At 39.6% G+C, this 115,343-nt stretch carries 100 protein-coding genes, 2 pseudogenes and 1 riboswitch (2 of these 103 running past the window's edge); of the genes and pseudogenes, 44 read left to right on the forward strand and 58 right to left on the reverse strand.

The window, feature by feature from the left end; genetic code table 11:
* Positions 1-913, forward strand: the 3' portion of a protein-coding gene (locus RMB13_RS02855) for a PLP-dependent aminotransferase family protein (RefSeq protein WP_198078417.1). 587 nt of this gene lie to the left of the window's left edge; only the last 913 of its 1,500 coding nucleotides appear in the window; the start codon falls outside the window, past its left edge; its stop codon occupies positions 911-913.
* Positions 914-979: 66 nt separating this feature from the next.
* On the opposite strand, the gene RMB13_RS02860 is transcribed toward RMB13_RS02855, so the two are convergent.
* Both RMB13_RS02860 and RMB13_RS02865 read right to left on the reverse strand, forming a co-directional pair.
* Complete coding sequence (locus tag RMB13_RS02860; protein WP_045433636.1) at positions 980-2,422, reverse strand: amino acid permease; 1,443 nt, start codon at positions 2,420-2,422, stop codon at positions 980-982.
* Between the two features lie 325 nt (positions 2,423-2,747).
* The gene (locus tag RMB13_RS02865; protein ID WP_005044199.1) at positions 2,748-3,296 is read right to left on the reverse strand and encodes a helix-turn-helix domain-containing protein; all 549 of its coding nucleotides are present in this window, start codon (positions 3,294-3,296) and stop codon (positions 2,748-2,750) included.
* A 68-nt stretch (positions 3,297-3,364) separates the two neighbouring features.
* Here RMB13_RS02865 and RMB13_RS02870 point away from each other — a divergent pair, with 68 nt between their 5' ends.
* On the forward strand, positions 3,365-4,060 hold the full coding sequence (locus RMB13_RS02870) for an AzlC family ABC transporter permease (protein WP_311084369.1): 696 nt from the start codon (positions 3,365-3,367) through the stop codon (positions 4,058-4,060).
* Positions 4,057-4,380: an AzlD domain-containing protein gene (locus RMB13_RS02875; RefSeq protein ID WP_017388641.1), complete on the forward strand. Its 324-nt coding sequence runs from the start codon at positions 4,057-4,059 to the stop codon at positions 4,378-4,380. Before RMB13_RS02870 ends, RMB13_RS02875 begins: the two co-directional genes overlap by 4 nt.
* 40 nt (positions 4,381-4,420) lie before the next feature.
* Here RMB13_RS02875 and ssb read toward each other — a convergent pair whose 3' ends face one another.
* From ssb to RMB13_RS02890, 3 genes are all read right to left on the reverse strand, one after another.
* Positions 4,421-5,014 (reverse strand): single-stranded DNA-binding protein, encoded by a 594-nt coding sequence (gene ssb / locus RMB13_RS02880; protein WP_311084370.1) that lies wholly within the window; start codon positions 5,012-5,014, stop codon positions 4,421-4,423.
* A gap of 51 nt (positions 5,015-5,065) precedes the next feature.
* Positions 5,066-6,430 (reverse strand): MFS transporter, encoded by a 1,365-nt coding sequence (locus RMB13_RS02885; protein ID WP_311084371.1) that lies wholly within the window; start codon positions 6,428-6,430, stop codon positions 5,066-5,068.
* 147 nt (positions 6,431-6,577) lie between these two features.
* The gene (locus RMB13_RS02890; protein WP_311084372.1) at positions 6,578-7,660 is read right to left on the reverse strand and encodes a DUF475 domain-containing protein; all 1,083 of its coding nucleotides are present in this window, start codon (positions 7,658-7,660) and stop codon (positions 6,578-6,580) included.
* A 264-nt stretch (positions 7,661-7,924) separates the two neighbouring features.
* On the opposite strand from RMB13_RS02890, the gene tenA reads away from it, so the two are divergent.
* From tenA to RMB13_RS02905, 3 genes are all read left to right on the forward strand, one after another.
* The gene (tenA, locus tag RMB13_RS02895; protein ID WP_005044207.1) at positions 7,925-8,599 is read left to right on the forward strand and encodes a thiaminase II; all 675 of its coding nucleotides are present in this window, start codon (positions 7,925-7,927) and stop codon (positions 8,597-8,599) included.
* 66 nt (positions 8,600-8,665) lie between these two features.
* Entirely contained in the window at positions 8,666-9,037 is a 372-nt protein-coding gene (locus tag RMB13_RS02900) for a MerR family transcriptional regulator (protein ID WP_311084373.1), read from the forward strand.
* Positions 9,038-9,139: 102 nt separating this feature from the next.
* Positions 9,140-9,946 (forward strand): SDR family oxidoreductase, encoded by an 807-nt coding sequence (locus tag RMB13_RS02905; RefSeq protein WP_311084374.1) that lies wholly within the window; start codon positions 9,140-9,142, stop codon positions 9,944-9,946.
* A gap of 42 nt (positions 9,947-9,988) precedes the next feature.
* Here RMB13_RS02905 and RMB13_RS02910 read toward each other — a convergent pair whose 3' ends face one another.
* The 4 genes from RMB13_RS02910 to RMB13_RS02925 form a co-directional block, all read right to left on the reverse strand.
* On the reverse strand, positions 9,989-10,330 hold the full coding sequence (locus RMB13_RS02910; RefSeq protein WP_003654014.1) for a GlpM family protein: 342 nt from the start codon (positions 10,328-10,330) through the stop codon (positions 9,989-9,991).
* Between the two features lie 52 nt (positions 10,331-10,382).
* Complete coding sequence (locus RMB13_RS02915; protein ID WP_004639914.1) at positions 10,383-10,736, reverse strand: DUF1304 domain-containing protein; 354 nt, start codon at positions 10,734-10,736, stop codon at positions 10,383-10,385.
* Positions 10,737-10,801: 65 nt separating this feature from the next.
* On the reverse strand, positions 10,802-11,779 hold the full coding sequence (locus tag RMB13_RS02920; protein ID WP_311084375.1) for a zinc-binding dehydrogenase: 978 nt from the start codon (positions 11,777-11,779) through the stop codon (positions 10,802-10,804).
* Between the two features lie 3 nt (positions 11,780-11,782).
* Positions 11,783-12,385: a TetR/AcrR family transcriptional regulator gene (locus RMB13_RS02925; RefSeq protein WP_003654020.1), complete on the reverse strand. Its 603-nt coding sequence runs from the start codon at positions 12,383-12,385 to the stop codon at positions 11,783-11,785.
* A 295-nt stretch (positions 12,386-12,680) separates the two neighbouring features.
* On the opposite strand from RMB13_RS02925, the gene uvrA reads away from it, so the two are divergent.
* Positions 12,681-15,512 carry an excinuclease ABC subunit UvrA gene (uvrA, locus tag RMB13_RS02930; protein ID WP_311074455.1) on the forward strand — a complete coding sequence of 944 codons (2,832 nt, stop codon included), beginning with the start codon at positions 12,681-12,683 and terminating at the stop codon, positions 15,510-15,512.
* Between the two features lie 40 nt (positions 15,513-15,552).
* Here the strand turns inward: uvrA and RMB13_RS02935 are convergent, their stop codons facing one another.
* Positions 15,553-17,262 (reverse strand): GGDEF domain-containing protein, encoded by a 1,710-nt coding sequence (locus RMB13_RS02935; RefSeq protein ID WP_311084376.1) that lies wholly within the window; start codon positions 17,260-17,262, stop codon positions 15,553-15,555.
* A 1,009-nt stretch (positions 17,263-18,271) separates the two neighbouring features.
* Here RMB13_RS02935 and omp33-36 point away from each other — a divergent pair.
* Positions 18,272-19,177 carry a porin Omp33-36 gene (gene omp33-36 / locus RMB13_RS02940; protein WP_311084377.1) on the forward strand — a complete coding sequence of 302 codons (906 nt, stop codon included), beginning with the start codon at positions 18,272-18,274 and terminating at the stop codon, positions 19,175-19,177.
* A gap of 68 nt (positions 19,178-19,245) precedes the next feature.
* On the opposite strand, the pseudogene RMB13_RS02945 reads toward omp33-36, so the two are convergent.
* The 4 genes and pseudogenes from RMB13_RS02945 to RMB13_RS02960 all read right to left on the reverse strand — a co-directional run bounded on the left by RMB13_RS02945 (position 19,246) and on the right by RMB13_RS02960 (position 24,292).
* Positions 19,246-21,212: pseudogene (locus RMB13_RS02945) on the reverse strand (BCCT family transporter).
* Positions 21,213-21,379: 167 nt separating this feature from the next.
* Positions 21,380-22,072: an ion channel gene (locus RMB13_RS02950; RefSeq protein ID WP_003654029.1), complete on the reverse strand. Its 693-nt coding sequence runs from the start codon at positions 22,070-22,072 to the stop codon at positions 21,380-21,382.
* Between the two features lie 170 nt (positions 22,073-22,242).
* Complete coding sequence (locus RMB13_RS02955; RefSeq protein ID WP_311084378.1) at positions 22,243-23,958, reverse strand: cation acetate symporter; 1,716 nt, start codon at positions 23,956-23,958, stop codon at positions 22,243-22,245.
* 1 nt (position 23,959) lies between these two features.
* Positions 23,960-24,292, reverse strand: a complete 333-nt coding sequence (locus tag RMB13_RS02960; RefSeq protein WP_003654032.1) for a DUF485 domain-containing protein — start codon at positions 24,290-24,292, stop codon at positions 23,960-23,962.
* A gap of 182 nt (positions 24,293-24,474) precedes the next feature.
* Here RMB13_RS02960 and RMB13_RS02965 point away from each other — a divergent pair, with 182 nt between their 5' ends.
* Entirely contained in the window at positions 24,475-27,972 is a 3,498-nt protein-coding gene (locus RMB13_RS02965) for a PAS domain-containing hybrid sensor histidine kinase/response regulator (RefSeq protein WP_017391031.1), read from the forward strand.
* A 387-nt stretch (positions 27,973-28,359) separates the two neighbouring features.
* Complete coding sequence (locus RMB13_RS02970) at positions 28,360-29,127, forward strand: hypothetical protein (protein ID WP_003654036.1); 768 nt, start codon at positions 28,360-28,362, stop codon at positions 29,125-29,127.
* 45 nt (positions 29,128-29,172) lie between these two features.
* Here RMB13_RS02970 and RMB13_RS02975 read toward each other — a convergent pair whose 3' ends face one another.
* Positions 29,173-29,823, reverse strand: a complete 651-nt coding sequence (locus RMB13_RS02975) for a response regulator transcription factor (protein WP_003654038.1) — start codon at positions 29,821-29,823, stop codon at positions 29,173-29,175.
* A gap of 376 nt (positions 29,824-30,199) precedes the next feature.
* Between RMB13_RS02975 and msuE the strand changes: the two genes are divergently transcribed.
* Positions 30,200-30,937 carry an FMN reductase gene (msuE, locus tag RMB13_RS02980; protein ID WP_004639934.1) on the forward strand — a complete coding sequence of 246 codons (738 nt, stop codon included), beginning with the start codon at positions 30,200-30,202 and terminating at the stop codon, positions 30,935-30,937.
* A gap of 45 nt (positions 30,938-30,982) precedes the next feature.
* A complete protein-coding gene (sfnG, locus tag RMB13_RS02985) occupies positions 30,983-32,095 on the forward strand; it encodes a dimethylsulfone monooxygenase SfnG (RefSeq protein WP_311084379.1) in 1,113 nt (370 codons plus the stop codon).
* A 94-nt stretch (positions 32,096-32,189) separates the two neighbouring features.
* Here sfnG and RMB13_RS02990 read toward each other — a convergent pair whose 3' ends face one another.
* Positions 32,190-32,603, reverse strand: coding sequence for an Lrp/AsnC family transcriptional regulator (locus RMB13_RS02990; RefSeq protein ID WP_132070587.1), 414 nt, complete (start codon positions 32,601-32,603; stop codon positions 32,190-32,192).
* Between the two features lie 105 nt (positions 32,604-32,708).
* Between RMB13_RS02990 and RMB13_RS02995 the strand changes: the two genes are divergently transcribed.
* Positions 32,709-33,251: a cysteine hydrolase family protein gene (locus tag RMB13_RS02995; protein ID WP_311084380.1), complete on the forward strand. Its 543-nt coding sequence runs from the start codon at positions 32,709-32,711 to the stop codon at positions 33,249-33,251.
* 43 nt (positions 33,252-33,294) lie between these two features.
* On the opposite strand, the gene acs is transcribed toward RMB13_RS02995, so the two are convergent.
* Positions 33,295-35,244 (reverse strand): acetate--CoA ligase, encoded by a 1,950-nt coding sequence (acs, locus tag RMB13_RS03000; RefSeq protein WP_132070591.1) that lies wholly within the window; start codon positions 35,242-35,244, stop codon positions 33,295-33,297.
* A gap of 294 nt (positions 35,245-35,538) precedes the next feature.
* Between acs and RMB13_RS03005 the strand changes: the two genes are divergently transcribed.
* Together RMB13_RS03005 and RMB13_RS03010 are read left to right on the forward strand one after the other, a co-directional pair.
* A complete protein-coding gene (locus RMB13_RS03005) occupies positions 35,539-36,114 on the forward strand; it encodes a DUF805 domain-containing protein (RefSeq protein WP_311084381.1) in 576 nt (191 codons plus the stop codon).
* Positions 36,115-36,226: 112 nt separating this feature from the next.
* Positions 36,227-37,201 carry a mechanosensitive ion channel family protein gene (locus RMB13_RS03010; RefSeq protein ID WP_005038043.1) on the forward strand — a complete coding sequence of 325 codons (975 nt, stop codon included), beginning with the start codon at positions 36,227-36,229 and terminating at the stop codon, positions 37,199-37,201.
* On the opposite strand, the gene RMB13_RS03015 is transcribed toward RMB13_RS03010, so the two are convergent.
* From RMB13_RS03015 to prfB, 5 genes are all read right to left on the reverse strand, one after another.
* Positions 37,198-37,908, reverse strand: a complete 711-nt coding sequence (locus tag RMB13_RS03015; protein ID WP_311084382.1) for a 16S rRNA (uracil(1498)-N(3))-methyltransferase — start codon at positions 37,906-37,908, stop codon at positions 37,198-37,200. The genes RMB13_RS03010 and RMB13_RS03015 overlap by 4 nt on opposite strands.
* Positions 37,905-39,197 (reverse strand): 3-deoxy-D-manno-octulosonic acid transferase, encoded by a 1,293-nt coding sequence (locus RMB13_RS03020; RefSeq protein ID WP_311084383.1) that lies wholly within the window; start codon positions 39,195-39,197, stop codon positions 37,905-37,907. Before RMB13_RS03020 ends, RMB13_RS03015 begins: the two co-directional genes overlap by 4 nt.
* Positions 39,198-39,354: 157 nt before the next feature.
* Positions 39,355-40,413, reverse strand: coding sequence for an alkene reductase (locus tag RMB13_RS03025; RefSeq protein ID WP_005038037.1), 1,059 nt, complete (start codon positions 40,411-40,413; stop codon positions 39,355-39,357).
* Positions 40,414-40,443: 30 nt separating this feature from the next.
* Positions 40,444-40,746 carry a helix-turn-helix transcriptional regulator gene (locus RMB13_RS03030; protein ID WP_002121891.1) on the reverse strand — a complete coding sequence of 101 codons (303 nt, stop codon included), beginning with the start codon at positions 40,744-40,746 and terminating at the stop codon, positions 40,444-40,446.
* Positions 40,747-40,967: 221 nt separating this feature from the next.
* Positions 40,968-42,063 (reverse strand): peptide chain release factor 2 gene (gene prfB / locus RMB13_RS03035; protein WP_100222431.1). Its coding sequence is split into 2 segments (ribosomal slippage): positions 40,968-41,990 and positions 41,992-42,063, totalling 1,095 coding nucleotides; the frame shifts between segments, so codons are not numbered across the junction.
* 206 nt (positions 42,064-42,269) lie between these two features.
* Here prfB and RMB13_RS03040 point away from each other — a divergent pair.
* Together RMB13_RS03040 and RMB13_RS03045 are read left to right on the forward strand one after the other, a co-directional pair.
* Positions 42,270-43,127, forward strand: coding sequence for a putative porin (locus RMB13_RS03040; protein ID WP_311084384.1), 858 nt, complete (start codon positions 42,270-42,272; stop codon positions 43,125-43,127).
* Between the two features lie 335 nt (positions 43,128-43,462).
* Positions 43,463-44,230 (forward strand): putative porin, encoded by a 768-nt coding sequence (locus RMB13_RS03045; protein WP_005038035.1) that lies wholly within the window; start codon positions 43,463-43,465, stop codon positions 44,228-44,230.
* Positions 44,231-44,281: 51 nt separating this feature from the next.
* Here RMB13_RS03045 and recJ read toward each other — a convergent pair whose 3' ends face one another.
* The 5 genes from recJ to RMB13_RS03070 form a co-directional block, all read right to left on the reverse strand.
* Positions 44,282-45,982, reverse strand: a complete 1,701-nt coding sequence (gene recJ, locus RMB13_RS03050) for a single-stranded-DNA-specific exonuclease RecJ (protein WP_132070601.1) — start codon at positions 45,980-45,982, stop codon at positions 44,282-44,284.
* Entirely contained in the window at positions 45,983-46,639 is a 657-nt protein-coding gene (pdxH, locus tag RMB13_RS03055; RefSeq protein ID WP_151744165.1) for a pyridoxamine 5'-phosphate oxidase, read from the reverse strand.
* A gap of 10 nt (positions 46,640-46,649) precedes the next feature.
* The gene (glmM, locus tag RMB13_RS03060; protein WP_132070605.1) at positions 46,650-47,987 is read right to left on the reverse strand and encodes a phosphoglucosamine mutase; all 1,338 of its coding nucleotides are present in this window, start codon (positions 47,985-47,987) and stop codon (positions 46,650-46,652) included.
* A 149-nt stretch (positions 47,988-48,136) separates the two neighbouring features.
* Entirely contained in the window at positions 48,137-49,603 is a 1,467-nt protein-coding gene (gene guaB, locus RMB13_RS03065) for an IMP dehydrogenase (RefSeq protein WP_003654069.1), read from the reverse strand.
* A 203-nt stretch (positions 49,604-49,806) separates the two neighbouring features.
* Positions 49,807-50,604, reverse strand: a complete 798-nt coding sequence (locus RMB13_RS03070) for an MBL fold metallo-hydrolase (RefSeq protein ID WP_035358290.1) — start codon at positions 50,602-50,604, stop codon at positions 49,807-49,809.
* A 228-nt stretch (positions 50,605-50,832) separates the two neighbouring features.
* Here RMB13_RS03070 and RMB13_RS03075 point away from each other — a divergent pair, with 228 nt between their 5' ends.
* Positions 50,833-52,998: a TonB-dependent siderophore receptor gene (locus tag RMB13_RS03075; protein WP_311084385.1), complete on the forward strand. Its 2,166-nt coding sequence runs from the start codon at positions 50,833-50,835 to the stop codon at positions 52,996-52,998.
* Between the two features lie 59 nt (positions 52,999-53,057).
* Here the strand turns inward: RMB13_RS03075 and RMB13_RS03080 are convergent, their stop codons facing one another.
* The 5 genes from RMB13_RS03080 to RMB13_RS03100 form a co-directional block, all read right to left on the reverse strand.
* On the reverse strand, positions 53,058-53,633 hold the full coding sequence (locus RMB13_RS03080) for a TMEM165/GDT1 family protein (RefSeq protein ID WP_311084456.1): 576 nt from the start codon (positions 53,631-53,633) through the stop codon (positions 53,058-53,060).
* A gap of 15 nt (positions 53,634-53,648) precedes the next feature.
* A riboswitch (yybP-ykoY riboswitch) is annotated at positions 53,649-53,834 on the reverse strand.
* 28 nt (positions 53,835-53,862) lie between these two features.
* Positions 53,863-54,141 (reverse strand): hypothetical protein, encoded by a 279-nt coding sequence (locus RMB13_RS03085; RefSeq protein WP_281835817.1) that lies wholly within the window; start codon positions 54,139-54,141, stop codon positions 53,863-53,865.
* 149 nt (positions 54,142-54,290) lie between these two features.
* Complete coding sequence (locus RMB13_RS03090) at positions 54,291-56,264, reverse strand: 2-oxo acid dehydrogenase subunit E2 (protein ID WP_311084386.1); 1,974 nt, start codon at positions 56,262-56,264, stop codon at positions 54,291-54,293.
* 2 nt (positions 56,265-56,266) lie between these two features.
* Entirely contained in the window at positions 56,267-58,984 is a 2,718-nt protein-coding gene (aceE, locus tag RMB13_RS03095; protein ID WP_005300635.1) for a pyruvate dehydrogenase (acetyl-transferring), homodimeric type, read from the reverse strand.
* Positions 58,985-59,234: 250 nt separating this feature from the next.
* Entirely contained in the window at positions 59,235-59,927 is a 693-nt protein-coding gene (locus RMB13_RS03100; RefSeq protein WP_005038016.1) for a M23 family metallopeptidase, read from the reverse strand.
* A gap of 107 nt (positions 59,928-60,034) precedes the next feature.
* Here RMB13_RS03100 and RMB13_RS03105 point away from each other — a divergent pair, with 107 nt between their 5' ends.
* A complete protein-coding gene (locus RMB13_RS03105) occupies positions 60,035-60,475 on the forward strand; it encodes a DciA family protein (protein WP_003654086.1) in 441 nt (146 codons plus the stop codon).
* Positions 60,476-60,572: 97 nt separating this feature from the next.
* Here the strand turns inward: RMB13_RS03105 and lpxC are convergent, their stop codons facing one another.
* The 8 genes from lpxC to gshB all read right to left on the reverse strand — a co-directional run bounded on the left by lpxC (position 60,573) and on the right by gshB (position 69,809).
* The gene (gene lpxC / locus RMB13_RS03110; RefSeq protein WP_005038014.1) at positions 60,573-61,475 is read right to left on the reverse strand and encodes a UDP-3-O-acyl-N-acetylglucosamine deacetylase; all 903 of its coding nucleotides are present in this window, start codon (positions 61,473-61,475) and stop codon (positions 60,573-60,575) included.
* Positions 61,476-61,585: 110 nt separating this feature from the next.
* Positions 61,586-62,761: a cell division protein FtsZ gene (gene ftsZ, locus RMB13_RS03115; protein WP_003654090.1), complete on the reverse strand. Its 1,176-nt coding sequence runs from the start codon at positions 62,759-62,761 to the stop codon at positions 61,586-61,588.
* Positions 62,762-62,925: 164 nt separating this feature from the next.
* Positions 62,926-64,188, reverse strand: a complete 1,263-nt coding sequence (gene ftsA / locus RMB13_RS03120) for a cell division protein FtsA (RefSeq protein ID WP_004790064.1) — start codon at positions 64,186-64,188, stop codon at positions 62,926-62,928.
* 60 nt (positions 64,189-64,248) lie between these two features.
* Entirely contained in the window at positions 64,249-65,103 is an 855-nt protein-coding gene (locus RMB13_RS03125) for a cell division protein FtsQ/DivIB (protein WP_311084387.1), read from the reverse strand.
* Positions 65,104-65,105: 2 nt separating this feature from the next.
* Complete coding sequence (locus RMB13_RS03130) at positions 65,106-66,032, reverse strand: D-alanine--D-alanine ligase (RefSeq protein WP_017391045.1); 927 nt, start codon at positions 66,030-66,032, stop codon at positions 65,106-65,108.
* 37 nt (positions 66,033-66,069) lie between these two features.
* Positions 66,070-67,518 carry a UDP-N-acetylmuramate--L-alanine ligase gene (gene murC / locus RMB13_RS03135; RefSeq protein WP_080027987.1) on the reverse strand — a complete coding sequence of 483 codons (1,449 nt, stop codon included), beginning with the start codon at positions 67,516-67,518 and terminating at the stop codon, positions 66,070-66,072.
* 11 nt (positions 67,519-67,529) lie between these two features.
* Entirely contained in the window at positions 67,530-68,627 is a 1,098-nt protein-coding gene (gene murG / locus RMB13_RS03140; protein ID WP_003654098.1) for an undecaprenyldiphospho-muramoylpentapeptide beta-N-acetylglucosaminyltransferase, read from the reverse strand.
* Between the two features lie 237 nt (positions 68,628-68,864).
* On the reverse strand, positions 68,865-69,809 hold the full coding sequence (gshB, locus tag RMB13_RS03145) for a glutathione synthase (RefSeq protein WP_005038008.1): 945 nt from the start codon (positions 69,807-69,809) through the stop codon (positions 68,865-68,867).
* Between the two features lie 160 nt (positions 69,810-69,969).
* On the opposite strand from gshB, the gene RMB13_RS03150 reads away from it, so the two are divergent.
* The 3 genes from RMB13_RS03150 (at position 69,970) to RMB13_RS03160 (ending at position 73,220) form a co-directional block, all read left to right on the forward strand.
* Positions 69,970-70,182 carry a DUF1737 domain-containing protein gene (locus tag RMB13_RS03150; protein ID WP_002122004.1) on the forward strand — a complete coding sequence of 71 codons (213 nt, stop codon included), beginning with the start codon at positions 69,970-69,972 and terminating at the stop codon, positions 70,180-70,182.
* A gap of 231 nt (positions 70,183-70,413) precedes the next feature.
* Entirely contained in the window at positions 70,414-72,603 is a 2,190-nt protein-coding gene (locus tag RMB13_RS03155; protein ID WP_311084388.1) for a TonB-dependent receptor, read from the forward strand.
* A 149-nt stretch (positions 72,604-72,752) separates the two neighbouring features.
* Positions 72,753-73,220 carry a surface-adhesin E family protein gene (locus RMB13_RS03160; protein WP_132070615.1) on the forward strand — a complete coding sequence of 156 codons (468 nt, stop codon included), beginning with the start codon at positions 72,753-72,755 and terminating at the stop codon, positions 73,218-73,220.
* Between the two features lie 51 nt (positions 73,221-73,271).
* Here the strand turns inward: RMB13_RS03160 and pyrE are convergent, their stop codons facing one another.
* Positions 73,272-73,922, reverse strand: coding sequence for an orotate phosphoribosyltransferase (gene pyrE, locus RMB13_RS03165; RefSeq protein ID WP_004639998.1), 651 nt, complete (start codon positions 73,920-73,922; stop codon positions 73,272-73,274).
* Between the two features lie 38 nt (positions 73,923-73,960).
* Here pyrE and RMB13_RS03170 point away from each other — a divergent pair, with 38 nt between their 5' ends.
* Together RMB13_RS03170 and RMB13_RS03175 are read left to right on the forward strand one after the other, a co-directional pair.
* A complete protein-coding gene (locus tag RMB13_RS03170) occupies positions 73,961-74,785 on the forward strand; it encodes an exodeoxyribonuclease III (protein ID WP_005038000.1) in 825 nt (274 codons plus the stop codon).
* Positions 74,786-75,239: 454 nt separating this feature from the next.
* Positions 75,240-75,590, forward strand: coding sequence for an arsenate reductase (locus RMB13_RS03175; RefSeq protein ID WP_017391050.1), 351 nt, complete (start codon positions 75,240-75,242; stop codon positions 75,588-75,590).
* 37 nt (positions 75,591-75,627) lie between these two features.
* Here the strand turns inward: RMB13_RS03175 and RMB13_RS03180 are convergent, their stop codons facing one another.
* Positions 75,628-76,065, reverse strand: coding sequence for a DUF2147 domain-containing protein (locus RMB13_RS03180; protein ID WP_003654111.1), 438 nt, complete (start codon positions 76,063-76,065; stop codon positions 75,628-75,630).
* A 151-nt stretch (positions 76,066-76,216) separates the two neighbouring features.
* On the opposite strand from RMB13_RS03180, the gene RMB13_RS03185 reads away from it, so the two are divergent.
* Positions 76,217-77,128, forward strand: coding sequence for an alpha/beta hydrolase (locus RMB13_RS03185; RefSeq protein WP_017391051.1), 912 nt, complete (start codon positions 76,217-76,219; stop codon positions 77,126-77,128).
* Positions 77,129-77,302: 174 nt separating this feature from the next.
* Complete coding sequence (locus RMB13_RS03190) at positions 77,303-78,496, forward strand: GGDEF domain-containing protein (RefSeq protein WP_155120921.1); 1,194 nt, start codon at positions 77,303-77,305, stop codon at positions 78,494-78,496.
* Here RMB13_RS03190 and dsbD read toward each other — a convergent pair.
* The 4 genes from dsbD to RMB13_RS03210 all read right to left on the reverse strand — a co-directional run bounded on the left by dsbD (position 78,491) and on the right by RMB13_RS03210 (position 82,159).
* Positions 78,491-80,311: a protein-disulfide reductase DsbD gene (dsbD, locus tag RMB13_RS03195; protein ID WP_311084389.1), complete on the reverse strand. Its 1,821-nt coding sequence runs from the start codon at positions 80,309-80,311 to the stop codon at positions 78,491-78,493. The two genes, RMB13_RS03190 and dsbD, sit on opposite strands and share 6 nt — an antisense overlap.
* A gap of 18 nt (positions 80,312-80,329) precedes the next feature.
* Positions 80,330-81,097, reverse strand: a complete 768-nt coding sequence (locus RMB13_RS03200; RefSeq protein WP_311084390.1) for a transporter — start codon at positions 81,095-81,097, stop codon at positions 80,330-80,332.
* 12 nt (positions 81,098-81,109) lie between these two features.
* The gene (locus RMB13_RS03205; RefSeq protein WP_017388947.1) at positions 81,110-81,655 is read right to left on the reverse strand and encodes an ankyrin repeat domain-containing protein; all 546 of its coding nucleotides are present in this window, start codon (positions 81,653-81,655) and stop codon (positions 81,110-81,112) included.
* Between the two features lie 153 nt (positions 81,656-81,808).
* The gene (locus tag RMB13_RS03210; protein WP_004640014.1) at positions 81,809-82,159 is read right to left on the reverse strand and encodes an HPF/RaiA family ribosome-associated protein; all 351 of its coding nucleotides are present in this window, start codon (positions 82,157-82,159) and stop codon (positions 81,809-81,811) included.
* Positions 82,160-82,411: 252 nt separating this feature from the next.
* Between RMB13_RS03210 and puuE the strand changes: the two genes are divergently transcribed.
* The 5 genes from puuE to RMB13_RS03235 all read left to right on the forward strand — a co-directional run bounded on the left by puuE (position 82,412) and on the right by RMB13_RS03235 (position 86,539).
* Entirely contained in the window at positions 82,412-83,377 is a 966-nt protein-coding gene (gene puuE / locus RMB13_RS03215) for an allantoinase PuuE (RefSeq protein ID WP_311084391.1), read from the forward strand.
* A 99-nt stretch (positions 83,378-83,476) separates the two neighbouring features.
* Complete coding sequence (uraD, locus tag RMB13_RS03220) at positions 83,477-83,980, forward strand: 2-oxo-4-hydroxy-4-carboxy-5-ureidoimidazoline decarboxylase (protein WP_311084392.1); 504 nt, start codon at positions 83,477-83,479, stop codon at positions 83,978-83,980.
* On the forward strand, positions 83,977-84,300 hold the full coding sequence (gene uraH / locus RMB13_RS03225) for a hydroxyisourate hydrolase (RefSeq protein ID WP_005037985.1): 324 nt from the start codon (positions 83,977-83,979) through the stop codon (positions 84,298-84,300). Before uraD ends, uraH begins: the two co-directional genes overlap by 4 nt.
* A gap of 24 nt (positions 84,301-84,324) precedes the next feature.
* Complete coding sequence (locus RMB13_RS03230; RefSeq protein ID WP_311084393.1) at positions 84,325-85,692, forward strand: nucleobase:cation symporter-2 family protein; 1,368 nt, start codon at positions 84,325-84,327, stop codon at positions 85,690-85,692.
* 121 nt (positions 85,693-85,813) lie between these two features.
* Positions 85,814-86,539, forward strand: a complete 726-nt coding sequence (locus RMB13_RS03235) for an outer membrane protein OmpK (RefSeq protein WP_004640025.1) — start codon at positions 85,814-85,816, stop codon at positions 86,537-86,539.
* A gap of 53 nt (positions 86,540-86,592) precedes the next feature.
* Here the strand turns inward: RMB13_RS03235 and hpxO are convergent, their stop codons facing one another.
* Complete coding sequence (hpxO, locus tag RMB13_RS03240) at positions 86,593-87,750, reverse strand: FAD-dependent urate hydroxylase HpxO (RefSeq protein ID WP_311084394.1); 1,158 nt, start codon at positions 87,748-87,750, stop codon at positions 86,593-86,595.
* Between the two features lie 199 nt (positions 87,751-87,949).
* Here hpxO and alc point away from each other — a divergent pair, with 199 nt between their 5' ends.
* Positions 87,950-88,960, forward strand: a complete 1,011-nt coding sequence (gene alc / locus RMB13_RS03245; protein ID WP_311084395.1) for an allantoicase — start codon at positions 87,950-87,952, stop codon at positions 88,958-88,960.
* Positions 88,957-89,460: an ureidoglycolate lyase gene (locus RMB13_RS03250; RefSeq protein WP_311084396.1), complete on the forward strand. Its 504-nt coding sequence runs from the start codon at positions 88,957-88,959 to the stop codon at positions 89,458-89,460. Before alc ends, RMB13_RS03250 begins: the two co-directional genes overlap by 4 nt.
* A 117-nt stretch (positions 89,461-89,577) precedes the next feature.
* On the opposite strand, the gene parE is transcribed toward RMB13_RS03250, so the two are convergent.
* The gene (gene parE, locus RMB13_RS03255; RefSeq protein ID WP_231764407.1) at positions 89,578-91,461 is read right to left on the reverse strand and encodes a DNA topoisomerase IV subunit B; all 1,884 of its coding nucleotides are present in this window, start codon (positions 91,459-91,461) and stop codon (positions 89,578-89,580) included.
* Between the two features lie 14 nt (positions 91,462-91,475).
* Positions 91,476-92,057: a YqiA/YcfP family alpha/beta fold hydrolase gene (locus RMB13_RS03260; RefSeq protein ID WP_003654140.1), complete on the reverse strand. Its 582-nt coding sequence runs from the start codon at positions 92,055-92,057 to the stop codon at positions 91,476-91,478.
* A 210-nt stretch (positions 92,058-92,267) separates the two neighbouring features.
* Between RMB13_RS03260 and RMB13_RS03265 the strand changes: the two genes are divergently transcribed.
* Positions 92,268-93,611 (forward strand): alpha/beta hydrolase, encoded by a 1,344-nt coding sequence (locus tag RMB13_RS03265; RefSeq protein WP_092708521.1) that lies wholly within the window; start codon positions 92,268-92,270, stop codon positions 93,609-93,611.
* Between the two features lie 67 nt (positions 93,612-93,678).
* Here RMB13_RS03265 and RMB13_RS03270 read toward each other — a convergent pair whose 3' ends face one another.
* Positions 93,679-94,032, reverse strand: a complete 354-nt coding sequence (locus tag RMB13_RS03270) for a DUF5991 domain-containing protein (RefSeq protein ID WP_311084397.1) — start codon at positions 94,030-94,032, stop codon at positions 93,679-93,681.
* A gap of 144 nt (positions 94,033-94,176) precedes the next feature.
* Between RMB13_RS03270 and RMB13_RS03275 the strand changes: the two genes are divergently transcribed.
* Positions 94,177-94,848, forward strand: a complete 672-nt coding sequence (locus RMB13_RS03275) for a haloacid dehalogenase-like hydrolase (RefSeq protein WP_311084398.1) — start codon at positions 94,177-94,179, stop codon at positions 94,846-94,848.
* A gap of 132 nt (positions 94,849-94,980) precedes the next feature.
* On the opposite strand, the gene RMB13_RS03280 is transcribed toward RMB13_RS03275, so the two are convergent.
* From RMB13_RS03280 to gshA, 6 genes are all read right to left on the reverse strand, one after another.
* Positions 94,981-95,664: a hypothetical protein gene (locus RMB13_RS03280; protein WP_311084399.1), complete on the reverse strand. Its 684-nt coding sequence runs from the start codon at positions 95,662-95,664 to the stop codon at positions 94,981-94,983.
* Positions 95,665-95,670: 6 nt separating this feature from the next.
* Positions 95,671-98,031, reverse strand: a complete 2,361-nt coding sequence (locus tag RMB13_RS03285; protein WP_311084400.1) for a hypothetical protein — start codon at positions 98,029-98,031, stop codon at positions 95,671-95,673.
* Positions 98,028-98,591 (reverse strand): hypothetical protein, encoded by a 564-nt coding sequence (locus RMB13_RS03290; RefSeq protein WP_311084401.1) that lies wholly within the window; start codon positions 98,589-98,591, stop codon positions 98,028-98,030. Before RMB13_RS03290 ends, RMB13_RS03285 begins: the two co-directional genes overlap by 4 nt.
* A gap of 11 nt (positions 98,592-98,602) precedes the next feature.
* Positions 98,603-101,932 carry a type VI secretion system Vgr family protein gene (locus RMB13_RS03295; RefSeq protein WP_311084402.1) on the reverse strand — a complete coding sequence of 1,110 codons (3,330 nt, stop codon included), beginning with the start codon at positions 101,930-101,932 and terminating at the stop codon, positions 98,603-98,605.
* 157 nt (positions 101,933-102,089) lie between these two features.
* Positions 102,090-102,611: a disulfide bond formation protein B gene (locus RMB13_RS03300; protein ID WP_311084403.1), complete on the reverse strand. Its 522-nt coding sequence runs from the start codon at positions 102,609-102,611 to the stop codon at positions 102,090-102,092.
* A gap of 16 nt (positions 102,612-102,627) precedes the next feature.
* A complete protein-coding gene (gshA, locus tag RMB13_RS03305) occupies positions 102,628-104,205 on the reverse strand; it encodes a glutamate--cysteine ligase (protein ID WP_062850311.1) in 1,578 nt (525 codons plus the stop codon).
* Positions 104,206-104,373: 168 nt separating this feature from the next.
* On the opposite strand from gshA, the gene RMB13_RS03310 reads away from it, so the two are divergent.
* From RMB13_RS03310 to RMB13_RS03330, 5 genes are all read left to right on the forward strand, one after another.
* On the forward strand, positions 104,374-104,913 hold the full coding sequence (locus RMB13_RS03310) for a DUF924 family protein (RefSeq protein WP_017391070.1): 540 nt from the start codon (positions 104,374-104,376) through the stop codon (positions 104,911-104,913).
* Between the two features lie 59 nt (positions 104,914-104,972).
* Positions 104,973-105,536, forward strand: coding sequence for a CC0125/CC1285 family lipoprotein (locus RMB13_RS03315; RefSeq protein ID WP_132070647.1), 564 nt, complete (start codon positions 104,973-104,975; stop codon positions 105,534-105,536).
* A 13-nt stretch (positions 105,537-105,549) separates the two neighbouring features.
* Positions 105,550-106,860, forward strand: a complete 1,311-nt coding sequence (locus RMB13_RS03320) for a DUF445 domain-containing protein (protein WP_080028008.1) — start codon at positions 105,550-105,552, stop codon at positions 106,858-106,860.
* Positions 106,861-106,887: 27 nt separating this feature from the next.
* The gene (locus RMB13_RS03325; RefSeq protein WP_311084404.1) at positions 106,888-108,042 is read left to right on the forward strand and encodes a pyridoxal phosphate-dependent aminotransferase; all 1,155 of its coding nucleotides are present in this window, start codon (positions 106,888-106,890) and stop codon (positions 108,040-108,042) included.
* A 106-nt stretch (positions 108,043-108,148) separates the two neighbouring features.
* A complete protein-coding gene (locus tag RMB13_RS03330; protein ID WP_213033733.1) occupies positions 108,149-109,516 on the forward strand; it encodes an MATE family efflux transporter in 1,368 nt (455 codons plus the stop codon).
* 57 nt (positions 109,517-109,573) lie between these two features.
* Here the strand turns inward: RMB13_RS03330 and RMB13_RS03335 are convergent, their stop codons facing one another.
* Positions 109,574-110,407, reverse strand: coding sequence for an SDR family oxidoreductase (locus tag RMB13_RS03335; RefSeq protein WP_005044336.1), 834 nt, complete (start codon positions 110,405-110,407; stop codon positions 109,574-109,576).
* A gap of 211 nt (positions 110,408-110,618) precedes the next feature.
* Here RMB13_RS03335 and RMB13_RS03340 point away from each other — a divergent pair, with 211 nt between their 5' ends.
* From RMB13_RS03340 to RMB13_RS21810, 4 genes and pseudogenes are all read left to right on the forward strand, one after another.
* The gene (locus RMB13_RS03340) at positions 110,619-111,290 is read left to right on the forward strand and encodes a TetR/AcrR family transcriptional regulator (RefSeq protein ID WP_003654165.1); all 672 of its coding nucleotides are present in this window, start codon (positions 110,619-110,621) and stop codon (positions 111,288-111,290) included.
* 254 nt (positions 111,291-111,544) lie between these two features.
* On the forward strand, positions 111,545-112,255 hold the full coding sequence (gene phoB / locus RMB13_RS03345; RefSeq protein WP_003654166.1) for a phosphate regulon transcriptional regulator PhoB: 711 nt from the start codon (positions 111,545-111,547) through the stop codon (positions 112,253-112,255).
* Between the two features lie 9 nt (positions 112,256-112,264).
* A complete protein-coding gene (phoR, locus tag RMB13_RS03350; RefSeq protein WP_311084405.1) occupies positions 112,265-113,623 on the forward strand; it encodes a phosphate regulon sensor histidine kinase PhoR in 1,359 nt (452 codons plus the stop codon).
* Between the two features lie 911 nt (positions 113,624-114,534).
* A pseudogene (locus RMB13_RS21810) lies at positions 114,535-114,627 on the forward strand (hypothetical protein); the annotation flags it as partial.
* A gap of 65 nt (positions 114,628-114,692) precedes the next feature.
* Here RMB13_RS21810 and RMB13_RS03360 read toward each other — a convergent pair.
* On the reverse strand, positions 114,693-115,343 hold the 3' portion of the coding sequence (locus RMB13_RS03360; RefSeq protein WP_311084406.1) for an alpha/beta fold hydrolase. It continues 546 nt past the right edge of the window; the window shows 651 of its 1,197 coding nt (coding positions 547-1,197); its start codon lies off the right edge, out of view; it ends in the stop codon at positions 114,693-114,695.

A 115,343-nucleotide genomic window follows, 5' to 3' on the forward strand; every position in this document is an offset into this window, starting at 1 on the left:
GATTATTATTACCGAAGGTATTCACCAAGCGATTGATTTAGTCTCACGTGCACTCAGTGACATTGGTGACCGGATCTGGATTGAAGATCCAGGCTATTGGGGAATGCGTAATACTTTACGTATTAATGGCGTTGATATTCAACCAATGCCAGTCGATGCCGAAGGTATTATCCCCGAAGAAAATCCGGTTAAACCACCTAAACTCATTTTTGTCACGCCCTCACACCAATATCCACTCGGTTCACATTTAAGCCTAGATCGCCGACGCAAATTGATTGAAATTGCCCGCCAGCACAATAGCTGGATTGTAGAAGATGATTACGACAGTGAGTTCCGTTTCTCAGGCCAGCCGTATCCATCTTTACAAGGTTTAGAAAATGATGCGCCAGTGCTGTACATGGGCACGTTCAGCAAAACCATTTATCCATCTTTAAGAATTGGCTATTTGGTAGTGCCTAAGCCGCTCTTTTCACCCTTACGGATTGTGGCAGCTGAACTCTATCGTGGTGGACATTTGCTCGAACAAAAAGCTTTAGCTGAATTTATTCGTGAAGGCCATTATGAAGCTCATATTCGTCGTATGCGTCTGCTCTATGGCAAACGGCGTGATTACTTAGTGAGCCTTATTAAACGCTATCTAGGGCCTGAATTTATCCACGAATACGATGAAGCAGCAGGGTTACATCTGGTTTTAAAACTACCAAACTCTTGCGATGATGTCGCGATTGCAGCCACTGCACTTGAACGGGGTGTTAAAGTTCGCCCACTTTCACAGTATTACATGCAATCACATGCCCACGCGCAACGTGGTTTGCTCATGGGCTTTGCCTGCGTCAATGAAAAAGACATGGTGATGGCTTTTGGTGTGCTACTCCAGTGCTTACGTGAAGCAGGTGTATCAACCCTGAATTAATTCTTTAATCTCATCATACTGAATAAAAAAGAGCCTCATAAAGAGGCTCTTTTGATTTCTAAAATATTAAACTAACTTTTCTTCTTGAGTATGAGTGAGATGAGTTGTTCTACGGTCTTTACCCCAACCCAGTTTTTCCGACAATATTCCGAAGAACACAATAATGCCGAACAATGCTGTGGTGTAAATTACTTCTTTAAAATATGTACCTTCAATCAGCATGGTGAGAATTGCCCCAATAATTGCAAAGATCACCACATAAGTCAGATAAGGGAACATCCACATTTTAAAGTCAATTTTCACCCCTTCAGCTTCTAGTTTTTTACGCATACGAAGCTGCGAATAAGCAATGGTCAAATACACATACAGTGTTGCCGCGCCAGTCGTTAGCATGAAAAAGTCATAAACATCCATACTCTTGGTTGCAGTTAAAATCACGGCAATCACAGAGAAAAAGCATGACACAATTACGCCAACCCACGGGCTGCTTTTACTGTTCACAGAACCAAAACTTTTCGGTGCATCACCACGTTTAGCTAAAGAAAACAACATACGTGAACACGTGTAAAGTGCTGAGTTAAAGCAACTACATACCGAAGTTAACACCACAAAATTCACAATATGGCGAGCCCCCGGAATACCAAGTGCACTTAACGTTACGCTATAGGTTCCCCAAGTCGAATCTTTCAAAAGTTCATTGTTGTGAGGAATTAAACATACCGCGACAAACATTGAACCCACATAGAATAAAATAATTCGCCAAACCACTGAGTTAGAAGCTTTACGAATTTCTTTAGAGGGATTTGCCGATTCTGCCGCCGCTACAGTAACAATTTCAGCACCAATATAGGCAAACATGACCCCAAGCAAGGCGGTAATGACGGATGATCCTCCATTTGGCATAAAGCCTTGAGAGGTTAAGTTACTAATACCAGAAGCAGCCGGATTACCCCACGGCCATAAATGCATGATGGCCAAACTACCAATCACAAGGAAAATAACAATCGCGATAACTTTAATGAGCGCAAACCAGAACTCGAATTCACCATAATTTTTCACGTTTTGTAAATTGACTACGACCAATGCGACAATGACCACGACCATATAGGCCCAGATTGGTATAAACGGGAACCAATTGTTTAGGATTTTACCTGCCACATAAGCTTCCCATCCCATGAGCATTGCGAGAGTACACCAATACAACCAGCCAATTGAAAAGCCTGCCCAACGACCAATCGCACGGTCTGCGTAAGTTGAAAAAGAGCCACTATCAGGGTTTAAAACGGCCATCTCGCCTAACATCCGCATGATGAACCAAACGAGTAGACCACCCAAAGCGTAAGTTAGAAAAACAACAGGGCCCGTATTGTAAATAATGCTACCTGAGCCCACGAATAGAGAACCACCAATAACCCCTGCAATTGAGATCATCGTTAGATGGCGTGATTTAAGTCCATGTTTTAAACTTTGGGAGTGATTGGCTTCAGAACCATTTTGATGAGCTGCCATATCATTTTCCTTAATATATGGAGGATATCGGCCAATCTCGGAAATCCTCCGAAGCCAACTATATCCCCTAAAAATTTAGCCGTTTTGCCCAATTCCTAAAACAGAAAATTCACTGAGCTTATCCGGCGCTTCCGTATGCATACTTCCAATGGCTTTAATTTGTCGTTTCGGCCCTGAAGAAACGAGAGCCATTTTTGGAATAAAAGAGAGAGCCAATTGCAAAATTTATACGCAAAATTGGCTCTTTTTAGATTGCATGTAGGTAAATGTTTTTAGTTTTTATTTTAAAAATGAATAAGTTTTACTTTAATTAGATTGGAATTATTTAGTTTTGCTCAGAAATTAATAAAGCTTTCGTACCTTTTTCTAAAGCTCTAAATATATGTTTCTGGTCGGCAGGGTAACAAATATAGTCTCCAACACTGAGTTCAACTGCCTCATCAATTAGACCAACCAGAGCCTTTCCTTCCACCACAATAATATGCTCCACAGAACCGACTGGATGTGGTTCTGAAAGACGGTCTTCACCCGGTTCAACAATCAGTAAATACACATCTCGACGTGCATGTGGTGGACAAGTCGCCAACAAAATCGCTTTGTAATTAGCAATTTCAGAGCTAACGGTTGGGCCATCTCCACAACGAATGACTTGTACCTGATTGCTTGGCTCTTCCATCAAACGCGCAAAAGGAATATTTAGTGCAACACAAAGTGCCCATAAGGTTTCAATGCTTGGGTTACCTTGCCCTGCCTCTAATTGTGAAAGTGTAGATTTGGCAACACCTGCACGACGAGCAACCTCTGCCAAAGAAAGCCCCGCTCTTTGGCGTTCACGGTTTAAACCTTTGGCAATAATTTCAATTGGCTGAGACATTCACCACATCCGTTCTATAAAAAAAACGATCGTTCGTTTTGACAAAACAATCAGACTTATTCATTATAATGGAAAATCGTTCGTTATATCATGCTATGACCACATACTCTCTTATTAAAAAACTTAGTAAAGACACCACCCGCTCGATTTTCTTTGTGTGTCTAGCGACGAGTATCGTTGGTATGTCTTTAGGTTCACTCGCAGCGAGCTATGGCTTAGCGCTCTGGATCCCACTTTGCCTATCAGTATTTGTGCTCGCAGGAACTGCTGAATTTATCTTTATTGGTTTTTTAGCAGTAGGTGGTAGCCCGATTGCTGCTGCAATTGCAGGACTACTCGTCAATTTACGGCATTTACCTTTTGGTATTGCGGTCAATGAATTAATCAGAGGTAAATTCTCTCGATATTTTGGGGCCCATATCATGAACGATGAAAGCGTTTTGTTTGGCATGGCACAGCCTGATTTTGAGACTAAAAAAGCCGCTTACTGGCTATGTGGTATATGCATCATGCTGAGCTGGCCTCTCGGTGTCACTGCGGGTTATTTTATTGGAACTGCTATTCCAGATCCGAAAACATTTGGCTTAGATGCAATTTTCCCCGCCATTTTAATTGCACTTACTTTTAATGCTTTAAAAAATAAATCTACTCGAAAAGCTGCATTTGCTGGATCAACTTTGGCACTGATTACCACACCTTTTTTGGCCTCAGGACTTCCAATTCTGCTTTCACTTTTTGGCTTAATATTTGGTAGAAAAAAATGAATCAACAATTACTCATTATTTTGGGCATAGGCTTGCTAGCACTTGGAACATATGGGATTCGGTTTGCTGGTTTTCACTTAGGTGCTAAGTTTACTTTTTCTGAAAAATACCAAGTTTTACTGTCAAACGGCGCAACTGTTTTGCTCTGTGCGATTGCGGTCACGACGACATTTTTTGAAGGCCAAGATTTTGCGGGATTCGCGCGTATATTGGGTGTTGGATTTGCGCTTTTATTAGTTTGGAAAAAAGTACCGCTGTTATTGGTAATTTGCTTGGCAGCCGCTGGTACAGCACTGTTACGTTTGCTTGGAATTGAGTAATAAAAAAGGCGAGATAAACTCGCCTTTTTTAAAATTTTGCTTAGAACGGTAAATCGTCGTCTAAATCAGCTGGTGCAGACGCAGGCTGTTGTGGTGCTTTAGGAGCAAAGCCACCACCTTGCGGGCTGTTGCCACCATTACCAAAACCTGCTGGGTTGCTGCCATAGCCGCCACCACTATTTTGGTTATAACCACCACCTTGGTTATTATTATTTTGATAACCATTACCACCTTGTTGAAGTGCGTTAAAACGTGGTTGATTAAAATCATTGCCGCCAGCGAACCCTTGTTCACCTTGTTGACGACCATCTAACATTTGCATCTGTTCGCCACGAATTTCTGTTGTATAGCGCTCTTGACCATTTTGATCAGTCCACTGACGCGTGCGTAATGAACCTTCAATATAAACCTTAGAACCTTTACGTAAGAACTGCTGAGCAATTTCCCCTAAACGGTTATGCAAAACAATACGGTGCCATTCTGTTTGTTCTTTACGCTCACCTGAAGTTTTATCGGTCCAAGCTTCACTTGTCGCGATCGAAAATTGAGTCAACGAACCCCCATTTGGAAAGGTTTTTGTTTCAGGATCACGACCCAAAGTACCAACCAAAATAACCTTATTTACACCACGCATTAGCTGTCTTCATCCTATACATTTCTATGTTTTACTTTATAAGAGTTATGCTTAAATGGCTACCTCTTTACCGAACAACTGCGTTAAATCACGTCGCGCAGCCTCATCAAGTGACTGTTTATCGACTTTAATATAAGCAACTTGCTGGTCAGGCATTACCACAACTTCTTCTATACCACGAATTGCCAATAGCTGTGTGGTCCACTCATTCACCTGTTGCACTTGCGGCAATGGCAACACAATAGATGACAAATACCGCGGCTGAGCTAAACCAAAACTAATTAGCAACCATATTATAGCAATCCCTGTTAAGACACTCCATCCAATCGCAGTATTATGTAACATCAATAATTGACCACCTAGTGTGCCACCAAAAAAAGCACCTAAAAACTGACTACTGGCATTTACACCCATAGCGGTTGCTTTTGACTGGATTGGAGCACATTTTGATAACCACGATGGCAATAATGCTTCCATCACATTAAACGCAATAAAGAAAATACCTAGGCCTGCGAGTAATACATATTTTGATTGATAACCAAATATGAGTAACAGCAAACCTGCAATAATCCCTGTAATTGCCGTTAAGAAAATACCTCGCATTTTGCGATATTTTTCAGCCACGATAATGCTTGGAAATGCAAAGAATAGACTAATTACTAACAGCGGCAGATACACCAGACCATGACTTGCTAAAGGAATATGTGCAAACTCGATGAGCTGTGAAGGCACATAAATAAACATGGCCGTAAGCAGTAAGTGCAATGCAAAAACCGAGACATGCAAACGGTTTAAATCACCCATTTGAATGACTTGCTTAAGCTGCGCCATATAGCCTTGCTGATAATTACGATGATGACGAGTCACTTTAGGTACAAGCAAGAGCATCAAAATCGCGATTAAGCCCATAATGGTCGTGACAAAGAATAGGCCTGAAATACCTACAATGCTTGTGAGCCAAGGTCCAAGACTAAAAGCCACCATAAAAGACAAACCAATACTCATGCCCATGGCAGCCATGGCTTTAGTGCGCTGCTCTTCACGCGTAACATCTGCCAAAAGTGCCATCACGACTGCTGAAACAGCACCCGCACCTGCTATGGCACGACCAATAATCACGCCATAAATCGTGTCAGATAAACCGGCAATAGCACCACCAATAGCAAAAAGTAACAAGCCAAGCACCACGAGAGGTTTACGGCTAAAACGGTCAGCAAGTAAGCTAAATGGAATCTGTAAAATCGCCTGACTTAAACCATAGACACCCACAGCCAAACCAATGAGTGCTGGAGTCGCATATTGATATGACTGCCCGACTACAGAAAAGACAGGAATAATCATGAACAAACCCAACATGCGTAGCGCAAAAATACTACTTAAGGCAAAAGTTGAGCGACGTTCCAAAGCATTCATCATATCAATACACGTTTATCAAACTAGGCAAATTATAAGCCGATTCGTTTCTAAAAATACGGGACACCTTATTTAAATTAACGATTTCAGCTTAAAAAAATAAAGAGGCATTTAGCCTCTTTATTTTAAACATCTTTACTGAAAATTAGCTTAAGACGAATGTGGATGGCGTTTACTATATTGAATTGAAGCAAATACAGCCCAAACAATAAATGCTACACCAATTAAACCTGTTACCACTTCTGGTACATGTACGCCTGTACCACTTGCAATCATAATGAATGCTAAAGCACCAATTGCATAATGTGCACCATGTTCTAAGAACACATAAGCATCTAACGTGCCTTTTTCAACAAGATAAACTGTCATTGAACGGACAAAAATAGCACCAATTGCAAGACCAAGCATAATCACGACAACATCGCTGGTAATTGCAAATGCACCTATCACACCGTCAAAACTAAAAGATGCATCTAATACTTCTAGATATAAGAAGCCACCGATACCCGCTTTAACTACACCAGAAGAGGCGCCTGATCCATCTTTCATAATGGCGTTGCCATCTTCATCAATTTCAGGTTCACCGCCTAACATATGGCTTAATACTTCTACACCGATATAAACCACAATGCCCCAAATACCAGCCATAGTCACAACAAGGCGCTGCGATTCATCAACATTGGCTGCCATAATTAACATCGCGATTAGGGCAATAAAAACAGACATTGCAGGTACGCTAGCTAAGCTAGAAAGTTTAGCTTCAAGCCATCTGAACCAATGAGTTTCTTTTTCCTCATCAAAGAAGAAGTTTAAGAAAACTAATAATAGGAATGTTCCACCAAAAGCTGAAATCTCGGCGTGGTGGGCCATTAAACGTTCAGAGTAAGTTTTTGGATCGTTGAGTGCTAATTTAGCCACCTCAATCATTCCCATATCCGCAGTCACGGCAACAATCGCCACTGGGAAAATTAAACGCATACCAAAAACGGCGATTAAAATACCCACCGTCAAAAACAGCATTTTCCAGAAAGGATCCCAATTACGCAGAACCGATGCATTGACAACAGCATTGTCAAAAGATAAAGAAACCTCCATCACAGCTAAAATGGCTGTAATCGTTAAAGCTTTAAGCATGGTAGACACGCCAGCTTCAGGTCCATGGGTAAAACCCCAATACGCGGATAGTGCTAAACACACTACCGTAAAAAATATCGAAAATCGGAAATGCTTCATGGATCAGACCTATGCCAAGAATTAAACTTAATCTTTCTTTAAAAACGCGGCTATTATATCGATAATTCACCATAAAATGATGTCGTTTTGTGCCGTTATTACGCTTACTTTATCCCTATGTTAAATAAAGAAATTTATGAATTTCAATTAACTCATTAATCGTATTAAATATTTTCCTAAGATATAAGTGCCATTATTATTTTTGTATTTTAAAATTGATTTAGAATCCTGTTTTGCACGTCTTATTTTAAATGGAATGGTTTTATGCTTTTTTCTCAAGAACTCTGGCAACGCAATTTAAATTTATATCAAAAAATTCTCGACCTTCCTTTTAATCAGGAACTTGCCAGTGGAACTTTAGATAAAGAAGCGTTTTGTCATTATGTGATTCAAGATGCTCAATATCTTGTTGCCTACGGCCGCGTTTTAGCCGTTGCAGCAGCAAAGGCTTTTGAAGCTGACGATATTATGCAATTTTCAGATGCAGCCAAAATTGCAATTGTGGTTGAACGCAGTTTGCATGATGACTTCATGAAAAATTTTGGCGTAACCAAAGAAGAATTTAAAAATACGCCATTAACTTTGGCCGGCCATCATTACACTTCATTTTTAACCGCAACTGCTTGGTCTGAGAGTTATCCTGTGGTGCTTGCAGCACTGTTACCTTGCTTCTGGATTTATGCCGAAGTCGGTAAAGATATTGTAAACAAATCAATTCCAAATAATCCTTACCAGGCATGGATTGATACCTATGCAGGCGAAGAGTTCCATACCGCCGTTCGTAATGTGATTGCGACAGTTGATAAAGTTGCAGCACGTTGTGATGCTGATACTTTAGAGAAAATGCATGCCGCATACACCATGGGTGCAAAACTTGAGTGGTTATTTTGGGATAGCGCCTACCACAAAAGACAATGGTTAGGTTTAGATCATATTTAAAACTTCAAAAGAATCGGTCAGATGGTTCAATACTCTGATCGATTTTCACTAAAATGCGAGACAGATATGTATATCGGCGAATTAGCATCTTTAACTGGAGCCACTCCTAAAGCCATTCGGCATTATGAGAAATTAGGCTTGCTACCTGTGGCAAAAAGAAAGGGAAATTATCGTATTTATGAAGCGATTGATGTTCAATCAGTTAAGATGATTCGCCTCGCGCAAGCTGTCGGATTTAGCCTTTCAGAACTGTATGATTTGTCTGCTTTAAAATATAAAAATAATCGATTTCCTGTAGAAGTTGCACAACAGCTCATTCATAAAAAGAATCAACAAATTATTGAGCAAAAAGCAGCATTAACTCGTTTACAAGAAGATTTAAAGCAACTGGAGAATGAGATTATTCATACTTATATGACCAATAAAATTTCGGCTTAAAACAACCCATTAAAATTTGAAATAGCTTTCAAAATTAGTGCTTGACTCTGACCTTAGGGTAAAGGTTTATCGTAATGACTTCGTTTATTACGGATAAATAAAATGAGCGCTCATCTTTCTACATTTAAAAATTCAACAGCATTAATTACAGGAGCATCTTCAGGAATAGGCAAAGCCTATGCTCAAAAACTTGCATCTTTAGGCATTCATTTAATTTTGACTGCACGCTCCGAACAAAAGCTGAATGATTTAGCTGATGAACTTAGAAAAAAATATAACGTAAATGTTGAGGTTATCGTTTTAGATTTAGCTCAATCCAATTCAGCTCAAATATTATTTGATGAAGTGCAGGCTAGAAAATTATCGGTAGAAATTTTAATTAACAACGCAGGATTTGGAAAATGGACTAAATTCCTAGATCAATCTGTATCTACCTATCAAGAAATGATCACGCTGAATATCAGCAGCGTAACGTCTTTATGTTATTTATTCTTGCCTCATATGCTTGCTAACAAAAAAGGCATCATGATTAATATTTCATCTACAGGAGCATTCCAACCTCTCCCATACATTGCTGTTTATGGGGCAAGTAAATCTTACGTATTACAATTTACTGAGGCGCTGGCAGGAGAATATGCATCTTCGGGTGTTAAATTTCTGGCAGTTTGTCCGGGCAATACGGAAACCAATTTTACTCAGGTGGCAAATGCCGATACGAGTGGCATGAAAAGCTCTACAGTCGACGATGTTGTATCTGCAACGGTTAAAGCATTAGATAAGAATAAAGCAACTGTTGTGGTGGGATGTAGCAACTATTTGACGTCTCAATTACCTCGAATTCTTTCTCGCCAAAAGATGATCAATTTAGTTGAAGGGATGCTCAAAACCCGCGTTATCGATCCGTCATAAAGCTAGTTCAATTTAAAAGATTAAGGGCTATCTCTTAATCTTTTAATGCTGAAATAGTTGCCAGCCATAAATTAAACCTGCCGCGGCAACCACCCAACACAGTGTTGCCAAACCTAGACATGACCACATCGACAGACGCGTTGCAAGTACATAGACCGCCACTAAATAAATGGCATATGGAATAAGTGACCATAGGCCAAACAGAGCTGTTTTCTGTAAAGCCTCAGCTCCTTTTTGCTGATAAACAATCACATGAGCAATCAAAGCGAATGTAGGAAAAAGCGGGACTAAACCTGCAATATAAAATGCCTTACTTTTCGATAAAACCGAAATGATGAGAACAACCCCAGCCCCCAACATACATTTTAAAAATAACGCCCACATGCGCTTATCCTATCTGGTCATTTCCATATCAAAACGCTGTATTGTGCGCTTTTCAGAGAAAATTAACAGCGACCAAAGCAATCAGTGCTGGAACTGCCTGAATATAAATAATCTTTTTACTGGCTGTCAGTCCGCCATAAATACCTGCAATGAGCACGCAACCTAAAAAGAAATTGGCAATTGATGTCGCAAACGGTGCATCTGCAAATAAAGCCCAGAATAAACCCGCTGCCAAAAAGCCATTATAAAGACCTTGGTTTTGTGCCATGACTTTGGTGAGTTTTGCTTTTTCTGCATTATTTCCAAAGGCTTTCATGCCATAGGGTTTGTCCCACAAAAACATCTCTAACACTAAAATATAGACATGTAATATTGCAATTAAACCCACTAAAACTTGTCCGATCATACAATTTTCCTTTTTATTTTAAAGATATGAAAAAAGATCAGTCTCTCGACTGATCTTTTAATGTTTTACGGCTTTAACAATACTTTGCCTTGACGAGCACCTTGTGTTGCTTTTTGAGCAGCTGTTTTAATCTCATCAAAACTAAATACACCCTCAACAGGAAGGATTAATTTTTTCTGAGTCGCTAACGTTAATAACTCGACAATAAGCTCTTTTTTGCGTTCTGCTGGCATTTCTTTGTTGACCACACTCGCCCAGAAACCTTTTACAGTTGCTTGTTTAAAGATGAGATCACCAGATGAAATTTGCATGGTTTCACCTGTCATACTTCCAAACGAAACCAATAGGCTATTTTCACTAAGCAAGTTCAGCATTTCACCACTTGCACTTCCGCCAATCGAGTCCACGCCAGCAATTAAAGGTTGGTCACCATGAAGCTGTTTAACTTGCTCTTTCCAGTTAGGCTGATCGGTTGCTACAACATGTTGAATGCCTAATGCTTGCATCTCTGCAATTGCATCAGTACGACGAACTAAATTAATTACGGGTAAACCACGTGCCTGCGCAATCATGGCAACCGTTTTACCTACTGCACCATTCGCTGTGTTTTGAATTAACCATTGACCCAGTTGAACATTTACAAAGTCCAACAGCATGAGGGCACTAATTGGCATACCAATCAGCTGTGCTGCTGTTTCGTCATCAATTTCATTATTGAGTGGAATAAGCCCTTGAGCTGGTGCAATAAAGTATTCAGCCCAACTACCATGCACAGCTGCAACTGCAATACGTTGACCTACCTGTACATGAGTAACGCCTTCACCCAGCGCATCTACAATACCAACAGCTTCACTACCACCAATAGCGGGTAAAGTAGGCTTGTAGCCATAACTTCCACGTACCGTCCATACATCATGATTATGGATTGGAGACATGATTGTTTTGATACGAACTTCGCCTGCTTTTGGTTCTGGCTTTGGCATATCCGCCTGCTCTAAAACGTCTACAGGTTCGCCAAAATTACCATGGATAATACTTCGCATGCTTTATTCCTCTATCGGTTTTAAGAGTTGTTGGGTAGTTTCTAAAGCTAGATGTAGATGCGCTTTGTCTTGCGACAATTTTGTGAGTAAAGCGGCACCTAACCATAACTGATACATGACTTGCGCAGTTTTTAAAGGGTCAATGTGTTTTGGAATTGATCCTTCTTGTTGGCCTTCTTTGAGTAGCAAAGCCAAACGTTGCGTTAATTTGTGCACACCGTCATTGAGAATTTGACGCATATCTTCTGACAAGTCAGAAACCTCTGCGGCCAACTTCACAATCAGGCAGTTTTCAGCCCAGCTACCATTTACCGGATCATCAATCCATGCCTGCCATAACGCCATTAAACGGGCGTGGGCACTTTGTTCACTGTGCTGCCAAAGCTGTTCCATACGAACTTTATAGTCAGCCATGTATTGCTCTAGCAACGCACAGCCAAACGCCTCTTTCGAAGCAAAGTAGTGATAGAACGAACCTTTAGGTACGTCACAAGCCTTTAAGATTTCTTGTAAACCAACGCCGACAAATCCTTTGTGTAATACCAGCTCAAAACTGGTATCCAAAATGTGTTGTCGTGTGGTTTCGCTTTTATTTAATCGTTTCATGCATACACAATACTCCACTATTAGACCAGTCGTCTAGTAAAATTATGTTGCTCATTAAAATTTGCTAAGAGTAGAAATCAAAAGAGAGGAATGTTAAAAATACAACCTGCTTAATTAAACAAATTTTGTCGATTGTCGTTTAACCGTCACAATTTGTCGCTTTAAATCATTTTGTACCACTTGAACAATTTTAAATCGTTATCATATATAGGGTCTGTTGTTTATAACCAGTCACACTGCACGAGACTGATCAATCAACACCTAAATTTTCATTAATACATAATTGAGATGTTTTATGAGCCAAAGTCATATCCGTATTCGAGGCGCACGTACCCATAATTTAAAAAATGTGTCTCTCGATATTCCACGCGATAAATTTGTGGTAATTACGGGGTTATCAGGTTCAGGAAAATCTTCTCTTGCCTTCGATACCCTCTATGCCGAAGGACAACGCCGCTACGTCGAATCACTTTCAGCCTATGCCCGTCAGTTTTTATCGCAAATGGAAAAGCCTGAAGTAGACTCGATTGAAGGTTTATCTCCAGCGATTGCGATTGAGCAAAAATCTACCAGTCATAACCCACGTTCAACCGTGGGTACCATTACCGAAATTTATGACTATTTGCGTTTGCTCTATGCGCGTGTCGGTACACCGTACTGTCCTGAACACGACTTGCCGATGGTCGCGCAAACTGTTTCTGAAATGGTCGATGCAGTAAAAACACTTGAAGAAGGCACAGCACTGATGTTGCTTGCCCCTGTAGTTCGTGAACGTAAAGGTGAATACAGCAACTTGTTCGAACAGCTACAAGGACAAGGTTTTGTTCGTGCGCGTGTCGATGGCGAAATCATTGATATTGATACGCCACCTGAACTCGATAAAAAGAAAAAGCACACCATTGAAGTTGTTGTTGACCGTTTTAAAGTACGTGAAGATTTAGGTAACCGTATTGCCGAATCATTTGAAACTGCATTACGTTTGGGCGGTGATATTGCGGTTTTGTCATGGATGAATGGCGAACATCCAGACCGCGTTTTTTCTGCAAAACACTCATGTCCTAAATGTGATCGAGCTGTAGCAGAACTTGAGCCTCGTTTATTTTCATTTAACAACCCGTTTGGTGCCTGCCCTGTTTGTGATGGTTTAGGTACTCGCAGTCATTTTAGCTCTGAAAAGCTCATTCCAAATCCTGAGCTTGCGATTAGTGAAGGTGCAATTCGTGGTTGGGATCGTCAACGTCCATATTATTATTCGATGCTACAAAAAGTTGCCGACCATTTTGGTTTCCAACTTGATACACCTTGGAACCAGTTAGATAAAGATACTCAAAAGAAATTTTTACAAGGTACGGGCAAAGAAAAAGTCGATTTAAGTTATATCGATGAACGTGGCCGCAAACACACGCGCGTACAACCTTTTGAAGGAATTTTGCCGCACCTTGAACGTCGTTACCGTGAAACTGAAAGTAACTATGTACGAGACGATTTAGCCCAATATCTATCGAATGCCGCTTGCGATGCCTGCGACGGTTCACGTCTAAATGAAATTTCACGCAACGTTCGGGTCAAAGATAAGACCATTGCACAAATCACCAAGATGTCGATTGGTGATGCTGAAAACTATTATCAAGATCTCAATCTTGAAGGCGCTAAAGGTGAAATCGCCGATAAAATCTTTAAAGAGATTCGCGAGCGTTTACACTTCCTCGTCAGCGTCGGCTTAAATTATCTCAGTCTCGCTCGTTCGGCAGAAACCTTGTCAGGCGGTGAAGCTCAGCGTATTCGTCTTGCTTCGCAAATTGGTGCAGGTTTGATGGGCGTGATGTATGTACTCGATGAACCCTCGATCGGTCTGCATCAACGTGATAATGATCGCTTATTACAAACGCTGATTCGCTTACGTGATTTGGGTAATACCGTGCTTGTGGTTGAACACGATGAAGATGCAATTCGTGCTGCGGATCATATTATTGATATCGGACCTGGTGCAGGGATTCATGGCGGTGTCATTATCGGTGAAGGTAGCTATGACGAGATTGCGAGCAATAAAGACTCTCTTACAGGTCAATATCTTTCAGGCAGCCTAAAAATTGCGATACCTACGCAACGTACCCAATCGCCACGCCCAGATGAATTCATCAAACTCTCTGGTGCAAGTGGTCATAACCTTAAAAATGTCGATTTAAAAATTCCGCTCGGCATTATGACTTGTGTGACTGGTGTTTCAGGTTCCGGTAAATCAACACTGATTAACCGTACTTTGCTTCCATTGGCAGCAACACAGCTCAATGGTGCAACCACACTGACCGCAGAAAAGTTTGATTCGATTGATGGCTTACAGCATTTAGATAAAGTGGTTGATATTGACCAAAGTCCAATTGGTCGTACCCCACGTTCGAATCCTGCCACGTATACAGGCTTATTTACGCCTATTCGTGAATTATTTGCGCAAACACCTGAAGCCAAAGCGCGTGGTTATAGCGCAGGTCGTTTCTCGTTTAACGTGAAAGGTGGACGTTGTGAAGCTTGTGAAGGCGATGGCATGATCAAAGTCGCGATGCATTTCTTGCCTGATATGTATGTGCCTTGCGATGCTTGTCATGGCAAGCGTTATAACCGTGAAACTTTAGAAGTTGGTTATAAAGGCAAGAACATTTCAGACGTATTAGAAATGACCGTTGAAGATGCGGCTGAGTTCTTTAATGCAATTCCTGTGATTCATCGTCGTTTAGATACTTTAATGCAAGTAGGCCTGGGATATATTCGTTTAGGTCAAGCTGCAACGACACTTTCAGGCGGTGAGGCGCAACGCGTTAAATTAGCTCGCGAGTTAGCAAAACGTGATACGGGTAAAACCTTATATATCTTGGATGAGCCGACGACAGGCTTACATTTCCATGATATTGCCAAGCTACTCGACATTTTGTACGAGCTACGCAACAAGGGTAATACCATTGTGGTGATTGAACATAACCTTGATGTGATTAAAACAGCGGACTGGGTTGTGGACTTAGGCCCTGAAGGTGGTTCAGGCGGTGGGATGATCATTGCCGAAGGCACACCTGAACAAGTGGCTGATGTTGAAATTTCTCATACTGGGCGTTTCTTAAAGCCGATGTTGAAGTAATTTATTGAATGAAAAAGCCGGAAATCATTTCCGGCTTTTTTTATCCCTCAACTGCATTTCGCCCTCGGGCTTTAGCTCTTAATAGTGAACGGTCAGCTTTCTCTAAGAGCTCTATCCAACTCGCCGCTCCTATTGCAAAACCAATACTCACAGACACATGCAATTTTTCATCTGAACCTGACAAATCAATTTCTTGTAAAGAAATCGCAATACGAATTTTTTCTGCCAAAAGGCGAGCATCTACAAATTGCACCTGCTCTAACAATATTAAAAATTCATCTCCGCCATAACGAACAATTAAATCTGAACTTCTTATATTTTGCTTTAATTGCTCAGCAATATTAACAATGACATGATCACCTACAATATGCCCATATTGGTCATTCACCTGTTTAAAACGATCAATATCTATAATCATTAAACAAGTCTGCGTAAATTTTTGAGGATAACTTTCAACAATTTTTAAATATTCAGATAAAGCGAGACGATTGGACACACCAGTTAATGGATCAGTATTGGCAATATTCTTTAATTGAAATTCAAAAGCATCGCGTTGTTGCAACATACGCTGTAATCGATCAATCGCTTCAAATAGGGAAAAAAATTCACCTTTTGTTGTTACATTCATCTCATCTGTCCAATGATCAGAACTATGCGATAAATCTAAAATTAAAGTCCTCGCTTTAATTAAAGGGGAAAACACTCTTCTTTGCGCATAAATAAGGGTAAGTAAAGCTGTGACTAAAGAAATAGAAGAAATAAACAAAGTTAAAAGAAAATCATTTCTGGCTATTACATTTTCTTTAGCCGCGATCACTATACTTTCATTAAGAATGTAAGTTTGTAAATCAACTACAGTGGTAAATTTACCCACTATGGCTTCTGTTAATTGAGTAGCACTTAAAAAATATGGTTCTCCCTTTTGGCTTTCTTCTAAAAGCCTTTCAACAACTGGAATACCCTTATCTATAAATTCTAATTTTACTTGTGAATATAATCGACGATATTCAGGTGTTTTAGCCTGTTCAGGCTGCAAGGTATCAACCAATATCCATAAATATCTTGCTTGATGCTGGGTCTGTAAAGAGCGCGCCCGATTATTACTTGGAATTTCTTCATTAAAGCTCACAGGAGCAATAATATTAGATGCCATACGTCCAGCCTGATCTCGCATATCGGTCAGAACTATAATCAGCGTAAAATAATTAGAAATACGGCTATCTTTACTTTTTAGCTGTAACATCAGTTTTTGCAGTATTTCCCTACAATTATCCCATGCTCCAAACATCCCTAAAATGGCATTATCCATTTGGACGGAATTTCGCGCTCCATATGGAATTTCACCATAATAGTCGACCACATGCCGAGCTTGTCTAAGATTTTCTTTGAAGTTGGTTTGCAGCTCATTTGCTAATGAAACATAACCTGCTTGTTGTAAGATAAGGATACTTGTATCAATTTGCGCATCAACAATTAAACGAAATTTTTTTAATTCTTGCTGATTCTTTAATAAATCATGAGGACTGCTCGACATCATTTTGTTGGCTGGAGCACGCTCCTTAGAAACTTTATAGGCAATATCGGCTACAGCTCTTAAGCTTTTTATTTCGGCTAAGGCTTGTCTAGTTTTTATATAATCCTGATAGCTTCCCACAATGAGGGGGATCGCCATGAATAATAAGGACAAAATAATAACCAGCATAAAAAAGAACAGTCGATTACTAATGTGCTCTGAACGTAACCCTGACATTTCTAGCTGGTACTCCGTAAATGTCCTGCCATTTTTACTACGATATAAATTAGGCTTAAATCCATCCTAGCATTTTAATAACTAGAATTTCATCAATAAACCCTTCATTTCTCTTTTATTAATTATACGTTTCCTACATTTTAGTAAGCTTAAATAATAAACGGGATCGAAAAATTGAATGATTTTTATAAAAAAACTCTATTTTACAGATTAAAAATTTTTAGCAATGATAGTAAAATATATTTAGTTATCCTCTTGGATGCACTTCTCCCAGCATCCACTGCCCAGCTTTAAGCTGGGTTCTTTTTGATCTATTATTTTCCAATAAATTTCATATAACTTTTCTTATAATTTTAAGATTTTCTTATAGATAAAAAAAAGCTCAACCTTGGGGAAAGCTGAGCTCGTAAAATCTGATGTGCTACACACATCGTATCTGGGCAAGCACTTTAAATCCTAAAAACGTTAGGTAGTGAACTTTGCAATTAAATTATGTGACTTATCTCTACTTTTGTAAAGTCGATTAAATTAATCAGAATTCAAAATTTAATCGATTTTTCAACTTAAAATAGAGATTTCTTTTATTTTATTCACTTATATAATAATTAAAAATAGTTAAATTTTTTAGTTAAACTAATCCAAATATTGTTAACTATTCCTCAAAATATTACAAATTCGATAAGAAAACGATGATTTTTTATTCGCATTGTAAACAATATTATACTTTTATTAATGTTAAAACCGATCACATTAATCTATTTTTCCAATCACAATTGTAATAACTTTTAAACATTTACTTCTAAATTCCCTATGAAATATAATTATTAGCCTCTTGTAAATGTTCATTTTTTTATCAGGTTGACAATTTACTTTTCATTTGATTAGTTTTTCACCAATTTTAACATAAGTGTCAAATATCTTTAACATTCCCTTTTTTTCATTATTGACTTCATAAATTGTTACAATACAATGACCCCAGCTTTATCTCTTGTTATTGCTGGAAATGATTATGAAAAAACTTGGTTTAGCCACTGCTGTATTATTAGCCATGACCGGTGCTCATGCTTATCAATTTGAAGTTCAAGGTCAATCTGAATATGTTGACACAACTGCAAACGATAAAAACTTCACTGGTGACGTTGCTGGTACATTCTATTTAAAAAATGTTGATACCGCTAAAGGTCCATTAGCTGAAGCAGCTTTCTTGAACCAAGCTTCTAGCGTATCTTTAGGCTATAGCTACCAACAGTATGACCAAAACAATGTAAATTACCACATTGGTACATATGGTGTTAAAGGTGAGGCTTACGTTCCTACTCCTTACCTTCCTGTATATGCTAGCGCAACTTACAACCACACTGATGTTGATGGTAAAAACAACTTCTCTAAAGATGACAACGGTGACCGTTATGCATTAGAAGTTGGTGCTATGTTGTTACCTAACTTCTTGATGACTGTTGGTTATACAAGTGTTGCTAACCAATTCGCTTTAGACAACTTTGGCATCATCAGCAATGGTATCTACTCTGCTGTAAACCAAACTGCTGCGATCCAAAATGACCAAGATGCTATTACTGCACGTGCTAAATATGTAGGTCCAATCGATGGAACTAACATGGCAATCGGTTTTGAAGCTGCTGGTGCTTTCGGTGAAGAAAACCAATACGGTTTAAAAACTGACCTTTACTTAACTCCTAAGTTAAGTGTTGGCGCATCTTTCGTGGGTAACGATGGCGTAGCTGACATCAAAGGTAATGACCTTGGTGAATTCCGTCAAGCTTGGGGTGGTAACGTAAACTACTTCATTACTCCTGCTTTAGCAGTTGGTGCATCGTACATGAAAGCTGACGTTAAAAATGCGTCTACTAGCTACGATACACAAACTATCGGTTTAAATACTAAATTCCGTTTCTAATTTAATTTAGAAATCGAATTAAAAAAGGACTCTATTGAGTCCTTTTTTAATACCTATACATCTAAATATTAGCTTCGTACAATATTTAAGAAATACAGATGACGTTCGTATTGATCAATAATGTCTTGAATTAAATCTTCTTGCGTCCAATCCATTACATCATAGTTCTGGCCACCTTCTCGTAAAAACACTTCAGCCTGAAAATATTGCCCATCTTCTGCTTCTATACGCCCCATAAGAAAACTTGGTGGCAATGTTTCACGTGAAACAACTTTATAAATAAAATTAATTTCATTGTGATGGTCTACCCTAAGCTGCATACCATCTTCAAGTTGACTAATTGAAACTTCTAAATGACGGCGTTTCAATTCATGCTTAATATTTTCAAAAGCACGGCTTACCTGATTTTCAATATATTGCTTTACTTCGTCTTCACTATGAGGATAGTGCATGATTAATCCTAGACGCTGTTGCCAGCTTCGTGGATTATGAATAGCACGCGGTGTGATTCGTGCTTCCTGAATAGCAGTCATTTTAGTGACATCAAGATGCAAGGCCTTTATTAGTCCCCAGCTCATTAACAGCATGACGACAGTAAATGGTAATGCACTCATAATGATTGAGGACTGAAGTGCAGCCAATCCACCTACCAATAATAAAATAATGGCGAGTACAGCCATAAGCACTGTCCAGAACAAACGTTGCCAAGTCGGTGAGTTTTCTGTTTTTGCAGTTAAATAGTCGGTGACTAATGCACCTGAGTCGGCCGAGGTCACAAAAAATAAAACCACTAAAACAGTTGCCAAGACATTCATTACCCCAGAGAAAGGTAAATGATTTAAAAATTCAAATAATGCGACTGATGAATCTTGTTGAACCGCCTGAATTAAGGTGGTTTGATGCTCATGGATAATGCTAAATAACGCAGCATTTCCTAAAAAGCCCATCCAGATAATGGTAAAGCCAGTTGGGATAAGCAAAACCCCAACAATAAATTCTCGAATGGTACGACCACGTGATACGCGGGCAATGAACATTCCAACAAATGGCGACCAAGAAATCCACCAAGCCCAATACAAGATCGTCCAGCCCCCAATCCATCCATTTGGCTGATAGGCATATAAATTGAACGTCATGGTAAAAAGATTAGAGAGGTATTGCCCAGTATTTTGAATAGTGGTTTGGAGTAAATAAATGCTTGGGCCAGCAATAAAAATAAATACTAAGAGAATTACAGCTAAAACTAAGTTTATTTCTGATAAACGTTTTACACCTTTATCTAGACCTAAAAATACAGATAAAGAGGCCAAAATACTCACAAAAATAATGAGTAGAACTTGAACATGAGTACTTTGCTCTACACCAAATAAATAATGCAAACCAGAGTTGATCTGCGTTACCCCAAAACCAAGAGATGTCGCGACACCAAATACAGTTCCAATCGTTGCAAAAATATCAATGCTATCGCCCAATGGGCCATAAATCTTTTTTCCAATCAGAGGATAAAGTGCGGAACGGGTCTTTAAAGGTAAATTATGTCTATAGGCAAAATAAGCTAAAGCCAGTCCGACTACAGCGTAAATCGCCCACGCATGTAACCCCCAGTGGAAAAAGGTTACTCTTAGTGCTTGCTGTGCTGCATCAATGGTTTGTGCCTCACCACTTGGCGGGGTAACGTAATGCATGACGGGTTCAGCAACACCGAAGAACATCAACCCAATCCCCATCCCTGCTGTAAACAGCATGGCGAACCAGGACCCATTATTATAATCAGGCTGGCTATGATCAGGCCCTAATTTAATACGTCCAATCGATGAACAGGCGATATAAATCAATAAGATGAGAAAGAAAGCAACAGATAAAACATAAAACCAGCTAAATGAATCAGTGATCATTGTTTTAATTGTTGCGTTAGAAGCTCAAAAGAACTCGGAGCAATCACCACTACTGCTAAAAACAAAGCAATAATAATGACCGTACCAAAAAATACGTTAGGATTAACGTTTGCGAACCAACTGGACTGTTTGGAAGGCATAAATCCTCCATGTTATTTTAATGACGAGTGACAGGCTTAAATGCCGATAAGATATTCATAGAATGAACAAAGCTAAGGCTTTCAATAGAGAAAGCCGATAACACTCTAAATAAACTTAAAGAATATTGCAGTTACAAAGGTGTAAATAAATTAAAACACCTCCTCCATTATTTATCTGAATTTTTTTTAGGGAGGTGGGTAATATATTGTAAAGCAATTAATCGAGTTACGATTAAAGCCAAATACATGACTCCACAGAACATTTGGAGCATGGCTAAAACGCGCGCTGGTGGGCTCAGAGGCATTAAGTCAGATAAACCTGTAGCCGATTGCAAGCTAAAGCTGAGAAATAATAGATCTAACCACGTCTGTAAATGGTGAACGTTATTTGGATTTTGAAAGCTAGACGGAAGAATAAGCTGACAAATGTTATATAAAAATGCAAAACCCCAAGCAATAAGCGTAAAAACTGCTGCTGCCGCAAACAACTCATCTCTTGTTAAATACTGATCGGCAAACATATAACGAAATAAGCCATAAGCTGCTGAAAAGTAGGCTAGCGCTTCACAGCCATGTGCAAAAACCTGAACGTATAAATTGCCATAACCCAATAAAATAAATACCGAGGATATAATCGCCCCACTCACAAATGTTAACCCGAGAAAAGTAAACATTGGGGTTTGACGAATAACCTTGGCAATAATGAGTAGGGCCAGCACCCCTAAAGCCCATGTAAGTGTGCGGTAAAATACATCATGAAAAGTCAGCATAGCCAAAATGAGTAAGATAAATTGCACAAGCAGCAACCATGCGGAAGGTAGCAATCGAAAGCTCGCCCAGAACTCGATGATAGATCGCATTATTATTTTCCTTGTTTCATTATGCTTTTTGAGGTCTAGCAAATCATACTGTACACAAAACAAGGCAAACAAGTTGTTCTTTATTAATATCTAAGCCCTAAATTGAAAATTAAATAAGTATAAAAAAAGCCCCGTAGGGCTTTTTTTAAGGATTAACTAACAATTTGATCTTAGTGGTCTGATGCACCAGATGCCCCAATACCGGTCATTGAACGAACATATTGAGCATCGAAAGCAGCACGCTCTTTTTTAGCACGTGCAGAATTATCGGTAACAGAGAACAACCAACAGCAAAGGAAAGACAACGGCATTGCGAATAATGCTGGGCCATTGAATGGATTGATTGGTGTATCAGAGATTTTTAAAGTATCTACCCAAACTGCTTTAGATAACACAATCAATACTACCGCTGTTACAAGACCAACCACACCACCAATAACTGCGCCACGAGTCGTTAAACCTTTCCAGAACATTGAAAGAACAAGAACTGGGAAGTTTGCACAGCAAGCTACAGAGAATGCCAAGCCTACCATGAATGCCACGTTTTGCTTTTCAAACAAAATACCCAAAATCATGGCAAAAATAGCTAAACCAAGTGTCGCAATTTTTGACATGCGAAGTTCTGAGGCTGGGGTTGTTTGACCTTTTTTGAATACGTTAGCGTATAAATCGTGAGAGATTGCAGATGCGCCTGAAAGTGTTAAACCAGCAACAACAGCAAGAATGGTTGCGAACGCTACTGCTGAAATGAAGCCCATGAATAAGTCACCGCCTAAAGCGTCACTTAAATGCACGGCTGCCATATTGTTACCACCAACAAGCTCAAGTTTGCCTGTTACTGCCATTTTTGCAACATCAAGGAATTGCGGATTGTTTGATACGAAAAGAATCGCACCGAAACCAATAATGAAAGTTAGAAGGTAGAAGTAACCAATAAAACCTGTCGCAACCACAACCGATTTACGTGCTTCTTTTGCATCTTTTACTGTAAAGAAACGCATAAGAATGTGCGGTAAACCAGCTGTACCAAACATTAATGCCAAACCAAGAGACAAGGCATCAATCGGGTTTGCTGCAAGTTTACCTGGCCCCATAATTTTTGCAGCATCGGTCAAGCTTACATCATGCACTTTACTGAATACTTCAATTGATTGGGTAAACATGTTGCTGAAACTAAAGCCAACTCCTTTCATGACCATGAATGCCATGAAGGTTGCGCCACTGAGTAACATTACCGCTTTGATAATTTGTACCCATGTCGTTGCCAACATACCACCAAAGATTACATAGGCCATCATTAATAGACCAACGATGACTACAGCAATGTTGTAGTTCAAACCAAATAGTAATTTGATGAGCTGACCCGCACCTACCATTTGAGCAATCAAATAGAATGCCACAACAACAAGTGAACTGACCGCAGCTAAAGTACGTACTGGTTTTTCTTCAAGACGAAATGAAACCACATCTGAAAGGTTATATTTACCAAGGTTACGCAAACGTTCTGCAATTAAGAATAAAACGATTGGCCAACCTACCATGAACCCAAGCGAGTAAAGTAAGCCATCAAAGCCCGAACTAAACACAAGTGCAGAAATACCAAGGAAAGATGCAGCAGACATATAGTCACCCGCAATTGCCAGACCATTCTGGAAACCGCTGATACCGCCACCTGCCGTATAGAAGTCTTGTGTTGATTGAGTTTGTTTTGCAGCCCACTTAGTAATGAACAAAGTGAAACCAACAAAAATTAAGAACATGATGATAGCATGCCAGTTAGTCGCCTGTTGCTCAGCTTCACCTAAGTCAGGACCTGCCATAGCTACCGTTGAATATAGCGATGTTGCTGTCAGCAAGACTTTCGCCTTTAATGAATTCCATTTCATATTAGTGTAGTCCTTTATCGTGCGTGATGGCTTCAACTTCCTTCAACGCTTCTTCACTCAACTGATCAAGGGTGTGATTTGCAATGAAGGAATACACACCACACAGTAGGAAAGATAAAACAATAATTCCTAAACCTAGCGGGATTCCCCATGTCGTAACACCACCACTAAATGAACTCATCAAAAATTCTTTGTTGTAGCCCACAAGTAGCATAAAGCCCACATAAAGCACTAACATGATGACTGTGAGCGTCCAACTTAATGCACTTTTTTTCTTGACCATCTTTTGAAACTTTGGATTGCGTAGAATCTGTTCTACTTGGTTCTGATCCATAACCAAACTCCTTGCCCAGTGCCCAGCCTTGGCCACTTTTTTAATAGTAGTTTCTCAGGATTTAAGTTAGCAAAATTCCGTGTAATTCGTAACTTAGACTTTGGTCGTTAAAATTTAATCAATTTATAGCTTTGTTTCTGCTTGGGGTATGATAGGCACAAGGTTTTAATCATGTGAGTCATATGAACAGCTGGCTGATTATTGGGGTACTCACCCTTTATATAGCACTCTTATTTATTTGTGCTTTTTTTGGTGAAAAGCATGCCAGCCGTCTGAGTACACGTGGCCGCATGTTCTTGTTCAGCTTAACCTTAGGTGTTTACTGCTCATCATGGACATTTTACGGCGCGACTGGAGCCGCTGTTCGCGAAGGCGTGATTTTCTTACCGATTTACTTAGGTCCGCTTTTATTTGTCTGGTTCGGCTATGACATTTGGCGACGTTTAGGTCGAGTACGCCAACACCATGCTATTTCATCAATTGCCGACTTTATTGCTGCACGTTACGGAAAAAGCGGTGTCTTGGCATCACTAGTTACCATTTTGGCCGTAATCGCAATTATCCCCTATCTGGCCCTACAGCTACGTGCGATTGCTTTAAGTACGTCTGTCATTATGGAACAGAATGCTCATATCCATACGACGACCAATAGTGTTTTGCTTTTAACCAGTGTACTGGCTATTTTGGCCATGATTTTTGGAACAAGACAAATTGCCAATACCGAGCAACATGGCGGCCTCATGCTCGCCGTCGCATTTGAATCTTTTGTAAAATTATTCGCACTCATTTGCGTCGCTTTATTTTTTATTTTTGAAACACCAGCGAACCTAGTCCAAGTTACAGCCGATGTAAACCAAACCTTTCAGGAAGTTCAGTTATTTGGAGTACCTGAAACATTCTGGATTCAGACCTTATTGGCAGGTTTAGCAATTATCTGCCTGCCACGTCAGTTTCATGTGGCAGTGGTCGAGCTGCGTGACGAAAAACATATCCGTGGTGCGCGTAAATGGTTTGCGGTTTATCTCATTTTAACAATTTTAGCCATTATTCCGATCGCAAGCTGGGCGTTGCATGCAGCACCGAAGTTCTTGACTGTACCCGATGTTGCCGTGTTGTCATTACCCCTTAGCTATAACCAAGAAGGGCTGGCTTTACTGGCTTTTTTAGGTGGGTTCTCTGCATCGACCGGTATGTTACTGGTTTCGTCAGTTGCCCTGTCTATCATGCTAAGTAATGACTTAATTATGCCTGCGCTCTGGCGTTTTAAAGTGCTCTCGCGCCATGATAAGCATCTTCCTAAAGTTCTTAAGTTTAGTCGCCGCATTAGTATTGTTGCAGTGATGCTACTTGGTTTTTTATTCTTCCATTTCTTTAATGATATTAACCAGCTTTCAGTATTTGGTTTATTGGCTTTTAGTGCTGTCGCTCAATTCGCCCCTGCTCTTATTGGTGGTTTGTACTGGCGTGGTGGAAGTCGTCAGGGCGTATATGCGGGACTCATCATTGGATTTTTAATGTGGAGTTATACTTTACTATTTCCAACGATCTTACGTAGTTTGCCTGAAGCCTATCAGGAAGCGGCTCAGAGTATTTTGCTTTTTGGTCCTTTTGGAATCAATGCGTTACGCCCTGAATCATTATTTGGCTTTGAATCATTTGCACCACTCACACATGGTGTAATTTGGTCGCTTGGTTTAAATATTCTTTTATATATCTGGATTTCTAAACTCTACCGCCCAAGTGTAGCAGAGCAAATTCAGGCTGAAAGTTTCTTCTATTATGAAACAAAACCATTGCCATCACCGCACACCTCTACCGATTTAACCTATTTACCGCATGATGCAGCACGTTTAAAAGTAGGTGATCTCTTTGCACTTGCCAAAAGAATTACTGGTGAGCAACCAACAACACAAGCCTTTGAAAATTTCTGTGAACAAAATCATTTAATACTTAATGAAAATAGCATTGCAAATGGCATGTGGTGGCGGTTTACCGAGCAATATCTAGCTGGCATTATTGGGGCAGCTTCTGCACGTACTTTGCTCACTACAGCAATGATTAATAATGGTCTGGCTTTAGGCCAAGTTGCTAATATTCTGGACCAAGCCTCACAATGGCAACGTTTTAACCAAAACCTACTCATGACCATGATTGACCACATGACCCAAGGTGTCAGCGTAGTTGATAAAAACATGTGTCTGGTGGCATGGAATAATCAATATTTAAAACTGTTTGGTTACCCTAAAGACTTGGTGTACGTTGGCTGTCCAATTGCCGATTTAATTCGTTATAACGCTGAGCGCGGTGAATGTGGCCCCGGTTCAGTCGAAGAGCATGTACGCAAACGTTTGCATTGGATGAAAGTTGGAAGTGCTCATGAATTTGAGCGTATCCGTAAAGATGGTCGGGTTATTCAAATGCGGGGTAACCCAATTTCTGGTGGGGGCTTTGTTACCACGTTTGCCGACATTACCGCCTTCCGTGCGAATGAAGCAATACTCGAAGCTCGCGTAAAAAACAGAACCCAGCAGCTTGCCGATGCCTTAACCGAACAGCAACTTGCACGTGAACAAGCCGATATGGCAAATATGTCGAAAAGCCGCTTTATCGCCGCGGCAAGCCACGACTTATTACAACCCATGCATGCCGCTCGCCTGTTTAGTACCGTTCTTGAACAAAGCATTGCAACAGAAGAAGACCGTCAGACTTTGCAGCAACTTGATCGTGCTCTATATGGTGCAGAAAGCATGCTCTCTGCCCTACTCGATATTGCCCGCTTAGAAGGCGGCAGCATTCAGCCAAAAAGACAGCCTTATCCTTTGCATGATTTACTCAGTGATCTTGAACTACAGTTTAAATCGATTGCTGCTCAGCGAAATATTTCACTGAAAGTTCATGATGTATCTTTCTGGATTGACACAGATCCACAATGGATTCGACGTATTATTCAGAACTTTGTCAGCAATGCTTTACGCTATACAGCAAAAGGCCGAGTGGTTGTGGGTGTTCTACGCTCGGCGCAACAGTCTGGTCATATTCGTATTGGCGTGTGGGATACAGGACCAGGAATTGCAGAAGAACAGCGAATTAAACTGTTTCAAGAATTCGAACGCTGTGGACATCTGTCACCTTGGGGGGAGCAAGGTCTAGGCTTAGGGCTGGCTATTGTGCAGCGTATGACAGGTTTGCTGAATTATCCTGTTCATGTCTACTCGCAACTCGATAAAGGCTCATGCTTTATGATTGAAGTTCCAGTCGTAGAAGCGCCAAAAGTCATTACCCCAACCGTGCAGACAGTACCTTTAAAAACCAAAGCCTACCGTATTTTATGTCTGGACAACGATGAAACTATTTTAGAAGGTATGAGTAGTTTATTAGGTAAATGGGGCTATCAGGTCTTTAAAGCCACTGAACCCGAACAAGCGCTTGAGATTATTCAAAAGGAAAATATTCAGGTCTGGCTCATCGACCAACACCTGAATAACAACCAACTCGGCGTCGATTTTATTATGCAAAATCGACAGCAGGATATTCCAGTTGCTTTAATTACCGCTGACTCTCACCCCGAGTTACCTCAGCAGCTTAAAGAGTTGAATATTGTTTTACTCAAGAAACCACTTAAACCTGCTTCATTAAGAGCTTGGTTATCTGGGCTTAAAATTGCCAGTGCAGCAGATTAAATATTTTCTCTTCCAGACTTTTTATAGGTTTGGGAGAGATCCTTGGCAAAAATTATTGGCTTAATTTAAGCCAATAGGCAGAACTGCTCAAAAAGTCTACTTTTACCCAAGAAATAATTGACCAAACTTTCCAATGCCCCTTTTTCTATGGCAAAGCCCACCTTTTTTGTAAGTGAACACGTGTACACCTAGTTACAATTTAATAAGCTTATATTTTTTAAAATAAAATAAATAAAAAACTCCCATATACAACTTTAGTCGTATTCCACTTGCATTCTTCATGTTCCATAAATAATCGATGTGCATTTTATATGCTTCAAGATTTCAGAACCCATTTCCAATTTATAAAACATCCATACCAACTTATTAATGCAAAGGACAATTGCCATGAATACTTTTGATACATCCCCACAAGGGCAACTCTCATCTCAACAGTTTTATCGTCAATACAGTGCCAATGCTTTACTTCCTGAATTAGATTGGCAAAGTATTTTTCCCAACAGCAAACTCAATGAAGCACATATCAAAGCATTAAATACCATTTATCAGTGTGCCGTTCCGCTCGCACTCAATATTTTTCATGATTTGAATTTTGATGTATTTGCTCCCGCAGCCTATCACCCGCAAGGTTTAGGCTTATTTGATAAATTAGGTCAACAAGAAGAAAACTTCTTACAAGTCCTCACTGCGGAAAGTGAAAATCTAGATCACGATACCCGTCATCAAATCTGGAGCATGTTGCTTCGCGGAGGGGCTGTACTCGTTTTCAAAGCTTGGCTTGGTCATGTCAAACTCGGAGAAAATCAGTTAGACATGACTCAGTTTGATGAACTCTCTGACTTACTCTTTATTAAGACTCATCCAGATCAACTTGCTGAACGTCTACATGTTGATGCAAAAGCAAAACTCGACCATATCTTCTTAATGTATGGCAATGATATTTTTCTAGATCGATTCAACAGCCTTGAAACAGCTGCCCTGTTTGTTGATTTGGGTGTTTATGATGCGGCGTTCTTAAGCTTGCGTGATGACCGCGTAGCTGAATATTTAAAAATGAAACGTTATGTGACGCAAGAACAAATTGATGATTTGCAATGCGCACTCAACCCATTGTACTGCGACAGCCTAACCCCAAAACAAGATTGCCTTGCTTAATTCACACATATAAAAAAGACCTCAATTGAGGTCTTTTTTTAATTTTTAGATTTTTCTATCTTCAATATTTAATGCACTAATTGCCAGTACCGCCTGTGTCCGGTTTTGCACACCCAATTTTCTAAAGATGGCTGTCACATGGGCTTTAATCGTTGCTTCTGAAACATCGAGCTCGTAGGCAATCTGTTTATTTAATAAGCCTTCTGCAACCATCATCAAAACACGGAACTGCTGTGGTGTTAATGACTGAATACGTTCTGCCAATGCAGTTTCATCTGCCGCTCGAGGGTCAAGATTAAGATTAGATGGCAAGTTAGGTGGTAACCAGATATCACCTTCTAAGACCTGACGAATCGCTTCACCAATATGACTTGGATGCGCAGATTTAGGGATATAACCCATCGCGCCATGTGCTATCGCACGCTGAATGATTGAAGTTTCTTCATGTGCAGAAACCACAATAATTGGAATAGCTGGATACTGTGCTCGCACATAAACCAAAGCAGAAAAGCCTGAAGCACCCGGTAAATTTAAATCGAGCAATACCAGATCAGGTTCTGCCCCATTTTCCAAACGCTCATAAAACTCATCAACCGAAGCTGTTTCATGAATTTGTGCCTGTGGCAGGCTATAACGTACTGCTTGAATTAAAGCATGACGAAACAAAGGATGATCATCAACGATTAAAATATTCATAAGCGATTAAAGTAATCTTGAGCATAATTATGGCCTATTGTAACCCTACTATTTAGATGAAAGATACGTTCATCTTATCCATTTTTATGCAAAATGTTGATAAATGCAGAACTTAGCAAAAATTTTCAGATGTTTTTTAACTTTTAATCAAAATTAATCTGTTTTTTATATAAGCTTCCTTTTTATTATAAAAAATATATCACCAATTATTATATAAAATAAAAACAAACACTTAATAAAAAAACAAAGTATAAAAATCCACTATTTATCTTTTATATTTAAAACAGATAAGGTTGACCAATTTCGTTATTTTACAGTTTACCGTCGTTGTTGATTAATAGGTCCAATCACCTTTTTTAGGCTTAGGAACCAAATTATGACTGGTATCACATCACCAAAACCTTTGAATATTGTTGCTGTTTCTGGTGGCTTAAATACCCCATCTAAAACGGAAAGTCTGGTCCAAGCCATTCTTGATGAATTATCTGAAGCAATCGATATTAAAGTTCATTTTATTAAATTAAGCGAAATTGGGCCTTTATTAGGCGGTGCATTTTATCGCAACCAACTTCCACAGCGTGTACAAGACGACCTTGCAGCGGTTGAAGCAGCAGATGCTTTAATTGTAGGTACACCTGTTTACCGTGCTTCTTTCACAGGTCTGTTTAAACATTTCTTCGATTTTGTTGAGCAAACAGCCTTGGTCGATGTGCCTGTACTTTTAGCTGCATCTGGCGGTAGTGATCGTCATGCGCTTGTACTAGAGCATCAACTTCGTCCATTGTTTAGCTTCTTCCAAGCACAAACTTTACCAATTGGCGTATATGCAACAGATCGCGACTTTACCCCTGAATACACGGTTAAAAGTGAGCAATTAGCAGATCGTATTACGCTAGCAGTAGCTCGCGCATTACCAATTTTAGAATGGGCACCAGCCAAAGGTAAGCGTGCTGAAGTCATCAAATCTAAATCTCAGCAAGCGAACCAAGAGCTTGGGATTAATAAACAGATTGAGCAAGAAGAAGTCTTACCTTCAGCAGCCGTTCCAGATCTTGATGCAGCGGAATCTCGCTTACATCACAAGTCTGGCAAATCATTAACGCATGTTGCCTAACCGCAATATGTCTAAATAAAAATAACGAATTTGGGAGAGCGCACCATGACGCAATTACAACAACCGATTAAATTTGCTTATTGGGTACCAAATGTAAGCGGTGGCCTTGTAGTAAGTAACATCGAGCAGCGTACAGACTGGAGTTACGACTACAATGTTCGACTTGCACAGGCTGCCGAAAAAAATGGTTTTGAATATGCGCTCACTCAAATTCGTTTTACGGCGGGCTATGGGGCAGAAAATCAGCATGAATCAGTCAGTTTCAGTCATGCATTATTAGCAAAAACTGAAAAACTTAAGGTCATTGCTGCTATTCTGCCCGGCCCTTGGAAACCGGCACTCGCAGCTAAGCAACTTGCAACAATCGACTATCTAACCGAAGGCCGTATTGCCATTAATGTGGTCAGCGGCTGGTTTAGAGGAGAGTTTGATGCGATTGGTGAAGAATGGCCAGAGCATGACCAGCGCTACGTCCGCTCTGAAGAATTTATTCGCACTCTAAAAGGAATCTGGACTACTGATAACTATAGTTTCGATGGTAAATACTACCAATTCCAAAACTACACACTTAAACCGAAGCCTCTACAAAAACCTTATATTGAAGTGTTTCAGGGTGGTAGTTCCCGTGCTGCACGTGACATGGCTTCTCGTGTATCTGACTGGTATTTCACCAATGGTAATACGGTAGAAGAGATTCAAAAACAAGTCGAAGACATTCGTACTAAAGCAAAAGCCAATAACCATCATGTCAAAATTGGGGTGAATGCCTTCATTATTGCCAGAGATACCGAAGAAGAAGCAAAAGCGGTACTTCAAGAAATTATTGATAAAGCCAATACAGAAGCGGTAAATGCATTTGGTGATGCAACACGTGAAGCAGGTGCTGCTTCACCAGAGCAACAAGGTAACTGGGCGAAATCAAGTTTTGAAGATCTAGTGCAATATAACGATGGTTTTAAAACCAATTTAATTGGTACACCCCAACAAATTGCAGAGCGTATTGTGGCACTTAAAGATGTAGGTGTTGATTTGATTCTTTCTGGCTTCTTACATTTTATTGAAGAGGTAGAATATTTTGGGGAAAAAGTTCTACCACTCGTACGTCAATTAGAACTTCAACAAGAAAAGGAGATAGAACTTCAAGCCAAATCAGCCTAAAAAACTTCAGTAAAAGCAGCGCAAGACAATAAAAACAATAAATTAAAAATAAAGACTTATTGGCTCCAAGACTCGGCTTGGAGCCTTTATTTTTTTAAGATTTTTCAACTTCTCGAATCACTGTTTCAACCGAATAGCGACACCATATTGAAAGTTTCTCAATAAATTCATTTAATGCGGAGGGCTCGAAATGGCTGACAATCATATAGCAAGCATTGCCCATGACTTTAAAGCATTCATCGATTTGTTCATATTGCTTAACCAAATTTTCAATTTCTTCAAATGCGCGTTGTTCATTTAAATGCAAATGAATAAATTGTTTATGACTGTATTGAACAGCAATAGTGTAATTTTTAATAACCCCTGCATCCATCAACTGAGCTATGCGCGCCCCTACAGCCTGCCCTGTCCGGTGAACTCGCTGCCCAATTTCTTTATTTGTCAGACGGGAATCTTGTTTGAGTAATGCAATAATTTTTAGATCAATCGGGTCTAATTCAATATTCATTTTTCATGGCGAAAGAAAACTGGCGTTAATGCTTTCATCTGACTATAGCTGATTTTGCGAGCAGAGAATAATCTTGTTTTATCTCATATCAACAAGAGTGATCTCATGAAACAAGCACTATTAATTATCGATGTACAAAATGATTATTTTAAAAATGGCAAAATGGAATTGGTTGGACCAGATCAAGCACTAGAAAAAATAAAACAGCTTGAACAATATTTCAGTGAGAAAAACCTTCCAATTATTTATGTACAACATATTAACCCACCACAGGCCAGCTTCTTTCAAGAAAATACCGACGGTGTTTTACTTCACCCTGAACTCAACGCTCAAAATGATGCATTAATTGTGATAAAGCATTATCCAAACAGTTTTTTAAAAACCAATTTAGATGAACTTTTAAAAGCACATCAAATTGAGCAACTCGTGATTACAGGCATGATGACGCATATGTGTATTGACTCAGGGACACGTGCCGCTAAGGAGCTAGGTTATCAACCAATCTTAATTGCAGATGCCACCGCAACACGTGATTTAAGCCATGCCGGAAAAACTGTAAAAGCTGAAGATGTGCAAACTGTTTTTTTAACTGCGCTTAGTACGTTTGCGAATGTACAGAATACTGCCGATTTTCTAGCAAAATCTTAAATAAGGTCCAATAAAAAAGCCCCATTTGGGGCTTTTTTAAAAATTAGTTTTGCTTATCAGGATAGACCGTTGCGATTAACTGATCTACCACAGCAGGTTCAGCCAAAGTTGAGGTATCACCTAAACTATCTAACTCATTTGCCGCAATTTTTCTTAAAATACGGCGCATGATTTTACCAGAACGCGTTTTAGGTAATGCTGGTGCCCAGTGTAATGCATCTGGTGAAGCCACAGGGCCAAGCACTTTACGTACCCAGTTAATTAACTCTTTACGCAGCTCTTCCGACTCTGGAACACCCGCTTGTAAGGTCACAAAAGTACAAATACCCTGCCCTTTAATGTCATGTGGCATTCCCACCACCGCAGCTTCTGCTACTGATTCATGCGACACCAAAGCGCTTTCAATTTCAGCCGTACCCAGACGGTGACCTGAAACGTTTAAGACATCATCTACGCGGCCTGTGATCCAGTAATAGCCATCTTCATCACGGCGAGCACCGTCACCTGTAAAGTAGTTATTTTTAAAGGTCGAGAAATAAGCCTCGATAAAGCGGTCAGGGTCACCCCAAATGGTACGCATTTGACCTGGCCATGAATCTTTAATGACTAGATTACCTTCTGCTACACCTTCTAGCTCATTACCTTCACCATCTACAATGGCAGGTTGAATACCAAATAACGGACGTGTTGCGGAACCCGGTTTTAAAGCTGTTGCTCCTGGCAATGGCGCAATTAAAATACCGCCAGTTTCAGTTTGCCACCATGTATCAACAATTGGGCAACGGCCTTCACCAACTACATTGTAGTACCAGTTCCAAGCCTCAGGGTTAATGGGTTCACCAACCGAACCGAGTAAACGCAAGCTACTACGGTTACTCTCACGAACATATGAATCGCCCTCACGCATCATGGCGCGAATCGCGGTTGGGGCCGTATATAAAATAGAGACTTTGTGCTTATCGACCACATGACCAAGACGTGCCCATGTTGGATATTGAGGCACACCTTCAAACATTAAGGTTGTGGTGCCATTTGCGAGTGGTCCATAGATCAGATAACTATGTCCTGTAATCCAGCCTACATCGGCTGTACACCAGTACACATCATCTTGTTTTAAATCAAATACTTCTTTAAAAGTACTTGTTACATAGACTAAATAACCACCTGTAGTATGCAAAACGCCTTTAGGTTTACCTGTCGAACCTGAGGTATAGAGAATAAATAATGGGTCTTCTGCCTTCATAGGTTCTGGAGGACAGTTTGCATCAACCTCCATAATAATAAGGTGATACCACAAATCACGACCCGGCTTCATTTCAATCGGGTTGGCATTACGGTAAACCACAACTACATTTTCAACACACTCTGTACCCGGCAACGCTAAAGCCAAATCGACATTTTCTTTGAGTGGTAACAACTTACCGGCACGTAGACTTGAGTCTGCCGTAATGACAAGTTTAGCTTGGCTATCTTCAATACGACTTGCTAAAGAGTCTGGTGAGAAACCACCAAATACCACACAGTGAACCGCGCCAATACGAGCACACGCTAACATGGCAATTGCAGCTTCAGTGACCATTGGCATATAGAGCACAACGCGGTCACCTTTACCAATGCCATATTTCTTTAAAACGTTGGCAAAGCGGCAGACTTCGTCGTGTAATTCTTTATAAGAAACAATTTTATGGCGAGAAGGATGATCGCCTTCCCAAATAATTGCAGGTTTATGAGGATGTTCTTTAAGATGCCTGTCTAGGCAGTTTGCCGACACATTCAACTCACCATCAGCAAACCATTCAATTTTGAAATTGTCTTTGTCAAAACTCGTATTTTTAACTTGGGTAAATGGCTTTATCCAATCGACAATTTTAGCTTGCTCTGCCCAGAATTCATCTGGGTTCTCGATAGAGTGTTGATAACGTTTAAAGTAGTCTGCTTCAACAGTACGAGCTGTTTTTTTAAATTCCTCTGGTACTGGATAGATCTCATTCATACGCAACTTCCTTGATCTTGTGCATCCCATCTCGAGACTGTGGCTATTATTTTACTGGATCTTATTTGCATGCCTTTGCAGTATGATGACTCTTTCAAAGTCCAAACAATGCGACTTTGGTCATATATTAACCACTTACTCAAGCATACGAAATTGTGAACATTTTTATAAAATTAAGTTGATTTAAAACATTTGTCTATAGCTTTTACTTTTATAATTTTTTCAAGATTTGATGGTTTTGATCATCAACAAAGATTATTTTGTCTCTCATACGCAACACAGGAATAAAATAATATGTTTGCCCAAACAACCTCCTCACGCCCGCCACAGCTCCCTTTTAAAGATAGTCCTTTTTCAATTCATGGGCGCTTTAATCGCATGAGCTATTTAGGTGGGTATGGACTCATCTATTTGCTTACCATAGTAGGCTACTTTATTTTGGCCTCGTTTCTTGGAAGTTTTCAGCTATCCAGCGATCTATTTAATTTTGAATTTTATAGCTCTCTTTCTGGAGCCAGTGCTTTAGTAGTCTGGGCTTTTTGGCTATTTCTGATCTATCTCAATATTGTTCTTGTTGTTCGACGTTTACACGATCTAAATAAGAGTGGCTGGATGGGGTTGCTGTTGCTCATTCCGGTTGTTCAATTCTTTTTTATGATTTATTTACTGCTTGCCTCAGGTACAGCAGGTACCAATCAATATGGTCCTGTTCGACCTTCAACGTTTATAGAAAAGCTCATGGCTTGGCTTATTTTAGTGGCTATTTTAATTAGCCTCATTTCAACAGCAGGAATTTTTTATTATTTCTCAGGAACCGATACCCTAGAGACACCGACACAAATCTTACAAAAAGGAACGGAATACTTTTAATTAAAAAACACTTTATTATTCAGATGAACTCATTATAGTAGGCGCACATTTTATCTCCTACTATGATGAAAGCTGAAAATTGCTTTCATAATTTTTTTAATTGAGACTTGTCGTGGCTGATGAACAAACATCCTTAACAGATGTCGCAAAAAATACAGGCGAACTTTTACAAGAGGCGGGTACTAAAACCACTCAAACAGTTTTAGCCCATACTGAAAAGTATCATGATGCCTATACCACAATCGATAAAATTGTGGATAGCTTCTGGGAACGTGTGCCTTATATTTGTATTGCGATTATCGTTTTTATTATTTTTTGGCTACTGACCAAATTATTTAAATTCTTTGTTCGCAAAACCTTAGAAAACCGCTCTTACACGCGTCAAAACCTTGTGCTTGTGTTGAACCGTGTAGGCAGTACAGCGATTCTATTCTTTGGCTTCTTAATTGCTTTAGTTATCTCGATTCCTGGGTTTACACCAGGCCAATTAATGAGTGCTCTAGGAATTGGTTCTGTCGCAATTGGTTTTGCATTTAAAGATATCTTTCAGAACTTACTCTCTGGTATTTTAATTTTACTCAGCGAACCTTTCCGTATTGGCGATGACATTATTGTCAACAACATGGAAGGAACCGTAGAAGATATTCAAATCCGTGCGACCTTTTTACGTTCACCCGATGGCCGTCGTATTGTTATTCCTAACGCGACTGTTTACACCAGTGCAGTAACTGTAAATACTGCATATCAACGTCGCCGCTGTGAATTTGTAGTCGGAATTGGCTATGAAGACGATGTCCAAAAGGCAAAAGCTGTCATTCTTAAACTACTCGACAACAGCCGTAATGTGCTTAGCCAACCTGCATTTTCGGTCAACGTAACGGCTCTTGCAGATTTCTCTGTCAATCTAACCGTTCGTTGGTGGGTAGACACAACGGAAACAACCACCTCTGCTTCGATTAGTGAAATTCAGGAATTGGTTGTAGATGCATTTGATGAAAACAACATCTCAATTCCATATCCGGTACAAGAAGTAAAAGTGTATCGTGGTGATCAACCAACTGAAGAAACTGTTAAGCCAAATGCTTAAGCTGCGAATAAGCGTCCTAAAATATAAGAAATAGACGTTTCAGTTCTTAAAATACGGTTGCCTAAGCTCACTGCTTGGCAGCCGTTTTTTTTGAGTAAATCAACCTCATAAGGGATAAAACCACCTTCGGGTCCGACCACAACGCTACAGGCGTGATCAATATTAATTGGCATACTTTGCTCTGCATATGGATGGGCCACATAGGCAGGGCACTCTTCTGAAATAAATGTAGGTAAGACATCTTCAACAAAAGGCTTAAAGCGTTTATACATTTGAATTCCAGGAACAATCGTGTCCCCTGCTTGCTCAAGTCCCAAAGTAACGTAGTTGTCGATTTGCTGTAAAAAGGGAGTCTGCCAGTAACTTTTATCGACCCGATAACTATGAATCAGACTAATTTTTTCAACACCTAAAGTCACACTGTCCATAATTAAACGGCGTAAAACTTTAGGTCTGGGTAATGCCACAATTAAATGAACCGGAATTTTTGCAGGTACAGCTTCTTCACTGATAGGTCGAAGACAGACTTCTTGCTCGTTAATCGAAACAATTTCCGTGATATAACGTGCGCCGTTACGAATACCAACTTTTAGATTTTGGCCAACCGTAATATCAAGATGTTCACGTAAATGCTGTAATTGGCGCTTTGAGCGAATTGACCACGTGTCTGACTGAATATCTTCAGGCTCTAGTAAAACGATATTCATGGCTTTTCGGCCAAATACCGGTTAATTACGCCAATATGTTTTTGCAATGAGCCTTGATTACGTTGTAAGACTTTATGTGCTTGCTCGACCACTTGTTGGGTCTGATCAGGTTCAGCTAAACAAGCCATCCAGATTGCTACAACTTGCTCGGCGTCTTGGGCAATCAGTACACCATTTTCATCAATGAATTCATCAACAATCGTTTGGAAGTTAAAATAACGTGGTCCAATTACTGTGGGAACATTTAAAACCATAGGCTCTAAAATATTATGTCCACCGCCCGGCTCATTTAAAGAACCGCCCACAAAACACACCTGACTTAAGGCATACCATAACCAAAGCTCCCCCATACTATCAGCTAGATAAACCTGTGTACTGGTATGAATACTTTGGTTCAAACTTCTACGATGAGTAATTAAATCTAAGTTTTGGCAAATTTCAAATACTTCATCGAAACGTTCAGGATGTCGAGGTACAACAATACAAACTAAATCTGGATCTGACTTTAAATAAGGCTGAAGTGCCTGCAAAATTTGTTGTTCTTCGGGTGCATGTGTACTGGCAATTGTCAGGACTTTGCGTTGCCCCAAATACCATAGCTGGTGTAGCTTTGCAGCCTGATTTACAAACGCTTCAGGGGCATGAATATCAAATTTAATATTTCCAACCACCTGACTTTTTTGTTGATCTAAGCCAAGTTCTACATAACGTTGTCGAGTCGCATTATCTTGTGCCAACACCCAGTCAATTTTTTTCAGCATTCCTGCTGTTAGACCTGTAACTCGCCCATAACCCTTCGCTGATTTTTCTGATAACCGTGCATTTAATAATAAACATGGAACATGCTGCTGTTTGGCCTGATCAATTAAATTTGGCCAAAGTTCTGTTTCAACCAATGCTAAAAGTTTTGGCTGATACAACTCAAAAAATTGTTTTAAAAGATGCTTCTGATCAACAGGCAAATAAACTGCTTGAAACAAGTCTAAATAAGGGGCTTTTAAAAATAACGATTTGGCACGTGCCTGCCCCGTTTTAGTCGTGTTGGTCACTAAAACAGGTTGTCCAAGTTTAAGATAATGCTCGATTAAAGGCTGCGCGGCGTTAGTTTCTCCAACCGAGACAGCATGGAACCAGATTGCTCTCACATTCTTCGGAGATTCAAACGGCCCAAATCTTTCAAGACATTCCTGATTATATAATTCCTGGCTTTCTGCACGTTTTTTTATCCGCCAGCGGTAAAAGGGTTTTAATAAATGAAGTGCGGTGTTGTACCAAAAAGGGGTCGCCAAGCGGTTTGCCTCAAATAGTCAAAATTTAAAAACTGGGGAAAATATAACATAGATAGAAAAAATGGCAGAGTTTCGATACCTAAACTCTACCATTACAAGAAAAGCGATTTACTGAGTTCATAAATAAACTAGTCAGTAAACAGTCATTTCAAAAAATTTACGAAGCTTCTAGCGTTGGATAGTCTGTATAACCTTCAGCGCCTTTAGCATATAAAGTCGTTGGTTGAAGTTCATTTAAAGGCAAGTCTTGCTCTAAACGCTGTAAAAGATCTGGGTTGGCAATATATGCTTTACCAAAAGATACTGCGTCAGCTTCACCATCACGCAAAATACGTTTTGCCGACTCTGGTGTTAGATTTTCATTCGCAATCCATACACCGTTAAATTTTTCACGAAGTTTTGGACTAATGCTGTCGGCAGCTTCATATTCACGAGAGAAAATGAAAGCAACATTACGTTGATTCAATTGCTCAACGACATAACCAAATGTCGCTAACGGATTTTCATCACCCATATCGTGCGAATCACCACGCGGTGCAATATGAACACCAACTCGGCCAGCGCCCCACACTTCAATAAACGCATCAATCACTTCTAATAATAAACGTGCGCGGTTTTCAACTGGACCACCATACTCATCATTACGTTGGTTGGTGTTACTTTGAAGGAACTGGTCAATTAAATAACCATTTGCCGCATGTAACTCAACACCATCAAAACCAGCTGCTTTAGCCAATTCTGCTGAATGTTTATATTGAGCTACAACCTCCTTAATTTCTTCAATTGAAAGCGCGCGTGGCGTTACATATGGACGTTTAGGACGTAATAAACTCACTTCACCCGCAGGTTGAATCGCACTTGGTGCAACAGGAGTATCACCATCTAAAAGCTCAGGATGCGAAATACGGCCTACATGCCATAGCTGAGCTACAATTTTTGAACCTTGAGCATGCACTGCCTCAATAATTTTATTCCAAGCCTGTGCCTGCTCTTGTGACCATAATCCTGGAGTTTCTGCATAACCCACAGTTTTTGAACCAATCACTGTCGCTTCAGTCAAAATAAGACCAGCATTTGCACGCTGTTGATAATATTCAACCATTAAATCATTCGGTACTCGGCTTTCACCACTACGCGCACGCGTTAAGGGAGCCATTACCAATCGATTTTTAATTTCAAAATCACCAACCGTTAAAGGAGTATTGAGTTCAGCCATAGTCGCCTCGACTTACACTTTAAATAGTAATTAAAGTGTTTGTTTTAAATGTTCGATATATTGCTGAATCAAAGCTTCGTTACGTGAAAAATAAGACCATTGACCATATTTTTGGACCTGAATTAGGCCCGCCTGTTGTAAAACAGACAAATGATTAGACATTGTAGACTGTGCTACTTTACCCAATCGTTCAATATGACCTGCGCAAACACCCTTCTCAAAACTACCACCGCACTCTTCCACCGGTAAATAATGCGCTGGTTCTTTCAACCATTGTAAAATTTGCCGACGTAGCGGATTGGAAAGGGCTTTGCTAATTGCATCAATATCCATAGGCTCAACACGTCTTTTAAACGAACAAAGCTTTATTCAGCATTTCGAAAACATCATATCGCATTTTTGCGATATTCATATCTATTTTTTCCGATATTCATATCGCATTTTTTCGATTAACATTTGAAGGCTGAACTGCTTTGCCGTTTTAATCGCTAAAAATCCAAGAGTTCTACATATTCATAGATGAACTGTATTTAAACTAAAAGTTCAGCAGACTCTTATAAACCTTGTTTTAAGCTCGCCTCAATAAAGCGATCAAGGTCACCATCAAGAACAGCACCCGTATTAGAGTTTTCAACGCCCGTACGTAAGTCTTTAATACGCGAATCATCTAATACATATGAACGAATCTGGCTTCCCCAACCAATATCAGACTTCGAGTCTTCTAAGGCTTGAGCCGCTTCATTACGTTTTTGCATTTCCAACTCATACAGTTTCGCACGTAACTGTTTCCATGCATGGTCACGGTTAGCATGTTGTGAACGTTGGTTCTGACACGCCACCACAATACCTGTTGGAGTGTGAGTCAAACGAACTGCCGAATCGGTTTTGTTAATATGCTGACCACCAGCACCAGATGCACGGTAAGTATCTGTACGAACATCCGAAGGGTTGATATCAATTTCAATATTGTCATCAACTTCTGGGGAAATAAACACCGCAGAGAATGAGGTATGACGGCGGTTACCACTGTCAAATGGGGATTTACGAACTAAACGGTGTACACCTGATTCAGTGCGTAACCAGCCATAGGCATATTCACCTTCAACACGAATCGTTGCAGACTTAATGCCTGCTACATCGCCATCAGATACTTCCATGAGTTCAGCTTTGAAGCCATGACGTTCAATCCAGCGCATATACATACGTAATAGCATAGATGCCCAGTCTTGCGCTTCAGTACCGCCCGAACCTGATTGAATCTCGACATAGCAAGGATTCGGGTCCATCGGGTTGCTAAACATACGACGGAATTCAAGTTTAGCCAGTTCATCTTCGGCAGCGCCAAGCTCAGACTGAACATCTTCAAGTAGGCTTTCATCGTCGGCTTCTACGGCCAAATCTAGCATTGCTTTTGCATCTTCAAGCTGTGTTGACAAGCCATCCAATACATTAATAACGTTTTCTAGTTCGCCCTTTTCTTTCGCCATTGCCTGAGCACGGCTTTGGTCATTCCAAATCGCAGGGTCTTCTAACTCACGTAAAACTTCTTCTAAACGTTCTTTTTTCAGATCGTAGTCAAAGATACCCCCGTAGTGTTTGGCTACGATCAGTTAAGTCTTTCAATTGGTTTAGATAAGGATTAATTTCCACGCGAGTGTTCCCATAAAAGCAGATAAACAGTCGATTATTTTAGCATAGCTTGCCATTCTCAAACAAAAGGACTAAAACTTATTGTTTTTATTATTTTAATCGTGATAAACAAATATAATAATATTGATTAATATTATAAAAACATATTAAAATTAACAACTTAAAATCTTAATAACTTTACAACATTCATTACTAGAGTTTTTCTCATGAAAAAATCAAATATTTTATTCGCAATCCTTACTGCTACATGTGCTTTCAATGCAAATGCCTATCAAACTGAAGTTGGTACAATGTACGAATTTACAGATATGGATGGGGGAGAAAATAATAGCTTCGGTATTAACGGCAAATATTATTTTAATCCAGTAGAAGCAAAAACTTTCCCTTTAGCTGAAGCTGCTTTTTTAAATAAATCTTCAAATATTGGACTAGGATATGCATATAGCAAACTAGAAGATGATGAAGATTCTGGAAAACTCGAATTTAGTTCTGTAGGTATTACAGGTGAATACTTTATTCCAAATACCCCACTCTATTTATCAGGAGCATTTAACCGTACAAAAACCGAAGCCACTGCAAATGATTTTGGTTCGGTTGATGATAGTGGTAACGGCTATGCTGTAGAGGTCGGTTTCTTACCAACCGATGGCTTATTATTGGCTGCTGGTGTAACAGATTTGTCTGAAAGTTTTGATCCAATGCAAGCAGCTAAATATGGCTTTATTACTTCGTTCTCAAATTCCGCAGCCGTAACTGGTGAAGATGATGATACAGCCGTAACTCTACGTGCGAAGTATGTAACTCAAATTTCTGGTTTTTATACTAATTTTGAAGGCCAAACTTATATTGGAGATGAAACTACTTATCGTTTAGGTGCAGATCTTTATCTTGATCCAACTTTAAGTATTGGAGCATCTTTTGCAGACTCAACAGCAGAAGATTCAGATACAATTTTTAGTCTTCGCGCACAAAAATTCTTTACACCACAAGTAGCAGTAGGCTTAACTTATACGACTGTTGAGGATGCTGATTCTTTTGGTATTAATGGAACATTCCGTTTCTAATTCATAAGAATTTATTAATTAAAGATATAAACGCTTGGATAGATTTATCTGAGCGTTCTTCAGTTCATTTTAAGATTAATTGGTAACATCCTCATACAAAATTGGGTACTTTTACAGCAATTTTTATGATCTACACAAAATCTCCTCAATTTTAATAAAATAAAACATTATTAACTTTTATTTAATAATCAATAATTTAAATAGATCAAGTTTACATAAAAAACACATAGTTACAGTATGGTTACTTGAGCAAGATTGACGCATAAGCATTTTGGTCTAGACTAAAAGTTGTAACAAAACATTTATAAAATCGCTTTTTAGAGGGGAGAGATTCCATGAAAAAACTAGCAATTGCATCAGCTCTTTTATCTGCACTGGCAGTAAGTGGCGCAGCAAACGCTTACCAAGCTGAAGTTGGTGGTTCTTACAATTATCTTGATCCAGATGACGGCAGCAGTGTAAGCAAATTCGGTGTTGACGGGACTTATTACTTTAATCCCGTTCAAACTCGTAACGCTCCACTTGCTGAAGCAGCTTTCTTAAGCCGTGCAAGTAATGTTAACGCTCTTATCAACTATGGCGATAACAGCGGTACTAAAGACACTCAGTATGGCGTAGGTGTTGAATACTACGTTCCTAACTCAGATTTCTACCTTAGCGGTGATGTAGGCCGTAATGAGCGTGAAATCGATAACACTAATATTGATAGTAAAGTTACGACTTATGCAGCTGAAGTAGGTTATTTACCAGCTCCTGGTTTATTACTTGCTCTAGGTGTTAAAGGTTACGACGAAAAAGACGGTAAAGACGGCGCTGATCCAACAGTTCGTGCTAAATACGTAACTCAAGTAGGTCAACATGACGTAAACCTTGAAGCGTTTGGTGCGTTTGGTGACCTTGACGAATATAAAGTTCGTGGTGACTACTACATCGATAAAACTTTAAGTCTTGGTGTGGATTACTACAATAACGACTTAACTGATAAAGATGAATTTGGTATTAATGCTAAAAAATTCTTAAATCAACAAGTAAGTCTTGAAGGTCGTATTGGTTTCGGTGACAACGACAACACTTATGGTGTTCGTGCAGGATACCGCTTCTAATATCGCTTAAAAAGCACATAAAAAAATCCGCTCTAATGAGCGGATTTTTTTTTATTGGTTTAAATGCACAATACGCAATTGCAAATTTACATTGCCATTAAATGCATTACGATCCATTTCATATACTAAATGAACTTCATCTCGCATAGGATTAAATTCAAAACGACCAGCTGCATTAAATGCAATCGCATCAAAAGTATATTGATCTAGGGCTAATCTAAGTTTTAGATGTGTTTCTTTAAGCCAGCGATAATCGACGACCTTAAATTTCCCTTCAAACTGAGGAAAAGGGAATTTTTGCCCCCATGGTCCAAGCTGCTCTATCCAGTCCAATGTGTCTAGTTGCAAAGCAGAAGCTGGTAACTCTCCATCCGTCCATAGTGTTGCTTGGAATAGAGATTCTTCCATGGCTGCAACACAGCCAGTAAAAACAGTTTTAAAAGCATCAAAGTTTTCTTTTCGAATCGTTAAGCCAGCCGCTGCCGCATGTCCACCAAAATGGCTCACCAGTTCTGGATGTTGTTCAGCAACTTGTTCAATCGTATCTCGAATATGTACTCCATCAATTGAACGCGCAGAGCCCTTAATATGGATACCATCTTCATCTGGTGCAAAAACAATGGTTGGTCGATGGAACTGTTCTTTTAAACGCCCTGCTACAATCCCAATCACACCTTGATGCCAACTCTCTTCAAAGAGTACAAGGGCTTGTGGAATATCTTCTTTTGAAAGTTGCAAACTATCTAAAGCAGACAAAGCTTGTTGCTTCATCTCCCCTTCTATCTGGCGCCGCTCTATATTGAGTTGATTTAATTGCTGAGCAATTGGATAGGCAGTTTCCATATTCTCTGCAAGCAAACATTCAATCCCAATACGCATGCTTTCCATACGTCCAGCAGCATTAATCCGGGGTCCTATAACAAATCCTAGATCTTGTGCACGTAATGAACTTGCTTCTCTACCAGCAATATCCAATAGCGCTAAAATTCCAACTCGGCATTGGTGTTGTTGGATTCGCTTTACGCCTGCATCCACCAATATACGGTTGTTATAATCTAATACAGCAACATCGGCATAAGTCCCCAAAGCCACTAAATCTAGATATTGAGTGACTTTACTTGTACTTTTGCCTTGCTTGTTACGTAAACTTGCTAAATTCGCCAGCACATAAAATGCAACGCCAACACCTGCAAGCGCTTTACTTGGGAAATCACAACCTAACTGATTTGGGTTAACAACTGCTTGTGCTGGAGGTGTTTCTTTAGTTGTTAAATGGTGGTCGGTAATAATGACCTGCATATCCAAGGCCTGAGCAGTTTCCACACCTGCATGGCTGGAAATACCATTATCAACAGTAATTAATAGATCTGGTTGATAAGTTTGATGAGCAAGCTCTGCAATTGCAGGTGTAAGCCCATAACCGTACTTAAACCGATCGGGAACCAAATAATCGACTTGTGCCCCCATATCGCGAAGCACCAATACCATTAACGCGGTGCTGGTTGCTCCATCGGCATCATAGTCCCCGACAATAACAATCTTTTTCTGCTCATCAATGGCTTGATCCATTAATGCTACAGCGGTTTCTAGACCTTTGAGCTCTGGAGCAAGCAAATTCTTAAGCTTGAGCTCTAATTCCTGTTCAGATTGGACTCCACGTCTTGCCAAAATCTCGGCAATAAACGGCGGCACGCCCTGAAACTGTTCAGGGCGTGTCAATAAAGGTCTTTGTTTGATTTGTATTTTTGTCATTTAAGGCATCAGCCGGTGCAACATCCATTGACCGTCGATTTTTTCATAACTCAAGCGGTCATGTAAACGATTTGGTCGCCCTTGCCAGAATTCATAATAATCCGGTTGCAGACGATAGCCTCCCCAGAACTCTGGCTTATCAAGCACTTCACGACTTTCGACTTGCTGTTGTAAATCTTGAAAGCGCTGCTGTAACAGCTCTCTGCTTTCAATTTTACCACTTTGTGGAGTACTGATATGCGCTGCAATCTGGCTATCACGTGGCCGTTTACGATAGTAATCTGTAGATTCCTGTTCAGAAATTTTTACTACATGACCACCAACTCTCACCTGACGCTCTAGACTCGGCCAGTAAAATAATAATTCGGCATATGGGTTCTCTGCCAAATCTATACCTTTCTGACTGTCATAGTTAGTATAAAAATCATAGCCAGCTTCTGTAGCACCGCGCAACAAAACTGTTCGAACATGTGGTCTGCCATTGGCACCCGCTGTTGCTAACGACATGGCATAGGGTTCATGCAAATTGGCAGCTAGAGCATGGTTAAACCAACCAAGAAACTGCTGATGAGGGTTTGATTCAACCTGCCCCTCATACAACTCGCCTTGCTCATAGCTCAAGCGTAATTCACTTAAATCTTTGATGACATCACTCATGTCATGTACCTTATGCGACTTGTGCTTGTGAGCGAACTGAATCTGCTAAATGCTGAGCTAAAGCGTTCACTTCGTGCTCATCGTCACCTTCAACCATGACACGAATCACAGGCTCTGTTCCCGACTTACGAATTAAGATACGTCCACGGCCTTTAAGCTGTGCTTCTGCTTTATCAAATTCAGTAACCAATGCTGGAATAGAATATGGATCAAGCATTTGTTCTAAACGTACATTTAAGAGAACTTGTGGGAATAGTTTAAAGTCTTGAACCAATTCATGAAGAGCCTTATTTTGCTCGACCATCACAGTTAAAACTTGAAGTGCAGCGATAATGGCATCACCAGTCGTACTCTTGTCTAGAGTTAGAATATGACCAGAAGGTTCGCCACCTGTCACCCAACCATTTTCTTCTAAAGCCTGTAATACATAGCGGTCACCGACTTTTGCACGAACAAAATTAACATTTGCTTTTTCAAGTGCAACTTCAAGTGCCATATTACTCATGACAGTACCAACAATACCCGCTGGCTTATTTTGCGCCTGAGTCGCCAAAATATATAAGATATGGTCACCATCAATTAAGTTACCAAACTTATCAACCATCACAACACGGTCAGCATCGCCATCAAATGCAATTCCTAAATCTGCTTGGTGCTCAACCACTGCTTTTTGCAAGTGTTCAGGATGTGTTGAACCACAGCTTTCATTAATATTTAAGCCATCTGGTTCATTATATAAAGCAATGACTTTTGCACCTAGCTCACGAAAAACTGAAGGGCCAACGCTATATGCTGCGCCATGAGCACAGTCCAAAACAATCTTTAAATTATTTAAATCAAAGTGGTAAGGGAAAGTAGATTTACAAAATTCGATATAGCGACCATTTGCATCATTTACACGAACACTTTTACCTAAGTTTGCAGTGTCCTCAATGAATAAGTCTTTTTCTAATTCTTGATTAATTTCTTCTTGTAATGAATCAGGTAATTTTTTGCCTTCACTTGAGAAGAATTTAATCCCATTATCATAATATGGATTATGTGATGCAGAAATAACAATACCTGCATGTGCATGCAAAGCACGAGTAAGATGTGCAATTGCTGGTGTTGGTAATGGACCAAGTAGATGAACATATACGCCAGCAGCGTTTAAGCCTGCCTGTAAAGCAGATTCTAAAATATAACCAGATAAACGTGTGTCTTTTCCTAATACAACGAGCGGTTTATTTTTTGGACTCGTTCGTTTTAATACCTTCCCTGCAGCAAAACCGAGTTTTAAAGCAAACTCTGGAGTAATAGGCATCTGCCCAAATTTTCCACGAATACCATCCGTTCCAAAATAACTCATAGCTTATCTCATTCTTACGCCACTTCAGCGGTGGCACACTTCATATATGGCAATTCCGCCATATTTCTTTTCGTTAGATTTACTTTACACCAAAAACAAAAAGCCGTCAGTGTAATGACGGCTTTCTTCATTGTTTTGGTTACCAAAATCTAACCAACACGATAGTTTGGAGCTTCTTTAGTAATCGTTACATCATGAACATGTGACTCAGACATACCTGCTGAAGTAATTTTCACAAATTTCGCATTTTGGCGAAGATCTTCAATCACAGATGAACCTGTATAACCCATCGATGAACGTAAACCACCCATCATTTGATGAACGATGTTACCCATTGGGCCTTTATATGGAACACGGCCTTCAATACCTTCTGGTACTAACTTCTCAGCACCCGCTTTTGAGTCTTGGAAATAACGGTCAGCAGAACCGGTTGCTCCCGCCATTGCACCTAATGAACCCATACCACGATATGCTTTGTAGTAACGACCTTGGAAAAACTCAACCTCGCCAGGCGCTTCTTCAGTACCAGCTAAAAGTGAACCAACCATGATTGTACTTGCGCCCGCACCGATCGCTTTTGCCATATCGCCAGAGAAGCGGATACCACCATCTGCAATTAAAGGAATTTGATCTTTCAATGCATTAGCAACGCTGTCAATCGCAGAAATTTGTGGCATACCAATACCTGCCACAATACGTGTCGTACAGATAGAACCAGGACCAATACCAACTTTGACTGCATCTGCACCTGCATCTAACAATGCTAATGCAGCATCACCAGTTGCGATGTTTCCGCCAATTACTTGTACTTGAGGGAAGTTTTGTTTCACCCAACGTACACGTTCAATTACACCAGCTGAATGACCATGTGCTGTATCAACAACAATTACGTCAACACCAGCTTCAACCAACGCTTCTACACGACTTGGTGTATCAGCACCTGTACCTACCGCAGCACCAACACGTAAACGACCAAGATCATCTTTACAACTGTTTGGATAACTCTCAGCTTTACGGAAGTCAGTCACTGTAATTAAGCCTTTAAGTTCATTGCTCTCGCCAACGACCAAGACTTTTTCAATACGGTGTTTTTGCAATAATGCTTGAATATTTTCTTTAGACTCACCTTCACGTACAGTCACCAAACGATCTTGGCCTGTCATGATGTTGCTAACTGGTTGTTCTAAATTGGTTTCAAAACGTGTATCACGGCCTGTCACAATACCAACAACCTTGCCGTCTTTAACAACAGGTACACCGCTAATGTTATTAGCAGTGGTAATTGCAATCAGTTCACGTACTGTAGTTTCAGGCGTTACAGTGATAGGGTCTTTCACCATACCCGCTTCGAATTTCTTTACACGGCGTACTTCTGCAGCTTGAGCAGCAATATCCATGTTTTTGTGCAAAATCCCGATACCGCCATTTTGTGACATCGCAATCGCCATACGTGACTCAGTCACTGTATCCATTGCAGCAGAAACTAATGGGATATTTAAATGAATGCCGCGAGTTAAACGTGTCTTTAGAGAGACATCTTTTGGGAGAACAGTAGAGTAGGCAGGAAGTAATAAGACATCATCGAAGGTTAGCGCTTCTTGAACGATGGTCAGCATAACAATCTCACTGGTAAATTCCGTGAGCTATTATAAACAAATTTCAATGCAATTTTCATATTATCTTTGCCTTTTTCAGCAATAGATATCGGCCTACTCTAAATAATTCCCACTTAATTATACTTTTAGCTCTATTTTCTAGCTCTTATCTTTTTATAACCCAGAACTTCATCTGGGTTAATTATTAGAAATAATATTTAGATTTATGCAGGGCAACTAAAAATTTGCTCTGACATTAAATCGACACCACAAGGTAAAATTTCAATCCAATCTAAAAATTGATTAATCATTTCTTTACCAATAAATGGGCTGCCATGCTGTGGAACAATCATTTCAATATCCATCTGACGGACCATGTTGACCCATAAACGGATGACCTTATTTGAACACATATAGCGTTGGTGAAAAGCTTTCATTTTCATAACATGCGTATCGAAATCTTTCAAAGGTTGACTAGCGTCCTCAACAATCGAGGCCCCCATATCACCAGAAAACAAAATTTTAGCGACTGGATCATAGAACTGAAAATTACCCACCGAATGTAGAAAATGGGCTGGAACCACCACAAGCTTTGATTCTCCTAATTGAATCACTTGACCACGATCTGGTAGTTCAATAAGGCGATCTTCCCAATTCCCTTTCATGCGTTCACTCATGAATGCAGAATTTAGGTGCGGTAAAAATCGTGCCCATAATTTAGAAGCGACCACTTTGGCATCGGTATAGACTAACCAGCGTGGCATTGAAGTAATAATGTCTGGATCTTGATGAGAAGCCATCACATAATCCAGATTTTTCAATCGCGTATATTTATTAAGTTCCATAGTCAACGGAACATAGGTCAAATCGCCACCTGGGTCGATCACCGCAGCTCGTTCATGATCAATAATTAAAAATTGATTGGCTTGTATGCCTTCCCCTTTGACCAAACTGGTAAAACTAATACATTTATGTACGCCATTATCAAATAATATCTGCGATGTTGTTTTTTCAAACCCCATACAATTCCCCAAAAAAACTTTAAATATTAGATATTTTTATATCCATACTAAAATAAAGGGATTCGATAATTCTTGCAATGAATTGCTTTATTTTTCTCATAATATTTTAAAATAGCTTTTGCTTTTCTTATTTTATAAATGAATCATAATGTTATTTAAAATTAACTCACAATAAATTAAAATAATTCTCATTATCAGTTTTTGTCTTTTGCGCTGTCTAGGCCTCCCATGAACCAAGCACCTTATTTTTCAAGCTCCAAAACATTGTTAGCAGTTGCTATTTTTAGTTCGATGACAGCAAGTCATGCTGATGAAACAGCAGAACAAAAAAATTCGACCAGTGTGCTACCCACAATTTCTATTCAGGCGCAAAAAGAAACCACCTCCCCGTATGTCGCAACGAAAGCAAACTCTGCCTTAAAATCAGATGCGCCCTTGTTTAAAACTGCTCAGTCGGTTTCAGTAGTAACACGTGAACAGCTCGATCAGAAACAAGCAAGAACCTTAGCAGATGCACTTGAAGGTGTTGCAGGAGTAGAAGCTGGAAAACTAGGTCGTCGTGGTTGGGATGATTTCGTTATTCGCGGGCAGACATCTTCTGATTCGGTTTATGTAGATGGCTTAAGAGTCGGTCAAAGCTCACCAACTCCATCTGTAGCAGCTGAAATATCAGGTATGGATCAAGTACAAGTTTTAAAAGGTCCCGCATCTATTAATTTTGGTTTAGTTGCCCCAGGCGGTATGGTGAATCTAGTCACTAAACGCCCTGAAGCAGAAAACTTTGCACGCGCTAGTATGACTTATGGCAGTTACAGCCTTAAAGAAGGCACATTCGATTTAAACTATAGTCCTAATAATAGTGAAAAAGGTGCTTTCCGTTTAAATGGTCGTATCTCTGACCAAGATGACCCGACAGATTATGTATATTTTAAAAATTACTATATTTCCCCTTCTTACAACTTCGACTTAGGGGATAACACCGACCTTTCTGTCATCGCAAGCTATCAACATCGCGAATATATTCGTCAGCAAGGTTTACCTGTCATTGGGACATTAAAAGATAATCCTAACGGCGCTATAGACCGAAGCTTGTATATTGGAGATCCTAATTTCGGTAAATATGAGGCCGATGTTTACCGTACTGGTTATACGTTTAAACATGCTTTTGATAATGGCTGGAACTTCAATCAGAATTTTGCCGTACAAAAAACTGAAATGGATGGCACAGCTGTTTTTGCTCGAACAGGCACAAATTTCTGGGCAAAAAACAAACAAGGTGAAATCGACTACACGACCATTAGCCGTAAAAATAATAGCCGCCACCAAATTATTGATAACTTAAGTTTTGCCATCGATAACCGTTTAAATAAACAGTTTGATTTATATGGTATGCAACACGACGTTAATATTGGTGTAGATGCTTTTCAGGAAAAAAGTGACTACACCAATGATAAATATGACATTGGCGATTTAAATATTTATAACCCCGTTTATGGTCAAAACGTGACATTGACGCAAAATGTTCATGATATTAATCGCCTCAAATATTTAGGGCTCTATTTACGTGACCGTATTCAACTTAATGACCAATTGCTTTTAAGCTTGTCTGGACGCCAAGACTGGGCACAAACCCAAAGCACAAGTTTAGTTACAAGTAATGCGACTAAACAATCAGACAATGCATTTACGGGGAGCGCCTCTGTCATGTATACCCTTAATGACATTGTTGCTCCTTATGTCAGCTATGCCACTTCATTTACACCTAACAGTGGTACTGATGTAAATAACAATCCGTTCAAACCTGAAGAAGGGAAACAGGTTGAAGTCGGGATGAAGTTACAAAGCCCTAATCAACGAATTCAAGGCGCTATCGCTTGGTATGATTTAAAACGTCAAAATGTTTTAGTTACTGATACCGTGAATAGTGGCTATAAAGTACAACGCGGCGAACAGTTAACACGTGGTATTGAAACTGAACTCAGCGCAGAAATTTTAGAAGGCTTAAAATTAACGGCTGCATATACCTACACAATTGATGCGGAAATTAGTAAAGATGCGAACACGAGTAATGTAGGAAAAGCACTCGACAATATTCCTGAGCATGCATATAGCTTGTCAGCACGCTATAAATTTGATCCTGCATCAAAACTTGGTTGGTATGTAGGCGGCGGGTTCCGCGGTGAAACGTATAAAACTGTCGATGGCTTAGATGTTCATGTTCCAGGCTATACAGTCTTTGACACTGAAGCTGGCTATGACGCTGGGCATTGGGGCGCTCAACTTGCTATCCGCAATCTATTTGATAAAGATTACTATGCAGGTGCGCTGAATGAGAATTTAGTGACGCTCGGCAACCCACGCCAAATTAACTTCACAGTGAAATTTAACTACTAAAATGACCGACAAAACACGCACTCAAATTGAGTGCGTTTTTTATGGCGGCTTTAAATGTTTTAGAAGAAATAATGCTGCACTAAAGTAGAGACACCTACAATTAAGAAAATAGCCGCACCAATTTTATGAATGAGTGAGATAGATAAACGTTCAGCTAATTTATTACCAATAAATACAGCTGGTGCATTGGCAATTATCATACCTAACGTTGTACCCAGCATAACCCAGAAAATACTGTCGTAACGAGCAGCTAAGGCCACTGTTGCAATCTGCGTTTTATCGCCAATTTCAGCCAAGAAAAACAAGATAAAGGTTGCACCAAAAACACCAAATTTTTGCCATCTATTAATGCTATCTGTTTCATCATCTAACTTATCTGGAATAAGCATCCAGAACGCCATACCAATAAAACCACCAGCAAGAACCCAAACTAATATTTCGGGGCTCAAGACCGTCGTAATCCACTGTCCAAGCACAGCAGAGATACCATGGTTAATTAAAGTTGCTAACAGAATCGCAATGAGAATAGGGATTGGCTTACGGAAACGTGCAGACAGTAAAAGGGCAAGTAATTGAGTTTTATCGCCCATTTCAGCTAGGGCAACAATTGAGGTAGAAATCAGAAATTCTTGCATGTCGTTTCTCTGGCTAGCATAAATGCCCATGACCTACCCCTCCTGCTAGCCAAATATCTGCAGAGTGGTAAATCAAAGGTCTTGCCAACTCGGAAACGATGAGACGTTTAAGCTATGATGACCATGTTCTGTTGAACAATTATGTTGACCATCACCTATTCATTTAAAAATGAATAGCGGCTACTCCCCAATGAAGTATGTGCTTATTATATTCGAGCAGTTCTATTTTTCAAACAAAAAATTTTATCCACGCCCACACCAACAGCCGACCTAAGCCCAATAGTAAGGCTAAACAAATACTTAAGTTAATAAACCCCAAATTGTTAATGCCTGCTATGTGCTGTGACTGAAATTCAAATGGCAAAATAAGCATTGCTACAAATACTTCCAACCCCATTGCAACATAGGTCATCCATTCCCAAGGAAAGTGTAAAACACTGATCCATACCCCCATTAATAAAAATACAATCAATAGGATTGGTACCATGATTTTTAAAAAACCCACCATTTATTATTTCTCCTTTACCTAATAACGAGAAATTTCTCCTCTCTCTCGATAATTCATATCTAATCTTTAGATTAACCTAAAACCAATTAAATTAAATACCAAAATAAAAACCCCGCCGAAGCGAGGTTTTAATGATTCATTTCAAAATATTAGATTAATAAAGTACGAATATCTTTAAGAAGTTTCGTAAGTTTATTGGTAAAGCGAGCAGCGTCTGCACCATTAATTACACGGTGGTCATAAGACAATGACAGCGGCAACATTAAGCGTGGGTCAAAGTCTTTACCATTCCAAACCGGTTGCATCGTTGCAGGTGAAATACCCAAAATCGCAACTTGCGGCCAGTTTACAAGTGGTGTAAATGCTGTACCACCAATTGCGCCTAAACTTGAAATGGTGAAATTCGCACCTTGCAAGTCTTTCGGTGTTAATTTCTTATCACGTGCTTTTTGACCTAACACACCCAATTCAACTGCAATTTGCTTAATTGATTTTTGGTCTGGGTTACGAAGTACTGGCACAGTTAAACCATCAGGTGTTGCTACCGCAATTCCCATATGGATTTCATTGCGCAAGAGCACTGATTTACCATCATCAGATAGATGACCTGCGAACTCACGCTCTTCTTTCAACAAATACGCAACCGCTTTGATAATGAATGCCATAATCGTCAGGCTGATACCTTCTTTTTTGAAGTTGCCTTTCAGTTCATTACGCCAATCTTCTAACTCAGTAATGTCAGCCAAATCAAACTGGGTGACTTGCGGAATAAAGTTGTTCAATGACAATTGCGGAATTGATACTTGCTGCAAACGCGTCAGTACTTTTTCTTCCACGCCACCAAACGCAGTGAAGTCAGGAAGCTTTGGCAAACCTGAAACTGCTGGTGTAGCCGCAGCTACTGGAGCCGCTTGTGGTGCAGTTAAACGAGTCTTCACATAAGCAAAGATATCTTCTTTAATTACACGACCATGCTCACCAGAAGTTTTAACTTGTGACAAAACCACACCAAGTTCACGAGCAAGCTTACGAACAGCAGGGCCAGCATAAACTTTAGCGTTTTCAGCTTCTTGCTCTTTCGTTAACTTATCACTACCAGAAACTGGAGCAGATACAGCCTGAGTCGGAGCAGGAGCTGCCGCTTTAGGTGCTGCTGTCTGTGGGGCTGGAGCTACTTCTGCTTTTGGCGCTGGAGCTGCCGCAGGTGCTTGACCTTCCGCTTCAATTGTTGCAAGCAAAATACCTTGTGAAACTTGTTGACCTGCTTGCAAGTGAATCGCTTTCACAATGCCCGCAACAGTACTTGGAACTTCTACAGTTGCTTTATCAGACTCAACAACAACAAGGCTTTGGTCTACATCAACTTTATCGCCAACTTGTACCAAAATTTCAGCAACAACTGCTTTATCTACACCCAGATCAGGAACGTTAATATCAACTGGACCAGATTGAGTAGCAGCTGCTGCTACAGTTTCTTGTTGAACTGGTGCAGGCGCTGCCGCTGGGGCTGCTGTAGAAGCAGGAGCTTCAACTGGCGCACTTGATGCAGATGTTGTTTTCACTTTAATGAGCACAACACCTTCTTTAACTGTATCGCCTTCTTTAACTTGAATGCTTTCTACAGTACCAGCAACACTGCTTGGCACTTCTACAGTTGCTTTGTCAGATTCAACAACAACGATGCTTTGCTCAACATCGATTTGCTCGCCAACTTTTACTAAAATTTCACCAACTAGTGCTTTTTCAACACCAATATCTGGAACTTGAACTTCAACCACTTGGCTAGTGGTTGCAGTTGCTGGTTGTGCAGCAACTTGTGGAGCTGTAGCAGGTGCTTCTTTTTCAGCTGCTGGTGCAGGTTTTGCAACTTCTTCTGCTTGAGCTACAGGTGCAACACCCTCAGCTTCAAGTTCAAACAATACCGTACCTTCAGTTACGCTATCGCCTTCTTTGATCAAGATGCTTTTCACTACACCTGCTGAAGTGCTAGGCACTTCAACAGAGGCTTTATCTGACTCAAGCAAAACAAGGCTGTCATTTTCAGCAATGCTATCGCCAACTTTAACCAAAATTTCAGCAACAACTGCTTTATCTACGCCAATATCAGGGGTCTTAATTTGCATGCTTAGTTCCCCTCACCTGTTTGCGCTTCATGGTATTCAGCAACTGCTTGAACTTCTGGATGTGCTTGTGGAGCCCATGCCACTGGACGATCAGTATCTAACTCAAAGTTAGAAATTGCATCTTTAACTAAACGTGCATCTACTTCACCTTCGTCAGCTAATTTTTTCAAAGTAGCAACAACGATATGTGCAGCATCAACACCAAAGAAACTACGCAAGTTAGCACGTGTATCTGAGCGACCATAACCATCTGTACCCAACGCAACAAATGGGCGGCCATCTGGAAGATAGGCACGGATTTGTTCGCTATAAGCACGCATATGATCTGTTGCTGAAACAACAATACCTTCTGTACCGCGTAATTGTTTAGACACCCAAGACTCTTTCACTTCTTCAGTAAGTGGGTGTAAACGGTTGTATTCTTCACACGCCATACCATCACGAGACAACTCATTGAAGCTTGTTACACTCCAAACGTTTGAATGGATTTGGTATTCATCACGTAAGATTTTCGCAGCTTTGATCACTTCACGAAGAATTACACCTGAACCAAGTAATTGAACAGTTGCTTTTTCATCTTTTTCGAACAAGTACATACCACGTTTAATGCCTTCCTCAGCGCCTTCAGGCATTGCAGGATGCTCGTAGTTTTCGTTCATTACAGTTAGGTAATAGAACACACGCTCTTGGTTCACATACATACGTTGTAAACCATCATGTACGATTACAGCTAATTCGTAACCGAAACATGGGTCATAAGATACACAGTTAGGAATCGTGTTCGCCAAGATATGTGAATGACCATCTTGGTGCTGTAAACCTTCACCGTTCAATGTGGTACGACCAGCAGTTGCACCTAACAAGAAACCTTGAGCTTGTGCATCGCCCGCTGCCCATGCAATGTCACCAATACGTTGGAAACCAAACATTGAGTAGTACATGTACATTGGAATCATTGGCAAGTTATTGGTTGAATAACTTGTTGCCAACGCAGCCCATGCGCTCATCGCACCAGCTTCGTTAATCCCTTCTTGAAGCATGTGACCGTCACTTGCTTCACGGTAATGCATTAACTGTTCTTGGTCTTCTGGGGTATATTTTTGACCGTGAGCAGCATAAATACCAAGCTGACGGAACATACCTTCTAAACCAAATGTACGCGCTTCATCTGGAACGATTGGCACTACGCGGTCTTTAATTGCTTTTTCTTTGAGTAAAGAAGCAATTAAACGCACCATCACCATGGTCGTTGATTGTTCTTTGCCTGCAGAACCTTTTAATACTGCATCAAATACAGATAATTCAGGAATCGCTAAAATTTCACTCTCTTTACGACGTGCAGGTAAATAGCCACCTAAAGCTTCACGACGCGCCTTCATATACTTCATTTCTGGAGAGTTTTCACTTGGGCGGTAGAATGGAAGCTCTTCTAACTTATCATCTGTAAATGGCAGGTTGAAACGGTCACGTACATATTTCAAAGAGTCGATCTGCATTTTTTTGATTTGGTGAGTTTTGTTCACCGCTTCAATTTCTTCAGACAAACCGTAACCTTTAACAGTTTTCGCAAGAATAACTGTTGGTTGACCTTTAGCTTTCATTGCTTCTGCATAGGCAGCAAAAACTTTGTACGGGTCATGACCACCACGGTTAAGATTATCGATGTCTTCATCGCTTAAATCTTTTACAAGTTCCGCAGCTTCTGGGTACTTGCCAAAGAATTTCTCACGTGTATATGCACCACCTTTCACTTGATAGCGTTGATACTCACCATCAACTGTTTCGCCCATTACCGCTTTTAAAGCACCAGTGCTGTCTTTTGCAAGTAGCGGATCCCAATGACGACCCCATACCACTTTAATGACACGCCAGCCCGCACCACGGAATAAAGATTCTAATTCTTGAATGATTTTACCGTTACCACGTACAGGACCATCTAGACGCTGTAAGTTACAGTTAACCACCCAAATTAAGTTATCAAGCTTTTCACGACCAGCAAGTGAAATTGCACCAGTACTTTCTGGTTCATCCATTTCACCATCGCCAAGATATGCCCAGACTTTACGATCTTCTTCTTTGATCAAGCCACGGTTCATCAAATATTTTTGAATGTGCGCTTGATAAATCGACATGATTGGACCAAGACCCATTGATACAGTTGGGAATTGCCAATAGTCCGGCATTAAATATGGATGTGGATAGCTTGGTAAACCGTTACCACCAACTTCACGGCGGAAATTACTTAACTGTTCTTCAGTTAAACGTCCTTCTAGGAATGAACGTGCATAAATACCAGGAGCACAGTGTCCTTGGTAATAAATCATATCTCCGCCAAAGTTATTGCTGTTTGCGCGGAAGAAATGGTTAAAACCTACGTCATATAATGTTGCACTTGATGCGAAGCTCGCCAAGTGTCCACCTAAATCATCACCTGTTTTATTCGCGCGAAGTACCATTGCTAAGGCATTCCAACGAATCAATGCACGAATACGGCGTTCCATATCTTGGTCGCCTGGCATTGCAGGTTGTTCTTCAACAGAAATTGTATTTAAGTAAGGTGTATTGAGACGTTGAATGGGAACATGCTTAGCAATTGCTTGTTGGTAAAGTTTTTCCAATAAGAATGCCGCGCGCTCAGTTCCCATATGTTGTAAAACTGAATCGAATGCATCTTGCCACTCTTGGGTTTCTTGTGCATCGGAGTCACCGTAAAACGCCATAATTCACCTGTTCCTTGTTCTTTAATCTACTTTGTATTTTTACCACGTTTTACCCCTCTCTAGTTATTGCCACGGGTGAATGTGAGGGGGGCCTATTATTTTCTGAATGAATAGTCATTGACCGAGCATTAAACAAAATAACAAAAAAACGCCAATAATGGCGTTTTTTTATACAATCTTTACGTTAAAAAAGGTTTAAGTTAATTTCAGATTCATAAATTCAATAACCTTAACCTTTTTCACTATGCTTTTAAGGAAGCATCGCCAAGTAAGTTGTTGGATTCTTACGTTGACCATCTTTTACTACTTCATAGTGCAAATGTGGACCAGTACAGCGACCAGTACAACCTACATTGGCAATATGTTCACCTGCAGAGACTTGTTCACCTACACGTACCATTAAACGAGAAGCATGCGCATAGCGTGTTAAATAGCCATTCCCATGGTTAATTTCAACATATTGACCATAGCCAGTACCCCAACCAGATTTGGTTACAATACCTGGGCCTGTAGCATAAATTGGCGTACCACTTGGAGCAGCCATATCCAATCCGCCATGATGTTCGGCACGACCACCCATCGTACGGCCACCAAAGTTGGAAGAAACACGTACTGTATCAGGAAGAGGATGAGAAACTAACCACGAATAAGCATTTGAAGAAGAGGTATTGAAAGAGTTCTTAGCTGTCGTATTGCCATATTTTTTAGCGAGTGACTCATTGTTGAGCTCAACCGTTTTTTGGCGTAAGGTCACTGAAACTTTCGCACTCGCTGGAAGATCTAAATCATCAGGATGAGTATATGAACCTTGAGATAATGTTTTTGATAGTTGTTCCAATCGATCTGAATCAGTAGATTGGTTAATTGTTTGATAATCTGCAAAAGCAACTGATGCTGCCGAAGCGGCAAGTGAAAACGCTAATAAAATACGACGCGTGTGCATAAAAACCTCTTGAAACTGTTCTTACTTAAGTTCCTTATGATCTCTTCCTTGATATCGATTGAAATGAACGCTTAAGATGAAGACAAGAATCTATCCGAGAATGACCCATGTCTAAACCCGATAACGTTTTTCAACAATCCGGAAAACACATAAAAACAGGAAACCTTACGTTTCTAACAACGCAAGTCGCGCAATGGCAAAGACTTACGAAAATTATCCAACCCTTATTGCCCCAACCGGAACAATGGCAGGTCGTGTGTTATCAAAATGGTTCTTTGATCATTACTGGTGAAAATCAGGCGATGATTAGTCAACTCAGTTATTTACAGAACCAATATGTATCTAAATTATCTCAACTTGAAGGGTTAAAAGACCTACAAAGAATTCAGGTTCGCTTGAGAAATAAAAACATTCCAAATCCACCCTCATCTGAGCCATCTAAACCCATCCCCCCGGAAACACAAGAAATGTTACGTAGTGCAGCCGACTTTGTGAGCGACCCTAAGCTTAGCCAAGCTTTACTACGTTTGGCAAGCAATAAAAAATGACGAGCTATATATTTAAAGAAAAGTTCAGCCATATTTATGTGACAAAATTCACACTTTAAAATGTTACATTATAACATGACCAAATAAAGACAATGACTTATGTCACACTCACATATGGAATTGGACATTCATTCTCGTCATCAAATGTTACAATTTCATAATTACTCGGATCACTTTGAACATTGCGTAACAACTGATTATTTAAAGCATGTCCCGATTTATAACCATCAAACTTGGCAATAATTTGATGACCAAGCAAATACAAATCACCTACTGCATCTAAAATCTTATGTCTCACAAATTCATCAGCGAAACGTAAGCCTTCTTCGTTAACAACACCCGTGTCATCTACACCAATCGCATTATCTAAACTTGCACCTAAAGCTAAGTTATTTGCTTTGAGATAATCCAGATCTTTCATAAAACCAAAAGTACGAGCTTCACTGACTTCATATACAAAAGTTTCAGTAGAAAAGTCGATAGTCGCAGATTGATATTCTTTAGCAAATGCCGGATGGTCAAAATCAATCGTAAAATTTAACTGAAAGCCATTATGCGGGCTAAAAATTGCTTTTTTATCATCGATTAATGCTTCAACTGGTTTTAATATTCTTATAAATTTTTTCGGCGCATCCAGCTCACGCAATCCACCTTGCATTAACAGGTAAATAAATGGGCCAGCACTTCCATCCATAATCGGAACTTCGGACGCAGATACCTCAACAATAAGGTTATCAATCCCCAAACCTGCAATTGCGCTCATCACATGCTCAATCGTTCCAACTTTTATATCTCCAATTACTAAATTGGAGCACATGAAAGCTTCTTGAATCAGCAAAGCATTCGCATGGATTTCCACAGGTGGATCTAAATCGATACGACGAAATACAATACCTCCATCCACGGTATGTGGAATGAAATTGATCATCACTTTTTGACCGCTATGAAGACCTATTCCACTCGCTTTTACCACACGATTGAGAGTACGTTGTTTCACCATGCTTTGTAACTTCTTTTTTAAAACCGCTATACGTTAGCATATTTAGTGATTGATCAAAAACAAAAAAAGGCAGTGATTAAACACTGCCTTTTTTAAAATCTAATAATATTTTACTTACGTTGCTGATTTTTCAAGTAATCTTGAATGCTCATCGGAGAAGAACGCGGAGAAGAACTTGCAGTACTACTCACTTCATTGTCTGCATTTTGACGCTTATTAATAGCAGGAACATCATCTTCATCAACAGATTGAGCTGATTGAGTCGATGCATGACTTACCGTATTGCGTTTTCTCGGCTCTGCATCTGCTGCATTTCGTGTTAAACCAGTTGCAATTACTGTTACACGTAATTCATCACGCGCATCTGGATCAAATACAGTACCGTAGAAGATTTCACCTTCATCAAGGTCAACAATCTGGTTCACGACATCAGTAATGATTTCAGTTTCGCGTAAAGTAATATCATCACCGCCAGTAATGTTAATCAACACACCTTTAGCATTAATAATATTTACGTTATCAAGCAATGGACTACGGATAGCCTGTTCAGCAGCTTGACGTGCACGATCTTCACCACGGCCTAAACCAGCACCCATCATGGCATAACCACGTGTACTCATTGCAGTTTTCAAATCGGCGAAGTCAAGGTTAATATGACCACGGTTTACAACAAGGTCAAAGATACTACGTACAGCGTTTAACAATACATCATCAGCTTTTTTATAAGCATCTTTCATTGAAATATCGCCATATACGCTGAGTAAGCGCTGGTTAGGGATAATAATCAATGAATCAACATGTGCTTCAAGCGCTTCAATACCACGTTCAGCAGACTTTAAACGGCGACGGCCTTCAAAGTTAAATGGGGTTGTCACAACACCAACAGTCAAAATACCCATTTCTTTGGCAACTTCAGCCACCACAGGTGCCGCGCCTGTACCCGTACCACCACCCATACCAGCGGTAACGAATACCATATCCGTACCTTCAAGATGGTGACGAATAATTTCACGGCTTTCTTCTGCTGCAACTTGCCCTACTTCAGGGTTAGCACCAGCACCTAGACCACGTGTACTTTGCTCGCCTAACTGAATTTTGAAAGGTGCATTCATACAGTCCAGTGCTTGTTTGTCTGTATTGGCACAAACGAATTTAACACCTTGAATATCAGACTGCACCATATGTTGAACGGCATTACCGCCACCACCACCTACACCAAATACAGTGAAACGGGCTTGACCGTTGCCATCGTTTAGTTCATCTTCTATAAATTCAAATGAGGCCATGACCTTTAGGGTTCCTAATACATTATGGCAGTCACTTCAGCCCGTATACTGCCTTGATTTTCAAAAATAACTAATTTTAAGAATGCTGTGCAATACAAACCTTGTCAAGTACAGTGGTTTTCTCTTACAACTTCCTAACAATTCTACCAATAAATCCATACATCCTAAAAAATGGCTTTTAGCTTGCTATTAAACGCATTCCAGCCATTTACCATTCGTTCCCATACCGAACGGTCATTTGCCTCTTCAGGCTCTTCAACAGCTTCTTGCAACTCACTTTGGCTAAACATGAGCAAACCAGCTGCTGTTGCATACATCGAACGACGTAACGCGGCTTGATGCTGATCATCAGCATAAACCTGTAACGGTGGATTGCCCAAATGTGCAGATACCCCCAACATACGGCGAGCCAAACTCACCATACCTTCGATTTGACAAGCATCACCTGTCAGCACTACACCATGGTATAAACCATGAATTGCACCGCTATTTTCGAGTTCATCGCGAATCTGGCTAAAGATCTCTTCATAACGGGCAATAATAATTTCTGACAACTCAATTCGACTAATGGTTTGAGGGCCATCAATTCCTTCTACCTGAATCATGTGATCTGGCTTAACAGCACTTAAATCAACACAACCATACAGAATTTTAATGCGTTCAGCTTCTTCTGTCGTGGTTTGCAATACAGCCGCAATATCACGCGTAACGTGCTCACCACCGCGTTGCAATGTACGTGCCAGAGCCAAACGCCCATCTAGATAAACCGCAAGATTGGTAATGCCTGCGCCAATATCGACCAGACAAACACCATATTCTTTTTCATCTTTAAGTAAACTTGCCTCAGCGGTTGCCAAGCAAGATACCACCATTTTTTCAACCCCGATATTTGCACCTTTCATGGCGCGATCAAGGTTTTGCATAGTCGCTATAGGCATCATCATTAACTGATAATGTCCTGTCATACTATGGGCAGTCATGTTAATTGGATTCTGTACCCATTCAGCAGAATCACCCAATTCAAAGCCTAACGGCACTGCGCTTGCTAAATAGTAATCAGAAGTCACATGACTTGCTTTTGCCAATTCTAACGCGCGCACAACTTCGTTTGTTGTAATAACATGTGCTGGATTAGCGACTGGTGTGCGACCAGAGGCATAAAAACTTTGCAACTCGGTACTCGGAATCGATACCCATGCGCTATGAATGCGACATTCGGCCATATTTTCCGCTTCAGCAACAGCATTTTTAATCGCAGCGATGACTTTATCGAGGCTTACGATTTTTCCTTTATTCATGCCTCGATTGCGAGCAGTTGCCATACCGATAACTTGAATGTTATCCGGCGCATGAATTTTTCCAATCAAAACTGAAACTTTATGCGTCCCAATGTCAATCGCAACAACTGAGGGAACAGCTTCATTCATCACTCATACCATTTCTTTGTTGTTTAATACCAGGCAAATTGCCTATTTTAAAGCCACGTATTATGGCTTTGCTTTTGTTCCACCTGCAATGCTTGTGTCATCAATCGTTACAACAAACTGACCATTCACAATTTTAGGTGGTGTTGCGTTCTTCCATTGAATAGATAATCCATTACGATATCGCAAATCAATGGCTGAGATTTTCGACCACACCGGTTTTAAGTCAGATTGTGCCAGATGACTTAAACGTTGCAACTTATTCATTGTTTGATCTTGGTCAACGATAATTCGTAAACCTGTGTCAAACTGCATAAACCAAGTCATTCGCTCCGTCAGATATAACTCTTTTAGGCGCAAATTGGCGGGGTGGAATAATTGATTGATTTCATTATAGCGTCGCATCATCATTTTCGACTGGCTTACCGGACCATGTAGTAACGGAAGCTCAGGATGAATTGTCGACTCCGCCTCACTGAATACATCGCCTCCATCGCTTAACAAGCGACCTGTTCCCCAACGGGCGATGGCATGTCGAGGCATAACACGAACACGAATACCATTGGGCCAGGCACGAGATACAACAACTCGGTCTACCCACGAAATTTCTAATGTTTTGTCACGAATCTGTTCTAAATCAGATGTGAAATAATTCGCTTTTATAATTGGAGCAACATGCTGCATCACTTGTTGTGTTTCAACTGAAGACGTCGACCCTACAACCTCTAGCTTTGCAACTTTCGCATCTGTAATAACTTTATATAGCCCATAAATTCCGACTGCCAGCACTACAAAAGCAATAACCAACAGCACCCATCCACCAGCATTCGCAAGCTTCTGCTTACGTGTAGGCGGTTTATCATGAATAGAGGTGATGGCCGCACGTTTACGGCGCATGGAAGCCGGAAGTTGTGCCATATTTAAGCCGTACCTTCCAATGTTTGCTCAAGAATGGCAACACACAATTCATCAAAACTATAGCCAACAGCTTGAGCAGCTTTTGGAACTAAAGAGTGGCTGGTCATACCTGGCACAGTGTTGACTTCTAAAAGCCAGAAATTACCCTGCTCATCCTGCATCGCATCAATACGGCCCCAGCCTTCAGCACCAACTGCTTGAAAAGCACGTAAGCACAATGCTTGTAGGTTTTTCTCTTCTGTCTCACTTAGACCACAAGGAATACCGTACTCAACATCATTACGTTCATATTTTGCTTCATAGTCATAAAAAGCAACGTCTGCTGGTGGTTGTAAACGAATAACCGGCAAAGGCTGTCCATTTAAGAACGAGATTGTGAATTCACGACCTGTGATCCATTTTTCTGCCATCACAACAGCATCGTGCTGGGTCGCCTTTTCAATTGCAGCAGCAAAGTCTTCTGCTTTCTCAACCTTACTCATGCCCACGCTTGAGCCTTCATGTACAGGTTTGATAATGACAGGCAAGCCTAGCTCAGCAATAACCGCATCTAAATCTGTATCTTTAGTAATAATACGATATGGCGCTGTAGGTAAATCGCTACCTTGCCAGATTTGCTTGGTTTTGACTTTATCCATGCCAATCGCAGAACCTTGCACACCTGTTCCTGTATAAGGCAGATTTAACCATTCAAGTACGCCTTGAATCTGGCCATCTTCACCGCCACGACCATGCAATACAATAAATGCACGATCATAATTTACAAGTTCAGTCACACTGCGGTCTTGCGGATCAAATGCTTCAGCCTGAACACCTGAGCGTAACAAAGCATCCAGAACTGCCTGACCACTATCTAAAGACACAGCACGCTCAGCCGATTTCCCACCAAATAGCACGGCAACTTTGCCGAATTTTGTAGCATTTGACACGTTTAAATCCTTAACCCGATAATTCAATACTTTTTGTTTATTTCATATACAAATTGTGTTGTGCAAGTTCTACTGAAATTGCTCCAACGTTACCCGCACCCTGCGTTAATAACAAGTCATTTGGTTGTAACACATTTTGCATGATGTTTTGCAAATTACCTTCAACCGGATCGACCAAAATCGGTTCCACCTGTCCACGTAAACGAATACTACGCGCCAAAGTACGGCTGTCTGCACCTACAATAGGCTTCTCACCGGCAGGATAAACTTCCAGTAATAATAATTGATCGACTTGAGAAAGCACTTCAATAAAGTCATCAAAACAATCGCGGGTACGAGAGTAACGGTGTGGCTGGAATAACATAACCAAACGACGATCTGGATGGCTCTGGCGAGCAGCTTTAATAGTCGCTTCTACTTCTTTCGGATGGTGCCCATAGTCATCAACTAGCTTAACGTTACCATCGGCAAGTTCAAACTCACCTTGTACTTGGAAGCGACGACCAACACCACTAAATCCTGCTAATGCACGGCTAATTGCATCATCAGAAACACCTTCGTCAGTCGCAACACCAATAGCAGCTAGAGCATTTAAGATGTTATGCATACCCGGTTGGTTGATGGTTAAACGTAGCGGCTCACGACCTTTACGTAACACCGTGAAGTGTGAACGCATACCATCTTGTTCAACATCAATTGCGCGAATGTCGTTATCTTCATTAAAACCATAAGTAATAACTGGGCGGCCTACACGTGGCATAATTTCACGAATGTTGGCGTCATCACCACAAACTACAGCCAAACCATAAAATGGTAAGTTATGAAGGAACTGTACGAACGTATCTTTTAATTTATCAAAGCTACCTTCATAGGTATCCATATGGTCAGCATCAATGTTCGTTACAATGGCCGCCATTGGTTGCAAATAAAGGAAAGACGCATCTGACTCATCAGCTTCAGCCACGATAAAACGACTTTCGCCCAGTGCAGCATTTACACCTGTGCTATTAAGTAAACCACCAATGACATAGGTTGGATCAAGGTTTTCTTCAGCCAACATGGTGGTTAAAAGACTTGTAGTAGTGGTTTTACCATGCGTACCAGCTACAGCAATACCATGACGGTAACGCATAAGCTCACCTAGCATCTCTGCGCGGCGTACGATTGGAGTACGTTGCTCAATCGCTGCTTTAATTTCTGGATTTTCTGGATCAATCGCTGTAGAAACTACAAGCACATTGGCATTTTTAATATTTTCCGCTTGATGGCCAATATAAACCTTGATGCCATTTTGCTCTAATTGTTCTGTAGTCTTAGATGCTTTAATGTCTGAACCAGAAATTTTATAACCTTGGTTACCCAATACCTCTGCAATGCCACACATCCCAGCACCACCGATCCCCACAAAATGAATGTGTTTGATACGGCGCATTTCAGGCACTTTAATCAGTTTTTTTGCTTGGTTCGCAGCTGTTGATGGAGACATAGTAAATCCGATTACATTTTTTGGATAAGATCAACCACATGCTGAGTCGCATTTGGTTGGGCATGTTGACGCGCTTTCACTGCCATTTCTGTAAGTAATTGGCGGTTCATCAGCGAAGTGAACAATTCATTTAAAACATCTGGTGTCATAGTCGATTGCTGGCAAATTTTTGCAGCGCCGATATCAGCCAGAAATTTGGCATTCGCAGTTTGATGGTCATCAACTGCTATCGGAAGTGGTACAAAAACTGCAGCAACGCCTGCTGTTGCAACTTCCGTCACCGTTAATGCTCCAGCTCGGCAAATAATTAAATCAGCTTCACTATAAGCCTTTGCCATATCTTCAATAAACGGCAAAACCTGCACCTTTAAGTTGGCTGGTGCATCTGCATAAAGTGCTTGAGTTGCTTCAACTTGCTGTTGACCACTTTGATGAAAAATATTGAGTGGAACTTGTATTTTTTTGAGCGCTGGCGGTAAATGTTCATTAAGCGCTTTTGCACCTAAAGAACCGCCGACAATTAAAATATTTAAAGGTTGTCCCGCTTGCTCACGCGCATCATAACGCCACTTAGAGCTTAAAATATCGGTGATTTCACGACGTACCGGATTTCCGGTTGTAACAACTTTTTCACTAACAGGAAAAGTATTTGGAAATGCTTCACACACGACTTTAGCAACACGCGCTAGCTGTGCATTGGTAAAACCAGCAACCGCATTTTGCTCGTGAATAAGTACTGGAATACCTAACAATCGTGCTGCTAAACCACCAGGCCCCGCAACATAACCACCAAATCCAGCCACAGCATCAACTTTAAGCTGTTTCATATAGCGCATTGCGCTTAAAGTCGCTTTTAAAATTTTAAAAGGCGCAGCAAGTTTACGGATCACACCGTTCCCACGAACACCTTGAATATCAATTTGATAAATTGGAATATTTTGATCTTTTAATAATCGATTTTCCATACCTGTTGGCGTGGCTAACCATGAAACCTGACAACCTTGTTGTTGAAGTTGTTTGGCTACGGCGAGGGCTGGAAAAACATGTCCACCTGTACCGGCAGCCATCATCATGACATGTTTGGGTTTGCTTTGCTGTGAATCGGTCACGGTCTAATTCTTCAACTCAAAAAACAATGGAAATTGTCATCTATTTTTGTAGCCGTTTATTTTAATCCTAAAGCTTCATTAACGAAAAGCTAATTTCACTCGTTTATAACAGAAAGATGTGCTTTTTTGAAAATATGCCTACAAAGCACTAGCGTATTTCATATTGTGATTTTATTAATTCATATATTTTCAGGTGATTTCCCATAAATACCGCTGAAAATCACCTGAAATAAATAATTAAGCCGTACGACCAGCTTCTAATACATCAAACAGATTATCGGCAATTGATGTACCAAATTGAGCATCAATTTCACGAATACATGTTGGGCTGGTGACATTAATTTCAGTGACATAATTACCAATCACGTCTAAGCCAACAAAAATCAAACCTTTTTCACGCAAGAAAGGACCAATTTTAGCTGCGATCAGCTTATCATTTTCAGTAAGCGGACGCGCTTGACCTAAGCCACCTGCCGCCAAATTACCACGCACTTCACCGTTTTGGGGAATACGAGCTAGGCAATAAGGAATAGGTTCACCATTTACCATCAAAATACGCTTATCCCCTTCTACAATCTCAGGAATATAACGTTGAGCCATAATTGGACGAGTACCTAACTCTGTCAGCATTTCCAACGTTGAACCAATGTTTACACCATCTTGATATAAGCGGAAAATTCCCGTACCGCCCATGCCATCAAGTGGTTTCACAATGACATCGCCATGTTCTTTAAGAAATTCACGAATTAAACTTTGCTGAGATGTCACAAGTGTAGGTACTTGCAGCTCTGGGAACTGCGTTGCAAATAGCTTTTCATTGCAATCACGCAATGACTGAGGCTTATTGATAATCCATGAACCTTCGCGTTCAGCTTGCTCAAGCACGTAAGTCGTATAGACAAAATTCATATCAAACGGTGGATCTTTACGCATCAATACCACATCGTAAGCCGCGATAGATTCTTTTTTCTTTTCGCCCAATTCGTAATAATGATTGTAATCTTCAAATACTTTTAATGGCGAGATTAGACCGTAAGCCTTACCTTGATCGATATATAAATCTTGTTGTAATGCATAACCCAATTCATGTCCACGACGGCTCGCCGCCCACAACATTGCCATGGTTGAATCCTTTTTAAGATTTACGGTTTCAATCGGATCCATGACGACAAGTACACGCATGCTCAAGCTCTTCATAAAATTTAAATTAGCATGAGTATAGCTGAGATTTTTCACTCGTTTTTCTTAATTTCAGTAAATCGTTATCTGTTATTCCTTTAACTAGAACTCAAGTAAATTCAGTTAAACTATGACCATAAAATATTATTTTTAAAGGCTAAAGATGAAACTTTATCGCTATTTAACCGGCCCTGATGACTCTGCTTTTTGTGCACGAGTAACTAAAGCACTGAATCATGGCTGGGAATTATATGAAGCACCAACCATGACCTTTAATGGCACGCATGTCATTGTGGGGCAAGCAATTTGCAAAACAATTGACGAGAATTATGATCCAGAAATGGATATTTTAGATGTTCTCAAAAATAATGCTTAATCCTCAGGGGGAGTTTTTATTGTTAAAAGCCCCCTCTCCAAAACTCAATTAACAAGAAAAACTAATGAGTTAATTCACATAGTTTGCTTAATTTACTCATTACATTCCTAAAAAAATAGTTATTAAAAAATAAATATGTCATTTTTTAAGGCAATAGTTCTTTTATTCTAAACAATTAAATGATTATAATTATTATTTATACTTTTATTTTTGTTAACTGATTTTATCTTTATGTTAAGAATTTCTATATCATCTCCCCCAATTAAGCGTCTTTTCCCGCTCAGCTTACTCAGTTTAATGATCTTGAATATCCAAGGTGTATACGCTGAAGACTCTAGTAACTCATCCTCGAAAGTTGCAGCGACCATGCCCACCATAAAAATTGAGGCGATGAGTGAACTCGATCCAATCAAAAGCTATATCGATTATGACAAAGCCAATGTCACACGTAATGGCTTAGATAAAAAAGATATCCCTCAAACCGTTGATACCATTGATGTTCAGAAATATAAAATTTATGGATCAAATGATTTAAGCGTTATGCTGCAAGGTACCCCAGGGGTATCTACCAATTACGATATGCGTGGTGATGGCATTACCATTCGTGGTTTTGGTGCTGATACAGGCGATATTTACCGTGATGGTATACGTGAAAGTGGTCAAGTACGTCGTAGTACTGCCAATATCGAGCGTATTGAAATTTTAAAAGGCCCCGCTTCTGTTTTATATGGTCGTAGCGCTGGTGGTGGGGTTGTGAATATGGTGAGTAAGTTCGCCAATTTTGACTCCAAAAGTTCAGTTGGTGCTTATGCAGGTTCATATGACAACTACGGAACAACGGCTGACATCAATCAAGTCATTAATGATAATTTAGCAATACGTTTGACCGGAGAATATGGTGAATCAGGTAGCTTCCGCTCTGGTATTGAAAATAAAATTGAGATGTTTTCACCAAGTTTTACTTATAAAAATGACGATGGAACGCTTACTTGGACCACACAATATACGTATGACAAATTAGGCCGTGTACCCGATCGCGGACCATCACATGACATTCTGCCTACGGGAACCTCTATCAAAACAGGATTTGCGCAAGACGGAGATTATGTTGATGATATTTTGCAAGTTGTGCGTACCGATGTGAATTATGAATATGCACCTGATTGGAACTTTCACTGGGCAGCAAGTTACCGACAAGCAGAACAGAACTTTGACCATTTTTACTTTGGAACTTATTGTGGGTTAGATGGAAAGAATTCAAAGAATGAAACTTGTACAAAAAAAGGCTACATCGACCAAATTTACTACTGGCAGCAAACCAGCAATAAAACCACCACCAATACATTTGATATTAAGGGCAAGTTCAAAACAGGCTCGCTTGAACATCAAATCATGATAGGTACAGACTGGACCTATGAACAACGAGAACCACGTCTAGCCAATGAGACTCAAAATGGTTCAGCCATTTATGGTTACGTCAATCCATTCACAGGTGAACGAGAATCAAGTCGTGGCAATGGCCCACTCTTAATTAGTCAGCATAACTACAATGAAGGCACAACTTATGGTGTATTCATTCAGGATTTAATTGGTCTAAATGACCAACTTAAACTGATGATGGGTGTCCGCTACGATTACTTCGACTTTTCAACCACCAACAAACTCACTAATGCACGTCGCAATGTAAAAGACAGTACTGTTAGCCCAAATGTTGGTTTGGTATGGCAACCGCTTCCTGAACATAGTTTTTACACCTCATACTCTAAAAGCTTTGCGCCATTCGGTGGGCAAATGGGTGTTAACCAAGTCACTGGAAGCACCGATGTCGAAAAAATGGACAAAGAGCCTCAATATAATGAGCAATATGAAGTTGGGGTAAAAAGCGAATGGTTAGATAGTCGTTTAAATACTCAATTTTCGGTCTTTGATATTCGTAAAAATAATATCCGCTATAAACCAAATCCTGACAGTGAACCAGAGGTATGGGCAACTGCTGGTCAGCATCAATCTCGTGGTCTCGAATTTAGCTTTATTGGCCGTGTGCTTGATAATGTCTTTGTTCGCGGTGGTTATGGTTACACCGATGCCAAAGTAAAAGAAGACAAGCAAAAACCTGAACAAGAAGGTAACTATTTAGCAAACACATCTAAAAACACGGGTAATTTATTTGTTCGTTATTTACCAACTGAACAGTGGTATACCGAGGTGGGCGTAACCTATGTGGGCTCTTATTATCCAAATATTAATAATCAAGTAAAAATGGAAGGCTTTAATCGCGTCGATGCTGCGGTTGGCTATAGTGCAGACCCGTGGAATGTCACACTTGCAGTAAATAACCTAACCAATAAAGAATACTGGCGCTCAGACAGCATGCCAGGCACACCACGTAATGTGTTATTGCGTTTAAATTATCAGTTCTAAGTAAAAATATTAAATTGGCATCCCTCTATTTAGAGGTATGCCTTTTTCTTTTTAATAATAAAAGAGACAAGATTTTTATCTTCAATAAATAAAATATTTAATTTTTAGATTATACTCTTCTCATTAAACATACCAATTAAATCAACAATATGAATAAACAGTTTATTTTAACTTTTTTATTATTTTTTTTATCGCTATCAACAGAAGCAAAAATCATTACTCTTTCAATTGATACATATCAAGACTTATCAAAACAAGAGCAAAATAGTATTAAAGACAACCTCAACAAAGGATGGATCAGTTATGCTAGAGATGATACAAGAATTCATTATTTGAGTTATCAACTAATTAAATCTATTTCAGATTCCGTTGTAATAGCTCCAGTTAAAACTACACCAATCGATCAGGGAAATTTAAATTCTTTAGATTTATGGCAATTTGACTGCAAAAATAAAAAAATGATGTTGTTGTCCGAAGCCACTTATTCAATTACGAATTCTGAAATATTTTCAATACAAGAAGTAGAATTTCCAAAAGAAGTACCAGCTATCCCTAACTCTATTGCAAATAGAATTCTAGAAATGGCATGTGTTCTGAACTACATAAAAAATCATTAGCCATAAAAGGAAGGAGAGCTCAAGTGCCCCTTCCTTTTATATTATGGAAAATTAAATACCGTATTTCTCGCGATAAGCTTGCATATTTGCTAGCGCTTCTTTTTCGCCTTTCGCATCTAAATAATCCATTAAATCTTTCATGGTGATCAGCGCGTGCACAGGAATTTCTAATTCTTTTTGAACTTCTTGAATTGCTGAAAGCTCACCTTGACCACGTTCTTGACGATCTAGCGCAACTAAAACACCAGCGATAGTTGCACCAGCATTTTTCAAAATCGTTACGACTTCACGAATCGCTGTACCTGCGGTAATCACGTCATCAATAATCCAGACTTTTTTACCTTCAACCGCAGCACCAACTAAAACACCGCCTTCGCCATGATCTTTCGCTTCTTTACGGTTAAAGCCCCATGGCACACTTTTGTTATGTACTTGCGACAAGGCAACAGCAGTCGCTGCTACAAACGGAATGCCTTTGTAAGCTGGCCCAAAAATAACATCAACATTTTGGCATTGTGTTAATTTATCGGCATAGCCTTGTGCTAAAAGAGATAAAGCTTCACCATCGTTGAGTAGGCCTGCATTAAAAAAATAAGGACTCACGCGTCCAGATTTTAAAGTAAACTCACCAAATTTAAGCACACCGCGTGATAATGCGAGTTCGATAAATGCTTGCGGGTTAAATGACACAGGCGTTGTCATGAGGTGCTCCAAATTCACAATTGAGGTTAAATTTTCGCATGATACCAAAGGATCAGTATCCAAGTGATGTAAAAATTCTTCGAGTCGTTTCCATTAACGTAAATGGCTTGCGTTCTTCGGTGACGAAAGGCTTACTTGAATGGTTAGAACAATCAGATGCCGATGTCGTATGCATGCAGGAAAGCCGCATTACCCATGAACAATGGACTGAAAAATTTAGACCCGAAGGATGGCATACCCATCTATTTCCAGCAGAGCGTGCAGGTTATGCAGGAACTGCCATATATAGCCGCTTACCCTTTGTCTCTGTTAAAGATGGTTTAGGGTTTGAACTGGCTGACAGTCAAGGTCGCTTTATTTCTGCTGAATTCGATTTAGGTTTGTCACATCCGGTACATATTGCGTCATTATACTTACCTTCAGGCTCAAGTGGTGAAGAAGCGCAAGCACGTAAAGATTTATTTTTAGGTGAATACGCAAAAATCTTGAAGCAATGGCGTGATGAAAATAAGTCAGTCATCATTTGTGGTGACTACAACATTGTTCATAAACGAATTGATATTAAAAACTGGTCAGGTAATCAAAAATCATCTGGCTGTTTACCGCATGAACGTGCTTGGCTTGACCATATTTATGATGAACTTGGTTATGTTGATACATTCCGTGTAGTTCGAGCAGAAGCAGAACTTTATTCATGGTGGTCAAATCGCGGTCAAGCTCGTGCAAAAAATGTAGGATGGCGTATTGACTATCAAGCCTGTTCACCAGACTGGAAAGCACGTACAACCAATGCATGGGTCTTTAAAGATCAATGGTTTAGTGACCATGCACCCGTTATCATCGACTATAAAATTCAAGAATAAGTGAACAGTTGTTCACTTACCTTGTCGTTTTCGCTTACAGCATATGTCGTTTTTGAGTATTTTTCTTACACAGCTTTAACGGCATTATAGCCCCACGGCACAGGGAAGCAGTCAGGATGACGCAAAAGGATAGGACGCCGTAGGAAGATAAAATAAACTTATGATAAGTTTATTTGCAAGGATGTGACATTGGACGTTGAAATGAGACCCGCATGATCAGGATGATTAAATGCGGGTTTTCTCTTTTCAATCTCTTATTTTTTGCGCTAAGTTCTTTTAGTTTTAACTTCTTCTTATTAAGCTCATTATCGCCTTGTCTTATGACAATAACATGACATTTGTCTTTCGATTAATCATAATTTTTCATTTGTTTTAAAAGTATCTGTATAAAGTAGTTCTCAAATGCTTTTTGGGGTAGGCTGTGTGCTCTCTCTTTTTGACATGGACCGATAAAATGTTAAAAATTTATGGAATCAAAAACTGTAATTCAATGAAAAAAGCATTTGATGCCTTGCAAGCTAAAGAGCTTAACTATGATTTTCATGATTATAAAAAACAAGGGATTGATGCAGATACCCTAAAAATCTGGTTAAAAGAAATTGGGCAAGACACGGTTCTAAACAAAAAAGGAACCACTTGGCGTAAGCTATCAGAAGAAGAACAAACACGTGCATTAAGCAGTGAAGACCATCTTATTGAAGCACTTATTGCTCAACCAAGTTTAATTAAAAGACCAGTTTTACAAACCTCCCAAGGTTTTATCGTCGGTTTTGATGAAGCAACCTATCAAAATATCCAAGCATAAAAAAACGAGCCATTTGGCTCGTTTTTTATTAAAACTTTTAGTTAGCGCGAATCCATGTTTGGTTACGACCAAGTGCAGAAACGCCAATATATCCACGCAATTTAAGCTTCTTACCGCCATCTGTTAACTCACCTTTCAATTTGTAAGTTTTGCCAGATTTAGGATCTAAAATCGTACCGTTTTCATAACTGTTGCCACCTACATTTTTTAAATTATGTACAATGGTGACACCTTTAAGTGGTTTGTTTTTGTACGGACCTTCACATTTTGTACAAGCGTTTTCTTCGCCCGGTGTCAAAATGTTTTGAATGGTTGCAGTTAAGGTTCCATCCTTCTGTTCCGTAAATTTAACTACGGCTTTTGGCTTATTGGTCTGATCATCAATTGTTTTCCATACCGTTCCATTGAGTGTATCAGCCGCATTGGCAAATGCAGCCATACCAATGAGTCCTAAAGCTAAAGCAATCTTTTTCATTTTTGTAATATCCTTGGGTCTTTCAAGATTTTAGTATTCAGAAGTCGCAAAGATATTGCAATTTTTGAATGTGACTGTTTCGTGTAACCTTGTAATCTTGCAAAATAAAATTTACAAGAAAACAAGAAACTAGCATAAAAATGGATGCTCTATGAATATATCAAATGTTTGGAAATATTACTTTACAGAAACTTTTCTAAAAACAACAATTCGCAAGCCAAGTCAGCTAAATTTACCGCCTACTGCCTTACGTCCTGTTTTAGACCAAATGTGTCGTGCTTTTCCACGACAAAAAAATGTCTCTGTTCGCCCAATTCGGCTGGCAGGCATTAAAGGTGAAGAAATCAAACCGCAAGATCATTCTACTCAACTGATTTTTCATATTCACGGTGGTGCTTTTTTTCTTGGCAGTGTCAAAACACACCATGCTTTTATGACGGATTTAGCTGCTCGTACCCAAATGCAAGTTATTCATGTGGATTATCCGCTTGCACCAGAACATCCCTACCCTGAGGCAACCGAAGCTCTATATGACATCTATCAATCTTTAGTAGTACAAGGTGTTCAGCCAAAAGATATTATTTTATCGGGCGATTCATGCGGAGCCAATTTAGCATTAGCACTTTGTTTACGCTTAAAAGAACAACCTGAGCTCATGCCGAGTGGTCTGATTTTATTGTCGCCTTTTTTAGATTTAACGCTGACAAGCGAATCTTTAAGATTTAACCAGAAACATGATGCCCTGCTTTCGCTGGAAGCCCTGCAAACAGGGATCCAACATTATATTGGCAATCAGATTGCAGCAGATGACCCACGTGTTTCGCCTATTTTCGATGACTTGCATGGCCTACCGCCGACTTTGGTTCAAGTAGGTTCTAAAGAAATATTATTAGACGATGCCAAGCGTTTTAGAGAAAAAGCCGAAGATGCTGGTGTTAAAGTTCAATTCAAACTTTATACAGGTATGTGGCATAACTTCCAGATGTTTAATGCATGGTTTGATGAGGCAAAACAAGCGTTGGCAGATATTGCTGAATTTGCCCATGAACTCGATAAAACTTAATTTATCTATGAATGATGTGAACAGTGAATAAAACTTTTCACATTATTTTCTTTATAAAAAGTCATCATGTATAAATTGAAAATCATGTTATGTTTAAAAAATAAATTATTTAGATAATTCAATTTTAGGATGGTCCAACAAAGAGGCATCTATATTTAGGAGCCCTTACTTATTATGAAAAGTCGTTTAATCACTCATCCAATACATAGAACAAAACAGGTGATAATCGATTTCATCCACAATAATCACATCATTAACTGGACGCCATTACAAAAAAGCGCCCTCATGCTCACACTTGCCTGTGCAATGAATTTCAGTTGGATTTTATGGAAAGGCTATATTTTAATTACACCAAGTGTCTGGCAATGGGCACATTTACCTTTAGTTGAATCGCAAATCTGGTTAAATCTATTTACCTTATTTTTATTAGCTTCATTGATTATTCCCTGCTATCGCTACAAAAATCATGAGTGGGCACAAAAAATTATTCCGTTTATTAGCGTGCAATTCTTTGCACTCATGCTATGTCACGATGGATATTTAATTGGCAGTATTAGCCCTGCAACCATGGTGGGTTATGTCGGCACCATTGGTGTGGGTTTGGTGTTATTTGATAGAAAAATTGTTTATAGCGCCCTCGTGCCTGCGACCGTTATTTTAACCGTATGTACTTATTTGAGTATGAAAGGTACTTTGCCTTATGCGCCGTTATTCAATCTTATTGCTATGCAACGTGCTCAAACCAACCCCTTTTGGTTAGGAAGTATGGCATTTTTTATTATGCCGATTTTATTAGCCTGTTTTATTTTATTTGAGATATTACTCACCCAATGGCGCCAACGGGAAACTTATATTCAACGCCTAAGCCAGCTCGACCCATTAACCAACGTATTAAATAGACGTAGTTTAAACACGCATTTAGAGTCACTACACCAACAGCAATTTGATTATGCGGTCGTACTTCTGGATATTGATCACTTTAAAAAAATTAATGATATTTACGGGCATCATCAAGGCGATCAGGTTTTAATTGAAATTGCCCAATGTCTATCAAACAACGTGCGTAGTGAAGATATTATTGGTCGATTTGGTGGAGAGGAGTTTATTTTATTGCTCCCCCATACCGATATTATTCAGGCAGAAAAAATTGCTGAGCGCTGCCGCCATGCTCTAGAAGAACTGCCAGTTTTTAGCACGCAAAATAATCCTATTCATATTAGTGCGAGTTTTGGAATAAGTAGTTCAGCATTTGCACAAGACCCTTATCTTGTTATTCGGCAGGCAGACCAAGCGCTTTATGCCGTAAAAGCCTCAGGACGTAATCAGGTACGTACATTTCATCAGACTGAGGCTGTTAATACGCTATGATTCTTTTTGTTTTGCCAAACTCGCAAGTTGTTGTAAAAGTTCTTTTTGGCTAAAGGCACCAGTTAAACGCAACGCACGAATTTCTTTTTGCTCTGGGCTTAAGAATAAATAGGTCGGTGGCCCTAAAATATTCCATTGTTTGAGTAGAGCTTCATGCGACTGATCATAATGGCTCAAATCAAGCTTAATTAAATAATATGGCGCAAGAGCAGATAGAACCTCGGGTGCTTTTAAAATACGGTGCTCAATAGGTTGGCAAGCAACACACCAGTCTGCATAGACATCAATCACAATAGCCCGATCAGCTGGAGCAGCCGCTAAAATCTTTTGGAAGTCTGCCGCGCTAGCCGCAACATGCCACTCAGCCATGTGATCAGAACTTTGCAAATTTCGATTATGAATATGTTGATATTGGTTATAGGCTACAAAAGGTGTAACGATTAATAATAAAATCGCATAGAGCCATTGTAGCTGCCCTTTTTTCCAGAAAAACTGATAAACAGCATAAACTATAAAAGCGAGTCCTAATCCTAGACTAAGTACTTGCATGCCCCAATCAGGCAATAAAGGACGAATAAAGTAAAGGCTTAAACCCAACATCAGGAAAGCAAAAATCACTTTAATCTGATGCATCCAGTCGCCAGCTTTAGGTAAAAATTTTGCCCCCAATATGCTCGCGAGTAATAAAGGAATTCCCATTCCAAAACCTAGGCAGAATAAAAGCAAAGCCCCTTGCCATTGATTTTGTGTTTGAGAAATAAATAATAAAGTTCCAGCAAGTGGTGCAGTCATACAAGGACCCACCAAGAGCGCAGAAACCACACCCATGACTCCAGCACCGACCAAAGTGCCGCCTTGTTGCATCGACTGAATGCGGTCAAGTCGATTTAACCATGTTTGCGGCAAACGAAGCTCAAACAAGCCAAATAGATTCAGAGCAAATACAATAAACAGCAAACTAAAAGCAATTAAAGTAGCAGGCTGTTGTAGCCAGCGTTGGAAATTTAAGCCTGCTGAAGAAGCAATTAAACCTAAACCTGCATAAACCAATGCCATACTACACACAAAGGTAAGCGCAATAACCCAAGCTTTTAAACCTTTATGCTCTCGAATAATCAACGAAGTTAAAATAGGAAGCATCGGTAAAGAACATGGTGTAAATGCGAGCAGCATGCCTAAACCTAAAAATAATAAAATCCCATACCAAAGAGAGTGTTCGATCAGTTTAGCTGACCAAATCTGATCTTGCGCAACTTGCGGAGTAGTTGTATCAGCTGCCTGTGCTGTGCCCTGCTCTTTTTCTAGAGTTTCTGAAGAAGCGTCTGCTTGTGTATTTGCTAAATCTAGTAATCGTTTTGGTGCGATTCCTGCTTGGTTTTGCACACCGACCAAACCATCGGCATCAGTTTGAAACTCAATTGTTTGAGGTGGGTAGCAAATACGGTCTTTGGCACAACCCTGCCAAGTCACACTGTAGTGTTCTGAGGGCTTTGTCTTAATTTGAAAATTAACTTGATTGTAGTAAACCTGACTTTGCCCATAATTTTCATCATATTGAGCAACAGCTTTAGGTAACTTTAAAGCTAAAGGTTGAGTACCTTGTTGTACGGTAAATTTATGCTGATATAGATAGTAATTTGGCTGAATCTGCCAAGATAAACTTGCAGTATGCGGTTCAGAAGATTCAACCGAAAATGAAAAAGCTTGTTCGGGTGACAGCAACTTGTCTTGCGCAGAAACCAACTGGCTAAACACACAAACAGCAACTGCTAGAAAATAAAGAATTCCCTGATGAATAAGCTTTTTCATTAACATAAATTTAAATTGCTTCGATTAGAACAAGAATGACACGCCTAAGCCACCGTTGTAGCTCTTATCTTGACCATTTAAATCGACGCCTATGCTTGCATCAAGCTGGGTACGATTATTTACCGCATAAACTAGACCTGTACCTAGACCATATTCATAGTCTTGGCTTTCAGCTTTACGGTAAATGAACTCTGAATAACCTGAGAGCTTACCTGCGATTTTATAGTCAATGGTTGGTACTGCTGTCACTGCCCAATCACTATTTTGCACTTCATAGCGCATGGTAATTGAAGTACCTACTAAATCGCTATATTGATAAGCTACTGCAGAGGTAAGGCTATAAATGTCGTCATGTGCCGTAAATTCATCATTTCCGGTTGCAATGATCGCCTCAGCCAACACTGCCATAGACAATCTGTCATCTTTTAAATCAATCGCTTTTTTTAAACCGATGCTTACGTCACCAAAGCCCGAAGTATCATTTTTTTTGCCAGCACGTTTAGTTTGAGTCCACGCTGGACCCTGCCATCCTAACTGTAATTCTAAGTCACGACCTAAACCTGTACGGAACAACATATCTTGATTTAAGGTTACGGTCTTTTCTTTAACACCATCAACAGTTGCTTCAGTATAAGTTACGCTTGGTAAACCTTGCTCCCAAGCCAAATTGCCTACAGGGGTAATACCCGTCCCCATTCCTGCCCCTGGGCGGTCAAACGAGAACTCTGCGGCAAAAGTACTTCCTGCAGCAACAGTGGTGAGGGCAAAAGTTAAAATTTGTACTATTTTCATTTTAATATCCAATCAAGTAGTTAATTCTTTTGACATCTTTGCCCCGTGACGGCGCAATAATTCTAATGTTTCGCGCTCTTCTTCAAGTGATTCTGACCAATCTATTTCATCAAAATCACAATCAAAGAACAACTGACTGATTGAAGATAAAATAGTGAGTCCTTCTTCATCACGTGAGTTTGGATCAACTTTTTCATCGAGTAAACGTTGAACAGCTGGAGCACATGCCGAGCTTGCAGCATCCCATAATGGACCGTAAAACTCTTCTGCATCCCAAAGATGTACATTGGCTTTGGCCTGAATCAAAGCTTCAAGAATATCGAGGTAAACTTGCAACGCTTGTTGCTTTTCTTCTTTTGATAATGGTGTACCTGCTTCATAAGCTTCCGATACATTTTCCCACCATTTAAAAATTCCGTCACAGATAATTGATACAGGTGGCCCCTGTTCCGGATCAATAAAGTTCGGATCAAGTCCTTCAGCAAGTAATTTTTGCACTTGCGCGAGTTCTAATTCTTCTATGGCTTTAATTAAAGCTTGCTGCTGGGTGGTTAACATGACCATCTCTCAAAAATATATTAGGGCTATTATGCCTAATCTCTTCTCCAGATTTTAGAGGTTGATTGCATTGCATTGCAAACCTAATGTTGTGAATAGTTTTATTTTCATCAGATATAAAAAAAGCCCCGAAGGGCTTTTTACCGTTTTCAATTAAACTTCATCATCAATGAATTCTGGTTGCCCACCTCTCGGGTGTTCTTTTTTCTCAAAAGTATGTTCGAGGCTACGTTTTAATTTTTCAATTGCACCATGAATTGAAGCATCAATATTTCCTGCTTTATGATGCACTGCAACTGGTTTCAAACCTGAAGGACGTGCTTCAATCATACAGTGGATATCTTTGTCACCACTTTTGTCCCCATTTTCATCACTAAAATGAACCGAGAAATGCGTAATACGTTCGCTATGACGTTGGAATTCTTGAGTAAGTTCTGCACGTACATAAGTAATTAAACGTTCGCTATTATGGATGTTTTTATCTGTGCGGATTTCTATATTCATAAATACCATCCTCTCTTTCTTACTGTGGATCTTTTCTATGCAAAACTTTTTTATGTTGGCATGTTTTAAGCATGCATGAACTGACTTCAATTGTACATTTTGATGGTGTAATGGTTTGTTATCTCCTGACTTAAACGTACTGCTTTTAATTTATTTTGAAGATCTTCATATCTTCAATATCAGTCCATCTATAAAAATATGCAAGCTGATTTTTTAAATATTTATGAAAAATTGAACAAAAGGAGAGCAATCGTGACCGAATCTTATCTATCTGGCGCCGAGCTCATTGAGCAAATTCAGAAGTCTCCTTATTCACGTGATTTAATCGGTTATCACGGACAGCCTCCACAGGTTAAATGGCCTAATAATGCCAAGGTTGCTGTGCAATTTGTGCTTAATTATGAAGAAGGTGGCGAAAAACATATTGAGCACGGCGATGAGGGTTCGGAACAGTTTTTATCAGAGATTATTGGCGCTGCAAGCTACCCTGCTAAACACATGTCGATGGACTCTATGTACGAATATGGTTCACGTGCTGGATTTTGGCGCATTCATAGTGAATTCCAAAAGCGCAAGCTTCCAATGACCATTTTTGGAGTTGCAATGGCGCTTGCCCGCAATCCTTATATTGTGGAAGCCATTAAGCAAGCTGATTATGATGTAGTGTCTCATGGCTACCGCTGGCTTCACTATCAAGATACCGATATTGAATTAGAAAAACAGCACATGGAACAGGCCCTATCTGTTTTAGAAAACTTTTTTGAAAATAAAGTGATAGGTTGGTACACCGGACGTGACAGCCCCAATACTCGTCAGTTACTTGCAGAGTTCCCACAAATACAATATGACTCTGATTATTATGGTGATGACCTGCCTTTTTGGACCACACTTACCGATGCTGCGGGTGCATCCCGACCCCATTTAATTATTCCTTATACTTTAGAATGTAACGACATGAAGTTCTGTTCACCGGGTGGATTTAATAATTCAGAACAGTTTTTTCAATATTTAAAAGATAGTTTTGATGTGCTGTACGCAGAAGGTGAAACTGCACCAAAAATGATGTCAATTGGAATGCATTGCCGTATTTTAGGGCATCCGGGTCGTTTTAAAGCCTTACAAAAGTTTCTCGACTACATTCAAATGCACGATCGTGTCTGGGTATGCCGTCGTCAGGATATCGCTGAACATTGGTATAAAAATCACATAACTGAATAATTGATTTTTAAATTTTTAAATTCTTAAACTGTTGATTAACAGCTATTGGCACTGTTATTGCTAAAACTCTATATCACCACAATGAGTTTAGGAATAACAGTGTTTTTAGCCGAGTTTAATCAAGCCCCACCCGAACAACTCAAGACTTTGTTAAAAAACTGTGTCCACATTCCAACATGGGCCGAAAAAATCATCTCAGAACGCCCCTATTCAACAAAAACATCTCTTTTGGAATATGCAGAAAATTTAAGTCAAATGTGGTCATGGCAAGAGATTCAAGCAGCTTTAGCAACTCACCCAAAAATTGGTGAACGGCAGGCAAAAAAGCAACTCAATACAAAAGAGCAACATTTTTCGAATCAAGAACAAGCCGGCATTTCTTTAGATGAACAAACGCAGCAAACTCTGCTGCAAGGCAATCTTGATTATGAACAAAAGTTTGGCTTTATTTTTTTAATTAAAGCAGCGGGCCTCAGTAGCGATGAGATTTTAAAAAAGCTACATGAACGTTTACAACATGACTTAGCTATCGAAAAAATAATTGTACATGAGCAACTCGCTGCGATTGCTCTATTACGTCTATCTCAGGAAATACAAGCATGATCAGCACTCATATTTTAGATACGAATTTAGGCAAACCAGCTGCACACGTAGAAGTGAAGTTGTTTCATGCAGAAACCCATGAGCTGATTGCAACCGCAACCACGAACCAAGATGGGCGTGTGAGTGATTTTGGAATAAAAGAGTTTGCAGAGGGTGCTTATCAACTTGAGTTCGAAATCGCCTCTTATTTTTCATCACTAAAAGTCAAAACTTTTTTCCCGCGTGTATGCATTCAATTTTTTATAGAAGACATTAATCAGCATTACCATATTCCCTTACTGATTAGCCCGTTTGCTTACTCCACTTATCGCGGTAGCTAACTCAAATATAACGAGGAGAAAAATATGAATCATCGGCAAAAGAATGCGATTTCTCCAGAGCATGAATATTTAGGAATATCCAAAAGTTTTGCTTATGGGTTACAGCACGTGCTTACCATGTATGGTGGCATTGTTGCACCGCCCCTTATTATTGGAACAGCGGCTGGATTAAGCTCAGCACAAGTCGGAATGCTAATTGCAGCGGCCCTATTTGTAGGTGGATTGGCAACACTGATTCAAACAATTGGGACCAAATATCTAGGTGCAAAATTACCTTTAGTTCAGGGCGTGTCTTTTGCAGGTGTTGCAACCATGGTTGCCATTATTACCACGGGCGGTGGCTTACCTGCTGTATACGGTGCGGTCATTGCCGCATCTCTGATTGGCCTATGTCTTGCGCCTTATTTTTCTAAAATTATTCGTTTTTTCCCGCCTGTTGTAACGGGATGCGTCATCACAATTATTGGTTTATCTCTGTTACCCGTCGCAGTTCGCTGGATGATGGGTGGTAACAATAAAGCACCCGACTGGGGAAGTGTAGAAAATATCTCTTTGGCCTTACTAACCTTAGGCATTGTGATTGTTTTAAATATTCTGCCGCAAGCCAACATTCGTCGTTTATCAATTTTATTAGCCATTGTTGCAGGTACCATACTGGCCTACTTCATGGGTTTTGGTGATTTTAGTCAGGTAAGCTCAGGCGCATGGCTGCAATTTCCACACTTATTTGCATTTGGCTTACCGACTTTCGAGCTCAGCGCAATCTTGTCGATGTTGATTGTGACTTTAGTCATTATGACGGAAACCACAGCCGATATTATTGCTGTCGGAGACATTGTAGGAACTGAAGTAGATGCTAAACGTATCGCCAATGGTGTACGTGCGGATATGTTTTCAAGTGCTTTTGCGCCTATCTTTGGTTCGTTTATGCAAAGTGCTTTTGCCCAAAATGTTGGACTGGTTGCGATTACAGGTATAAAAAGCCGCTTCGTAGTAGCAGCAGGCGGTGTGATTCTGATTATTTTGGGTCTACTCCCTATTATGGGTCGTTTGATTGCAGCGATTCCAATGCCCGTACTTGGTGGTGCAGGTTTGGTCTTATTTGGATCGGTTGCAGCAAGTGGAATTCGCACTTTGGCAAAAATAGATTATAACGATCAGAAAAATTTAATTATTGTCGCGACCGCTTTATCGGCAGGTATGATTCCAATTATTAACCATGAATTTTATGCTCATTTCCCAATTTGGGTACAAACTTTGTTCCATTCGGGCATTAGTTCAACTTGTATCTTTGCTATCTTGTTGAATTTATTATTTAATCATTTACCTACATTTCGCAGCTCGCGTACCCCTCATTTAAGCCAAACAATAAATACCAGAAATACACATTAAAGATTTAGTTTTTAGCGCCCCACTTCGGTGGGCCTTTTTTTAACCGTTGATCAAATTTGGCTTCATTTTTGCTTAAGACACTGTATCCTTAGCGTGCTTTATTTGGGGGGAGATCATTTAAATGCAATTAAAGCAACTTGCGGCGACTTGTGCCTTGTTATCTGCAACTGCCATGGTTCAGGCAAAACCAATCTGGCAAGATTTTAGCGTGACTGGACTTTATGGTGAAAACTATGAAGTTGTAGATGACAAAGAAACCACCCTTACTTTGGAATATGCAGCGAAAGTTAAATACGCTGATGTATTTTTCTTTATGGACCGTATGCGTGGTGAAAATGACCACAAGAGTACTTACTTCGAGTTATCACCACGTTTAAGCTTAGGTGAAATATCAGGTAAAAAACTGGCGTATGGCCCAATCAAAGATGTGTTAATTAGTACCACTTGGGAAGGCAATAGTGAAGACGGCAACAACTTCGATAATTTCCTTTATGGTTTTGCTGTCGACTTAAATATCCCATATTTCCAATATGCGAATTTAAACTTCTACCGTGCAAATAATGAGAACACTGACGACGATTATCAAATGACGTTCGTTTATGGCATTCCATTTAAAATCGCATCTGAAGATTTCTTGGTAGATGGTTTCCTTGACTGGTCAACTGCTGAAGGCGACCATGCCAGCGAGTTGAACTGGACAACACAATGGAAATGGAATGTAGGTAAACACATTTCTCCTGATACACGTCTATACCTAGGTATTGAGCACTCTGTATGGAACAATAAATTTGGCCTCCAAGGACGAGACGAAAACAACGTCAGTGCACTGGTTAAATACCACTTCTAAAATTATGATTTAGAAGCTTGAAACAGCAAGGAGAAGTCCTTGCTGTTTTTGTTTTAATCGAGTGGATTACCCACAATATTACTAATAATCCCCTGCATAATATGTCCACCTTGTTCACGGCGTAATTCTGCATACCACGCTTGTGTAACGCTTTCATCTTTCATATGGGTTACATCACAGCGTTTACGCGCACGAAGTACTAACTCATTTGCACGTTCATTACGCTTGTTTTGATAGCGACGTAAAGCGTCTTCGACACCTAAAGTATTAATTTGCAAAGAACGCGCTAAATAAATCGCATCTTCCATGGCTTGGCAGCCACCTTGTCCAATATCAGGTGTGGTGCTGTGCGCAGCATCACCTAAAATCACCACGCGACCTTTATAAAACTGGGTGAACGGCTCAATATCATGTATTTCTACCCGATTGGTCTTTTGCGGGTCTAAACGTTCAATGAGCTGCTGTACTGGTAAACACCAATCAGCAAAATATTGTTTTAAAAGTTTTTGATATTCATCTCGATTATTTTCTAAACCTGCTGGCAAAGGCACATCTAAAAAGAAATAGAATTTCCCATCTGCAACCGGCATCAGAGAAGCACGCTTACCTTCGCCCACATAAGTTGTCCATTGCTGTGCTGGAGCTAAATCTTCAGATATTTCAACCAGACCATTCCAGTTCACATAACCCGCATAACGGCGCTGTACTTGCTGGCCCAACACATAGGCCCGTGTAATTGAGTGAGTGCCATCTGCCCCAATCACTAAATCGGCCTGCGTTGAGCTACCATCAGCAAAATGAACCTCAACATAATCAGCCTTATCATCAAGACTGACCATTTTTTTGCCTAAATAAATTTGATCTCGGCCAAACTCATCCATCAGCATGTTTTGTAAATCTGCACGTGCAACCGGATAAGGTCTTTGCCCTACTTCTTCAATTAATGGCAGTAAACTGAATTGTGTCATCACGTCTCCAGTTAAACCATCCACGTAGGCCAAGTCGTCCATTTGTCCACCAAGTTGGGCGATTTTCTCTGTTAATCCCAGATAGTTCAGACATTTTACGCCATTTGACCACAATGAAATTGCAGCACCCACAGGAAGAATCTTCTCTGTTTGCTCATAAATACGAACTTGATGACCAAATTTCTTTAATGCAATGCCTGTGGTTAGACCTCCCATTCCCGCACCAATAATCACCACATTCATAACACTCTCCTATAGATATTCACCTATAGGGTGCTTATGCTAAAAACATGCCATCGTTCAAAATTTATTTAGCTTTTCCACAAAACTGGCATGCACCATGCTTATATATTTAAGTATAAAACTCGTCTTAACATGCTCAGTGTTAGGGCAGTTTTAAATGAAAAATCATGTTTTTAACAAGAAATACGGATACTCCATTATGGCAACACTGCACGCTCCAGCTTTTGAACTTCCTGAAATTTTGAATACGAAAACCAATTTGGCAGATGCCCGAATTGGTGCACAAGTCATTGAGTGTTCAGATGATTTCTTTGCAGAAGCAAAGCGTATGCTGCAATTTGAAGCACCTGTTTTTGTTGAAGATAAATTCGATGACAACGGCAAATGGATGGACGGTTGGGAAACGCGTCGTAAGCGTCATGCGGGCTATGACTGGTGCATTGTAAAACTAGGTGTAAGTGGGAAAATCAGTGCGCTTGATATCGATACCAGCTTTTTTACAGGAAATTATCCCGCTTCTGCATCATTAGAAGCTTGTTATGCACCAAATGGTGACCTTACAGGAGCAAAATGGGAGAGTGTTTTAGAAAATACTGAACTAGGCCCAAGCCAGCATCATATTTTTATGGTCAATAATGATGCACTTTTCACTCATATACGCCTCAATATTTTCCCAGATGGTGGTATTGCTCGTTTACGTGTCTATGGTGATGTTCATATTCAGGTGACTGATAGCGAGCAAACACTCGATTTATTAGCCCTCGAAAATGGTGGCCGCGTAGTTGCCTATAGCGATGCCCATTTTGGACATCCGCGCAATTTGATTAATCCCGGCCGTGGCATCAACATGGGCGATGGATGGGAAACCAAACGCCGCCGAGCACCGGGTTATGACTGGTGTATTCTTGCTCTGGGTAAAGGCGGGAAAATTGATAAGCTTGAAATTGATACAGCTCACTTTAAAGGGAATTTCCCTGCCCAAGTATCCATTCAGGCGGTTTACCTTGAAAATGCAACCGATGCACAGCTAATTCCACAAAGTATGTTTTGGTCTTACTTACTTGAAGCTCAACCTATGCAAATGGACCATATTCATGAATATGTGAATGAGATTTTACAGCATGAAAAAATCTCGCATATTCGTATCAACATGATTCCAGATGGCGGCATTAGCCGTGTACGTTTATGGGGGAAAATTGCCCAGTCATGATCATGAATAATGTCCAAATTCAGCCCTTAACCATTGAGAGCTTTCAGCCATTCGGAGAAGTCATTTGTTGTGACGGGCATGACTTTTTTCATATTAATGATGCACACACCGAGCGCTACCACGCGCTCGTTGAAACAGAAATTGAAGGTGAAGCAAAAGCAGGAATTAGTATTTTTCGTAATATTAAGACCAGCGTTTTACCTCTGGAAATTTCAATGCTAGAGCGTCATCCGAAAGGCTCTCAGGCATTTATTCCATTACAACAGCAAAAGTTCTTAATTATTGTGGCGCCTGCTTTGGACGAGAGTACTCCCGATATTTCAAAATTATGTGCATTTGTTTCAAATGGAAAGCAAAGCATAAATTATCGGGCAGGTACATGGCATCATCCTTTGCTTACCTTTGAAGCACCGAGTGATTTTGCAGTGGTAGATCGAATTGGAGGCGGAGCGAATTGTGATGTTTTTCAATTTCCACGCGCTATAAAAATTACGGTCTAAAATAAAATATACAGATCTGTCTATTTTTGTTTGATAGCAGCAATCGTTGTGGTGAGTTCCAATAATCTAAGTTTACATAAAAACCCCGCCTATTAAGCGGGGGTTTTTAATTCTCTTTTAAACGGTGATATCGGCTAGATTACCTTTCTGCTCAAGCCACTGCTTACGATCTGCGGAACGTTTTTTGGCAAGTAATTTATCGAGTAAACCTGCCGTAAAATGAGCATCATCAAGGTCGAGCTGCACTAAACGACGAGTATTTGGATCCATAGTCGTTTCACGTAGCTGAATCGCATTCATCTCACCCAATCCTTTGAATCGGGTAATTTGCGGATTACGATTGCCTTTCACATTTTTCAAGATGACTTCGAGCTCATCATCATCTAAGGCGTAGAAGACATCTTTACCAATGTCGATACGGAACAATGGTGGCATCGCCACATACAAATGGCCTTCTTCCACCAGTGTCGGAAAGTGTTTAACGAATAGCGCACATAACAAAGTAGCAATGTGTAAACCATCTGAGTCCGCATCGGCCAAAATACAAACTTTGCCATAACGTAACTCGGATAAATCATCGCTACCCGGGTCTACCCCAATTGCGATCGCAATATCGTGAACTTCTTGAGAAGCCAAAACCTCATCTGAAGAAACTTCCCAAGTATTTAAGATTTTTCCACGAATTGGCATGATGGCCTGAAAGTTTTTATCACGTGCTTGCTTGGCACTACCACCTGCCGAGTCACCCTCGACAATAAAGAGTTCACTGTCTTCACGAGTTTGCCCCACACAGTCAGCCAATTTACCCGGTAAAGCAGGACCAGAAACAATCTTTTTACGCTCAACCTTTTTCGCGGCTTTTAAACGACGACCCGCTTTAGAAATCGCCATTTCTGCCAATTGCATGGCAATTTCAGCATGTTGGTTTAGCCAAAGTGAAAAAGCATCTTTGGCAATATTTAAAACAACATTAGATGCTTCTCGACTAGAAAGACGCTCTTTAGTTTGACCTGAAAACTGTGGTTCTTGGAATTTGAGTGACAAAATATAGTTCACGCCATCCCAAACATCTTCTGCAGATAGTTTGAGGTTACGTGGCAACAAGTTACGCAGCTCACAAAACTCACGTAACGCTTCGGTAACCCCCGAACGTAAACCGTTCACATGAGTACCGCCTTGTGCAGTTGGAATTAGGTTTACGTAACTTTCTTGAACCTGCTCACCACCTTCTACATTCCAGCAAATTGCAAATTCACATGCCGCACGATCGGCTTGTCCACTGCTCACAAAAGCTGGATTTGGCAAGATTTCACGGTCTTGCAATTCATCCATCAAATAATCGACGAGGCCATTTTCAAATTGCCATTCAATTTTTTCATCGTTAATTTGATCAATATAGATAATTTTTAAGCCTGCTGCTAAAACAGCTTTGGCTTTTAAATTATGTTTAAGGGCTTTTAAAGCAAATTTCGGACTATCAAAATATTTAGTTTCAGGCCAAAAATGTACTGTCGTACCTGTCGCACGTTTTGGTGCCTTACCCTCTAGCACGGCTAAAGGCGCAACTGGCTCCCCTTGCTCAAATGCCATTTGGTAGAGGTTGCCCTGACGTTGTACTTCGACCTCAACACGCGTTGATAAAGCGTTTACAACTGAAATTCCCACACCATGTAAACCACCAGAAAACTGGTAGTTATCGGTACTGAATTTACCGCCAGCATGTAACTTGGTCAGAATGATTTCGATACCAGATTGGCCATATTCAGGATGAATATCGACTGGCATACCACGGCCGTTATCTTCAACCGACAATGAACCATCTTTATAAACCGTGACACATATTTTGTCGGCATGACCTGCTAATGCTTCATCAACAGCATTATCAATAACTTCCTGAGCTAAATGGTTAGGTCGAGTCGTATCGGTATACATCCCTGGACGACGACGAACAGGGTCTAAACCGGAAAGGACTTCAAGCGATTGAGCCGTATATTGTGTCACGTTGTACGTTTTCCTTATTTGATGGTGTGCGCAAAGAATTCGATCACTAACGGTAATTTTTCTTCAAAATCTTCCATAGCATGATTGCCATGAGCATCCGTCAAAATCAATGAGGATGGCGTTGCAGCACTATAATAGCGTTGTGCTTGACGATAATCCAAAATTTCATCGCCTTGTTGCAACAAGACGAGTATTTTGTCGGCATTTTCAGGCTGTTTCAGTTCAAGTTGCTGCAACTGTCGTAGCTGAACATGATCAATCGACCATTGATCATTCACCACATAGGGCATGCTTTCAACCTGGAATAATTCATCAAACAACTTCCATGGTTGCATAGCAGGGTTAATCAGTACAGCCGGAATATTATATTTCGCGACAAAGTATGTCGCAAAAAAACCACCTAAACTACTACCTACAAGTGCAACATCATCCAGACTTTCAATAAGCTCTGAAACCTGCTCAACCACCTGATCTGGAGATCTATTGAGGTTTGGCAAATGCACATTAATCCCTAATTCGCTACAATACTGCCTTAAGCTCAATCCTTTAATCGAAAGAGAGCTACTATTAAAACCATGGAGGTAGATAATATTCATATATTTCCCTCTAAATTGAGACTAATTTCACAATTTTGTTCTCAGTTTGTATAGAAAAGCACAATTGTTAGACAAGAAAAACCACTCAACTAACCATTCATCAGTATTTTAAAAAAATGTGTTATTTAAACTACTAAGATGGAAACGTTTACTGCCGTTGATAAAAAGTACAGCTTAAAACGTCGGTTATAACGTATATGGGGAAAAGATATGCCGAGCTTAACACCACTACATGAAACTTATTGTAAATGGGATCGTACGCCACCGAGTCAGGCAGACGTACTAGAAGGTTTAGCTCAACTGTTCAGTACCAGCTTAAATGGTGTACATGAATTAATACAAGTTATTAATATTGAAGTCTTAAAAAATGCTTTTGGTATTAGCACACAAAACGCTAAAAACTTTCAAAAACGACCATTTGTACAAAAGGCATATCAATTTTCTTATGGCGCTTTACAAAAATATGGTCGTTATTTTTTAGCACCCGGTTTGCGTCGCATTATTGAAAAATATCCAACACTTCACGAAAAACCACTCACCCCAAGCCTACATTTTTTGGTGGGAATTTTGAATGGTGTTTTTGGGGATTACCTACTTAAGCAACATAGTCCACTTGCCCTACCGATAGTGCTATACGATCACTACGGAGCTATACAGCAAGGTGAGCTTGCAGGCCGTATTGTAATTATGGTTCACGGTTTGTGTATGAACCATCTGACTTGGTCAAATGCACATTACGGTGGAATTGGAGAGCGTCTATTAGCCCAGCGTGACCATAACACCATGCTGTATTTAAATTACAATACAGGTCGACGTATTTCAGCAAATGGACGCAGTTTCTCCAACTTATTAGAAGATCTCGTCAAAAATAATCCAAGAATTACCAGCATTGATGTGATTGGCCACAGTATGGGTGGACTGGTTTCTCGTAGTGCATTGTTCTACGGTAAACAAAATATGTACCAATGGATTCATATGGTCGAGAATCTGGTGTGTATTGGTTCCCCACATCATGGTGCGGTCTTGGAGCGCTTTGGTTTTACCATACAAGATAAACTTGGGGCTTTCCCTTTTGTAGGTTTACTTGGTCAACTGGTTAATATTCGCAGTAACGGTATTTTAGACTTACGCCACGGTAGTGTTCGTGATGATGACTGGGAATATATGGATGCCCGAATTGGTATGATGGATGATAATCGTGCCCCTGCTCCTTTGCCTTCCCATATCAATACTTTTTTAGTGGCAGGAACACTCGAGTTTGAAAAAGTACGCAATAAAGCGCTTACTGTGATTGGTGATTACTTGGTGAGTGTGAAAAGCGCGCTGGGTGAACATCCTAATCCACGTTTTCAGCTTAAAGTTCCAGATTCGCATAAAGCCGTATTTTATGGCTTAAATCACTTTGAAATTCAGTATCATTCGAGCGTTGCCGAACAGATTACTCGCTGGCTATATCCTAATGTTAATGATTATGTGCAAGAAGGTATTCAAACTCATATTATTGATATGCCGAACTATACCCTCGAAGATTTAGAAGGGATTGTAGAGACGTAAAAAAAGCCCAACTTATGTTGGGCTTTTTTTAGAGTCTGAAATATTTTAAAAAAGAGTTTTATAACTATTATTTATCTTTAAAAAATAAGTTGTCTTTACTATCTAAAACTTCATCAGAATAAAGATAGTATTTTCCTTTCTTAAAGACTACTTTTCCTAACTTTTCACCACTTTGAACTTTAAAGAAATATAGCTCGTTATTTTTCTCTTTCACTTTGCATATATAAGATTTATCAACCTGAAAACCAGTAATAGAATATTCACACTTTTTGGGTGTTAGTGTTAAAACAGATTCTATCGTCGCAACATTACCACCTGGTAGTTCTTCTGAACTATAATAATGATAAGTACCATTCCACTTATCTGTATTTGCAAATGTGTTAGCAGAAAGAGCTATCAATAATAAACAAAAAAATTTCATTTAATTAATTTATAAATAATCAAGTCAAACTATTATAACCAAATTACAATATAATAAAATATTTTATGAATTCATAAATCAACTATTAAAAATACTCTTTTTGAAAATTAATTCTTATCACTATTACCAAATCTAGAGAAATATATGAAAGAAATCGTTGTTTTTGATTTAGATGGAACATTACTATCTGGCGACTCTACAAAGGCATGGTTAACGGATAAATTGAAATCTAATCTTCTTAGATTCATCGGTGCACTTATTGTTACTCCTATAGCTTTGCCTCTTATGAAATTCAAGAAATATAAATCTAAAGGTGCTTCATTGTATTTGTGGATTGCAACCTACTGTCTGAATGAAGAAGAATTAGAATACAGCTTTAAAATTTTTTCCAATAATATAAAAGGTACCACTTCTGATTCATTATATTGGTTTGAGCAAGGTATAACAGAAGTTAAAGATCATTTAGCCAGTGGAAGAATTGTGTTTATTGCAACAGCTGCACCAGAAAAGTTAGCGAATGTTTTACTAGAGTCCATCAATCTAGATGTACAAATTATTGGTACTCCTTTGCAAAAGAAACTAGGAGGATGGATAAGTAGGATACATTGTAGGTCTGAAGAAAAAGTAAGAAGATTGAATAAGCTTGATATCAAACAACCTTGGTTTGCAACATATAGTGATGATATTGAAGATGACTTGCCTATTTTGATGGGCGCCAAACTCCCCTATTTAATTAATGGGGATAACAATAAGATTAAAAATATGAGAATCAATAACTTAAAAATATTAAATTGGGTTTTAAAGTTAGAACATTAATATTATTTTTAGAAGCCACCGAACAACTAACCCAAGATGGTATAGGCTAATATAGGCACTCTTATCAATAAAAGTGCCTATATTATTTAAATTAAATATTCATTTATCATGAATATTATTAGATACATTTCATTAATTTTCTCTATATTTATTTCTTATATCCAACAAACCTTTACTATATATTTCTTCATTTTCAGTACATGAGGCTTGTAAGTTCATATCTAGGTAAGTATAACGATGTAACAACTTTTCTTCATTATTATGTCCTCCAAAAATATTAAAATGTGCACCTTCACTTGAAAAACATTCAGTTACAATGTTAGGAATTCCATCCCCTATCAAATCGACTCCTCTAATTTTATTATTTTTATATAGAATCTGATCTTTATTTAATTCAAAACCATAACCACGCACTAACTCCTTACTTTTTTTATTAATATTATAAAAATAATTAGGCTCATCTGTAACAAAAGCTAACTCTGAAACACAATCACTACTATCTTTTTTCAATATTGGATTCACAATATCATATTTAAATTTTTCGTCCTCTTTATAGACAATTACAATATCTTTATTAAGAGGTTTTTCACTTACAATACAACCCTCATCAGAATCCAATAATACATAAATCTTGTTATCTAGCATTTTTTTTATATCTTTACTAATCTTCAACTTCTCTACTGTAGGTAGATTTTCTTGTGGCTTCTCTATTTTTTTCTGTTCAATAGGTTTAGTATGAGTAGTATCACTCAAATGTTTAGTATCACAAGCACTTAAGCCTAATAAACACATACCTATTAATATTTTGTAAATCACTTTTACTTACCTACCTGTGTGTGACCAATGAGGTGCATCTTTACTACCATACCAAATTACACCATGTTTTTTGCCTAATTGTGTTAATGTTGCCCAGTTTGTAATTTTTGTACTTTCACCATCAATAACAACAACTTTTCCAACATAATTAGATATTCTCATATCTACTGCTTTTTTCCTATTATGGTTTGAGGAACCTGGTTTACCCACAGGATTCGTACCTATACCATATTTTTTATACATTGCTTTTGCGGCTTTTACTGCTTCAGTTTTATTTCCTTTATGTGTCCAATCAATATTTAATCCAGGGAAAGGAGGTACTTTATCTACAGCAATTTCTCCTCTTGCTATTGCTGTAGAGTAATACATTAAATAACTTCTTTCAGTTGGACGCCAAGTTGTATTAATTACAACACTAATACCAGCATTTTTCATACCATTAATAAATTTTGTGGCGTTAGTTCTGAAAGGCTCAGCTAAATCACTTAAGCTATTACTTTGTAAAAATAAACTACACCAATCCACTCCACTAAATTTTAGTTGAGATGAATCTGACTTAGTAACATTAATAGATATAGGTTTCATATCTTTTTGTAATACTACTTGGGTCAATAGATCGGTATTTTCAAATATTTTTATTGTTTGTCCGGCTTGGCCCTTATGTATTTTTGCACCTAGACCACTAACACCGCTTATATGAGAGTTTTTATTTCCTTTATATTCAATTATATATTCACAATTACTAACTAACTGTTTAGATATTTTGTCATAAGTTAAAATTTTAAACTCTATATCACTATTATCTATAACAATAGTTTTAGGATGCCCTTCTGTACTGGTTTTTACTTTTTCATCTCTCTTAGGAGTAGAGTCATGAGTTTCAACTGGTTTATCAACTAGTTGCTTATGTTTTGATGAAAGAACTGGTTGTTTAGACTGAGGTATTTCTAGAACTTTAGCGCCTGTCTTTATATTTTTTGATGCTTGTTCTATTGCTGAAGAATCAACATCAATAATACGAAGCGATTTATTTTTATCAACTTTGATTGTTAATAAATTCCGTTCATCTCTGAGTTTATAATTCAGTTCGAACCCTAGCATTGCACTAACAGTTATCTTTCCATTGCCATCAGTCTTTTTTTGCTTTATTTGATTTCTATATTTTTGAATTAAATTCAAATTTGTTATAGGTTTTTTTGTATCGCTATGTCTGAAAAGGATATTAAAAGTATGTAAATTAAGCTTTACAGTCTTTTCTCCCATACCTTCTTGGGTTGTAAAACGAATAATTTCTTGTTTTGAGTCCAGCCCACTAATTAAGACTACAATTTCTTCACCACTTAATGCTACTAAGTTATTTTCAATACCATTAGCACCTACATTATGCTGCTTTTCAGCATTTTTATATTTCAGAAAGTAGGAAAAATTTGGAATTACCTTATTTTCGCTATCTATGATCTTAATACTAAAATTAACGTTTTTTTGTTTAGTATTATTCTCTCCAACTTCTGCTTTTTTTTCATTATTTACTTCAGCTTTAGTATCTTTTTTTACAGATTCTTGCTTTTGACTAGGTGATGCCTGTTGGTTATGTATATCAGTTTGAGATTTTACTCCACTACGACCACTTGCAACGACTATAACCGAAGAATGATTTTTCCCATCAGCAATTAATAAAACTTCTTTATTGTTATTATCAACTACTTGAACGCCATCAATAGTAAATCTTGCCCCCCAACCATCTTGCACAAGAAATGATCTAATTTTACCTTGATTATTAGTAACCAAATTACTTAACGCTGGTACTGCTTTTGTTTTCTTGTACCCAATACTTACACTAGACTTAACAAGTACATTAGCACTTCTATCAACAAATTGGACATAGAAACGTGATGTGCCTTTATATCTATACCAACGCATATCATCATTTTCTGTTCCTTTTATTTTTACTTCTTCAGTCAAGGGACTTTTAGCAAAATCTGGAACTAGTGAAGTATATTTTTCTGGATTTTTCTTATGTAAAGCTGCTTGAGCTTTAGGGCTAAAATATAATACAACTCCATTTGTTATATCCTCTTCCTGTCCTTGATAAATTGGTGATATTGCTTCAATAATATCTTGCATATGATCAGATATATTCCCAGAATGCATTTCTGTCACAGCTTTTTTAAAAGGTGGATTTTTATCAGTAATAGCATCGAAATTCTTTTTTAAAATATCACTGACATTTCTTGCATTAATCCATTCTCCAAAACCAATCCTATTTTTTATACAGTGTGCCACAACTTTCCAAGTGGTTGGACTACATCCTCCAGCTTCTCCTGCCACCGTCCCAACAAACTTTATAAATTCTTCTGAATAACTCATTTACTGTTACTTCCACAAGGATTTTGGATTTTCTTTTTAAACAGAATTTCACCATAATCATTTGCAATTAAATTGAGTTCTCCAGCATTATCAAATTTAGACATCTCACTAAAATCACTGTAATAATTAAATTTTGATGGAAGAATATTGAATTTCTTATCACTTAGGTCTATTAAAATTTTTCTATTATTAGTGAACATCTTTTTTGCATATATTTTCTTTTTACGACTATCACTTTCTATAATACATTTAGACTTAATATCAAAACTAATCAATTCCTCAGTATAGTCTTCCTCATGTTTTCCAATAAAGTAATGCCCTACACAAGGTGAACCACATGAACTTACTACATGAAAGATGTCTTCACTAACTTTTTCAATATTTGGTGATTTTATATTGCGTAATAAAATACTTTTTTTACCATTTACTGTTAGCACAACATTACAACTTGTCTCATATTCGTCCGTACACTGCGAAATAAGATTAAAATCTTCTTTTGCATAACTTTTCAGTGAAAATAAAACCAAAAAGAGGCAAGCCATATTTTTTTTATTAAACATCAGTAATTCTCCTAATCATTATGTGTATGTTCATGGTCAATTCCACACCCACAGCCATCGACCTCTTCACCATCTAGTGATTCAGCTTCCTGTTCAGGAATTAGCTCTTTAATTTCTGTTAAATAAGCTCCTGGTACTAAAGCGAGTTCTACATTATCAATAGAGTCACTATAAACTCTCGCACTGCTTTCTTGATCAAATTCATATACAGCTTCGATTTTCTTAGAGTGATTAATCAATTTATATTTCATATTTTTTAATATTTTAGTATCAAATATCTCACTTAAGTCAAATCTCATACTATACATCCCTGTTGTTGGCATTTTCGGCAACTCAGCATTTACTGTTGCCCCACCCATAAACAAATGCTGCCCAGCTTTACTTTCAAACTTACCGCCTGTTGTTGAAAATACGCCATCCGCATTAATTTTGAGCTGCGACCCACCCGCTGTTAATACAATTTCTTTTGGACTAGTAAGTTCGATTTTATCTTCAGTAGAAATGAGCTTGATAACTTTCTTGGCAATCGCTTCAATAGCATCATCTTGCGCTTGTAGTTCGAGCTTTCCTTTTGCTGCATAAGCACGTAAACCCTTTTGCGCAGCAAACAAACTAATTTTGTCTTGTGCATGTCCGATGATATTTTTCTGTGCGCTTAAATTAATTGAACCGCTGGCACTTTCGGCAATATCCTGTGAAGCTTGCAGAATAATATTTTCAGGTGTTGTTAGAGCAATGCCATTTGGCGATGCTAATAACATAAGGGCTTGTCTAAAAATTTTGCCTTGTTCTTGCTGCTTAGCATCTGAACTACTTTCTAAACCTTGGGTATAACCCTCCATAAAGCCTTGTAAAGAACCCAATGCTTTAGAAGGTGTCACTTCTAATTTACTACCTTTACTAAAAGTTCCGCATACACTCATCAAGTCAAAGTCTTTAGTCTCGACATTGGCTAAGACTTTGCTGACCTCTTTAAGACTTTCAAATGGATTTTGATGAATTCGATCTTTAATGCTTGCGAGTTTACCTTTAACAATGTCAGCACCATGTTCTTCAACATTTTCAATAAAGGCTTTTAAATTCTCTACCGAATCTTTAGCATCGCTAAAGAAAGTATTAAATTCATCTACAACTCCTTTTGCATCGCCACCTAGTGCACCAATATCTTCAATAAAACCACCACAATCTTTTAACGCATGAATAGGATCGTTATTAATCCCTTCTTTAAATAGATTTACCGTGCTATTTAAAGCCTGCCCTGTGGTTTTTAGCTCAAGTGACTGGATGAATTTGGGTAACCGGTTAATCACGTTCAAAGCATCAGTTTGTTGCTTGGCTGCAACTTCACTGAGCATTTTCATGCTTTCATAGCCTTGTGAAAGTAAGGATTGAGCTTGTGCAGCTTCTAAATGATCTGCAATCGCCTGCTCTTGTGCATAGGTACTAATGAGCATGCCTTTACCTGCACGCACGGCTCCCCAAGCGTCTGTTCTCAGCTCAAAACCTTCTCCACGACCTTGGCTAGTCGCCTGCTCTTTAGGATGGCTTAAATTACCTAAATTCAGCTGTGTTGCTGCATGGCTACTTTGTAGTTGGGTACTGATTTGCCCTGTCGTATCGTCAAATCGTAATTGGTTAAAACCACTACCGCTGATTTCCTGACTACGAATACCGCTGAGTTTTTTAGTATCAGGAAGCTGTCCTTTCACATCAAACTTGGTTGGTGAACGCTGCGCTTCATGAATACGCCCAGTCACAAATGGACGGTCAATATTGCCATCAAAGAAGTCAATGACCACTACTTCACCAATACGCGGTAAGAAGCGTGCGCCATAACCTTCCCCTGCCCAGGGAGTCAGTACATCGACCCAAGCTGAATCTGTATCGTTGTCATTGCTGCCTGCCCCACCATCATGGCCATGATCATCACTGCGGGTAAACAGAAAACGCACCTTGATGCGCCCCCATTCATCGACATGGATGGTCTCTCCCTCTGGCCCCACAACTTTCGCTCTTTGCGGGTAGGCAATCGGACGATGCTGTTCTGGATTATATTCAGGTGTCGTTTTGATTTGACGGCGAATTAAAGTCAGCTCATTACCTTGACGCTCAATATCGTCATAACCATGTTTGTCCCAACGACTTTGAGTTAGCAACTGACTAACTTGTTGATGCAAATCTTTTGGTAAATTGTTTTGGTTGTAGAAATTTTTAGCGATAATCAAGAACTCTTGATCAGCCCCTTCATGTTGATCAATTTCAGGATGCTCTCGGAGATTAAACCAATAGCCGACTTGGCTATCTCGAACACTGCTATAAGCTTTGAAGTATTTGGCCTGACTGGCATACATGTCATTAAACTGCTGATTCAGTTTCTCTAGCTGATTGCTAGTTGAAGCAGTAGCTTGATCCTCACCTTTTAAATCTTGCATCCAAGCAGGACTCATATGCCATGCTTGCTCAAGGCTTAAACTCGCCGAATCAAAATTGTCTGAATGTGTATGGGTAGTAATGACGGAACCAGCGCCTTCTTCTTGTGCTAAGGCATCGGGCTGCCAGCGTTGCACATGAACAGCAGTCGGTTGCAGACTCCGCACCGCAACAAAACCCGTAATACTATCTTGATATTCTGTCGCGCTACTTCGGTGATAGCGAATGCTACGGCGTGCTAAAGCTTGGTACTGGTTATTATCATCAATTAATCTAAGCTTTTGGGCTTGTACTGGAGCAGTAAAATGAGGAACAAAAAGCTCTGATTCATCAATTAGCCAACTAACACCTTCACTTCGCCATACACGCGTAAGAAAGTCATAGTCGGATTCATTATGCTGCATGATAAATGGACGAGTATCATAACTCTGGCTTAACCCACTCAGGTCTAGGCTTAAACTTGTCGCAAAAAGTGGACTTTTTTCTTGCCACTCTTTGAATAGAACTTCGGTAATTTCTACAATACTTTTATTCATAAAAACACGACTGTTACGGCGTTTATGCCATAAATTTGTCGCGTCTTTTAAGGTCAATTTATAAAGCGTTAAAGCACCATCACTTTGGCCATAACTGGCTTCAGTCACAATTCCTGTAGTTCGAAACAATTGGCCAGAATCTGTAGCCTGATCAACGGCAACCTGAACGCCTATAAACTGCTTCAATGCAATTTGGGCACTCGTCGAAAGGCAAATTAACTCAGCTTCAATTCCCCCATTTAGCTGATGTTGGCCTTCTATACGTTGTAAAAAAACTTGGTGATTAAGCAATTCATTAGAAAATTGCACGTGGATCGCACGTTTCTGTGCGCTTAATCCTATTTTTTCCAAAACATTAAAGATATTAAAAAACATTTTTTATAATCATAAGGATATAAAACGGCTGCACTTTATAAAAAACAGACCCATCTGTCTATAACATTATGCTTTTTTTCAATTCGTTTTTTTATATTTTGATTAATTTTAAAACAATAAAAAAGCCCAACTTCATGTTGGGCTTTTTTTAATCTGTTTAAACTCTTTTTTTAGCGGTTTTAAACACTGGATAAAAACGGAACAATTGCCATAAACATACGAGTAATAGCAAAATGAAATAGACCAATGACCAAACTGGTAAAGACTGACCTAAAAAGGTCCAGTCAATTGCAGCACATTCACCTGAACCCGACAGGACTTCCTGTAAAACTGTTTTCATTGGTAAGGCATCAACTAAATAGTTTAAGCCCGGACCACAGCTTGGTACTTGATCAGGTGGTAAATGTTGTAGCCAGACATGACGGCCTGCTACACCCACTGACCATAAAATTGCGATGCCAGCCAAAAATGCGTAAAAGCGTTTAACCGCATTGGAAACAGGGTTATGCAAAAATGCAATCAGTGCCACAAGGCCCATTGCCATTAAGCCAACACGTTGAAAAATACAGAGCGGACATGGCTCTAAACCTTTTACATGTTCCAGATACAACGCAAAAGACATGCCGACAATACTTGCAAAAACAAGTAGTCCACTCACCAAACGGTAACTTAATCGCATGTAAAACCTCATTTTATTATCGATATTGTTCAAGATATTGGTCAAAACTGACCTGAGTATCTTGCTCAAGTTGTTCTTGCTGCTGTAAAGATTGTGCAGCCAATTGCTCAAAATGTTTCAAGGTTTCCACACTAAGCTCATGCTCCTCATAACTTTCAGCATGTAATTGCGCCATGTGGCTACCAAAACTCCAAGTTCCACCATGCTTTAACGTATCGTCAATAACATGGGCTGACAAAGTTTCATCAACTTCATCAATTCGTGCTTGCATGATCGCTAACGCAGAACCATACAGCTCTGTTGCATAGGTCTGATCGAGTAACTGCGCACAACCTTGCATCTGAGCAATATACAAACGTGCCCAATCTTCGATGTGATAAGAACCGTTTAAATCTGTAATGGTTGCATTCGGCGCTCGGCCACGATTCACCACTTCAGTCTGGTTCTTTTCAATCAAATCTTGCTCAGGGCCTAACAGCTCTGGGCTATCACTTAACAAGCAATAAAGTGCTAACACTTCAAGGAAGCCAGCCGTCGTTTCATCAACGCCAATTGACGAATATGGGTTTACATCAACAGCACGTAGCTCAACATATCCCACTCCTCGATTTTTCAAGGCTTGAGACGGCGTTTCACCCGCTTGAGGCACCTGTTTTGGACGTACGAGACTGTAATATTCATTCTCGATCTGCAAAACATGATCATTAATTTGCAACGGCTCACCAGCGGCATCATTTAACCCTAAACGGCTAAATGGTGGGTAAGGAGAATGAACGGCTTTTTGTAAACCATCCAGATAGCCAGTCAAATTGTTGTAATGAATACCTAAGCTTTTTTGGGCTGAGTTTTGATAGCCCAATCGCCCCATACGTAAAGCTGTAGCATACGGTAAATAGTATGAACCTTTGATTAAAGGCAACAACTGATGTTTATGTCCGGTTAAGAAACAACGACATACCGTTGGGCTCGCACCCACCAAAAACATAACCAGTGGCGTTAAACGGATAAAATTACGAATAAGACCAAAATAACGATGGCTACGATAATCCTGCAAACTTAATGATTTTAATTGCTCATCAGTTTCATGAGCTTGCAACTCAGCAAAAAGCGTATCTGGAAAAGATAAATTGTAATGCACACCTGAAATCGTCTGCATACGACGACCATAACGAATTCCTAACCCACGACGGTATAGTGTTTTAAAGCGACCAATATTAGAAGTGCCATACTGCGCTAGACGAATTCGTTCTTCATTGTCATCTAACATACATGGCATAGACAGCGGCCAAAGTTTTTCACCATTTTCTAAATGACGATGCACAACCGCATGAATATCGGTGAGCTCATGTAAAGCTTCGCCAATCGTTGGCTTTGGAGAAGTAATAAACTCCATCAATGCTTCTGAATAATCAGTCGTAATTTGCGGATGTGTTAAAGCTGAACCTAATGCTTTTGGATGTAACTCTTGCGATAAGAACCCATTACTTTGCATACGTAGGCTTTCACGCTCTATTCCACGTAACATGCCTTGTAGTAGCGACGAATCCACCCAAGCAGGAATAACTGATTGAGATGGTGTAGTGGGTTGACTCATGCATTTGCTCGCTTATTAAAGATCACTATATACAAAATCGTGAGATGATACGGTTACTTATATAATCACATCATTCCAGTTTGGCAATTTTTATCACAATCTTGTTATTTAAGACACGAAAGAATTGTGATTTTATTGAAGAATAATTGCTAAAGAGTTGTCAATATCATGAACGATCAAGACATTTTAAACTTCTGGTTTTCACCTGAACACCGTTCACTTTGGTTTGCAAAAAGTGATGATTTTGACAAAAAAATTCGTGAAAATTTTTCTGACGTTCATCGACAGGCAACTCAAGCAGAACTCTGGTCTTGGCGAAAAACGGCTGAAGGCCGTCTGGCAGAGATTATTGTACTAGACCAGTTTTCTCGCAACATTTATCGTGATCAACCACAATCTTTTGCTTACGACAGCCTTGCTTTAGCTTTGGCACAAGAAGCCATTAGCTTGCAATTAGATGCACAGCTTAATCCAGAGCAACGCTCTTTTTTATATATGCCGTTTATGCATAGTGAATCAAAATTGATCCATGAGTTTGCGTTAAAACTATTTCAACGCCTCGGCAATGAAATTAATTTAAGCTTTGAGAAAAAGCATAAAGTGATTATCGATCGCTTTGGTCGTTATCCTCATCGCAATGCGATTCTAGGACGTGTCTCCACTCCAGAGGAAACCGAATTTTTATTAGAACCAAACAGTAGTTTTTAAAACTTCTTAATTTTTAACGCTGAGTCATTTATTTTTTAATGCTTAGCTGGGAGTTCATCATGAAATATCTCTCTCTTTGTTTAGCCTTAGGCACTGCCTTAACTCTAACTGCTTGTGCAACAACGCCAAGTAAACCAAGAACCTTTGATCAGCTTGGTCAGTTTTCAGCATATCCTTTAAATGCCCAAACTTTTCGGATTAGTTTTCAAGCCGACCCGAATATGAGTTATGGCGCAGCTGAAGAAATCACTTTAGTAAAATCAGCACAAACGACGGTACAAAAAGGCTTCCGCTTTTTTAAAGTGCAAAATGATCCAAGTAATCAAAGTCAGAAACCGCCACGTCAAGCCGTGGTTTACCCATCTGCTCCAAGTTTTTACCCATATGGTTACGGTCGTCGTTACCCTGGTTTCTGGCATGATCCGTTCTATGATTACCCACAAGTGGTCAATATCGATCCTGTTCAAGTGTCGTATACTATTGAATGTTATCGGGATCAGAAGCAGGCTCCTCAGGATGCTTTTGATGCAACCTTGATCTTGAAATCAATCGGACAAAAATATGGATTGAGTCCGACAGGAGAGCTGTTGCCCCCGCCTGCGCCTCCAGTAAAACAAAAATGAATAGGATAAATTTATGAACATGGCAGAAGAAGTCCACCACGTGCCCAGTCTTAAACGTAGCAAATATTTTGCCACTCTAGCGCTTATTATTGTCGTTGTGCTGTGGGTTGCACTGATGGTAGCCGACCGTTTTCTGCCAGAGTACACAGGTTTTATTCATATTTTAATGTTAGGGGCTGAAGCCGGCGTGGTAGGTGGCTTAGCCGACTGGTACGCGATTACAGTTCTATTTCGGAACCCATTTGGTAAGTTACCAATTCCTAAGTTTTTACGCGACCATACCGAGATTATTCCGCGCAACAAAGCTCGCATTGCAGAGTCAATGGGCCGTTTTGTACAGGAAAATTTTCTTTCGCCTCAAGTGGTAGAACGAAGCTTAGAAAAAACTGACTTAAGCCTCGCAATTGGTCAATGGCTAGCAAGTCCACAAAACAATACGCAAGTGGTACAGCTTATTCAGCAAACTGTGCCGAAAATTTTTGAGTTTGTTAGCCAAGATCAAATTGCCAACTTTGTGCAAAACAATAGTGTGCAATGGGTACGTAATACCGAAGTCAATAAACTCGCAAGTGAAATGCTCCGCGCAGTATTGGAAAATGACTTCCACCAAGACGTTTTACAGCGTGGACTCGATATCGCCCATGAGTGGGTGGTACAAAACCCAGATAAAACCCGTGAATTAACCCGAAAGATGTTTAAAGCACTGGGTGTCTGGTCACTTGCAAAAGGTGCAAGCTGGATTGGTATTGATGTTCAACAACGCACCATCGACTCACTCGTTGAAAAAGTAGAATCGATGCTGGCAGACCATGAACATCCTTGGCGACAGGAAATTGAAACCATTGCCCATTCGCTCATGCTTGAGCTAGCAAAACCAGACAGTGCTGCCAGCCAACGCCTAAACAGCGGTAAAGATGCCCTTTTAGACAGCCCGCAAGTCCTAAATTTCATCAGTGGTGCTGTCACCATTTTGTGTGATGCCATTAAAGAAGATTTAATGAAAAAAGACTCAGGTATTGCAATGAACCTTCGGGCTGCTATTCAGCAACTGGGTGAAAACCTTGTTCAAAATGCCAAAGTACGCGAAGTGTTGAACAAAGAAATGACAGGACTTGCGCTGAATTTTACAGACCAATATAGCCATAAAATCATCCGCTATGTGAGCGAACGCATTCATGAATGGGATTCGCGCGAAATGATCGGAAAAATTGAAAACGAAGTCGGTGGCGACTTACATATGATCCGTGTGAACGGCGTTGTAGTCGGGGCATTTATTGGTTTAACACTCGGTGTAATTCGGGCAGTGATTGAATCAATTTTATAACTTTAAATATTTTTATAAGAGAACAATATGCTACAGCTTCAGTCAAAATTGGCCACTCAAGGCGTGACGATTTTTAGCACCATGACGGCAATGGCACATCGACTAGGTGCACTCAACCTGTCACAAGGTTTTCCAGATTTTCCGGCTCCACCAGCCTTACTGGAAGCCTTATCTCAGGCGACTTTGGCTGGACATAATCAATACCCACCTGGCGATGGTATTCTCGGTTTACGTGAACAGCTTGCTTTACAATTTCAGCAACGCGACCAACTTCAACTAGATCCTGTCACGCAAATTACCATTACTCCCGGCGCAACCATTGCAATTTTTTGTGCCATACAGGCATGCATTAATGCGGGCGATGAAGTCATTATTTTTGATCCAAGTTACGACAGCTACGGCCCATCCGTGCAGTTAGCAGGTGGTAAAGCCATTCACATCGCTCTTAAAGCACCCGATTTTAAGGTGAACTGGCAACAGGTTAAAGATCTGATTAACGATAAAACTCGAATGATTGTGGTGAATACTCCCCATAATCCAACAGGTACCATCTGGGATAAACAGGATTGGTTAGAACTCATTGAACTGATTCAGGATAAAAACATTGTGATTTTATCTGATGAAGTCTATGAACACTTGGTCTTTGATGGTCAACAACACTTCAGCGCATTGCATTTTCCAGAGCTCAGAGAGCGTAGTTTTGTGATCGGTTCTTTTGGAAAAACCTTTCATGTAACAGGCTGGAAAACAGGTTATTGCGTCGCTTCACCTGAGTTAATGCGTTTATTCCGCCAAATTTACCAATATGCGAATTTCTGTGGCACGACACCTTGTCAGATTGCCCTAGCGCAATATATGGAGCAACATCCAGAACATATTCAAGAGCTGCCACAGTTCTACCAAACTAAGCGAGATCATTTTAATCAGGCGATTCACCATAGCCGTTTCTTGCTAAAACCGTCTCAAGGTACTTATTTCCAAAATCTCGATTACAGTCAAATTCGGCCTGACCTGAACGATGTTGAAATGTGCCAGTTTCTAGCAGAACAACATAAGATTGTGGCTATCCCAGTTTCGGTTTTCTACAAGCAAGCGCCGGAGTCTTTACGTTTGATTCGTTTCTGCTTTGCTAAAAATGATAAGACATTGCAAAAAGCAGGAGAAATTCTGAATCAATGTTAATAAATTTAGCCACTTAGCATAGTAAAAACACTACAAGCCATTTGCTCTAACTATGCTAAGTTGGATATCTGCCCCGCTCATCAAAGAGATGGGCGATGGAGAATGCATGCCACCAAGACAGTCTTTAATTCATCAGCAAAATCTATGGAAAACATTTTTTGTTTTCTTGCTCCCCCTGATTGCAACCAATATTTTGCAGAACTTGTCCGGAACTATTAACACCATCTTTGTTGGTCAAATGATGGGAGTAGATGCAATTGCCGCAGTTTCTGTATATTTCCCTATTTTATTCTTGCTTCTCGCTTTTATTATCGGGATTTCAACAGGTACGACTGTTTTAGTAGGGCAAGCATGGGGCGCGCAAAATATAGAGAAAGTCCAAAGTGTGGTGGGTTCTACCCTGTTTATGACACTGATTGGTGGGGTAATTACCGCGATTATTGGTGTGTTTTTTGCCCATGATATTTTAGAGTTATTAGGCACTGACCCCAAGGTAATGCATCTCGCTTTGCCTTATGTGCAGTGGATGCTGGCAGGCAGCCCGCTTCTGTTTGTTTATATTATCTATACTTCAATTTTACGTGGTGTAGGTGACAGTACTACGCCTTTACTGGCTCTTGCCTTAACCAGTGTCATCGGCGTAATTATTACACCAATTCTACTTAAAGGTTATTTTGGCTTCCCTGCTCTAGGGATTATTGCACCTGCCATAGCATCAATTATTAGTTATATCGCAATATTAATTTTTCTTGCGATTTATCTGAACAAGAAAAAGCATCCGCTTAGACCGAATCGTCAGCTTCTGCAACATATCCGTCACAATCCAGAACTGAGCAAAATCATTTTACGCTTAGGCGTCCCAACCGGCATTCAAATGATTACCACCTCAATGGCTGGCTTGGTTATTGTCGGGTTGGTTAACCGCTATGGCTCACATGCCACAGCAGCATATGGTGCGGTAAATCAGGTACTCAATTACATTCAGTTCCCCGCAATCTCTATTTCAATTGCGGCTTCAATTTTTGCCGCACAAGCGATTGGTGCAGGTAAATCTGACTTGTTATCTCGTGTGACTCGTACTGCCCTAGGCATGAACTTTTTATTTACGGGTACCTTAATTGCACTTGGCTATCTATTTTCAAAATATTTAATGGCTTTATTCATTACCGACCCAACTGTCGTCGTGTTAGGCCAGCAACTTTTATTTATAGTGCTTTGGGCAATTTTATTCTTTGGTGCGGGTGCCATTTTTGCATCGATCATGCGTGCCAGTGGAACTGTGACTGTCCCGATGCTCATTAATATTTCTGCTATTTTATTTATTGAGATTCCATGTGCTTACTGGTTTAGCTCAATGTGGGGGCTTAAAGGAATCTGGGTTGCCTATGCCTTGGCATTTGTGAGTTTATGTATTATTCAAGGGCTCTATTATCAATTCATCTGGAAGAAAAAGAAGATCAAAGTTCTCATTTAGAACTAATCAATTCTTATAAAAAAAGCCATCATTTGATGGCTTTTTTTGACTTTAAAATTATTTCATTAACTTGGTCACAATGGTAGAAGCACGTTGATACCCAGTTGGGAATACACGCTGGAATGCATCAAGAATTTTTGCATCACTACCAATCAATAAACGACGTTTATTTTTTAATACTGCTTGTAAAATTTGACGAGCCGCCTCTTCAGGTGGAGTACGTAATAACTTGTCAAAATTTTGAATCGATTTAGTCGGATCCATACCCAAACTATTCAAGCTATCACTCATTTTTGCAGATTTAGCAATATTGGTGCGGATTCCACCCGGATGTACACACAAAGAGCTTACGCCACTTTTTTCAATATCTAACTCTTGACGCAATGACTCGGTAAAACCACGAACAGCAAATTTAGTCGCGTTATAAGCAGATTGAGTCGGTTGAGCGGTTAAACCAAATAGGCTTGAAATATTAATAATATGGCCATCTTGAGTTTGCTTAATGAACGGTAAGAACTCTTTCGTTCCGTACACCACACCCCAGAAGTTAATCCCAACGATCCACTCTAAATCTTCGTAAGTCGCACCTTCAACAGTTGAACCTAGAGCGACTCCAGCGTTGTTGAAAATCAGGTTAACTGAACCATGATCCTGAACAGTTTCTTGGGCCCACTGCTTTACCGCTTCACGGTCAGAAACATCAAGCTTTTTGGTCGTCACAGTAATCGTGCTGTACGGTTTTAAAAGCTCAACGGTTTGCTGTAATCCCTTCTCATTAATATCACTCAACGAAAGATGGCAGCCCTGTTTTGCCAAAAGAATTGCGAGTTGTTGCCCAATGCCAGAACCTGCGCCCGTAATTGCAGCGACTTTGTTTTTAAAATTTTTCATTGTCCATCCTTTGTTTTTCGATATTTGCACAATCGGTTCATTGCATGTGCAGCTTAGACATCTTTAATATAATTTTGACAATATCCATTGTCAATATAGTACACTGTAATTTCAGATAGAATGGCACAATTCTGCTGAGAGCTTTATCATAGTGAGCATATTTGGCTAAAACCTATAAATTAGGAACCATTCTTTAGGAAACGACTTATTTATGGCGACAAACGACTCAACCAGTAAAAAGAAAACAAAAACTGTGAGTAAAGAACGTCAGTTCAAAGGGTTATCTCTATCTGAACGTAAAGAGGCACGCCGAGAAAAACTGATTGAAGCTGGCATTGCGACTTATGGAACACTCGGCTTTTTTTCCGTGACGGTCAAAGATGTCTGCCAAGAGGCAAAACTCACAGAACGCTATTTCTATGAATCATTTAAGAAGAGTGAAGATTTATTTCAAACCATCTTTTTAAAAATGATTGAAGAATTGCAGCAAAACCTGATGCAAGCCGTCATTAAAGCGACACCAGATCCAGAAAAAATGGTCGATGCTGGTTTAAGGGCACTGCTGACGACATTAAAAGACGACCCGAGATTAGCTCGCATTGTCTATGTTGACGCAGTTTTGGTACAAGAATTACATAATCAGGCCACCATTCAAGAAACACTTGCACAGTTTGATCGAATGATTCAGGCCTTTGTTATGTTGACCATGCCGCAAATCCAACACAACGAAAATGAGCTCTCTTTAATCGCGACAGGCTTAAATGGATATGTCACTCAAATTGCAATTCGATGGGTCATGGGAGGCTTTGAGCAGTCTCTTGAACAGGTTTTAACCGCGTGCCGCATTGTTTTCTTATCTTTATTGGCCAAGGTTTCAAAATAATATTAAAGTTTTTTGACACTCTAAAATGAGCAAAACCAGTTAAGCATTGAAGGTGATAACTTATTGAATGATTTTAAGAATATTTAAGCTTTCATGTCATCATTCGGTCACACCTTTGCCTTACTTTTGTCACAAATTATTGCTAAATTCAATTTTATAGACTTTTCTGCAATGAAATTGTCATAATTAATCTTTGTAATAAGCCTGTCATAACTACAAAACGGTTCACCGTTAAATCTATAGGATATTGCGCTGTGAAAGATGACTATATTTTAATTGTCGATGATGAGCTTCCTATTCGTGAAATGATCCATACTTCTTTGGACATGGCAGGCTTTCAATGTTTGCAGGCAGAAGATGCCAAACAGGCTCATCAAATTATCGTCGACCAACGTCCGGCGCTTATCTTGCTCGATTGGATGTTACCTGGAGGCGTAAGTGGTGTCGATTTATGTCGCCGCTTAAAACGTGATGAGAACTTAGCAGAAATTCCAGTAATTATGCTTACCGCTCGCGGAGAAGAAGACCACAAAGTACAAGGTCTTGATGCTGGCGCAGATGATTACATGACGAAGCCTTTCTCAACACGTGAACTGGTTTCACGTATTAAAGCGGTTCTGCGTCGTGCAAATGCATTAAGTGGCGAAAAAATGATTGACGCCAATGGCTTGATTCTTGATCCTGTGAGCCAACGTGTAAGCTTTGGCGACAGCATTTTAGATATGGGCCCAACTGAATATCGCTTACTTGCGTTTTTTATGACCCATCCAGAGCGTGCATATACACGTGCCCAGTTGCTCGATCAGGTCTGGGGCGGTAATGTATATATCGAAGATCGAACTATCGATGTGCACATCCGTCGTTTGCGTAAAGTTTTAGAACCTTTTGGTGTTGACCGATTTGTTCAGACCGTGCGTGGAACTGGCTACCGCTTCTCAACACGTGCAGATTTAGCCGCAGGTTAACCAAGATTTATGTATGAACCCTACCCCGTCCCCGAACAGGTACGTGAACAAAAGCTTTCCCGCTACAGTAGTTTATGGACGTTTGCCAAACAAGATTTACGGCTTTTATTATTTTTTATAATTATTGCCGGTTTAGTCGGTTTAGGCCTTGGGTATTTCTGGAGCTGTATTTTTATCGCCTTTGTGGTGTTTTTTACACTCCAGTTGCGTTCGCTTTATCTGGTCAATGACTGGATTGCAAATAAACCTTATGACGTTCCTCCAAACCTAAATGGGATTTGGGGAGCGTTATTGTTTAATGTTTACCGTGCCCAGCGTCAGGAACGAATCGTTCAAGCAGAAATGGTCGGTTTAATTGACCGCGCTCAGTCTTCTTTAGTGGCGCTTGCCGAAGCTGTTGTCCTCATTGATGACCAACATAAAATTGAATGGTGGAACCCTGCTGCTGAACGTTTGTTGGGTATCAGCCCTCTCGACCGTGGTCGAAATTTATTAACGATTTTACGCCAGCCGACCTTTATTGAATATTTTAACAATATTGATCAAGCACCCGACGGTATTAAACTACAGTCGAGTTTTGACGATGACCGATATGTACAGGTCAAGCTCACACGATTTGGTGGAGAAAGCCGTTTATTGGTGGCTTACGACGTTACTCGTATGCACAACCTTGAGCAAATGCGTAAAGACTTTGTAGATAATATTTCTCATGAACTTCGTACACCATTAACTGTACTCAGTGGTTATATCGAGACATTTACCGATCAAGAAGATATTAGTCCACGCTGGAAACGTGCGTTTGATCAAATGCAGTCACAAACCAAACGTATGAATGCTTTGGTGAATGATTTACTACTGTTATCGAATTTAGAAAATAATAAGAAAATTGCAAAAAATCAGATTATTGAAATGCCGAGTTTAATGAATCAACTGTTTGATGATGCTCAGGCCTACAATGCCGATTATGGGCATACACTCAATTTACATATTGATAGTCACTGTGACCTGATTGGTTCTGACATGGAAATCGCCAGTGCGTTTAGTAACTTAATTACCAATGCCATCAAATACACGCCAAAAGGTGGAACGATCACCATTGGCTGGCATGACGACGGTGAACATGCCTACTTTAGTGTACAAGATACAGGCATTGGAATTAATCCGAAACATTTACCACGTCTGACTGAACGCTTCTATCGTGTTGACAGTGACCGTAGTCGTCAAACAGGCGGTACAGGTTTAGGTTTAGCCATTGTGAAGCATGTATTAATGCAACATGGCGCTTATTTAGATGTCCAGTCTAAAGAAAATGAAGGTTCAACTTTTACAGTGTTTTTTCCTAAAGAAAGACTATATAACATGGCTTAAAAAGTATTCATTTCATACAAAGGGTGGATATTAAATAGACGCAGTGAAAGATACTTAGCCATTTTGTATATATAAGTTATTATGGACATGATTTTAATTTTTTGTCATTGATAATATCAAATACAACCTATAGTCAGCCTATATAAGTTATTTAATAAATCTTCTTTTTCTCTCATATCTATTTCATATATTAGAATTTATGAAATAGATATACTAACTGTACTTAAAAAAATAAAACCACTCAATTCATACAATATATATAATCAATGTCATTGATAATTTAAAAAATGGTTAAAATAAAAAACACCATTTAAACTAATTATTTAACAGTTTTAAAAACCACTTTCATTTTTAAATAAAATTAGTATTATTAACTCGCTACAAAAAACTTAATCCATAAGAACAGCTAACATAATAATTAAGCGAGGCTTAAATGACTATTAACCCAGTAGAAATAATATTGGAAAACCCTGAAATAAGTGATTTCTTTATTCTTGTCTTGAAAGATGGAGAAGCATTAAAAGTGGAAATTCTTCAGGTTGATCAAACTCAAAAAATCATTCACGTATCCATAGAAGACGAATCAACTCGGTTAATCTCTTTTGATCAAATTGAGATGCTTGAACCGCTTGAAGAAGAACCTTATATAGAAACTATTGATGATCAATTAAAACGTATCCCTATGGGCAAGTATTTGATGGTTTGGGGACATTTTGGTGGTTCAATAAATCAAACTTGTGAACAGGGAGAACTTAAAAGTATTGATTGGAAGCACCGTACAATACTGTTGCGCAGCAGAGTTTATGAAGGCCGAGAAGATACAGTGTACATTGATAAAATTGATTATATAGATGAGTCACGAGAAGGCTCAGGAGCACGAGGCCCAGCTGTAGCCCCAGACTGGTACAAAGGTGCTGATGGAAAATGGCGCAAAAATGGACGTGAATATGAAGGCTGATTTTAACGCAGTTTTCCCTAAAGAAAGACTGTATAACCTGACCTAAAGTCACCCCTTCAAATATAAAAAGCCGGCTCATGAAAAGTCGGCTTTTTTAGCATTTAAACCAATTTACTTAGAAGTCGAGCAATAGGACTTACTTTGGTTTTTCTCTATTACATTTAAAAAGTTAGTCGCAAAAGTATTGCTCTGGCGTAGTGCATCACGATGATCTCCGCCATCAATCGTTTGATATACCGTTGGTTTTTTTAATTTACATAGCTGTTGATAATAGGCATATGTCCCTCTCGGGTCGACTAAATGATCTTTAGAACCCTGAACAATCATTAACGGTACGGTAGGTACCATATTTTCAATCGACTGTTGTTTTAGATAAGCCAAAAGAGGTTTTAAATCGGCATCAGATCGAAATATGCTAGAAGGAGATTTCTTCAAATCAGATTGAAGTTCAGATAAACAGCGGCTGCGCGCTTGAGTCAGCACCGCGTTCATTTCTGGGCTTACTAAATTTTCAGGAACAATACTTGGCTCTGCTGCTTGTGCTCCTAATAGCACAATCGGGAAGAAAGCAGCTACACTAGGTTCTGGGTTTGGATGACTCTGCACATATTCTGCAATACCTTCATATTGATAGCCACCCGGAGCAAGAGCGATTGCCCCTTTTAAATCTAGTTCGGGCGCATCTTTTTGACCATAGGCAGACACTGCAATTGCCGCAGCCCCGCCTTGGCTATGCCCCATCACCAACCACTGTTTATTAAA

Source organism: Acinetobacter sp. V102_4, from assembly GCF_031799005.1.
GTDB classification, from domain to species: domain Bacteria; phylum Pseudomonadota; class Gammaproteobacteria; order Pseudomonadales; family Moraxellaceae; genus Acinetobacter; species Acinetobacter calcoaceticus.

Excerpts from the sequence above, each read along its gene's own strand:
- RMB13_RS03045 (WP_005038035.1), top strand. The coding sequence starts at position 43,463 with ATGAAAAAACTAGCAATTGCATCAGCTCTTTTATCTGCACTGGCAGTA.
- RMB13_RS03315 (WP_132070647.1), top strand. The coding sequence starts at position 104,973 with ATGAAATATCTCTCTCTTTGTTTAGCCTTAGGCACTGCCTTAACTCTA.
- RMB13_RS03295 (WP_311084402.1), bottom strand. The coding sequence starts at position 101,932 with ATGTTTTTTAATATCTTTAATGTTTTGGAAAAAATAGGATTAAGCGCA.
- dsbD (WP_311084389.1), bottom strand. The coding sequence starts at position 80,311 with ATGTTAATGAAAAAGCTTATTCATCAGGGAATTCTTTATTTTCTAGCA.
- RMB13_RS03150 (WP_002122004.1), top strand. The coding sequence starts at position 69,970 with ATGAAACTTTATCGCTATTTAACCGGCCCTGATGACTCTGCTTTTTGT.
- RMB13_RS02875 (WP_017388641.1), top strand. The coding sequence starts at position 4,057 with ATGAATCAACAATTACTCATTATTTTGGGCATAGGCTTGCTAGCACTT.
- pdxH (WP_151744165.1), bottom strand. The coding sequence starts at position 46,639 with ATGAGTGATGTCATCAAAGATTTAAGTGAATTACGCTTGAGCTATGAG.
- RMB13_RS03270 (WP_311084397.1), bottom strand. The coding sequence starts at position 94,032 with ATGAAATTTTTTTGTTTATTATTGATAGCTCTTTCTGCTAACACATTT.
- RMB13_RS02860 (WP_045433636.1), bottom strand. The coding sequence starts at position 2,422 with ATGGCAGCTCATCAAAATGGTTCTGAAGCCAATCACTCCCAAAGTTTA.
- ftsA (WP_004790064.1), bottom strand. The coding sequence starts at position 64,188 with ATGAATGAAGCTGTTCCCTCAGTTGTTGCGATTGACATTGGGACGCAT.
- sfnG (WP_311084379.1), top strand. The coding sequence starts at position 30,983 with ATGACGCAATTACAACAACCGATTAAATTTGCTTATTGGGTACCAAAT.
- RMB13_RS02925 (WP_003654020.1), bottom strand. The coding sequence starts at position 12,385 with ATGAAACGATTAAATAAAAGCGAAACCACACGACAACACATTTTGGAT.
- RMB13_RS03265 (WP_092708521.1), top strand. The coding sequence starts at position 92,268 with ATGCCGAGCTTAACACCACTACATGAAACTTATTGTAAATGGGATCGT.
- RMB13_RS02885 (WP_311084371.1), bottom strand. The coding sequence starts at position 6,430 with ATGATGAATGCTTTGGAACGTCGCTCAACTTTTGCCTTAAGTAGTATT.
- RMB13_RS02975 (WP_003654038.1), bottom strand. The coding sequence starts at position 29,823 with ATGAATATTTTAATCGTTGATGATCATCCTTTGTTTCGTCATGCTTTA.
- RMB13_RS03085 (WP_281835817.1), bottom strand. The coding sequence starts at position 54,141 with ATGGTGGGTTTTTTAAAAATCATGGTACCAATCCTATTGATTGTATTT.
- RMB13_RS02990 (WP_132070587.1), bottom strand. The coding sequence starts at position 32,603 with ATGAATATTGAATTAGACCCGATTGATCTAAAAATTATTGCATTACTC.
- uvrA (WP_311074455.1), top strand. The coding sequence starts at position 12,681 with ATGAGCCAAAGTCATATCCGTATTCGAGGCGCACGTACCCATAATTTA.
- RMB13_RS03170 (WP_005038000.1), top strand. The coding sequence starts at position 73,961 with ATGATACCAAAGGATCAGTATCCAAGTGATGTAAAAATTCTTCGAGTC.
- RMB13_RS02955 (WP_311084378.1), bottom strand. The coding sequence starts at position 23,958 with ATGAAATGGAATTCATTAAAGGCGAAAGTCTTGCTGACAGCAACATCG.
- msuE (WP_004639934.1), top strand. The coding sequence starts at position 30,200 with ATGACTGGTATCACATCACCAAAACCTTTGAATATTGTTGCTGTTTCT.
- RMB13_RS03335 (WP_005044336.1), bottom strand. The coding sequence starts at position 110,407 with ATGAAAAATTTTAAAAACAAAGTCGCTGCAATTACGGGCGCAGGTTCT.
- RMB13_RS03190 (WP_155120921.1), top strand. The coding sequence starts at position 77,303 with ATGAAAAGTCGTTTAATCACTCATCCAATACATAGAACAAAACAGGTG.
- RMB13_RS03025 (WP_005038037.1), bottom strand. The coding sequence starts at position 40,413 with ATGGCTGAACTCAATACTCCTTTAACGGTTGGTGATTTTGAAATTAAA.
- RMB13_RS03090 (WP_311084386.1), bottom strand. The coding sequence starts at position 56,264 with ATGCAAATTAAGACCCCTGATATTGGCGTAGATAAAGCAGTTGTTGCT.
- RMB13_RS02910 (WP_003654014.1), bottom strand. The coding sequence starts at position 10,330 with ATGTGGGCGTTATTTTTAAAATGTATGTTGGGGGCTGGGGTTGTTCTC.
- RMB13_RS02960 (WP_003654032.1), bottom strand. The coding sequence starts at position 24,292 with ATGGATCAGAACCAAGTAGAACAGATTCTACGCAATCCAAAGTTTCAA.
- RMB13_RS03200 (WP_311084390.1), bottom strand. The coding sequence starts at position 81,097 with ATGAAAATAGTACAAATTTTAACTTTTGCCCTCACCACTGTTGCTGCA.
- RMB13_RS02870 (WP_311084369.1), top strand. The coding sequence starts at position 3,365 with ATGGAAAATCGTTCGTTATATCATGCTATGACCACATACTCTCTTATT.
- RMB13_RS03210 (WP_004640014.1), bottom strand. The coding sequence starts at position 82,159 with ATGAATATAGAAATCCGCACAGATAAAAACATCCATAATAGCGAACGT.
- ftsZ (WP_003654090.1), bottom strand. The coding sequence starts at position 62,761 with ATGGCCTCATTTGAATTTATAGAAGATGAACTAAACGATGGCAACGGT.
- RMB13_RS03205 (WP_017388947.1), bottom strand. The coding sequence starts at position 81,655 with ATGTTAACCACCCAGCAGCAAGCTTTAATTAAAGCCATAGAAGAATTA.
- RMB13_RS03235 (WP_004640025.1), top strand. The coding sequence starts at position 85,814 with ATGCAATTAAAGCAACTTGCGGCGACTTGTGCCTTGTTATCTGCAACT.
- RMB13_RS03330 (WP_213033733.1), top strand. The coding sequence starts at position 108,149 with ATGCCACCAAGACAGTCTTTAATTCATCAGCAAAATCTATGGAAAACA.
- RMB13_RS03125 (WP_311084387.1), bottom strand. The coding sequence starts at position 65,103 with ATGGCACAACTTCCGGCTTCCATGCGCCGTAAACGTGCGGCCATCACC.
- RMB13_RS02920 (WP_311084375.1), bottom strand. The coding sequence starts at position 11,779 with ATGCGAAGTATTATCCATGGTAATTTTGGCGAACCTGTAGACGTTTTA.
- RMB13_RS03155 (WP_311084388.1), top strand. The coding sequence starts at position 70,414 with ATGTTAAGAATTTCTATATCATCTCCCCCAATTAAGCGTCTTTTCCCG.
- RMB13_RS02915 (WP_004639914.1), bottom strand. The coding sequence starts at position 10,736 with ATGATCGGACAAGTTTTAGTGGGTTTAATTGCAATATTACATGTCTAT.
- RMB13_RS02935 (WP_311084376.1), bottom strand. The coding sequence starts at position 17,262 with ATGTCAGGGTTACGTTCAGAGCACATTAGTAATCGACTGTTCTTTTTT.
- gshA (WP_062850311.1), bottom strand. The coding sequence starts at position 104,205 with ATGAGTCAACCCACTACACCATCTCAATCAGTTATTCCTGCTTGGGTG.
- glmM (WP_132070605.1), bottom strand. The coding sequence starts at position 47,987 with ATGAGTTATTTTGGAACGGATGGTATTCGTGGAAAATTTGGGCAGATG.
- RMB13_RS02890 (WP_311084372.1), bottom strand. The coding sequence starts at position 7,660 with ATGAAGCATTTCCGATTTTCGATATTTTTTACGGTAGTGTGTTTAGCA.
- RMB13_RS03105 (WP_003654086.1), top strand. The coding sequence starts at position 60,035 with ATGTCTAAACCCGATAACGTTTTTCAACAATCCGGAAAACACATAAAA.
- RMB13_RS02905 (WP_311084374.1), top strand. The coding sequence starts at position 9,140 with ATGAGCGCTCATCTTTCTACATTTAAAAATTCAACAGCATTAATTACA.
- RMB13_RS02965 (WP_017391031.1), top strand. The coding sequence starts at position 24,475 with ATGAACAGCTGGCTGATTATTGGGGTACTCACCCTTTATATAGCACTC.
- phoR (WP_311084405.1), top strand. The coding sequence starts at position 112,265 with ATGTATGAACCCTACCCCGTCCCCGAACAGGTACGTGAACAAAAGCTT.
- RMB13_RS03260 (WP_003654140.1), bottom strand. The coding sequence starts at position 92,057 with ATGAATATTATCTACCTCCATGGTTTTAATAGTAGCTCTCTTTCGATT.
- RMB13_RS03230 (WP_311084393.1), top strand. The coding sequence starts at position 84,325 with ATGAATCATCGGCAAAAGAATGCGATTTCTCCAGAGCATGAATATTTA.
- alc (WP_311084395.1), top strand. The coding sequence starts at position 87,950 with ATGGCAACACTGCACGCTCCAGCTTTTGAACTTCCTGAAATTTTGAAT.
- RMB13_RS03160 (WP_132070615.1), top strand. The coding sequence starts at position 72,753 with ATGAATAAACAGTTTATTTTAACTTTTTTATTATTTTTTTTATCGCTA.
- RMB13_RS03100 (WP_005038016.1), bottom strand. The coding sequence starts at position 59,927 with ATGCACACGCGTCGTATTTTATTAGCGTTTTCACTTGCCGCTTCGGCA.
- RMB13_RS03290 (WP_311084401.1), bottom strand. The coding sequence starts at position 98,591 with ATGTTTAATAAAAAAAATATGGCTTGCCTCTTTTTGGTTTTATTTTCA.
- RMB13_RS03310 (WP_017391070.1), top strand. The coding sequence starts at position 104,374 with ATGAACGATCAAGACATTTTAAACTTCTGGTTTTCACCTGAACACCGT.
- RMB13_RS03275 (WP_311084398.1), top strand. The coding sequence starts at position 94,177 with ATGAAAGAAATCGTTGTTTTTGATTTAGATGGAACATTACTATCTGGC.
- RMB13_RS03175 (WP_017391050.1), top strand. The coding sequence starts at position 75,240 with ATGTTAAAAATTTATGGAATCAAAAACTGTAATTCAATGAAAAAAGCA.
- RMB13_RS02865 (WP_005044199.1), bottom strand. The coding sequence starts at position 3,296 with ATGTCTCAGCCAATTGAAATTATTGCCAAAGGTTTAAACCGTGAACGC.
- RMB13_RS02950 (WP_003654029.1), bottom strand. The coding sequence starts at position 22,072 with ATGCGATCTATCATCGAGTTCTGGGCGAGCTTTCGATTGCTACCTTCC.
- RMB13_RS02900 (WP_311084373.1), top strand. The coding sequence starts at position 8,666 with ATGTATATCGGCGAATTAGCATCTTTAACTGGAGCCACTCCTAAAGCC.
- murC (WP_080027987.1), bottom strand. The coding sequence starts at position 67,518 with ATGTCTCCATCAACAGCTGCGAACCAAGCAAAAAAACTGATTAAAGTG.
- RMB13_RS03325 (WP_311084404.1), top strand. The coding sequence starts at position 106,888 with ATGCTACAGCTTCAGTCAAAATTGGCCACTCAAGGCGTGACGATTTTT.
- RMB13_RS03030 (WP_002121891.1), bottom strand. The coding sequence starts at position 40,746 with ATGGATATTGATGCAATTAGCAAAGCCCTTTCCAATCCGCTACGTCGG.
- guaB (WP_003654069.1), bottom strand. The coding sequence starts at position 49,603 with ATGCTGACCATCGTTCAAGAAGCGCTAACCTTCGATGATGTCTTATTA.
- lpxC (WP_005038014.1), bottom strand. The coding sequence starts at position 61,475 with ATGGTGAAACAACGTACTCTCAATCGTGTGGTAAAAGCGAGTGGAATA.
- tenA (WP_005044207.1), top strand. The coding sequence starts at position 7,925 with ATGCTTTTTTCTCAAGAACTCTGGCAACGCAATTTAAATTTATATCAA.
- RMB13_RS03015 (WP_311084382.1), bottom strand. The coding sequence starts at position 37,908 with ATGAATATCGTTTTACTAGAGCCTGAAGATATTCAGTCAGACACGTGG.
- RMB13_RS02970 (WP_003654036.1), top strand. The coding sequence starts at position 28,360 with ATGAATACTTTTGATACATCCCCACAAGGGCAACTCTCATCTCAACAG.
- RMB13_RS03285 (WP_311084400.1), bottom strand. The coding sequence starts at position 98,031 with ATGAGTTATTCAGAAGAATTTATAAAGTTTGTTGGGACGGTGGCAGGA.
- gshB (WP_005038008.1), bottom strand. The coding sequence starts at position 69,809 with ATGCGTGTACTTGTCGTCATGGATCCGATTGAAACCGTAAATCTTAAA.
- omp33-36 (WP_311084377.1), top strand. The coding sequence starts at position 18,272 with ATGAAAAAACTTGGTTTAGCCACTGCTGTATTATTAGCCATGACCGGT.
- RMB13_RS03250 (WP_311084396.1), top strand. The coding sequence starts at position 88,957 with ATGATCATGAATAATGTCCAAATTCAGCCCTTAACCATTGAGAGCTTT.
- RMB13_RS03185 (WP_017391051.1), top strand. The coding sequence starts at position 76,217 with ATGAATATATCAAATGTTTGGAAATATTACTTTACAGAAACTTTTCTA.
- RMB13_RS03180 (WP_003654111.1), bottom strand. The coding sequence starts at position 76,065 with ATGAAAAAGATTGCTTTAGCTTTAGGACTCATTGGTATGGCTGCATTT.
- acs (WP_132070591.1), bottom strand. The coding sequence starts at position 35,244 with ATGAATGAGATCTATCCAGTACCAGAGGAATTTAAAAAAACAGCTCGT.
- recJ (WP_132070601.1), bottom strand. The coding sequence starts at position 45,982 with ATGACAAAAATACAAATCAAACAAAGACCTTTATTGACACGCCCTGAA.
- RMB13_RS03075 (WP_311084385.1), top strand. The coding sequence starts at position 50,833 with ATGAACCAAGCACCTTATTTTTCAAGCTCCAAAACATTGTTAGCAGTT.
- pyrE (WP_004639998.1), bottom strand. The coding sequence starts at position 73,922 with ATGACAACGCCTGTGTCATTTAACCCGCAAGCATTTATCGAACTCGCA.
- aceE (WP_005300635.1), bottom strand. The coding sequence starts at position 58,984 with ATGGCGTTTTACGGTGACTCCGATGCACAAGAAACCCAAGAGTGGCAA.
- RMB13_RS02995 (WP_311084380.1), top strand. The coding sequence starts at position 32,709 with ATGAAACAAGCACTATTAATTATCGATGTACAAAATGATTATTTTAAA.
- RMB13_RS03340 (WP_003654165.1), top strand. The coding sequence starts at position 110,619 with ATGGCGACAAACGACTCAACCAGTAAAAAGAAAACAAAAACTGTGAGT.
- RMB13_RS03320 (WP_080028008.1), top strand. The coding sequence starts at position 105,550 with ATGAACATGGCAGAAGAAGTCCACCACGTGCCCAGTCTTAAACGTAGC.
- RMB13_RS03080 (WP_311084456.1), bottom strand. The coding sequence starts at position 53,633 with ATGCAAGAATTTCTGATTTCTACCTCAATTGTTGCCCTAGCTGAAATG.
- RMB13_RS03040 (WP_311084384.1), top strand. The coding sequence starts at position 42,270 with ATGAAAAAATCAAATATTTTATTCGCAATCCTTACTGCTACATGTGCT.
- RMB13_RS03070 (WP_035358290.1), bottom strand. The coding sequence starts at position 50,604 with ATGGGGTTTGAAAAAACAACATCGCAGATATTATTTGATAATGGCGTA.
- uraH (WP_005037985.1), top strand. The coding sequence starts at position 83,977 with ATGATCAGCACTCATATTTTAGATACGAATTTAGGCAAACCAGCTGCA.
- ssb (WP_311084370.1), bottom strand. The coding sequence starts at position 5,014 with ATGCGTGGTGTAAATAAGGTTATTTTGGTTGGTACTTTGGGTCGTGAT.
- hpxO (WP_311084394.1), bottom strand. The coding sequence starts at position 87,750 with ATGAATGTGGTGATTATTGGTGCGGGAATGGGAGGTCTAACCACAGGC.
- RMB13_RS03005 (WP_311084381.1), top strand. The coding sequence starts at position 35,539 with ATGTTTGCCCAAACAACCTCCTCACGCCCGCCACAGCTCCCTTTTAAA.
- RMB13_RS03300 (WP_311084403.1), bottom strand. The coding sequence starts at position 102,611 with ATGCGATTAAGTTACCGTTTGGTGAGTGGACTACTTGTTTTTGCAAGT.